This is a genomic window from Algoriphagus lacus (assembly GCF_003583985.1).
Classification (GTDB): domain Bacteria; phylum Bacteroidota; class Bacteroidia; order Cytophagales; family Cyclobacteriaceae; genus Algoriphagus; species Algoriphagus lacus.
Genome location: NZ_QXML01000011.1, coordinates 1 through 115,343 on the forward strand (window position 1 = coordinate 1; position 115,343 = coordinate 115,343).

General features: G+C 43.7%; 82 protein-coding genes, 1 tRNA gene and 1 pseudogene (1 of these 84 running past the window's edge). 55 read left to right on the top strand and 29 right to left on the bottom strand.

Annotation, left to right across the window (positions count from 1 at the left end; translation table 11 throughout):
• Positions 1-375 precede the first annotated feature (375 nt).
• On the top strand, positions 376-612 hold the full coding sequence (locus D0X99_RS17470) for a hypothetical protein (protein ID WP_119479155.1): 237 nt from the start codon (positions 376-378) through the stop codon (positions 610-612).
• A 388-nt stretch (positions 613-1,000) separates the two neighbouring features.
• On the opposite strand, the gene D0X99_RS17475 is transcribed toward D0X99_RS17470, so the two are convergent.
• On the bottom strand, positions 1,001-2,380 hold the full coding sequence (locus D0X99_RS17475; RefSeq protein ID WP_119479247.1) for a Fic family protein: 1,380 nt from the start codon (positions 2,378-2,380) through the stop codon (positions 1,001-1,003).
• 274 nt (positions 2,381-2,654) lie between these two features.
• Here D0X99_RS17475 and D0X99_RS17480 point away from each other — a divergent pair, with 274 nt between their 5' ends.
• Positions 2,655-2,993 carry a hypothetical protein gene (locus D0X99_RS17480; RefSeq protein WP_119479156.1) on the top strand — a complete coding sequence of 113 codons (339 nt, stop codon included), beginning with the start codon at positions 2,655-2,657 and terminating at the stop codon, positions 2,991-2,993.
• 704 nt (positions 2,994-3,697) lie between these two features.
• On the opposite strand, the gene D0X99_RS17485 is transcribed toward D0X99_RS17480, so the two are convergent.
• Both D0X99_RS17485 and D0X99_RS17490 read right to left on the bottom strand, forming a co-directional pair.
• Positions 3,698-4,393: a LytR/AlgR family response regulator transcription factor gene (locus D0X99_RS17485; protein WP_119479157.1), complete on the bottom strand. Its 696-nt coding sequence runs from the start codon at positions 4,391-4,393 to the stop codon at positions 3,698-3,700.
• Entirely contained in the window at positions 4,384-5,499 is a 1,116-nt protein-coding gene (locus D0X99_RS17490; protein WP_119479158.1) for a sensor histidine kinase, read from the bottom strand. Before D0X99_RS17490 ends, D0X99_RS17485 begins: the two co-directional genes overlap by 10 nt.
• A gap of 205 nt (positions 5,500-5,704) precedes the next feature.
• Between D0X99_RS17490 and D0X99_RS17495 the strand changes: the two genes are divergently transcribed.
• The 3 genes from D0X99_RS17495 to D0X99_RS17505 all read left to right on the top strand — a co-directional run bounded on the left by D0X99_RS17495 (position 5,705) and on the right by D0X99_RS17505 (position 10,817).
• Entirely contained in the window at positions 5,705-6,592 is an 888-nt protein-coding gene (locus D0X99_RS17495) for an ABC transporter ATP-binding protein (RefSeq protein ID WP_119479159.1), read from the top strand.
• Positions 6,582-10,130 (top strand): M1 family aminopeptidase, encoded by a 3,549-nt coding sequence (locus D0X99_RS17500; protein ID WP_119479160.1) that lies wholly within the window; start codon positions 6,582-6,584, stop codon positions 10,128-10,130. Before D0X99_RS17495 ends, D0X99_RS17500 begins: the two co-directional genes overlap by 11 nt.
• Positions 10,131-10,346: 216 nt before the next feature.
• Positions 10,347-10,817, top strand: a complete 471-nt coding sequence (locus D0X99_RS17505; protein WP_119479248.1) for a JAB domain-containing protein — start codon at positions 10,347-10,349, stop codon at positions 10,815-10,817.
• Between the two features lie 37 nt (positions 10,818-10,854).
• Here D0X99_RS17505 and parT read toward each other — a convergent pair whose 3' ends face one another.
• From parT to D0X99_RS20440, 3 genes are all read right to left on the bottom strand, one after another.
• On the bottom strand, positions 10,855-11,733 hold the full coding sequence (parT, locus tag D0X99_RS17510; protein ID WP_119479161.1) for a type II RES/Xre toxin-antitoxin system toxin: 879 nt from the start codon (positions 11,731-11,733) through the stop codon (positions 10,855-10,857).
• An 84-nt stretch (positions 11,734-11,817) separates the two neighbouring features.
• Positions 11,818-12,111, bottom strand: coding sequence for a hypothetical protein (locus tag D0X99_RS17515; RefSeq protein ID WP_147392259.1), 294 nt, complete (start codon positions 12,109-12,111; stop codon positions 11,818-11,820).
• 34 nt (positions 12,112-12,145) lie between these two features.
• Entirely contained in the window at positions 12,146-12,307 is a 162-nt protein-coding gene (locus D0X99_RS20440) for a hypothetical protein (protein ID WP_158587730.1), read from the bottom strand.
• A gap of 1,144 nt (positions 12,308-13,451) precedes the next feature.
• Between D0X99_RS20440 and D0X99_RS17520 the strand changes: the two genes are divergently transcribed.
• The 3 genes from D0X99_RS17520 to D0X99_RS20700 all read left to right on the top strand — a co-directional run bounded on the left by D0X99_RS17520 (position 13,452) and on the right by D0X99_RS20700 (position 18,941).
• Entirely contained in the window at positions 13,452-15,179 is a 1,728-nt protein-coding gene (locus D0X99_RS17520; protein WP_119479163.1) for a hypothetical protein, read from the top strand.
• Between the two features lie 71 nt (positions 15,180-15,250).
• The gene (locus D0X99_RS17525) at positions 15,251-18,736 is read left to right on the top strand and encodes a hypothetical protein (RefSeq protein ID WP_119479164.1); all 3,486 of its coding nucleotides are present in this window, start codon (positions 15,251-15,253) and stop codon (positions 18,734-18,736) included.
• 22 nt (positions 18,737-18,758) lie between these two features.
• Entirely contained in the window at positions 18,759-18,941 is a 183-nt protein-coding gene (locus D0X99_RS20700) for a JAB domain-containing protein (RefSeq protein ID WP_262696744.1), read from the top strand.
• A 36-nt stretch (positions 18,942-18,977) separates the two neighbouring features.
• Here D0X99_RS20700 and D0X99_RS17535 read toward each other — a convergent pair whose 3' ends face one another.
• Positions 18,978-20,240, bottom strand: coding sequence for a site-specific integrase (locus D0X99_RS17535; protein WP_119479165.1), 1,263 nt, complete (start codon positions 20,238-20,240; stop codon positions 18,978-18,980).
• A gap of 383 nt (positions 20,241-20,623) precedes the next feature.
• Positions 20,624-20,712, bottom strand: a tRNA-Ser gene (locus D0X99_RS17540).
• A gap of 246 nt (positions 20,713-20,958) precedes the next feature.
• Here D0X99_RS17540 and D0X99_RS17545 point away from each other — a divergent pair.
• Both D0X99_RS17545 and D0X99_RS17550 read left to right on the top strand, forming a co-directional pair.
• Complete coding sequence (locus tag D0X99_RS17545; protein ID WP_119479166.1) at positions 20,959-21,213, top strand: hypothetical protein; 255 nt, start codon at positions 20,959-20,961, stop codon at positions 21,211-21,213.
• A gap of 286 nt (positions 21,214-21,499) precedes the next feature.
• Complete coding sequence (locus D0X99_RS17550) at positions 21,500-22,759, top strand: nitrogen regulation protein NR(II) (protein ID WP_147392260.1); 1,260 nt, start codon at positions 21,500-21,502, stop codon at positions 22,757-22,759.
• Between the two features lie 14 nt (positions 22,760-22,773).
• Here the strand turns inward: D0X99_RS17550 and D0X99_RS17555 are convergent, their stop codons facing one another.
• The 4 genes from D0X99_RS17555 to recQ all read right to left on the bottom strand — a co-directional run bounded on the left by D0X99_RS17555 (position 22,774) and on the right by recQ (position 28,218).
• Complete coding sequence (locus D0X99_RS17555) at positions 22,774-23,226, bottom strand: gliding motility lipoprotein GldH (protein WP_158587731.1); 453 nt, start codon at positions 23,224-23,226, stop codon at positions 22,774-22,776.
• On the bottom strand, positions 23,219-24,604 hold the full coding sequence (locus tag D0X99_RS17560; RefSeq protein WP_119479169.1) for a PSP1 domain-containing protein: 1,386 nt from the start codon (positions 24,602-24,604) through the stop codon (positions 23,219-23,221). Before D0X99_RS17560 ends, D0X99_RS17555 begins: the two co-directional genes overlap by 8 nt.
• A gap of 131 nt (positions 24,605-24,735) precedes the next feature.
• The gene (gene purD, locus D0X99_RS17565; RefSeq protein WP_119479170.1) at positions 24,736-26,025 is read right to left on the bottom strand and encodes a phosphoribosylamine--glycine ligase; all 1,290 of its coding nucleotides are present in this window, start codon (positions 26,023-26,025) and stop codon (positions 24,736-24,738) included.
• A 15-nt stretch (positions 26,026-26,040) separates the two neighbouring features.
• Positions 26,041-28,218, bottom strand: a complete 2,178-nt coding sequence (gene recQ / locus D0X99_RS17570; protein ID WP_119479171.1) for a DNA helicase RecQ — start codon at positions 28,216-28,218, stop codon at positions 26,041-26,043.
• A 98-nt stretch (positions 28,219-28,316) separates the two neighbouring features.
• On the opposite strand from recQ, the gene D0X99_RS17575 reads away from it, so the two are divergent.
• Both D0X99_RS17575 and D0X99_RS17580 read left to right on the top strand, forming a co-directional pair.
• Positions 28,317-29,285 carry a KpsF/GutQ family sugar-phosphate isomerase gene (locus D0X99_RS17575; protein ID WP_119479172.1) on the top strand — a complete coding sequence of 323 codons (969 nt, stop codon included), beginning with the start codon at positions 28,317-28,319 and terminating at the stop codon, positions 29,283-29,285.
• A 6-nt stretch (positions 29,286-29,291) separates the two neighbouring features.
• Complete coding sequence (locus D0X99_RS17580; RefSeq protein ID WP_119479173.1) at positions 29,292-30,368, top strand: mannose-1-phosphate guanylyltransferase; 1,077 nt, start codon at positions 29,292-29,294, stop codon at positions 30,366-30,368.
• A 32-nt stretch (positions 30,369-30,400) separates the two neighbouring features.
• Here the strand turns inward: D0X99_RS17580 and rlmB are convergent, their stop codons facing one another.
• Positions 30,401-31,177 carry a 23S rRNA (guanosine(2251)-2'-O)-methyltransferase RlmB gene (gene rlmB / locus D0X99_RS17585; RefSeq protein WP_119479174.1) on the bottom strand — a complete coding sequence of 259 codons (777 nt, stop codon included), beginning with the start codon at positions 31,175-31,177 and terminating at the stop codon, positions 30,401-30,403.
• Positions 31,150-32,385: a GWxTD domain-containing protein gene (locus tag D0X99_RS17590; RefSeq protein ID WP_119479175.1), complete on the bottom strand. Its 1,236-nt coding sequence runs from the start codon at positions 32,383-32,385 to the stop codon at positions 31,150-31,152. Before D0X99_RS17590 ends, rlmB begins: the two co-directional genes overlap by 28 nt.
• Before the next feature lie 61 nt (positions 32,386-32,446).
• Here D0X99_RS17590 and D0X99_RS17595 point away from each other — a divergent pair, with 61 nt between their 5' ends.
• Complete coding sequence (locus D0X99_RS17595; RefSeq protein WP_119479176.1) at positions 32,447-33,223, top strand: class I SAM-dependent methyltransferase; 777 nt, start codon at positions 32,447-32,449, stop codon at positions 33,221-33,223.
• A gap of 154 nt (positions 33,224-33,377) precedes the next feature.
• Here D0X99_RS17595 and D0X99_RS17600 read toward each other — a convergent pair whose 3' ends face one another.
• Positions 33,378-36,362 (bottom strand): glycosyltransferase family 117 protein, encoded by a 2,985-nt coding sequence (locus D0X99_RS17600; protein ID WP_119479177.1) that lies wholly within the window; start codon positions 36,360-36,362, stop codon positions 33,378-33,380.
• Between the two features lie 170 nt (positions 36,363-36,532).
• On the opposite strand from D0X99_RS17600, the gene trxA reads away from it, so the two are divergent.
• The 12 genes from trxA (at position 36,533) to D0X99_RS17665 (ending at position 47,592) form a co-directional block, all read left to right on the top strand.
• Positions 36,533-36,853, top strand: a complete 321-nt coding sequence (gene trxA / locus D0X99_RS17605; protein WP_119479178.1) for a thioredoxin — start codon at positions 36,533-36,535, stop codon at positions 36,851-36,853.
• Between the two features lie 87 nt (positions 36,854-36,940).
• Positions 36,941-38,365: an MBL fold metallo-hydrolase gene (locus tag D0X99_RS17610; RefSeq protein WP_119479179.1), complete on the top strand. Its 1,425-nt coding sequence runs from the start codon at positions 36,941-36,943 to the stop codon at positions 38,363-38,365.
• A gap of 211 nt (positions 38,366-38,576) precedes the next feature.
• The gene (locus tag D0X99_RS17615; protein WP_119479180.1) at positions 38,577-39,158 is read left to right on the top strand and encodes a YeeE/YedE family protein; all 582 of its coding nucleotides are present in this window, start codon (positions 38,577-38,579) and stop codon (positions 39,156-39,158) included.
• Positions 39,159-39,172: 14 nt separating this feature from the next.
• Positions 39,173-39,667, top strand: a complete 495-nt coding sequence (locus tag D0X99_RS17620; protein ID WP_119479181.1) for a YeeE/YedE family protein — start codon at positions 39,173-39,175, stop codon at positions 39,665-39,667.
• A gap of 247 nt (positions 39,668-39,914) precedes the next feature.
• Positions 39,915-41,081: an MFS transporter gene (locus D0X99_RS17630; protein ID WP_119479183.1), complete on the top strand. Its 1,167-nt coding sequence runs from the start codon at positions 39,915-39,917 to the stop codon at positions 41,079-41,081.
• Positions 41,078-41,794, top strand: coding sequence for an acyl-[acyl-carrier-protein] thioesterase (locus D0X99_RS17635; protein WP_119479184.1), 717 nt, complete (start codon positions 41,078-41,080; stop codon positions 41,792-41,794). Before D0X99_RS17630 ends, D0X99_RS17635 begins: the two co-directional genes overlap by 4 nt.
• Before the next feature lie 368 nt (positions 41,795-42,162).
• Positions 42,163-43,215, top strand: a complete 1,053-nt coding sequence (locus tag D0X99_RS17640) for a c-type cytochrome (RefSeq protein WP_119479185.1) — start codon at positions 42,163-42,165, stop codon at positions 43,213-43,215.
• A complete protein-coding gene (locus D0X99_RS17645; RefSeq protein ID WP_119479186.1) occupies positions 43,215-44,567 on the top strand; it encodes a hypothetical protein in 1,353 nt (450 codons plus the stop codon). Before D0X99_RS17640 ends, D0X99_RS17645 begins: the two co-directional genes overlap by 1 nt.
• A 379-nt stretch (positions 44,568-44,946) precedes the next feature.
• A complete protein-coding gene (locus D0X99_RS17650; protein ID WP_199708143.1) occupies positions 44,947-45,933 on the top strand; it encodes a fatty acid desaturase family protein in 987 nt (328 codons plus the stop codon).
• Between the two features lie 10 nt (positions 45,934-45,943).
• Positions 45,944-47,134 carry a DEAD/DEAH box helicase gene (locus D0X99_RS17655; protein ID WP_119479188.1) on the top strand — a complete coding sequence of 397 codons (1,191 nt, stop codon included), beginning with the start codon at positions 45,944-45,946 and terminating at the stop codon, positions 47,132-47,134.
• Positions 47,135-47,144: 10 nt separating this feature from the next.
• Positions 47,145-47,405, top strand: a complete 261-nt coding sequence (locus D0X99_RS17660) for a cold-shock protein (RefSeq protein WP_119479189.1) — start codon at positions 47,145-47,147, stop codon at positions 47,403-47,405.
• A complete protein-coding gene (locus D0X99_RS17665) occupies positions 47,398-47,592 on the top strand; it encodes a cold-shock protein (protein ID WP_119479190.1) in 195 nt (64 codons plus the stop codon). Before D0X99_RS17660 ends, D0X99_RS17665 begins: the two co-directional genes overlap by 8 nt.
• Positions 47,593-47,648: 56 nt before the next feature.
• Here D0X99_RS17665 and D0X99_RS17670 read toward each other — a convergent pair whose 3' ends face one another.
• On the bottom strand, positions 47,649-48,644 hold the full coding sequence (locus tag D0X99_RS17670) for a 2-hydroxyacid dehydrogenase (protein WP_119479191.1): 996 nt from the start codon (positions 48,642-48,644) through the stop codon (positions 47,649-47,651).
• A 98-nt stretch (positions 48,645-48,742) separates the two neighbouring features.
• Here D0X99_RS17670 and D0X99_RS17675 point away from each other — a divergent pair, with 98 nt between their 5' ends.
• On the top strand, positions 48,743-49,177 hold the full coding sequence (locus tag D0X99_RS17675; protein WP_119479250.1) for a Dabb family protein: 435 nt from the start codon (positions 48,743-48,745) through the stop codon (positions 49,175-49,177).
• On the opposite strand, the gene D0X99_RS17680 is transcribed toward D0X99_RS17675, so the two are convergent.
• Entirely contained in the window at positions 49,178-49,585 is a 408-nt protein-coding gene (locus tag D0X99_RS17680) for a hypothetical protein (protein WP_119479251.1), read from the bottom strand. It abuts the gene before it with no gap.
• Between the two features lie 100 nt (positions 49,586-49,685).
• On the opposite strand from D0X99_RS17680, the gene D0X99_RS17685 reads away from it, so the two are divergent.
• Positions 49,686-50,291 carry an alpha-ketoglutarate-dependent dioxygenase AlkB family protein gene (locus tag D0X99_RS17685; RefSeq protein WP_119479192.1) on the top strand — a complete coding sequence of 202 codons (606 nt, stop codon included), beginning with the start codon at positions 49,686-49,688 and terminating at the stop codon, positions 50,289-50,291.
• Between the two features lie 39 nt (positions 50,292-50,330).
• On the opposite strand, the gene msrA is transcribed toward D0X99_RS17685, so the two are convergent.
• Positions 50,331-51,410: a peptide-methionine (S)-S-oxide reductase MsrA gene (gene msrA, locus D0X99_RS17690; RefSeq protein ID WP_233553753.1), complete on the bottom strand. Its 1,080-nt coding sequence runs from the start codon at positions 51,408-51,410 to the stop codon at positions 50,331-50,333.
• A 238-nt stretch (positions 51,411-51,648) separates the two neighbouring features.
• Between msrA and D0X99_RS17695 the strand changes: the two genes are divergently transcribed.
• Both D0X99_RS17695 and D0X99_RS17700 read left to right on the top strand, forming a co-directional pair.
• Entirely contained in the window at positions 51,649-52,251 is a 603-nt protein-coding gene (locus tag D0X99_RS17695) for an outer membrane beta-barrel protein (protein WP_119479194.1), read from the top strand.
• Positions 52,252-52,338: 87 nt separating this feature from the next.
• Entirely contained in the window at positions 52,339-55,002 is a 2,664-nt protein-coding gene (locus D0X99_RS17700) for a PQQ-dependent sugar dehydrogenase (RefSeq protein WP_119479195.1), read from the top strand.
• Between the two features lie 134 nt (positions 55,003-55,136).
• Here D0X99_RS17700 and D0X99_RS17705 read toward each other — a convergent pair whose 3' ends face one another.
• Entirely contained in the window at positions 55,137-55,853 is a 717-nt protein-coding gene (locus D0X99_RS17705; protein ID WP_119479196.1) for a hypothetical protein, read from the bottom strand.
• Between the two features lie 243 nt (positions 55,854-56,096).
• On the opposite strand from D0X99_RS17705, the gene D0X99_RS17710 reads away from it, so the two are divergent.
• A complete protein-coding gene (locus D0X99_RS17710; protein ID WP_199708146.1) occupies positions 56,097-56,552 on the top strand; it encodes a hypothetical protein in 456 nt (151 codons plus the stop codon).
• 55 nt (positions 56,553-56,607) lie between these two features.
• Here the strand turns inward: D0X99_RS17710 and D0X99_RS17715 are convergent, their stop codons facing one another.
• Complete coding sequence (locus tag D0X99_RS17715) at positions 56,608-57,126, bottom strand: hypothetical protein (RefSeq protein ID WP_119479197.1); 519 nt, start codon at positions 57,124-57,126, stop codon at positions 56,608-56,610.
• Between the two features lie 184 nt (positions 57,127-57,310).
• On the opposite strand from D0X99_RS17715, the gene D0X99_RS17720 reads away from it, so the two are divergent.
• The gene (locus tag D0X99_RS17720) at positions 57,311-58,468 is read left to right on the top strand and encodes an aminotransferase class V-fold PLP-dependent enzyme (protein ID WP_119479198.1); all 1,158 of its coding nucleotides are present in this window, start codon (positions 57,311-57,313) and stop codon (positions 58,466-58,468) included.
• On the opposite strand, the gene D0X99_RS17725 is transcribed toward D0X99_RS17720, so the two are convergent.
• Together D0X99_RS17725 and D0X99_RS17730 are read right to left on the bottom strand one after the other, a co-directional pair.
• Positions 58,454-59,740: a sensor histidine kinase gene (locus tag D0X99_RS17725; RefSeq protein ID WP_233553754.1), complete on the bottom strand. Its 1,287-nt coding sequence runs from the start codon at positions 59,738-59,740 to the stop codon at positions 58,454-58,456. The genes D0X99_RS17720 and D0X99_RS17725 overlap by 15 nt on opposite strands.
• Before the next feature lie 55 nt (positions 59,741-59,795).
• On the bottom strand, positions 59,796-61,184 hold the full coding sequence (locus D0X99_RS17730) for a sigma-54-dependent transcriptional regulator (protein ID WP_119479253.1): 1,389 nt from the start codon (positions 61,182-61,184) through the stop codon (positions 59,796-59,798).
• A gap of 328 nt (positions 61,185-61,512) precedes the next feature.
• Between D0X99_RS17730 and D0X99_RS17740 the strand changes: the two genes are divergently transcribed.
• From D0X99_RS17740 to D0X99_RS17780, 9 genes are all read left to right on the top strand, one after another.
• Positions 61,513-62,766 carry an efflux RND transporter periplasmic adaptor subunit gene (locus tag D0X99_RS17740; protein WP_119479201.1) on the top strand — a complete coding sequence of 418 codons (1,254 nt, stop codon included), beginning with the start codon at positions 61,513-61,515 and terminating at the stop codon, positions 62,764-62,766.
• Between the two features lie 176 nt (positions 62,767-62,942).
• Positions 62,943-63,641, top strand: a complete 699-nt coding sequence (locus tag D0X99_RS17745; RefSeq protein WP_119479202.1) for an ABC transporter ATP-binding protein — start codon at positions 62,943-62,945, stop codon at positions 63,639-63,641.
• A 104-nt stretch (positions 63,642-63,745) separates the two neighbouring features.
• On the top strand, positions 63,746-66,106 hold the full coding sequence (locus D0X99_RS17750; RefSeq protein ID WP_119479203.1) for an ABC transporter permease: 2,361 nt from the start codon (positions 63,746-63,748) through the stop codon (positions 66,104-66,106).
• Positions 66,107-66,291: 185 nt separating this feature from the next.
• Entirely contained in the window at positions 66,292-68,673 is a 2,382-nt protein-coding gene (locus tag D0X99_RS17755; protein WP_119479204.1) for an ABC transporter permease, read from the top strand.
• Between the two features lie 79 nt (positions 68,674-68,752).
• Positions 68,753-71,152 (top strand): ABC transporter permease, encoded by a 2,400-nt coding sequence (locus D0X99_RS17760; RefSeq protein ID WP_119479205.1) that lies wholly within the window; start codon positions 68,753-68,755, stop codon positions 71,150-71,152.
• Between the two features lie 238 nt (positions 71,153-71,390).
• Positions 71,391-73,811: an ABC transporter permease gene (locus D0X99_RS17765; protein ID WP_119479206.1), complete on the top strand. Its 2,421-nt coding sequence runs from the start codon at positions 71,391-71,393 to the stop codon at positions 73,809-73,811.
• A gap of 228 nt (positions 73,812-74,039) precedes the next feature.
• On the top strand, positions 74,040-74,732 hold the full coding sequence (locus tag D0X99_RS17770) for a head GIN domain-containing protein (protein ID WP_119479207.1): 693 nt from the start codon (positions 74,040-74,042) through the stop codon (positions 74,730-74,732).
• Between the two features lie 120 nt (positions 74,733-74,852).
• Positions 74,853-77,276: an ABC transporter permease gene (locus tag D0X99_RS17775; RefSeq protein ID WP_119479208.1), complete on the top strand. Its 2,424-nt coding sequence runs from the start codon at positions 74,853-74,855 to the stop codon at positions 77,274-77,276.
• Between the two features lie 23 nt (positions 77,277-77,299).
• Positions 77,300-79,726, top strand: coding sequence for an ABC transporter permease (locus tag D0X99_RS17780; protein WP_119479209.1), 2,427 nt, complete (start codon positions 77,300-77,302; stop codon positions 79,724-79,726).
• Positions 79,727-79,845: 119 nt separating this feature from the next.
• On the opposite strand, the gene D0X99_RS17785 is transcribed toward D0X99_RS17780, so the two are convergent.
• Positions 79,846-82,491, bottom strand: a complete 2,646-nt coding sequence (locus D0X99_RS17785) for a beta propeller repeat protein (RefSeq protein WP_119479210.1) — start codon at positions 82,489-82,491, stop codon at positions 79,846-79,848.
• 150 nt (positions 82,492-82,641) lie between these two features.
• Positions 82,642-83,628, bottom strand: coding sequence for a bestrophin family protein (locus tag D0X99_RS17790; protein WP_119479211.1), 987 nt, complete (start codon positions 83,626-83,628; stop codon positions 82,642-82,644).
• 202 nt (positions 83,629-83,830) lie between these two features.
• On the opposite strand from D0X99_RS17790, the gene D0X99_RS17795 reads away from it, so the two are divergent.
• A complete protein-coding gene (locus D0X99_RS17795) occupies positions 83,831-84,430 on the top strand; it encodes a hypothetical protein (protein WP_119479212.1) in 600 nt (199 codons plus the stop codon).
• Positions 84,431-84,691: 261 nt separating this feature from the next.
• Here the strand turns inward: D0X99_RS17795 and D0X99_RS17800 are convergent, their stop codons facing one another.
• Positions 84,692-85,849, bottom strand: coding sequence for an FG-GAP-like repeat-containing protein (locus tag D0X99_RS17800; RefSeq protein WP_119479213.1), 1,158 nt, complete (start codon positions 85,847-85,849; stop codon positions 84,692-84,694).
• Positions 85,850-86,177: 328 nt separating this feature from the next.
• Between D0X99_RS17800 and D0X99_RS17805 the strand changes: the two genes are divergently transcribed.
• The 7 genes from D0X99_RS17805 to D0X99_RS17835 all read left to right on the top strand — a co-directional run bounded on the left by D0X99_RS17805 (position 86,178) and on the right by D0X99_RS17835 (position 98,210).
• Positions 86,178-88,604: an ABC transporter permease gene (locus tag D0X99_RS17805; RefSeq protein WP_119479214.1), complete on the top strand. Its 2,427-nt coding sequence runs from the start codon at positions 86,178-86,180 to the stop codon at positions 88,602-88,604.
• Between the two features lie 205 nt (positions 88,605-88,809).
• On the top strand, positions 88,810-91,263 hold the full coding sequence (locus tag D0X99_RS17810; RefSeq protein ID WP_119479215.1) for an ABC transporter permease: 2,454 nt from the start codon (positions 88,810-88,812) through the stop codon (positions 91,261-91,263).
• 104 nt (positions 91,264-91,367) lie between these two features.
• Positions 91,368-93,779, top strand: coding sequence for an ABC transporter permease (locus tag D0X99_RS17815; RefSeq protein WP_119479216.1), 2,412 nt, complete (start codon positions 91,368-91,370; stop codon positions 93,777-93,779).
• Between the two features lie 200 nt (positions 93,780-93,979).
• Positions 93,980-94,630, top strand: coding sequence for a 3-keto-disaccharide hydrolase (locus D0X99_RS17820; RefSeq protein WP_119479217.1), 651 nt, complete (start codon positions 93,980-93,982; stop codon positions 94,628-94,630).
• A 21-nt stretch (positions 94,631-94,651) separates the two neighbouring features.
• The gene (locus D0X99_RS17825) at positions 94,652-96,001 is read left to right on the top strand and encodes a Gfo/Idh/MocA family protein (RefSeq protein WP_119479218.1); all 1,350 of its coding nucleotides are present in this window, start codon (positions 94,652-94,654) and stop codon (positions 95,999-96,001) included.
• A gap of 204 nt (positions 96,002-96,205) precedes the next feature.
• Positions 96,206-96,886 carry an ABC transporter ATP-binding protein gene (locus D0X99_RS17830; protein WP_119479219.1) on the top strand — a complete coding sequence of 227 codons (681 nt, stop codon included), beginning with the start codon at positions 96,206-96,208 and terminating at the stop codon, positions 96,884-96,886.
• Positions 96,867-98,210, top strand: coding sequence for a TolC family protein (locus D0X99_RS17835; protein ID WP_119479254.1), 1,344 nt, complete (start codon positions 96,867-96,869; stop codon positions 98,208-98,210). Before D0X99_RS17830 ends, D0X99_RS17835 begins: the two co-directional genes overlap by 20 nt.
• A gap of 199 nt (positions 98,211-98,409) precedes the next feature.
• On the opposite strand, the gene D0X99_RS17840 is transcribed toward D0X99_RS17835, so the two are convergent.
• From D0X99_RS17840 to D0X99_RS17850, 3 genes and pseudogenes are all read right to left on the bottom strand, one after another.
• Complete coding sequence (locus D0X99_RS17840; RefSeq protein WP_119479220.1) at positions 98,410-99,255, bottom strand: OmpA/MotB family protein; 846 nt, start codon at positions 99,253-99,255, stop codon at positions 98,410-98,412.
• A gap of 223 nt (positions 99,256-99,478) precedes the next feature.
• Positions 99,479-100,063, bottom strand: coding sequence for a DUF4136 domain-containing protein (locus tag D0X99_RS17845; protein WP_119479221.1), 585 nt, complete (start codon positions 100,061-100,063; stop codon positions 99,479-99,481).
• Positions 100,064-100,403: 340 nt separating this feature from the next.
• Positions 100,404-100,829, bottom strand: a pseudogene (locus D0X99_RS17850) (DUF2490 domain-containing protein); the annotation flags it as partial.
• A gap of 154 nt (positions 100,830-100,983) precedes the next feature.
• Between D0X99_RS17850 and D0X99_RS17855 the strand changes: the two are divergent.
• Positions 100,984-101,577, top strand: a complete 594-nt coding sequence (locus D0X99_RS17855; protein WP_119479223.1) for a uracil-DNA glycosylase family protein — start codon at positions 100,984-100,986, stop codon at positions 101,575-101,577.
• On the opposite strand, the gene D0X99_RS17860 is transcribed toward D0X99_RS17855, so the two are convergent.
• Entirely contained in the window at positions 101,567-102,490 is a 924-nt protein-coding gene (locus tag D0X99_RS17860) for an NAD-dependent epimerase/dehydratase family protein (protein ID WP_119479224.1), read from the bottom strand. The two genes, D0X99_RS17855 and D0X99_RS17860, sit on opposite strands and share 11 nt — an antisense overlap.
• Positions 102,491-102,628: 138 nt before the next feature.
• Here D0X99_RS17860 and D0X99_RS17865 point away from each other — a divergent pair, with 138 nt between their 5' ends.
• From D0X99_RS17865 to D0X99_RS17890, 6 genes are all read left to right on the top strand, one after another.
• Entirely contained in the window at positions 102,629-102,994 is a 366-nt protein-coding gene (locus tag D0X99_RS17865) for a DUF2116 family Zn-ribbon domain-containing protein (protein ID WP_119479225.1), read from the top strand.
• 159 nt (positions 102,995-103,153) lie between these two features.
• A complete protein-coding gene (locus D0X99_RS17870) occupies positions 103,154-103,966 on the top strand; it encodes a polysaccharide biosynthesis/export family protein (RefSeq protein ID WP_119479226.1) in 813 nt (270 codons plus the stop codon).
• 4 nt (positions 103,967-103,970) lie between these two features.
• Positions 103,971-106,421: a GumC family protein gene (locus D0X99_RS17875; RefSeq protein ID WP_119479227.1), complete on the top strand. Its 2,451-nt coding sequence runs from the start codon at positions 103,971-103,973 to the stop codon at positions 106,419-106,421.
• A gap of 713 nt (positions 106,422-107,134) precedes the next feature.
• Positions 107,135-109,687 carry a metallophosphoesterase family protein gene (locus tag D0X99_RS17880; RefSeq protein WP_119479228.1) on the top strand — a complete coding sequence of 851 codons (2,553 nt, stop codon included), beginning with the start codon at positions 107,135-107,137 and terminating at the stop codon, positions 109,685-109,687.
• A gap of 106 nt (positions 109,688-109,793) precedes the next feature.
• Positions 109,794-113,381 carry a DUF6603 domain-containing protein gene (locus tag D0X99_RS17885; RefSeq protein WP_119479229.1) on the top strand — a complete coding sequence of 1,196 codons (3,588 nt, stop codon included), beginning with the start codon at positions 109,794-109,796 and terminating at the stop codon, positions 113,379-113,381.
• A 19-nt stretch (positions 113,382-113,400) separates the two neighbouring features.
• Positions 113,401-115,343, top strand: partial view of a hypothetical protein gene (locus tag D0X99_RS17890; protein WP_119479230.1) — the 5' portion only. The gene runs 1,231 nt beyond the window's last position; only the first 1,943 of its 3,174 coding nucleotides appear in the window; it begins with the start codon at positions 113,401-113,403; the stop codon falls past the right edge of the window.

The following is a 115,343-nucleotide window of genomic DNA, read 5'->3' on the forward strand; positions in this document are numbered from 1 at the left end:
CTAGTGAAAAAATTTCTAAATATTTATATCTGCTTAGATTTAAAAATTTGGATGAGGATTTTAGTAAAATTCTCTTTGATGTCGAAATAGTTCCGGATCCAAAAGACACAATTCTTAACTCTACTTTTGTTCAGCAAATTGATATAAAGTAATTTTTTTCTTTTTAATAGTAATAATTAATATGATAGGAGGTGATAATGTTTCATTGTTCTGTTTGGAAAAAATATGTTTCGATTTTGCAATAAATCGGATATGCTATTTTTAAAAAATACAAATTTAGAATTTAATATAAAATGCTCAATTGATATTGAGCTTTAAGATATTAATGCACAAAAAGATTAATTAACTAGTTATTAATAAATTTTTCACCACCCAATGCCCCTCAAATCCTTTTTTCTTTTCTGTGTTTTAGCCAGCATTTGGGTTTCCACTTTTGCCCAGACCTTGCCTGCTGTGCCTAAAGTTCCCGGGATCGGAGGAGGCATGCCAAAAGGGATTCCTATGAATGGTTTGGTGGGTTTGGCTACCAAGTCGGAGATACCGTATCTCGAGGAGTTGCGGCAGGTTCAGGGCTTGAAGAAGTCCTACAATTCATATCGATCCCAAGTTTAAATCCATCAATGTGTACGATGCCAGTATGAATTCTGTCAAGACTTCAGAGATCCTTGGCAAAGATCAGAAAAAGGGGGAAGATCAAATTCCGGATGAGCTTTCAGGTAAAAAAAAAGACCTGAAACAGGGGGAGAAGGTGGGGAATCCTGAGCCTACCCTTAGCCAATCAGTCGGAAAAGGGAGAAATAGACCTAGAATTTAGTAATTTAGCTCAGGCTATTTAACCTATTTGTTTTTGGTGAAAGACCCAGTCCGGTTGGACTGGGTTTTTTTAATAGCTTTTCGAATGGAATTAGGAGCGAAATAGGAGATTAAACAGTTGATTTGCTGAAATAGACCGGGGACTTTTTAATTGAATTTTTTTAATAAATACCGCGTATCATCTTAACTAGGAATCCCACTGCTTTTTCCAAGCAATAAATTCGGAAGGTCTGATTCGAAAGCGAACAAAATTCCCTTCATGTAATCCCAAGAGTTCTGTTTCTACTACTTCAGCGAATCTGGATCTGTCTAGATCAGGTAATTTTTTGATCTCAGATTTGATGGTTTCCAATGCAGCTTCCTTATTCATTGCATTGCGGACGATGTGGCTAACGATCTCGCGTATTTCCTCTCGGAATTTCATTCGGAAAGGATCCGGCTCACCAAGAGATTGACGAATGGCCGCATACCTTAAGGCAGACCGTTCATAGGCCCACAAAAAAACATCCTTGAATAACTCGACACGGTTCAATTCATAGATGCCAAGCATTCCTTTGATATAGCTTTCTTCAGGAACATCTATAAAGGAAAGAGGAGCAAGGTTTTGCCTGTTTAACGAGATATTGGCAGCTAATCTGGATACTCGCTTATTGACATCATCAAATGGTTGGAGATAAGGCAACTGAACCAATACAAAAAAAGCTTGCTCGAATGCGTTTTGGATTTTGCTTGCTTTTGCCAGGATTAAATCAAAGGATTCTTCAATAAGTTGGGGAATTCCTAAAGGAGTAAAGACCGAATTGGTGATTCCTACGCCAAATGTTCTAAGTCTGCCGGATGCAGCCGGATTTGGCAATAGGTTGTTTGAAAGCAGGGCATGAAGATTGAGAAAAGTATAGCGATTGAAGCCCACCTCATCAGAGGATTCCACCAAAAACTCAATAGCCTCCTTGTGATTGAGAATCATCTGGGTTTCCATAGGGGATTTGTTCGATGGGGTTTTTCCGTTATGGATTAACAGCTCAGTATCCAACAAGGAATAGGTGTTCCCTTCCAGTCTGCTTGAATTCCAAGAAAGGTCGATCAACAGGCGATTTAATATTTCTCTGGCGTAGGTCCCTGCTGGCTGTTCTCCATTCCTGGTATTTCCCCATTCAGCCAGTTTTTGTTTTTCTTGGTTGCTGAGAAAGCTGTCGATGTTAGGACGGTAATTTTCCAAGAAACTTCGTTCGTGTCCGACAGGTTTCCGTTGTGCTACTGGACGGGAGACCAAGGCCCAAATGTCTTTGCCTTCTTGTGAAAGCGGAATGGTCGATTGTAGCTCCTCTTCTGATTTTATCTTTCCAGAATCCTGAGTTTGTTCAGGTACATTTGTATAATACTTTGTGGAGCGAGCGTTTCCCTTTAGTTGAATAAGATTCTTTTCTTTGAGGCTTTTTAGTCGTCTTTGAAGCGCTCTCTTTTCAATTTTAAACGGGAGCAACCTAAGGAGTTGTTCAATTCCTAGACCATCAGATGATGATGCAATTAATTCTTTAATCAGTTGTAGCTCATCTTGATTTTCCATTTTCAATCTCATCTGTATCGCGACAATAATAGCATGAAAATGACGTAATAAAAAGAATTATGTCACGATAATTGACGCAATATTGTAAATTGCGTCAAAACGTGGGTTAATATTTTTGAATGATCAATACAGTGTGGTCATTACTACCAAAGAGTAAATATCCAAGGAGAATTCTTCGCATAATCATCACTATAAGGTAAATATACCTAGGACGGAAGTTTAAATAACGAAGCCAAATATTCAATTGATCAAGAACCTCTTTCAGTTTTTTTGTATGGTACTGATTCAGAGTTGTGGACTGGAGGATCCAACTGTGCTCTCCGGAGAAGTAGTAGGCCTAAGGACTGACAGTGAAATTTCAAGCGTCACTTTATTAGTCGGTGTTTATGAGAAGACTCCATTCCCTACAATTCCCAGTATTATCAGAGAGGATACCATTGAGACGGATAGCCAAGGAAAATTTCGTGTAGTTGTTCCTCATAACGAACAGTATTCCCGTTTCACTATCAACGTTTTGAAAAAGGTCGCCAATGATACCAATGTATTTTTCAATGAGGGTGATGGATTGTTCTCCATAGGATTGCAGTTCGTTCAAGGCTGGAAACATTTATAAATTCAAGCTAAGATTCCCTTTGAACTCATGATGAAAAAAATAATGAGAAAATCCATCTAGGAGTTGAAAGCCTGGTAAAATAGATTGGATCTGGAATTCTAGCCTTCTATTCCTCAGAATGTTGATTGGATTTGCATAGTATATTGATTCTGACTGGATTTGAGCATGTCGTAATGGATTGTTGAAGCTCTCCCGAAATTGGGACGAAAATCAATAGATCTTCCCTTCACTTTCCCTCCTCGTAACTCCTTCGGGAAAAAGAAGGGTGGTCAAATCGTTTTGGAAAAGCCCTTTCCGCCTTCCGCACCGGCTATCGCCGACAGCTGTGGAGCGGAAGAGGCTTTTTTGATTTATTAAGACGGATTATTTATAACTGAATAGGCTGAGATCCTTTAAATGTGGGGCAAATTTTTCCTCTACATAAATTCCGAAGGAAGGTAACTCAAGGTCTCGGAGCAACCGACAGCTTCCGGTGAAATACGCCTTACCATTTGCCCACAGATTTATTCCTTTTTTGATTAGTCCTGGTACATTCCAAGCTAAGGTTCTCCTTTTTTTTATGTTTCATATAGGGGAAAAAGGAAATTGAGATGTAAAAAATATTCGAGTGGTTGGAAGTTGCTGAGGGGAAGCTCAGCAATTGGTAAAGGTGAAGGTTGATAAATTTCCCAGTAAAATGAGATTTAGATTTTCAATTGAATGGATTAACCCAACAACTTGGCTACTGCTGTCTTATAAGTCTGACCAATGGGGATTTCTTGATCTCCGATTCTAATTTGATTGCCTTCTATCGAAAGTACCTTATTGAAGTTAATTAGATAGGATTTATGAACCCGCATGAAATAGTCCTTCCCCAATTTGGTCTCCATATCCGAAATCTTCTCCGGACAAATAATCATGCCTTCCTGATGGAAAACTTTGCAGTAATTTCCCAAAGCTTCGACGTAGTTTATCTTTTCCAGTTCAACCTGGACATATTTTTTGTCAGTTTTCAGAAAAATCCGTGAAGGTTCCTGCACGGGAGCATTTTTTGATCCGGGTTCTCCTTTGGCAGTGATTTTATTGATGGCTTTGACAAACCGTTCCAGACTAAAGGGCTTTAACAGGTAATCGGAAATGTCTAGCTCATATCCCTGAAGTGCAAATTCCTGGTGTGCTGAGGTTACAATAACCTTTGGAGGATTTGTCAGGGATTTGATCATTTCGAAGCCTGTAAGTTTTGGCATGTTCATGTCTAAAAAAAGAAGATCCACGGTAGTTATCCGAAGAAATTCCAAGGCTTCAAACCCATTATAAAAACTACCTGCCTTTTTTAGAAAGGAAAAATTCGAACAATAGCCCTCTATAATCCGATGGGCAATGGGTTCGTCATCTATGATAATGTAATTGATTACTTCCATAGGATTTCCAAATTAACGCGAAAAATGCCATTCTCCTCTTTGATTTTTAACTCATGGACCCCAGGATAGCTCAGTTCCAGCCTTCGTTTTAAGTTCTCCAATCCTATGCCTTTATCCGATTTTGAATCATTGGAATCAAAGTTGTTTTCAATTTGGAAGCGTAATCTGTCCTTTCCGGAATAGAGGTTAATTCTAACAAAGCCACCTTCGGTCAATTTTTCCATCCCATGCTTGAAGGCATTTTCTATCAATACAATAAATAACAATGGCGATATAAGGGGGTCTTCTGTGATCTCTTTTTTGAAACTGATTTCGGGTGAAACTCGGTGACGGAGCCCTTGCAATTCCAGAAAGTTCTCAAGGTATTTGACATCCCGGCTTAGCGGTACGCTTGTTTCTTTCCCTTCGTAAATCGCATATCGCATCATCTCGGAAAGTTTCAGGACAAGCTCAGGGGCTTGGTCCGATTTCTCCATGCATAGCCCGTAAAGGTTATTGAGCGTATTGAAAAAGAAATGGGGATTGATTTGATTTTTGAGCATGGCCAGTTCAGCCGCATTTTTTTCCATTTCCAGGTTTTTAATTCTCTTCCATTGCTCAAAGAACCAGAGCAACAGGAAAAAAGGAATGGGAATCAACAGGAACAAAATCACTACTTGATGATACTGGTTGAAGTAGTTCTCGTTGAACCTTAATGCAAAAAAAACCAACCAGATAGATCCATACACCCCAAAAACGGCAATTCTGTATTTTCTAAGGAATTCCGGAACAATAATCCAGGCAATTCTCATCCAAAAAAGAATCAATAAGAAAATAGAAACGGGATTGTCAGGTATAGCCATCCATTGGTCAATCAGTAAAATACCTGTTAAAAAGGCGGGTAGAACAGCGATCTGCCAAAGCAGGGTTGAATTGAGCCTGATTTTTTTCCGGTAATAAAATACCAGACTGGAAATCATCCACCAAGACACCAGGATCAGCATGTTTTCCAAATGTGCCTGCCTGTTAATCCGGATAAATCCCATTCTTTCCATCAGAAAGGTTACCAGCACTGTAATCGCTAAACCCCAGCCTAGGGATTTAAAAAAAGATGGATTTGGAAACATGTTTCTAAGGTACAAAGCTTTACTACCCGGTTAAATTTTAGATGACGAACACCCTACAAATGATGACCAACATGGGATAAGTTCAGTTTTTATCAAAAACTAAGGGTTTGAAGCGGGTTCATCACCGGTTTGGAGTGGTTTGACATCTATTTTTTTTGTTTATCGGTCACTTCCCAACATTTGTTCATTACTAAACCAAACCATGATGAACAAACTGGAAATCAAACACCTGTCTAAAACTTATCCAAATGGTGTCAAAGCCTTGGATGACCTATCCCTCACCATTGAGAATGGCATGTTTGGACTTTTGGGCCCAAACGGGGCAGGGAAGTCCACCCTGATGAGAACCCTGGCCATGCTTCAGGAACCCCAGACCGGTGAAATTTTTTTCAACGGGGTAAATGTGGTCAGTAACCCTGATCAAATACGATCTGTATTGGGTTACCTGCCCCAAGAATTCGGGGTATATCCCAAAGTTTCAGCCCGGAATTTATTGGATCACATTGCTGTACTCAAGGGAATCTCCAACAGGAATGAACGGAAAGATCAGATCAACTTTTTGCTTCAGCAAACCAACCTCTATGAACACCGGAAAAAGGCAGTATCCACTTTTTCAGGCGGGATGAGGCAGCGCTTCGGCATCGCTCAGGCTTTGTTGGGGAATCCAAAACTGGTTATAGTAGATGAGCCGACTGCTGGTCTTGATCCGGAAGAACGGAATCGTTTTTTGAATCTCTTAAGTGAAATAGGGGAGCAGATCATCATTGTTCTTTCCACCCATCTGGTAGATGATGTGTTGGACCTTTGTTCGAAGATGGCTATTCTAAACCGGGGGAAAATCCTTTGTCAGGGTAATCCACTTGAATTAACTGCAAGCTTGACTGGAAAAGTTTGGGTTAAAAAAGTGCATAAATCTGAGCTTTCACTTTACCGGCAAAACTTTACCCTTCTTTCTTCAAAACTGGAGGCAGGCGAAACCAAAATACACCTGTTGGCAGATAGCTGCCCTGATCCCGGATTTGAGCTGGTAAGCCCAAACCTGGAGGACTTTTATTTCTCAACCATCCATTCAGCAACAGCATATGAAGGCTAACTTCAAATCTCTCATCCGCTTCGAGCTAGGTTATCAGCTGAACACCTGGGCGGCACCCCTCTTTGCTTGCTGCTATTTTGCTTTTGCGTTTTTGATGGGGAGTCAGGGGACTTCACCTGTCGGAGTCAATTACAATTCTGAGTATGAATTGTTTCTGAAAATGGGCCTATTGAGTCTAGGCGCTGTATTCTCCATCATGTTCTTTGTTGTTTTAGCCATCCACCGGGATAGAAAATACGACATGGAACCGTTGATTTTTTCCACTCCAGTTTCCAAGTCGATGTTTTATTTTAGTCGATTGACGGGTGCTTGGCTCATGGCCTTAGGAGTTTTAATTTTTGCAATTCCGGGCTTTTTTTTAGGGGTGTATTTTTCGGATTTGGATCCGGAAAGAATAGGACCCTTTTCAATCCTGTCTGCCGGGTCGGTGTTCTCGATACTGTTCATTCCCTCGGTTTCAATCTGCACTGCATTGATTTTTACAGTGGGCCTGCATAGCAGAAATACCCTTGCCACCTATGCAATGGCGATCCTAATCTATGGGGCCTATTTTATTTCTGCGATTTTTTTGAATTCACCGCTTATTGCCAATGCTGCACCAATTTCTTCCGAAAACTTGTTTTTTGCCGCCTTGCTTGATCCATTCGGACTTTCGGCATTCTTTGAACAAACCAACCTCTGGACCCCTTATCAAAAAAATAGTACTCCCATTGCTTTTTCTGGTCTTCTGGCTTGGAATCGGGTGCTTTGGATGGTAGGAGCTCTGCTGGTTATCCTGATCTCGTACATGAATTTCTCGTTCAGAAAACCGCATAATGGCTCCTTCAAAAAAGCCAAGGCGGACTACGCTCCTGAGACTGGCCGGGAAACTTTCCAAAAAGTTTCCCCCAGCCTTGGGCACTTTTATCCTGTAATTCCTTCTTCGGTCAAGCTGGAATTTTTATGGGTCTTTAAAAGTATTCCGTTCTGGTTGATCACCGGGGGATGGACACTTATTGCATCAACTGAGATTTATTCAAAAATTTATTCCGGTGGATCTTATGGAGAAAGCTATTTTCCCGAAGCCCAAATCCTTTTGGAACAGGTTCAATCCCCGCTGAATGTTTTTTGCTTGGTGCTGTTGGTGTTTTTTACCGGAGAACTGGTTTGGAGAGCTAAGGAATCCAAATTCCATGAAATACTCGGGGCAACGCCGGCACCTGCGGGTTACTTTTTTATCTCCACCACCCTAACTCTTCTGGCAATGCTTGGGATAATGATTGGGGTTACTCTGATGATTTGTTTAGGTTTTCAGCTTATCCAGAATCAACAGGGTATTGACTCTATATCACTGTTGATCCTGATTTTATCACCCGGATTATCCCTTTTTGTGCATACCGTTATTATGCTTCAAATTCATCAATGGAGTGGAAACAAATACTTGGGAATGTGCCTTTCTGCGCTGGTGATTGCTTTGGTTTCCAGCTCCCTGGGTTCAGCCATCGGCATTAATCATCCTTTGCTAAAAATTGGAACTTCTCCTTATCTGGTTTATAGTCAACAAGCGGGCTATGGCTTGGGCTCAAAGGGGTTCTGGCTCCTGAGTCTTCTATGGATCAATTTAGCTGTGATAATTTCCATTTGCCTATTTAGGAACTGGAAGGGCTCCTCCAGGAGAAAACTCCAAAAAACCACAAGATTGACTTTTTCGAAATTGGTGTTCCCGATTATTCTCTTGATCGGCCCTACCAGCTACAGTTTTTATCAAATCAATATCGTGGGGAATTATAAAACTGCCAACACTCGGCTGGATGAGCAACATCAGTATGAATTGGCTTATAAGAAATATGAGGCAAGTCCAGTTCCTGCCTATTCCTCCCTGGATATGGAAGTAGACTTATTTCCTTCCAAAAGCACATTTAATGCAAAGGTGAAAGGGTTTTTGAAAAACACGAGCGGAAAGTCGATTGATTCTTTCCTAATGACTGAAAAAGTGGAGCTGGAAGGACTCCAAATTGAAAGGGCCGGCACCATTGAAAAGGACGAAATACTTAGGGTAAACCTTGTTCACCTGGATACCCCACTTCAACCGGGAGAGGAAGTTGCTTTTTCATTTGAAGTGAATTTAGAACCAGCGGTGTTTAATCAGGAAAAATCCGTTGTCCAGGACGGCACCTATCTAAACTTCCGCGATTTTGCTCCTTATTTTGGGTACGCTGAAACACGGGAAATCAATGACAATCGGGAAAGGAAAAAAAGAAACCTGCCTGTAAAATCGAGCAGAACCGATTCCCAGGACCACCCGGAACTGGAGCGGAACTTGATAAAGGTTGATTTTAAAGCACGGGTATCCACCGAATCCCCTCAGACCGTCATAACCTCCGGAAAACTCAAAGGAGTGAAAAACAACGGAGACCGGGTAAGTTTCGACTTTGAGAGCCCACACAAGATCATGCCGGCAGTCGCATTCTTTTCGGGTAATTACCAGGAAACCAGCATGCAATTCAATGGCGTAAATCTTCAGTTGTTTTCTATTCCTGAGCATCATGAATCTGCCCTGAATACCCTTGATATCATGAGAAAAACACTGGAATTTGCTTCCGACAATTTTGGTCCCTATCCCTTAGATCACCTTAAAATTGTAGAAGTCCCTTCCTATTGGGGATTTGGTGGGTTTGCTCATCCCGGAGTGATCAGCATGGTAGAAGATAATTTTTTTCTGGTAAAGCCGGAACCGCTAAATCCATTGGATTTAAGAACTAAACGAACGGTGCATGAGGTGGCTCACCAATGGTTCGGTCATCTATTGGCTCCAAGGAATTTGCCAGGGGCATCCGTATTCGTGGAGGGTCTTGCCAAATATACAGAAGCGGTGCTGTTGGAGCGGGAATTTGGAAAGGCAGCGCTGTGGCAACTGACTGATCAAGCCAACACGGTCTACTTCTCAGGAAGAGCTTTTGCTACTGAACCCGAACCCGCCCTTGCCTATACCGAAGGCCAAAACTACCTGGCTTATGGAAAAAGTTTGCTGGGTCTTCTCGCGGTAAGGGATCTAGTAGGTGAGGAAAAATTAAATGGGGCAATCAGGAATATGGTTGACATTTCAAAGGAACACTCTGAACCTAAAGTCACTATGGCAGATTTTCTCAGGATGTTAAAATCAAATGCAAGTCCGGATCAAATCCGGGGGATCACTGAAGCCTTTGAAAAAGTGGTGCGCTTCGATTTGAGCATCACTAATGCAGAAATAGAACAGGTAGAAAATGGAAAATATAAAGTGACAGTAGGCTTCCAAGCCAAAAAAATGGAGACACGTGCAGATGGTTCAGAGGTCGAGATTCCAATAAACGACAAACTAGAAGTTTCGGCCTTTTCAGTACATCCCAAGACTTTAACTTCCACCAAGGATATCCTTTATTCCGAGTTTATTTCGATCAGAGAAGGGAAGGGGGCTATCAGTTTTATATCGGATCAAAGGCCTTCCTTAATTGGTTTGGATCCATGGGGGACTAAACCGGATTCTAATCGGAAGGATAATTTCTTTCAAATGGATGAATGAGTAGGCCTATCAAAATGCCTGTGATCCTAAAGTCCGGAGAGACGGTTCCACACAAATTCCGGAGTAAGCTAGCTCAGGATGATCGGAGCGCCCAAGAGCTTCCGGCATAAAGCTCTCCCGCATTCCTCCGCCGGTTTATTCCTTTTCCTCTTGGTCTTGCTCCATCCTGAGCTGATGGGCCTCCATAATTCATGTTTCACTAAAACAAACAAAGAAATGGAGATTCAAGAAAGATCGCTGAACGAGATGGAAGTCGCAGAAGTGAAGATCAGCTATCAGCCTAAAGTAAAGGCCTGTAATCGTCCCAAAGTGGGTAGTTCCAAGGATGCTTTTCACCTACTGGCCCGATTATGGGATGTGGAGACTCTGGAATTTGTGGAAAGTTTTAAAATCATTCTGCTGAATCGGGCTAACCGGGTATTGGGTGTGTCTCAAATCGGAGTAGGGGGAACATCCGCCGTGATTGTGGATCCCAAATTGGTTTTTGTAACAGCGCTAAAGGCCAATGCACATTCCATGATTCTGGCTCATAACCATCCTTCGGGAGAACTCATCCCCTCGGAACCTGATCGGAAAATCACCCGGAAGTTGGTAGAAATCGGTCGTATCCTGGATATTGCAATACTCGATCACCTGATTGTCACTCCGGATAGTTATTTCTCATTTGCAGATGAAGGGGAGCTTTAGGGCTCCCTTTTTTTGACAGTCAAGGCTGAATAGACCTTTATTTTATTTTATTTATCAATCGGTGGTCTAGTCTAAATGGCTCAAATTCAATTAGCTTGACAGAAGAAAAAAGAGGATGGGACGGATTTAAAAGTAGGTTAAATGAGCTTTCAATTACTGCTGATGGAACTTTCAAGGCCAAACACTTTCTTTCTTCCACCCACTGCTGCCCTAAATCGGATAGGTAAGACGGCGCTGGATATTCTCTCCAATTTGGGGGTAAATGCTGTGCTTCTATTTCCAAAACCGATCGGTCAGGAACTTCCAATTTCATCAGGTAAATACTGGGATGTAGCATAGGAGGGAGGTTTACCACCAATTCCAATAAAGCTATCTCCTGATTTTGACAGGTATATAAAACGGAGACCCCTTTTTTGTTCCACCTTCCTGGGTACTGGGCTGCTCCAAATCCTCTTAGATCACGGGAATATTGTTCTTTGGTCAGTCTATATACAACCATTTGTTTGCTAACTGAAAATCCCGAATTCAATCCTTCCAACAGGGTCTTTTCCCTTGGCTGACGTGGCCGGGAGGGGAGAATACAGGTCCAGTAATGCTCTGCAAATGATTCAAACGTCTCGTTGATTTCCGGGGAATACTTGCTTCCCTTCTGTACTGCCAACTTGAGAATGTCCGGAACAATGGCTCTTAGAACTCCTCTACAGTACTCGGCCATCCGATGGCGGCTTTCTGTAAAATCCTCCTGCTTTTGGGTTAAGGTTGCTTCCATGTAGGTGTACTGGCTACAGCCAAGCACTCCCAAGAAAACCTGAACTGGAATGTGCTCACCAATCTCTTGATCTGTGATGTAAAGGGGTTTTCCGGTGTAGTCAAGGAATACCTTATCGCCGGCTTTGTGCTCAAAATGCATGGTCATACTCCTGCGGTTTAGGTATTTGCTCAGGTAGGCTTTAAACTGGCTGCAGCCATAACCCTGCGGGTGTTTGGCAAGGTAATCTTCCTAATGACGCTGCTGGGTCATGCCTTTACGACGGAGTTCTTTGGAAAGGGTGGACAATCGTGCGGACAGGATTTCCTGTCGTTTACTCCGCTGCTGGGGTGCTGGAGGACCAAGGATCAGCTCAGAAAGTGCTTCATCAGAGAGAAGTTCCACATCTCGGTAAGTAAGCCCGGTTTCAATAAAGCGTCTGAGGTAACTTTTTACGGTATTACGGGCTACTCCGGTAAGCTGGCTCAGCTGTTTGAGCCACGGCATTAGAAATGGCCGCTTAAAACTATATCGTATCTTATTCATGGTTAGGATTCGGTTAGCCATCGGTTCAGGGTAGTTAATCCTGATCCAACAGCCTTTGAAAACCCACTAATCCAATCCCAAAAAATAATCCTCCAAGGGGGGCAGTTTGCTCCGGCCAGCGTGGGTCAATTTGACCCGTTTTTGCAGTCAAGGCATTGTAACCGGCTTGTAAATGATCTCTGAGGACTTTACCCATAGCAAGGCTGAGTTAATGGGTAATACTCTCCAAAAATTGGGTATGCAGGTCAAGTCTTTAGGACATCAACAATCAGATGATCAATAGACTTCGACTAGAACTCGGATGTGTTGAAGGAATTGTTCCAGGAGTGCAGGAATAAGTGAAATTTTAAAAATCCACCAATGGCTGGTTTTTAATCGGGCCTTTTGGACTAGCATCATTATTTCTTCCGAATCGAGCTAGCTAAGGATTTTTCGAATTTTTCCCCGGAGGTCAAAAACCGGGTTTTTACAAGAGCTTGACTTTTTGAAACAGGAAAAATCAAGGCATCAAGTTCTGGGATAGGTGCTTTTATAACTTCTTATTCTATAGCCTCAGAATCCTCGAAGGCCATTTCCTCCAAATTAAAAATGTTGTAAAAACAATTTATTAGTTCCCAAGAAAGGAAATAGTCAGATTGCTTTTTATATAGCTTTTTATTTTTAGAAGAATCAGTTTTAACCAGGGGGAATACCGCTCAATAACTGATTAGAAGTAACGCTTTGTATTTTCTGAACCTTGTATGATCAATATGACAAAGTTCTCGCTAAATAAAAATTGGATTTCATTATGCTTAAATTATTTATACTTATTTCATTTTTAACCTTCTTTTTTATGCTTTTTAAATATTGATAGGATTATTGTTTGCTATTTCTTTTTTTTGAGACAATTGATTTTTTTCTTATGGATTTTCATTTGGTATGAAGTTGTTTGGTTTCTTAATAGAGAATAAATTTTATTTTGGATTTTCATAAAAATTATTTTTTCATTTTTTTAAAACCTTGTATTTCATAAATACCTTAATTTCATTAACTTGAAATTCTATTGTTTTCGATAGTTAATGAAAGAATCATTTGATTCTTTTTAATTGCATGTGAACTTATTGTTAAAAATGCGTGAAAGATTTTGGCGTTATTCGATTAATTTAATTCTAAATTAACTGTAATGTATTTCAAAACAATAAAAATGCAGATCAATTAATATTAAGAAAATTTCAAAGGTTGTACTGCTCTTTTTCATTTCTTAAATAGCCAAATACAATTTGGCGTTTAGGGTATTTTATATTTTGATCCTTTATTTATTTCATATTAATCTATTTTTAAACCCTTTTAAATGTAATGCCATGAGTGCAAACCCAAGTAAACAATCCTTTTTATCCAGTCCCAAATATGGATATGATTTTGTGGTAGCCACCACACAAGCCAGTATTAATTCGGGACTGAAAGAGTACATCAGTTCAGTGGATCAGCCGGAGACCTTTCTTTGCTTTTTGGCTGATTCCAAAGGTAACCCTACAGTTGAATTGAGTCTGGATCAATTGTTGGCCAAAACTGGGGGCGTAAACCCTTTTGATATCCCCGATGGGACACCTTATAATGATCCCAGAATCACCACACTTACCCAGAACATGTTCGTAGTGGGTCTCAAAATAAAAATGGGGCTTCCTTCCCAGATTTTACCAAAAGATCTTCCCTACATAGTGGATCTAGGAAATGCGGCAAACAATGTTAGATTCAACCTTCTTTGTTCTGAATTTCAGATAATTCAAAATAGTCCCCCAAGCGGTTTTGGGGCTGCTGGTTCATGGAATGTCTGGACTCAGCCTGCTGATGTCGCATGGTACTTCAGCACCACAGTAAATTTGGTTTATGCAGATTTGGATTCAGAGTTGAATACGCCATATTTCAACAACAACCCTAAAAAGAAACAGGAGCTAATTAACCAGCTTAAAAACCTTGGTTCTGGAGCCTTTAGCCTTCAGCAATTGCTATTTGATCTGGATAATGCCGCCCTTCAGTCAATTCCGACCATTCAGGGTTTGGACCCCAATTCAGATGCTGGTTTGATTTTGACCAAATCGTTTATGAATCTCTATTTCCAAACGGCAAAAGCACATGGAGAACCCGTGATTTCGGTGCATGCGATTGCCAATAATCCGGATAATTCATCTTTAAGATTGACTGGAATAGAGCGGGAAGTTGGAGTTTTTGTGGATGGAGCAGGGAATCCTATTCAGAATTTGACTCCGGAACAGCGGAATGTAGTGACTTTGGATTACCTGTGTGCAGTGAACAATAACCACTTGCCGGGAGCTGCTTCTTTTTCTTGGAATTGGGTGGACCCATCAGATGTTAGTAATGTGAGCGGAGTCATTTCGATCAACCGAAACACGCTTGCAAATTATTACAAGGGAATTTTACTAAATGAAGTCAGGCGTTCCTGCATTAAACCTTGGACTTCAGTTGACGCCCATTGGTATGGGAAATTCGATGCCAAAGTGTCTTTTGCTCCGTATCAAACTCCTCAAAGTGCAGTAATTCCTGAAAGTGGAGATGAAGTGTTGATTATATCCTTTGCTAGCAATGCTGATGCAAATGATAAATCAGGAGCAACTTATGCTGAATTTGATATTCACTCTTCCTATGTATGCACAGTCTACTTTTCTGGAAATACCATCAAGATTGTGCAGAACTTGAAATTCTGGGTTAAGATCCAGTTTGATCTTACACCCGCATCCGGAAATGTGGTGGACAAAACGATAACGGATGTGTACACCCTTTCAGTTGGACAAAATGGAAGGCTTCAGACCAATCTTTCAAGTTCTTCGGAAGATAATTCACAGAACATTGACCTGGATTGGTTTACATCGCTTTTCGTGAATTTGAACGATATGATTCATTCTGTCAAGGCTTTAGCTGATAAAGTGTCGTCCACAAGCTTCTCAGATATCCCTGCAAGTGATATTCAAAACTTCGTTTTCCCAGGTGCCAATGTCTTTGCCTATAAGGACGTGGCCTTTTCGGATAACCAGGATTTATTGACAGCGATTACGTACGCAACTCCCTCTTGATTAGCCATTTTCAGAAATCAATTCTGCATCAACAGTTATCTTTTTTCCTTCTATCATTTATTCGAAACAACATGAGCACCTTAAAAATAAGTTACTCTGCCGAGATGATGACCAATTATCTTCAGGCAGAGCTGATTTCCCCGCAGGCTAAATTTGAAGCCCTGCAATCGGCAGATGGTCATTCCTTACTTTTTTCAGTCGGAACCGATGGGGTCCTGTACCTGATCGCGGATGATTCCGGCGAATCTACCGCTGGATGGACCAAGACAGACCTAAGTACTTCGCAGATTAATAAAGATTTTCCGGGACAGTCTGGAATTGTGTGTAAGACCTTTGATGCTGATCAGAGTGTAGTCAATGGGACTATTAGTCTGGCAATGGTTCTCCATACTCCAAATGGGGATAAACTCTACCTCAGCCTGGGAAACTCACATGAGAATACTTCTTGGTCGAAAACAGTGAATTGGGTTTTATATGATTTTGATGTACCCGGGATTTCTCTGGCTGATTTGGAGATAGTCAATGTATTTTTCTGTGAAACCACTGGAAAAGAACAGTATATCATTGTGGATACGCTCCGAGATCCCAAATCCCCGGTCAATGATCTTACCCGATTTTACATTACTGCTGCCAGGGATTCAGGTTCCTTCTGGCATAAGCATGATTTGCCAATTGATGTAGAGGCAGCCACCTATCAGACCGCCTTAGGCCGTGCGGTCAAAGGTTATGTAGACGGAATGTATACCTCGGGAAGATCTGGGGACTCCGGGCAATTGGTTTTCACCCCTGTTGTGAATGTCTTTGGAGACGGACCACCTACAACCGTAAAACTCAATCTGCCGGGTGGTGTCGTTCCGGATTCCATTGCATCCACACGAAACCCCGATCTTTCTACAGATCTATTTGTGGTCAGTGGGAATAAGCTGTTTTATTTCTCCAGTTCCAATCAAAGCAATATGGCAACCGCTTCATTATTGATTGAAAACGAACTTTTTTCGGGCACATCCAAATTGCTTGGAATACGGCAGGGACAAACCATTACCCTCTGGGGAAAAAATGGAAGTGATCAGGTATTCTACCTCAGCGTAGATGCATCGAATGCAGCACAAGGAGATCAATGGAGCCATCCGACCCCTATCTTATTTGGGATAGAGGAAATCTCTACATTCATTAATCTGGAAGATGGAGGTAACACCATTTTTGCATCAGGGAATGGCGTCCTTCAAAAGATTACCCAGGATACTAAATCTCCCACCAAGCTATGGCAAACCAACTTGATTACGCTTCCTGTACCTCCCAAGGCACCATCGATATCCTTCAACTCGTACACCACTACCATATCACTTTCGGATGAAAATGATCTTCCTGCCATACAGGCTCAAGTGAGTATCTCAGCAAACAGAAGAACCGCAGTCTATATTAACGGGCTCTACTATGTGTTAGATGCCAATAGCCCTGCGCACATCAGTGCCAATGCCATGGGAATGATCACAATAGTGGAAGCTTCAGGCACGCTGGTGGGAACGATTTTCAAACTTTCAACCGGAGGAGGACAGGTGGAAATCAATCCAATGGATGCTCAATTTAAAAAACTTGCCCAGTTGGGAGATTCCACAGGAGATACAGCCAAATTAAAGGGAGCAAAAATTGACTTGGGCAGCGGAAATTCTCGTCCGCTAATATTAGGAAATCCCTCTGATTCAGATCTAAAAACAGTTGCAGTGGGTTTATCTAACCTGAAAACAAGCTACGATAGTCTTAATGCTCCCAAGCTTCAGGCTTTTGCAGCTTTTGCTATGCCGGTGCCCCACGCTTACCACAGTTTTGGAGATGATATTTTATTGGCAGCAGGAGACTTGTTCCGTTGGTTGGAATCCGGCGTTGAGGCTATAATTTCAATTGTTAAGGATGCGGCAAGTTCTGTCTGGCATTTCATTGCCGAAATTGGTGGAAAAGTGTATCGTGCTATTTTGAATGCAGTGGATGCCGTGGTCGGAGCCGTAGAATGGGTATTCAATGCAATCAAAACTGCAATAGAAGATCTGATTAAGTATTTGTCTTTCCTGTTTGAATGGGAGGATATCAAAAGAACCAAAGAGGTTTTGCATAACCTGATTAAATGTTGGCTGAAAGGAGAAGTCAATGGTCTTCAAACCCTCAAGACAGAATTTGACCAGATGATTAATACCGCCGAAGGAAAAATAAATGAATGGGCTGGAATTACCGACTGGTCTCCTTTGGGGGATAAAATGTCTCAAAAACCTGCCAAATCCACATCAAATCCTTCCAACAATCAAAACTCGGGATCCCTCCATTTAACGCATCATTTTCAAAATAATGCAGGAAATATTTCTACAATCGGGGATTCACCGGTGATAGACCTGTTGGAATCCCTGATCAATGACTTGTTGAGTGCCATCGAGCAGGAAGCTGATGTACTCGGGGCAGCCTTTGACCAACTGAAAAAGTTGGTGAATGATTTTTCCACCCTGACAGGAGTCCAGATCATCCAGCGGGTTATTGCAATTTTGGTGGATACACTGCTGAGCAGTGTTCAGGTTGTCGTCGACGCATTATTGAATATTCTGACTGATATAGGAAATGCGATCATTGAAATTCTGGATACAAAGATTCATATTCCAGTGATATCCGATATACTTAACGCTATCGGAATTCCAGATATATCCATGCTAGATTTGATGTGTTGGATTACAGGTACAGCTTTCACGGTGGTCTACAAAATCGCAAAGGGAGCTGCGCCATTTTCGGATGATATGTATACTGATTTTCTGATTCATGCAGACAGCATTGATCAACTGCAGCAAGCCTTTCAGGGAACTGCTGTCCGTTCTTTTAAAAAGATTAATGCTAAACCGATGATTCAGGCTCAGGCAGATGGAGATACTGAAGGCCCAATCAGTATGCCTCATGCAGTTCAGGAAACTGTTTTCCTCCTCGGTCACAGTGTAGGCACGATTACAATTTTTATTTCTGTTTTTGTAAATTCTCTTGAGGCGGAAATCATTCCTCCAGCGAAGAATCCTTTTGCAATCCCATCAGCGGTATTGGGAATTGTTTCGGGAGGATCAATAGGAATCTCAAATTTTCTTGTTCCCAGAGACCCGATCCAAAACAAAATATTCAGCTACCTGGCTTCCGGTACAACAGGGGTGCGTGTCATTTCAAAAATCATGTTTTCATCCTACCTCCAGAAAAAGTTTGAAGCAAGTACCAAACTGAGTTTTCTGGCAGCAGGAGATGGGAGGGCCACAGGTGCTGCAATCGATGCATTATTGGTATTCCCGGGTGTGATCGCTACAATTTGGCATTTGGTGGAATTAATGCAGGAAAAACCTGACTATGTGCTTGCCGATGCAGTATTGGATGAACTGAGTAACATTACATCCTATGTGGCTCGAATTGCATATGCTTTGGCTGTAAATGATGAGGAGGAAGAATCCCGTAATATTTTGATTCTGGTCATGGCGGGCGCAACTCTTATTACTTCCGGATTACAGGCGGCAGAAGTAGTGGTCGAAGGGATTTCTATAGCCTAATTTAATCTTGGATCTGTTGAGTTTGAGGGCCTGGACTGAAATTTCCAGGCCTTATATTTTTCACCTTTTTCTCTACTTCTTACAAAACTGGAGATTAACCAAAAAACTGGCTGAAATGGGCAGGTTGATAGAAGTAAGTGTGCTGGATCACCTAATCATCACTCCCGACCACTACTACTCATTTGCAGACGAAGGGGAGCGTTAAGGCTCCCTTATTATACTAATGAATGAAGGGCTTATCTTAAAACCTCGGCTTCCGTTTTAAGGAAGGTTTTGCGACCTTGGCTTTACTGTTGAGTATTTCCTTCAGTGATTTCATTTCCTCACTCACTTTGTTATCCAGGATCTTGGCATAGTGCTGCGTTTGAGCAAGGGACTTGTGTCCAAGCATTTTGGAGACTGTTTCCAGTGGAACTCCATTGGCCAGCGTGATGGTGGTGGCAAAGGTGTGGCGCGCGATATGAAACGTCAGCTCTTTGTTGATTCCGCAGAGATCAGCAATCTCTTTGAGGTAAGCATTGGTCTTCTGGTTGCTCGGTGTAGGCAATACTTTTCCTGTGATTTTAACCACAGGATGATTTTGGTATTTATGAATGATTTTCAGGGCCTCTGGAAGCAACGGAAGTCGGGTAGGGGCTTGGGTCTTCTGCCTATGGGTAACCAACCATTTCTCTCCGTCTATCCCGTTAATCAGTTGGTCCTGTCTCAGATTTTTAACATCCACATAGGCCAGCCCGGTGTAACAGCTGAAAATAAAAATGTCCCTAATCTGATTTAACCGATCGGTGGAAAAAACTCTTTTTGCGATTTTGTCCAGCTCCTCTTCGGTCAAAGCTTCCCGGTGTACTTCTTTTTTGACCAGTTTATAATTCATAAATGGATCACGGATCAACCAACCCCGTTTCACACAGTCCAGTACGATCTTTTTCATATTGGCTAAGTACTTTACAGTGGTATTGTGGGAACACTTTCTGACAGACTTGAACCAGTATTCATAGTCGGAGATGAATTCATAATCCAGCTTTTTAATCTCAAGATCATCCTTTCCGAATTTCCAGCGGATGTAAGCTTTGGTATGGTCATAGGATGTTTTATATCTTTCCAATGTCCCAGGAGCGAATTCTGAGCCCACCAAAGACTCCATATGGTCATTGTGGCGCTTGAATATCTCCAGCAGGAATTGGTTTTCCTCACTTTCTCCCAAAAGCACATTTCGAACAGAATCGGCAGTAACATCTTTTCCTTTTTCCATCAGTTGAAGCCTCGCCTGCATGACTTTCATTCGTATGGAATCCAGGTAGGCATTCAATCTCAGAGCATCTTCCTTGCTTCCTAAAGCCAGGCCAGCTTTGGAATTCCATCTCTTTTTGGACCAATCCAATTTGGTGGAGATTTCCCGGCTTTCCCCGTTTACCGTGATTCGGAGAAAAAGGTGATGAAGTTCATCGTTTGAATTTTTCCTGGCTTTTAGGAAAAAGGTAATCCGGAAAGATTTTTCAATCATGGCACAGAAAGGTTAAAAGGGTGGAGATTTTTTTAATTACCGGCTAATCGATGGATTTATTTCAGTAGATACTCCCCCTCGGGGAAGATTTTTAGAGAAGGCTAAAAAAAAAGCGTAATTAAATTCTTAGATATAAGTACGCGTACTTTTACGCTTTTTTTTATTGGTTTTATTTGATTTTTCTTGAATTCAAACTAAATAATAAATGTTCAAAACGTAGTAATTAGCTAAATAAAATTAACTTTAAATATGTCAAATATTATCTTCGTAAAATACTGATAAACAATGGTTTGTAAGGATTTTTTTTCTTCGATTTGAGCAAAAATAAAAAGCCCAACAAATGAAATTTGTTGGGCTTTGAATCGATTTGATAACTAAAAAAGCAGAGAGTGGGGGATTCGAACCCCCGGTACAGTTTAACCCGTACGACAGTTTAGCAAACTGTTGGTTTCAGCCACTCACCCAACTCTCTAATCCGTTCTAGCCAGTAGCTGGGCGACCCAGCTTTCCGCTAAAGTTGTGCAAATATAACCCAATTGAAAAGATTTAAGCAAGCGCTAACGGGCTATCAACCATTCTTTCAGGAAAATGATATTAATCGCTTGAAAATCAACTTCAATATTTCCGTACATTCAAGTATTAAAAATTAAAAATACCCAGTACTGGGTATTTTTGGGATTATTTCAACTTCTATTTTTATTAAAATTTTATTTTAACCATGATTATTCAAACCTTGACTTGTGATTTTTTGATCGAGGATAGTGGCCAAGTTGATGGCTGTATATCGGTCTATTCGGATTCTTTGGAAGAATTACAGCGACTTTTCGAGTCTTCTGAGATCGAATATTCCTCTAAAATCGAATGGAAATATCGAGCTTGTACCTGCAAGCAAAATCTTGCCAATGCACTGATTCTGATCGTCAAGGAAATCAATTACTCAGACTTCAACCAATCCAGATTTCAGCAAGTCTAGGAACAAATGATTTACTAAAATTGATGGTTGGTTAAATTCTTCAATTTTTTTTTTCAAAGCTTTAAAGACCCTGTTTGGGATGAAAAACATTTTTTGTTTTTACATCTACTTTTTCCTGCCTTGATTGGAATTTTATACCGTAAAATTCGAAATAGAGGTATTTAATTCTAGTTATGGGTGTTTTTTTTATATAAAATTTTTTATTCAACTTTCGATTCTTCACCCATTTATCACACGAAAAGTTTTGATAAGTACTGAAAATATCGAAAATCTAATACCTGATTTCATGATGGAATCCGGTCACTTTTATCTAGTCATTACTGATATAGATGGAAAGATTCTAAAGTTCAACCGGAACTTTGAGAAGATCAGTGCTGACCCTTTTGATTACCAGTTTTCAAATTTTCTTTCTCCCAATTCCGAATCGGAGTTTACCTATTCCCTGGAATTGATGCTGGGAGCTCCAAAAATCAGGAGGCATCTTCTGCTTGAGCATCCCACCATGATAAATGAAGGGTTTTCTCAGATTTGGTGGGAATTTTCGGTCATTACTACACCTGATATGGATATTTCTGGAATTATAGGAATAGGAGTTGGGATGCAATTTTTGGAGCAGGAAATGCCGTGGAACAATCTTGTCGATGTTTTGGGTTTTGGGAAAATTATCCTGGATAGAGATTTTAAAGTTCGTTCTTGGGACGAGCGAATCGCCCAATGGTTTGAGCCAGATCTTGAAAAGTGGAATAAGAAAAATTTATTGGATACTCCTTCATTTAAAGGGAACAGCCAACTCTCCTTTGTGTTGGAAACCTTTTCTTATGAAATAAAGCCTAGATGTTTTTTGATTCAAACCAACGAACCAGAGAGTATTTCATTTGCTGCGCTATTGATTGGTTGCCAGGAAGGTTACAATCTTTTTTTAGTACCAAAAGACTTGCCTTCCAGTTCTCAGCTTGATAAAAAGCTAATACCTGAACCAGTCCTGGATACTTTACCGGGGTCAGTGTTTGTATTGAGCAATTCAGGAAAACTTCTTCAACAGAATGCATCTGCAAAAGAACTAGCGCGCATTTGGAAAGGAAGGGCTTATTCAGAAGGATATACCTTGAATTTCCCAAATCAACCCAATCGATTCTCCAAACTTTTGAGAGCAATTGAAGAAGGTAAAAAAGGTCAAAGTTCAGATTTGGAATTAAAGCTTTTGATGCCCAATCAGGAATTTGCATTTTGGAATGCCTCGGTTAGGCCCATTCCTTTAAATTCGGAATTCCCGGAAGGAATAGTAATTCAGGTCTGGGACTCGACCCCGTTAAAATCCCAGATTGTTCAACTTAACAGGGAAAATGAGCGATTGCGGGATTTGGCATTGAGTCCATCCCATATTTTGAGAGGACCACTTTCTTCAATGATGGGATTGTTGGAGTTGATCGATGCCAAGCAGATGGATCAAGAAAATCAAAAGTTATTTGGGTATTTGAAACCACTCACCAAGGAATTGGATCAAATCATCCGACAGCATGCAAAAAAAATGAGTGCCTTTAATTAAGGCACTCATTTTTTTTATTTCAGGATTTTCAAACCGATAGCCTCAATCCCCGACAGCTCTTCTTGCCTCATATACTGCAGAAAGGTCAAACTGCTTGCCTGATCTGAAATTGCTACCGGCAGGGTATCGTATTTGGTAAACGTGTTGCCAAAGCCTGTGCCCAACGGTTGACCCGTCTTGGAGTCAAACAGCGGAACGTTAATCAGTCTGTTTTCCAGGGTTTTTCCAGTTGAATCCTTACTTATCACTCTTACATAGCAATTGGAAAAGGGGTAGTTTTCGTTGAATTTCACAGCAATCAGCTTTGGTCCACCTTTCTCCTTTAATTCTTTCAAATCAAAACTGACACTGTCAACTTCATTCCAGGAAAGGGAGCTAAAGGATTGAAATTCCTCAAAGACCCTGTCTCCTGAACAGGAAAATGTAAGAATGAAAAGGACTGATGTCAAAAACCTCCACTTATTCATTGCCTCCATTGTTTGGACCTTGATTTCTCCTTGGGGGAAACCTCCTTTTGCCTTCTGGTTTATTTTCTGTTGGCTTGTTGGTCTGGTTTTCCGGTTTTGGAACAACTTGATTTTCAGCTTTAGGAGCTCCAGGGATTGGTGAAGGCTTAGGACGGTTTCGGTTTTTATTTTTCTTTTTCCGTATGTCATTTCCTTCCTTTGCCTCAGGTTTTGCTGATGAATCTTGGGATTCAGAATTCTTTGATTGCGGGTTATTTCCGGCTTGGCGATTTTGCTGCTGGTTGGGTTGGTTGGTTTTTTGGGGAAGTGGAGTCAGCGCCGTTTTTGGAGCTGCTTCACTGGTTTGCCCATCATTTCCCGGTTTATTTTTGTTCTTTTTCTTCTTTTTCTTTTTAGCAAACTTTTTATCCAAGAGTTCCAATTCCCTCGTGGATTGAGCGGCAAGATCCTCTACATCTGTGGATTTGTCCACTTGGAGGTTAAACACCTTTATTCCTTTCTCATTTAATTCCTGTATCTCACGAACCCGATCGCAGGTGATGCTGTGCCAGTCGTTGTCATTGTTGTAGCTAAACCACATGAGCTTGCGGAAGATGTCTGTCTTTTGAAGCTTGGCAGGGCCTGCTTCAGTCTGGAGAGGTCTTTCCACTTGGGGGATGTCTTTGATTGCATCCATATAGGTGTCCAACTCATAATTGAGACAGCACTTTAGTCGGCCGCATTGTCCGCTAAGTTTTCCCGGGTTTAGCGAAAGATTTTGATATCTGGCGGCAGAAGTGGTGACATTTTTGAAATCCACCAACCAGGTTGAGCAGCAAAGCTCCCGTCCGCACACACCAATTCCTCCTAATCTTCCGGCCTCTTGACGGAGTGAAATCTGACGCATTTCCACGCGGATTTTGAATTCACCTGCAAGAACCTTGATCAGTTCTCGAAAGTCCACCCGGTCCTCTGCAGAGTAATAAAAAGTTGCCTTGGAATTATCTGCCTGATATTCCACATCAGACATTTTCATCTGAAGCTTGAATTCATCGACAATCTGTTTGCAACGGTAAAGTGTTGGAATTTCCCTATTTCGGGCTTCTTCCCACTTTTCCATATCTTTTTGAGTAGCTACACGGTATATTTTGGTGATGTTGTCATCATCCCTGACTTTGCGTTTTTGCATTTGCAACCGCACCAGTTCGCCTTGAAGCGAAACGTAACCGATATGATGGCCATTAGGGACATCCACCACCACCGGATCACCGGTATGAAGTGTCAAGTAATCGACATTCCTAAAATATTCTTTTCGCCCTCCTTTGAATTTGACTTCAACGATATCAAAATTATCAACCTGTGGAATTCCCATGTGGGAAAGCCAATCAAAAGAGTTCATTTTATTGCAATCGCTCGTGCCGCAGGTGCCATTGTTTTGGCATCCACCGGTACCACCACTGGTGGTTGAGCAGGTACTACATCCAGCCATAATTTATATTCAGGGCTTTCGCCTCGATTAGTTCTTTGGGTTTAATTAATCAATTTTAGGATATCCTGTCCGATATCTCTTCTGTAATAAGCTTTTTCCCAGCTTATTTTTTCCACGGTACTAAATGCATTTTTCAAGGCCTCTTCCAATCCTTTTCCAATACCGGTAACTGCGATCACTCTGCCACCCTGATTTATGATTTCACCCGAATTGCTTCTAGTGGTCCCAGCATGGAAAATAACGCTTCCTTCCACGTTATTTGGTAAAGAAATTTTAAATCCTTTCTCATAAGAACCAGGATATCCTCCGCTTACCATAACCACCGTGGCGGAATAGTTAGGAGAGATTTTCAACTCATAGTCGGAAAGTGTGCCAGTTGCGATTCCTTTCAACAAACCAACAAAATCACTTTCTATTCTTGGTAAAACGGCTTCTGTCTCCGGATCGCCCATTCGGACATTGTATTCAATAACGGAAGGATCTCCGTTGTTATTCATCAAACCAATGAAAAGGAATCCCTTGTATTTGATTTGTTCTTTTTCCAAACCAGCAATAGTCGGTTTTACGATTCGCTCCTCTACTTTTTTGATAAAGTCGGCAGTGGCAAAAACTACTGGACTTACAGCACCCATTCCTCCCGTGTTTAGCCCTGTATCGCCCTCACCGATGCGTTTGTAATCTTTTGCCTCCGGTAAAATCTTGTAGCTTTTTCCGTCAGTGGCCACAAAAACCGAGAGTTCGATTCCGTTGAGAAATTCTTCCACTACTACCTTTGATGAGGCATCTCCGAATTTTGCATCAAGCAACATTTCTTTCAGAGAAACTTTTGCCTCCTCCAAGGTCTGACAGATCAACACGCCTTTTCCTGCGGCAAGCCCATCGGCTTTTAATACGATAGGAAGATTTTGCTTTTCCAAATATGCAAGACCGGCTTCAATTTGATCGGCGGTGAATGTCTCATAAGCTGCAGTGGGAATACCGTTTCGCTGCATAAATCGTTTGGAAAAATCCTTACTCCCCTCCAAAGTGGCGCCCAATTGAGAAGGGCCTACAATAGGCAGGGTTGCAGTTTCGGGTTGGGATTCTAGAAAATCCACCAATCCTCTTACCAATGGCTCTTCCGGCCCCACGACTACCATGTCGATAGAGTTTTCGATAATGAATCGGTGAATTCCCTTAAAATCAGTACCAGATAGGGCAATATTTTGAGCAATTTCGGCAGTCCCCGCATTGCCAGGCGCCACAAAAAGCCGGGTACAATCCGGACTTTGTACAATCTTCCAAGCAAAGGCATGCTCTCTGCCTCCACTTCCCAATAAGAGTATATTCATTGACTCGTTACGTTTTTAATTGGCGTGCTCAGAGATGAACTTTATCCGATAAACCCGCAGCTCGTCTTCTGCAAATTCCTCTTCTCCCAACTCTTCCAATGCCGTTTTGATATGATCGCTTTCCGCATTCATGAAGTATTCATGGAGGATGTCTTCCCGCTCCTCGTCCATGATGTGATGAATGTAGTAATCGATATTTAGTTTAGTTCCGCTGTAGATGATCTGCTCAATTTCCTGAAGCAGTTCACCCATAGAAATATTGAGATTTTCGGCAATCTCATCCAGGTCGATTTTGCGGTCAATCTGCTGGATAATCGAAATCTTAACCTTGGATCGGGTTCCGGAGGTTTTGACCACTACTTCCGAAGCAGTCTCGATTTCATTTTCTTCCACATATGCAGCTATCAGCTTTAGGAATGGTGCCCCAAATTTGGCAACTTTTCCCATACCCACACCATTAATTTGTGCTAGTTCTTCTTTAGTGGTGGGATAAACTGTAGCCATTTCTTCCAGAGAAGGATCCTGGAAAATGACATAAGGAGGAAGGTTTTTGGTTTTTGCCAAGCGTTTTCGCTCGGCCTTAAGCAATTCAAAAAGCTTTTCGTCGTATGCGGGTCCTGAATTGACCTGAACTTCCTGAGTTTCCGGTTCGGTTAGTTTTTCGAAGTCATGGTCCTTATATAGATCCACCGAATATGGTCCATCTATAAACTCCAGCCCTTTTGGCGTAATTTTTAGAATACCATAATTCTCAATGTCTTTTTCCAAAAGAGCGGCGATCATGGCTTGACGAATTACGGAGGTCCAGAGCTTTTCCGATTCCTCTTTTCCTTTTCCAAAGACCGGTAGCTTGTCATGCTCGTAGCTTTCAATGTAGTCGTCCATCTCGCCTCGAATGACTTTCACCAGATGCTCCAGACTGAAACGCTCATTGGTTTGCTGCACAGCTTCCAAGGCAATCAGTAGGTAATCCATTCCCTCAAACGTTTCTCTTTCCCGCTTGCAGTTGTCGCAAAAGCCACAATCATCCACCATAGTTTCCCCAAAGTAATTCAAGATGAATTTCCTTCTGCAAACACCGGTTTCTGAGTAAGCGGCCATCTCCTGAAGTAAGATTTTGGCATTTTCCCGTTCGGTTACGGCTTTGTCCTTGTTGAATTTATCAAGCTTGATTATGTCCTCATACCGGTAAAACATCAAACAGTGACCTTCCAATCCGTCACGTCCAGCTCTTCCGGTTTCCTGATAGTAGCCTTCCAAAGACTTGGGGACATCATAGTGGATTACATAGCGAACATCCGGCTTGTCAATTCCCATTCCGAAGGCGATGGTTGCTACTATTACATCCAGTTCTTCATTTAGGAAGTCGTCCTGAGTCTTAATCCGAACTGCGGAATCCAATCCCGCATGGTATGGCGCTGCATTGATCTGGTTTACTTTGAGCAACTCAGCAATTTCTTCTACCTTTTTACGGCTAAGGCAATAAATTATTCCCGATTTCCCTTTGTGTTGCTTTATGAATTTTATCAGTGACTTCTTGGACTCATTTTTAATCTTTGGCCGTACCTCATAAAAGAGATTTGTCCGATTAAAAGATGATTTGAAAAGATCTGCTTCCTCCATTTGAAGGTTGCGCTGAATGTCCTGCTGTACTTTCGGAGTCGCCGTGGCAGTCAGGGCAATGATCGGAAGATCAGGCGCAATCTGGGCCACAATGGATTTGATTTTCCGGTATTCAGGTCTGAAATCATGTCCCCATTCCGAAATACAATGTGCTTCATCGATGGCTACAAAACTCAGGTGTGCTTCCTTCAGAAAAGCAATATTTTCTTCCTTGGTTAGCGATTCCGGTGCTACGTAAAGAAGCTTGGTCTTTTTCTTTAAGACTTCACTTTTCACTTTGTTGGCCTCGGATTTTGTCAATGTAGAATTGAGAAAATGGGCATTGATGCCAACTGCATTAAGTTGATCAACCTGGTTTTTCATCAGGGCAATCAAAGGGGAGATCACTATAGCGGTACCTTCCTGCACCACAGCCGGAAGCTGGTAGCAAAGGGATTTGCCTGCCCCGGTGGGCATAATTACAAAGGTGTTTCGCTGATTGAGTAGATTGTCAACTATGAGCTCCTGGTTCCCACGGAACTGGCTGAATCCGAAGATTTTCTTTAGATCTGCTTTTACTTTTTCCTCCACGAGAAGAAACGGCTTAGTGGGTGATGAATGCCTGTAAACAGGAATGAACGATTAGTTTTTATACCTTTGTTCAAAATTACTGATTAACGAAGGTAAAATTGAATTTAGCTAAAAATATTAGAAAAACAGCCACTCGGGTTTTGCAAAATGAGGCAAATGCCATCCTGAATCTAATTGATTTTATAGATGGTGATTTTGAAGCCTGTGTGGAGCGAATTCTTCACTCCAAGGGCAGGGTAGTAATTACCGGTGTCGGAAAGAGTGCAATCATAGCTAATAAAATCGTTGCCACATTGAATTCCACCGGTACACCGGCACTTTTCATGCATGCAGCTGATGCCATCCATGGGGATTTGGGTATGATACTGGAAGAAGATATCGTCATCTGTATTTCCAAATCCGGGAATACTCCCGAAATAAAGATACTTGTTCCACTTTTGAAAAAGCTTGGATCCGTGCTTGTTGCCATGGTGTCTAATACTACATCCTACTTGGCTGAGCAAGCCGATTATGTCCTGAATGCAACAATTGGAGAGGAGGCTTGCCCACATAATTTGGCTCCAACTACCAGTACCACTGCTCATTTGGCCTTGGGTGATGCACTAGCTGTTTGTTTATTGGAGGCGAGAGGATTTACCTCTGATGACTTTGCTAAATACCATCCTGGAGGTTCGCTCGGGAAACAATTATACCTTAAGGTTAGTGATGTGCTTTCCAAAGATCTTGTCCCAGTAGTGGATGAAAATGCAGGTTTGACCGAGGTAATTATTGAGATTTCGGGAAAGCGATTGGGTGCTACTGCTGTGAATGATGCTCAGGGGAATCTAAAAGGAATCATTACCGATGGGGACCTGAGAAGAATGCTGCAGAGGACTCTTGACATCCAATCATTGCGCGCAAAAGACATTATGACGGTCAATCCAAAGACGATTTCAACTGACGAGTTTGCTATTCGTGCCCTAAATCTGATGCGTAATCATAATATTACCCAATTGGTCGCCATGGATCAGGAAAAAATCGCAGGTTTTGTCCATATTCATGATTTGATGAAAGAAGGAATCGTCTAACCCAGCATGCAAGACAAACCCTACATTGTGATAATGGCCGGAGGAATCGGATCCCGGTTTTGGCCATATAGCAGAAACAATCGACCCAAACAGTTTTTGGATATTTTAGGAACAGGACGAAGTCTTCTGCAGATGACTTACGACAGATTTCGGGAAATAGCTGAGCCAGAACAATTTATTGTGGTAACCTTTCAAGGCTATCAGGAATTGGTCAGTGAGCAATTGCCGGAATTGAAATTAAATCAGGTCCTGACTGAGCCACTGAGAAGAAACACCGCTGCTTGTATTGCCTATGCGGCCTATAAAATTCATGGGTTTGATCCGGAGTCAACACTTATTGTAACTCCTGCAGACCATTTGATTTTGCAGGAAAATCGATTTGTCAGGACAATGGCTTCCGCTATTGAAGCCGCTCAGGTTGACAACAGGTTAATCACTATTGGAATCAAACCGAATCGGGCTGAAACCGGATATGGTTACATTCAATATCATGAAAACAACGGTACCGATCCGGCTATGAAGGTTAAAACCTTCACCGAAAAGCCAAATCCAAAACTTGCAAAGACATTTCTGGAAAGCGGGGATTTTGTCTGGAATTCGGGGATGTTTGTTTGGAAAGTAAAAAGCATTTTGGATGCCTTTTCTGAACTTATGCCAGATGTGGCTGAGGTTTTTGAAGAGGGAAGGGGACATTTCGGTAAGGCGTCCGAGCCTGAATACATCGCCCGGGCATATACTCAGGTGAGAAACATTTCCATTGATTATGGAATATTGGAAAAGTCCGATAAGGTATTTGTGATTCTGGGGGATTTTGGATGGTCAGATCTAGGCTCCTGGCAAAGCCTTCACGAACTACGGGACAAGGATGAAAATAACAATGTGGTAGAGGCTAATGCACTCTTGTTCGATACTGAAAATTGCTTTGTCAAAATGGATAATGACAAGCTTGTGGTTGTAGAGGGGCTTGAAAATTATTTAATCAATGAATCTGAAAACGTTCTCCTGATTTGTAAACTCGATGGGGAAAAGAAATTCAGAGATTTCGTTGCCAATGCAAAAAAGAAAGGGGAAGATTTTATCTAAAATCCTCCCCTTCCCTATAATTTATCCAAGTCTTACTTCTTTCGCTGGCGTATTGCCTCGTATATCGCCACTCCGGCAGAAACAGAAACGTTCAAACTTTCGATGTTTCCAGCCATTGGGATTTTGACCTTGTCATCTACTATTCCCATAATTTCCTGGGAAATCCCGTCTTCCTCCGACCCCATAATCATAGCTACCGGAGAGGAAAAGTCTGCATCGTACATTGATTTTTCTGTCTTCTCCGTGATTGCAACCAAGGTCAATCCCATTTTTTGCAGATCCCTGCAGGCATAGAATAAGTTTCGGACCCGTGCAACAGGCAAGAAATTCAAGGCGCCAGCTGAAGTTTTTACTGCATCAGAATTGATCTGAGCACTGCCCTTTTCTGGGATGACAATAGCGTCTACTCCTGCGCATTCCGCAGTTCGGGCAATAGCTCCGAAGTTTCTGACATCTGTAATATGATCAAGAACCAAAATCAAAGGTGATTTACCAACTGCGAAGCAATTATCGATCACGTGGTCCAAGGAGGCATAAGTAATTGAGGACATTTGGGCAATGACCCCTTGGTGATTTTTTCGGGTGATCCGGTTGAGTTTGGCATCCGGAACCCTGACCACCGGGACGTTTTCTGCTTTGCAGAGTTGAAGAAGTTCTTTGATCAAGTCATTGTTCAACTCCTTTTGAACCAGTACTTTATCGAGTTCTTTCCCAGCATGGATTGCCTCCATCACGGCCCGGGTGCCGAATATAAAATCTTTTTCAGTGGCTCCTTTATCAATCAGAAAGCCATCTTTCCGCTTCTCCATTGGGAAATGTTTTTGAACCAAATCGGCTGGTATGCTCGGGATCGGTTCAGGGTGTAGAAATGTGGGCTGAGTATCGTTTTAGCCCGGGCAAAGGTAAATTTAATTTTCGAGCTCTCGTCCATGCCGGCATAACTCCACACTTCCCTGTCCAGGAAAAAATTAACTTCCTGTGGAGGACCCATTACAATGTAGACCATGCCACGGTCAGTCTTCCATCCTTCTTTGAAGTCGGTAAAAAGGATATTGGCAAATTCAACCATCCGGAAATAGTTACGGATCAGCTCTTTGGCAATTTCCGGATTTCTTGTCAGGGTAATCCAATATTCATCCAAGGCCTTTTTCTTATCCTCAGCAAGAAGTAGTGTTTCGTGTTCTTTCCTTGTTGAAATGTAGGTCACCATCTGCACCATTTCTTCCCAATCTTTGACTTTTGGGAATGATTCATGGGTAGTTTTCAGTAAAAGCCCCGTAGAAGCTGTGGTGTCGGTTTGGAAAAAGTAGTATCCTTCTTCATTCAGTTTTTTGGGCACATTGGCCAAAAAGTCCCCCATGTTAACTACAGATAGCTCCTTTGGAATTTCTGCCGGACGGGTTTCCATCGGAGGAAAGGGCACATCAAACTTCATGGGATAAAAGAAGGTATGAATTGAAGGAGATTTGACGGTTTTGAAAAGGAGAGATTCATCCTTGTTCAGATAGTTTTGATCAAATGCAATTTCATTGGCATAGTAAGCTCCAAAATCGGGGTGATCCAGTACAAATGAACTCTTCAGATCGACGTGATAGACATATTCATCGCCTTGCCTTGTATCAAGTATTTCCAATAATGCAATCGCCGTTTCCTGACTTTCAGGTATTTCGACCGTTTTTTCAAAAACCCAGTGCCTCTCAGTATCTGCTTTTAGGTCGTTTTGGGTGAGAAGTTGAACCTTGTCCGAAGAGATTTCCTCATCATAGGAACTGAGAATCGAATAACTGAAACTGTATGTGGCGAATGCTGCGTTTTCTTCAATTTTTTCAATGACAAATTGAAGTTTAAAGCTGGTATCACTGGTTTTTAAAGGAATAATTTTCAGTCCTAGTCGTGAATATAAGGAGTACCGAAGGGCCTGGTCAGTTGAACTCAGTGTTTTTTGTGCATATGAAAAATTGCAAATGGGAAAAAAGGCAATGAAAAAAAGGAGGAAAGGGGTGATTTTTCGATTCATTGGGTCTTAATCTCGGGTTTTAAAAATTAGCCTTACTTTTGCCAAAATACTAAAATTTCGAATGGCTACCTATACAACGGAAATCGCCTCAGACAAGTTGATCAGCGACAATCCTATTCATCAACGGCTTCTGAAAGCATACATTGCAGCAAAACCATGGATTTCCGGTGATTTATTGGAAGTGGGATGCGGCGAAGGCAGAGGAGTTGAGGAATTACTTCCTTTAGCAAGCAGTTACATCGGATTGGATAAGATTGGCGAGGTAATCTCCATGCTCAAAATAAAGTACCCAGGGGTGGATTTTCGTCAGGCTGTAATTCCTCCCTTTTCGGAGTTCAAGGAAAATTCATTCCATACAATTGTGAGTTTTCAAGTGATCGAACACATTCAGGAGGACAAACTTTTTTTACAGGAAATCTACCGAATGCTTAAGCCAGGAGGGAAAGCGATCATTTCAACCCCAAACATCACGCATACTCTTTCGCGGAATCCTTGGCATATCCGGGAATACAAGCCTCAGGAACTGATCAATCTTTCTAAAGGGATTTTTGATCAAGTGGAAGCAAAAGGAATCGGCGGAAATGAGAAAGTCTGGGCTTATCATGAGGCTAACAGAAAATCAGTTCAGAAGATCATGCGCTTTGATATTTTTGACCTTCAGCATAAGCTTCCTGCGGCGGTTTTGAGAATGCCTTATGAAATCCTAAATCGAATGAATCGAAACAAGCTTCATAAGCAGCAAGGAAATTCGGTGGTGGAAATTACCCATGAAGATTATCCAGTAGTAGAGGACCCGATGAAGGGATTGGATCTGTTTTATATTCTTTGGAAAAAGTAAGTGGTGAAAAGAGTTTTCCACAAAGGTTAATAGGATCAAAGAGTTTTTGAAAAACACCTTAGCAGCAAATAAGTCAACTACTATTCATGCTTTACTCATCAAAAAAGGCGAGATTTTTGAAATCTCGCCTTTTGTTTTTCTGTATTTGATCGTATTATTTTCTTTCCAAAACTCCCGGTTCCGCACTTTCTGATCCAATTAGGCTTTCGAGCCTCAGCTTCAATTTTTGAGCTTCTTCCTGATAGCCCCGTTCTTCCAAAAGCGGGATGAAATACTTCACCATTTCGATGGAAATCATCATGTCCCGATCATATCCACGGTTATCCTCATTGTAGAATTCGATCATGTCAAAAGACCGTTTGGAGATTTTTTCAACAATGTCCAAGGCCTTTTCATCTTCGCCGACTTCGAAAAACAGCGGTACTGACTGTCCGTTGCTCAGGTCATAAGGCATAGCTTCATGCGGGATTGTTTCCAAGCCATAATTCAACAGCTTGGCGGCCTCATCCATTTTATCTTCATCCAAAAGGGCTATTACGATGCTGTTCAGTGCACTTCTGTGATTGGAAGCAAATCTTCTATATTCCTCATCGAGGTAGGCATTCGGATCATTCATTCCTCTGAAAGCGAATTTCTCAAGGTAATTTTTGTAGGCGATGTCTGTATTGACGAGCTCCTCCCGGACGTAATCTGGCTTGCGGACCGGAAGCAGACGATAGGTCATACCTTCCATTACTACGTGATCTTGGACATTTATTCCAATAGAAGCCAAGGACGTGTTGTTGAAGTAAATCGGTCTTTCCCAGTTGTTGCTCACGATCAAGTCGATTAGCATCAGCGTGCCTTTGGTGACATACTGCCCTTTGACCTGCAGGTTCATTTGCGGAGCAAAAAGATCCTTAAACTGAGTCGGAACGATCTCATCATTGGCCACAAAACTGCTGTCCACTTCCAAGATCAGGTTTCGGGAAGGAACCATGTTTACTACACTTTTTCCACCTGTTTTCATTTTTAGCAAATCAGAGCCTGAATTCAATAGATTTAGGTACTCTGCTGCCGATATGGCATTCAGGTTTTCCTGCTCCATCACGTAAAGGACATCATTGGTGCCTTTTTGATAGCGCTCTGGGGTTAAGGAAAACGGAAGTGCCGCAGACTCATTGACTGGACGAGTCATCTGCTCCACGTACCAATCGGTGTCGAAGTAGCTCAAAACTATGACCCGAACGTCAGTTCTGAAGTTTTCCACTTCCTGAACGTACCAGAGTGGGAAAGTATCATTGTCCCCGCCGGTAAACAGGATTGCATTTGGAGCACAGGAAGCCAAGAAGTTTCTTGCCGAATCCACAGAGAAGTAGCGGCCTTTTCTATTGTGATCGTTCCAGTTTTCAGCCCCCATTAAACCTGCCACTGGCAAGGTAATCAGTGTGGCAATGATTGCTCCAGTGCTGAGGTTTTTGGTGGCTTTTCCGATTCCGTGGGCAATTGCCAACACACCTAAGCCTGCCCAAATGGCAAATGCATAAAAACTACCCACATAAATGTAATCCCGCTCTCTTGGTTCGATGGGTGGGGAATTCAGGTAAAGAACCAATACCACCCCCATCATCAGGAAAAGCATCAGATTAACATAGAAATATTTGGGGTCTTTTTTGGCTTGGAAGAAAATACCGATCAAACCTAGGATCAAAGGGAGCATCAGGTAATTGTTGTGTCCTTTGTTTTCTTTGATGTAATCCGGGTATTTGTCGCTTAAGGCATCCGCCAATCCCATCCAATTTGCATCAGTGAAGTCACTTTCCCTTCCGGAGAAATTCCAAAGGAAATACCTCCAGTACATGTGACCAAGCTGGTGGGTAAGCATAAAGTAAATGTTGTCACTGAAAGTAGGTTCCTCACCTTCCCGAAGTCCCAACTTGGAGCGATAGATCCGCTTGTGGTTTTCTTGGGTGGAATAGATCCGGGGCAAAATCGTGGTTTTGGCAGGATCGTAGGTGTTTTTCAGTTCATAATCCACGATCTCATACTTGTCCTTCCCTTTCATGTAGATCGGTGCGCCTTCTTCCTGATCTACCAACTGTGCGGTAAAGTATTGTCCATGAAGCAGGGGTCGATACCCGTACTGTTCACGCTTCAGGTAAGACACGTAGCTAATGATATCCTTGGGTGCATTTTCATTGATGATCGGATCCTGATTGGACCGGATGACGATCAATGCGTAGCTTCCATAGCCAATCAAAATGAAAATCAAGGAAACCAGAATGGTGTTCAGAAGTACTTTTTCCTTTTGAAGAGAATATCGGATACCATAATTCAGCGCTCCGAGGAAAAGAAGCACAAACACTATTATTCCTGATCCGAAAGGAAGACCGATGCTGTTAACAAAGAAAATTTCCATCGAACCCGCCAGGCTGGGAAGCCCGGGAATGATCAGGTTGTTGATAATGATCAAGGCGACTCCGCCGAGAAACATGGCATAGATGGCTCCTTTAAGTGTGGCTTTTGGATATTTTTTGAAATAATAGACCAAAGCCAATGCTGGTAAAGTCACGAGATTCAACAAGTGCACACCGATCGAAAGACCAACCAAGTAAGCGATGAAGATCATCCAACGGTTTTCCTCCCTTGGATCTTTGATGACTTCCCATTTCAAAAATGCCCAAATGACGATAGCCGTAAAGAAGGAAGACATAGCGTACACTTCCGCTTCCACGGCAGAAAACCAAAAACTGTCGGAGAAAGTGTAGATCAGGGAACCCACGATTCCTGAACCCATCAACGCAATGATTTGACCTTTGCTTTCTTTTCCTTCCTCAATTGCAAAAATCCGCTTTCCAAACAACGTGATTGACCAAAACAGGAATAAAATGGTGAATCCTGAGAACAGTGCACTTCCAATATTCATCCAATAAGCTACCTGAAGCGGGTCGCCCATTGCCAAAAAGCCAAAAAAGCGATAAACCAAAAGCATAAATGGCGCTCCCGGAGGATGTGGTACCTGAAGCTTGTAAGAAACGGCTATAAATTCTCCCGGATCCCAAAAACTGGCGGTTTGTTCGACGGTAAGAATATAAACCAGCGTGGCAACAGCAAAAATGACCCAGCCGGTGACGTTATTGATCTGCTTATAATTGAGCATTAAAACGGTAAATTAGTCGGGCGAAAATATAAAATTTTACTCCAAGTCCGGGGATTTTAGCACTTTTTAAAAGAAGAGTGCCTTTGGAATCAAGTTTCTCCTGTGACAAAAATTACTGTGCTGTCAAAATCGGTACCTTAATTTTGTAGCGTATTTAAAGTACTACAGCCATGAGTGCACAACCAAAGACATTTCAGGAATTAATCGAAGGAGAGACCCCAGTCTTGGTAGACTTCTTTGCTACCTGGTGCGGTCCCTGTAAGATGATGCAGCCGATTCTGGAGGATACTGCCAAACAAATGGGAGATAAAGTGAAAATTGTCAAAGTAGATGTGGATCGGAATCCACTGGCAGCAAGTAAATTTCAGGTGCGCGGTGTACCGACTTTAATCCTTTTTCACAAAGGAAAAACGATCTGGCGTCAATCCGGAGTGGTTCCCGCTCATCAGTTGATTCAAATCATCAACTCAAATCTGATGGCAAAGGTGTGATCTCAATGTGACAAAAGTCATTTTGAAACGCCTTTTCTAAAAATAATTTTGATCTAGTTTTAAAGGAAGTCCCAAAATCAAAGCAATATGAAAATCGAACAAATCTATACCGGGTGTTTGGCTCAAGGAGCATATTACATCGAATCGGATGGCGAAGCAGCAGTGATTGACCCATTGAGAGAAGTTCAGCCTTACATTGAAAAAGCTGAGCGTAGAAATGCGAAAATCAAATACGTATTTGAAACACACTTCCACGCAGACTTCGTGTCAGGCCACAAAGACTTGGCAGCCAAAACCGGTGCAAAGATTGTTTATGGTCCCACCGGGATGAAGATGGGGTTTGATGCCATCATTGCTGAGGATAATCAGGAGTTTACTATTGGTAAAGCCAAAATCAAAGTCATTCATACTCCGGGTCACACCATGGAGTCTTCCTGCTATTTGCTTTTTAATGAAGAGGGAAAAGCAGAAGCTATTTTCACCGGTGACACTTTGTTTATTGGAGACGTAGGTCGTCCGGACCTGGCTCAAAAAGTCATTGCGGACTTGACCCAGGAAAAACTTGCCGGTCACCTGTATGATTCCCTGAGAAACAAACTTTTGCCTTTATCTGACGATCTGATCGTATATCCGGCTCATGGAGCGGGTTCTGCCTGTGGTAAAAACATGAGCAAGGAGACTTCTGATACTTTGGGAAACCAGAAGAAAACCAATTATGCGCTTCAGCCGATGACAAAAGAGGCTTTCATCAAGGAAGTATTGACTGGTTTGACTCCTCCTCCAGCTTATTTCCCACAAAACGTGATGATGAATATCCAGGGATACGACAGCATTGACGAGGTATTGGAAAGAGGTGTTCATCCTTTGACTCCAGAGGAATTTGAAGTTGCGGCAAATGAGACTGGCGCATTGATTCTTGATACCCGAGATCCTCAGACCTTTGCCAAAGGATTCATTCCAAACTCAATCAATATCGGTATCGACGGAAGTTTTGCAGTTTGGGTAGGAGCAATGATTCCTGACCTAAAGCAGGAAATCTTAGTGGTGGCCGAAGAAGGCCGTGAAGAGGAAGTGGTAACCCGACTTGCCCGTGTAGGATACGATTATTGCATCGGCTATTTAAAAGGTGGATTTGCTTCTTGGAAAAACTCTCCGGATCATGAAGTGGATTCTATCACTTCCATCACAGTGGATGAATTGGCCAAAATCAAAGAAGGTGATCCTAACATTCATATTCTGGACGTAAGAAAAAATTCCGAATATTTGTCTGAGCATGTGGTCGATGCTGAAAATGCCCCATTGGATTACATCAATGACAGTATGATGAAAGTGGATAAAAACAAAACCTATTACGTGCATTGTGCCGGTGGATACAGATCCATGATCTTCAACTCCGCGCTAAGGGCAAGAGGTTACGACAATTTGATCGACATAGCCGGCGGGTTCAAGGCGATCAAAGAATCAGAGAAATTCAAGGTGTCAGACTACGTTTGTCCTACCACCTTGCTCTGATTAATCGCGAGAAAAGTTGCTTAATTCGAAATGGCAGGCCCTTTGGCTTGCCATTTTTAGTTTGCTAACTGCTCTTGTGACAAAAGTCACAAAACCACCTTAATTTAAACAGGTTATTAAATTCCTAAACCCTATTAGATTTGTGGATTATTCAATAACCCGACACCATTTCCAGTAATTACAACAAAACTGAACGAGACAGTAAAAAAATATGAATCAATTTATCGAGTGGATCTCTCAGCCTTGGCCTTGGTATGTGGCCGGGCCAATGATTGGACTTACCGTACCGGCACTATTAATTTTGGGGAATAAGACTTTCGGAATTTCTTCTTCCCTCCGTCACATTTGTGCAGCCTGTGTCCCTGCAGGAATTCCTTTCTTCACCTACAACTGGAAAAAGGAAATCTGGAACCTGCTCTTTGTGCTAGGCACAGCTATCGGGGGTTTCATCGCAATGAATTTCCTGGCAAATCCCAATACCATTGTTATTTCTGAAGCCACCCAGGCTGATTTGACCGCTTTGGGTATCACGGATTTCTCTGATTTGATGCCAAAGCAAATTTTCTCCTGGGAGACAGCTTTTTCGGCAAAAGGACTTTTGTTCTTTGTTTTTGGTGGATTCTTGGTGGGCTTTGGAACCCGATACGCAGGAGGATGTACTTCCGGACACGCAATTATGGGAATCAGTTCGCTTCAATGGCCTTCTTTAGTAGCGACGATATTCTTTATGGTGGGTGGTTTTCTGATGACACATGTTCTGATGGATCCGTTGATGAAGTTGGTAGGATTCTAAAAAATTGAAATGACATGTCAGTAGTAGCAAATAAAAAAACAACAGATCAGGATCCGCACTGTGCAGCTCCAAACCTAAGAGAAGAGCATGACAAGGGTCTTGAGCTTCTGAAGTACCTCATTATCGGAGTTATTTTCGGGATAGTGTTTGTGAAAGCAGAGATTATCTCCTGGTTTCGAATTCAGGAAATGTTCCGTCTTCAGTCCTTTCATATGTACGGAGTAATCGGGTCAGCAGTAGTGACAGGAATGATTTCAGTCCAATTGATCAAACGTCTGAATATCAAAACTATGCACGGGGAGACTATCGTAATCCCGGAAAAAGTATTCAAGAAAGGTCAAGTGATCGGAGGATTTATCTTCGGTTTGGGCTGGGCAATCACTGGCGCATGTCCCGGACCTCTTTTTGCCCAAATTGGCAGTGGTTACACTGTGGTATTGGTCACCCTGATTTCAGCTTTGGCCGGTACCTGGATTTACGGAAAGTTTGCTGATAAACTTCCGAATTAATTTGACCAAAAAATATTAAAAGCCGCCTTCGAGAGAGGGTGGCTTTTTTAGTTAAATACCTTTTTTATGATAATCCGGATCATGATAATGATGGTGATCAAAATTACTCCAACGATGACAAATTCCATGAGCTTTGCTTTCATGTAAAACTAGGCCCATCCGCTAATAGTTTTTTCCTTTTTGAAAACTTTCCCGAAATCGGCCCATTAATTTCTAAATTTGCCTGCTTTTCAAACCTATATCATCCATGAATTACCTTTCCAAAAGGAGAGTTGCGCTCGGAGCCATGTTTTTTTTCATGGGCCTTTGCTTTTCTACCTGGGCGGCTCGTATCCCAGATATTCAAGCCAAGTTTCAATTGTCAGAAGGTCAACTCGGAACGATTTTACTTTGTCTCCCTATCGGTTCTATGTTGGGGCTTCCCATTGCAGGTTGGGCAGTTCATACTTATGGTAGTAGAGCTATTATTTTGATTGGAAGCTTTGCCTACGCCTGTACGCTTCCTTTGATTGGATTGGCAACCACAACTTGGATGATCGTGCCTGTTCTGGTTGTTTTTGGTATGCTCGGAAATATCATGAACATCTCGCTGAATACCCAAGCACTTGGTCTGGAAGATCAAATGGGAAAAAGCATTCTGGCTTCATTCCACGGGCTTTGGAGTATGGCAGGATTTACTGGAGCTGGGTTAGGAGCTGGGTTGATTTTTTTCAATTTCTCTCCAGCGGGGCACTTTGGGGTAGTAACTGGTATTTCGATTTTGATCGTTCTTTTCTCTCAAAAATATGTCATTAATGACCGGGGGGATTCTGAAGACGGTGGAGGATTGGTGTTGAAAAGGCCAGATGATTTGCTGCTTCGGATCGGAATGATAGCGTTTCTGGGAATGATGACCGAAGGGTGTATGTTTGATTGGAGCGGGGTTTATTTCAAGAAAATTGTGATGGCTAAACCAGAATTTGTGGCGCTAGGTTATGTTTGTTTTATGGGAGCTATGGCGTCAGGGCGTTTTATTACCGACAAGGCAACCAATAGGTTTGGAAGAATTCCTGTTCTTCAGGCGAGTGGGGCTTTGATATTTTTCGGGTTGGTTCTATCGGTACTCATTCCCAATATGTATACCGCTGCGTTTGGGTTTTTATTGGTTGGATTGGGCGTGGCATCTATAGTACCTGTGTCTTACGGCATCGCAGGCAGGTCAAAACTTTATTCTCCCAGTGTAGCCTTGGCATTGGTTTCGACCATATCGTTTTTCGGGTTTTTGCTTGGACCTCCTTTGATCGGATTTGTCGCGGATCTGTTCGATTTGAAAGTTTCGTTTGCACTGATTGCGATTAATGGCCTGGGAATCGCCTTGCTCAGCAGTATCCGAAAGCAGGTGTTTTATTCCGATGAAAAAACTGAAGAAGCATGAATTTGCCAGAGGATTTTCAGTTTTCGAGAGAATTTGAAGTTGGTTCATTTCAGGTTCATCCAAACGGGCGGATCAGTCTTACATCACTGGCAGACTTACTGCAGGAAATCGCTTGGAGGCATGCAGATTCCGGTGATTTTGGGAGAAATCTTTTGGACACCCAGCAAATGTGGGTATTGTCAAGATTGGAAATCAGCGTATTCGAATTTGCTAAGTGGGGAGATAAAATAAGGCTTTTTACCGGAGGTAGGGGAGCGGAAAAACTGTTTGCGTTCCGTGAATTTATGGTTTGGGACCAAGATCAAAAGGTCCTAGCTCGGGCAATGTCCTCCTGGCTTTTGCTCAATTCAGAAACCAAACGGATACAAAGGCCAGAGCAAGTTTTACCCGCGAAGCTTTTTGACCCGACAAAAAAGCCGGATTGGCAACCCGAAAAACTCAGAATTACAGGCGAATGGAAAGGGAAGGAGGAAATTCAAGTTCGGCATTCTGACCTTGACCTGTATAATCATGTCAACAATACAAGCTACATACGCTGGGTTGAGAATTTTTTGGCTGACCTGGGCATATTCCCTACTCAGCTTTCCATCAATTACCTGGCAGAGAGCTTGGCAGGCGAAATAGTGGAATTGAGTTTTTATGACGCGGAAAATGAAAAATTCCTGGAAGGAACAGTAGGTAGTAAATCCGTTTTTATAGCCAAAGTGGATTAATCTGAGTTTTGGAGTGTTTAGTCATTTCAGTTTTTTAATTATTTGATAATAAACAACTTGTGAACTAACCGGATATTCACTTTCTCTTTTTGGGACTACCCGTCTTGGCAAATGGATGAAATGATGGAACAAATCATGGGTAAATATCAGCTGTCCGGATCGTAAACTTCAGAAGGCGACATTCATTCTGAAATAGCGTGCTTTCTCTGGATTTAGAGGTTTTTTACCCGGATGGTTTGATTTCCTAATGACTGATTTTTTTCTGTTTATCAGAAAAGCCAAGCTTTGCTTTTAGGTGTGATTCATGTCACAGTTTTTAGTCTCTGAAAAATCGGATTTTTGTACATTACCTCAAGATTCTGAATCTTATGATGCAACAATTTGTCAAACTGGTTACTCTACTTGTCGGCTTGCTGGGCTTGGTCACTGCCTTGGTTGGAGTGGTTGGTTTCGTTGTCTTTTTGTCTTATTCCGGTGTTCAACTCCCTGCCCTTTCAGAAAAGGAGGAATCCATCCCTCAGGCTATTGCTGAAATTCCTGTTGTAACAGCACTTGCTGATCCGGCAGAAATGTGGCGTGCGCCGGATTGGGCAACAGTGGAAGCGGAGCCCAATGCAGCGGATATCAAATACGGAAAGGAGCTTGTTGCCAATACATCAGAATACCTCGGTCCTAAAGGCAAGGTAAAGGCGATCTCGAATGGGATGAATTGTCAAAACTGCCACCTTCAAGCTGGAACAGTACCCTTGGGAAATAACTATGGAGCGGTTTTTTCCACTTATCCAAAAATGCGCGCACGATCAGGGACGGAAGAAGATATCCAAAAACGAATCAACGATTGCTTTGAGCGAAGTTTGAACGGCCAACCTTTGGCTCGCGATTCCAAAGAAATGGTAGCTATGGTAGCCTACATCAATTGGTTAGGAAAAGATGTGCCCAAAGGGGAAACCCCTAAAGGGTCAGGGATTTATGAGGTTCCGCTTTTGGACCGGGCTGCCGATCCTGCAAAAGGTAAATTGGTCTATGAAAATCAATGCCAAAGCTGTCATGCAGCCGATGGACAAGGGATGCCAAAACCAGACGGAACTGGGTATTTATATCCACCGCTGTGGGGTAAAAACAGCTACAATCACGGTGCAGGACTTTATCGGCTTTCGAGATTTGCGGGCTATGTGCGAGCAAATATGCCACTTGGGGCAAGTTTTGAAAATCCCATTTTGACGGACGAGGAGGCTTGGGATGTAGCCGCCTTTGTCAACAGTATGGAAAGACCGGGAAAAGATCTTTCTAAAGACTGGCCTGATATTTCCAAAAAACCGATGGATCACCCCTTCGGTCCTTTTGCTGACGAATTCACCGAAGAGCAGCACAAATTTGGTCCTTTCAAGCCAATTCAGGAAGCGAAAGCGAAATCAAAGTAATGAAACAAATTGCCTTGATTGTCCTATTCCTAATGGGTCTCCTGAAAACAGGAAATGCTCAGGAGGAAGAGAAGAAGCTTATTGTCACTCCGGATGTGCATTTCCGCACGTTTTGGATGAATACCAACTATCCCGATCAGGAATTAAAGGAGGATTATGCGCTGGGAATGAGTTTGAATTTGGGGGGAATCCTTGCCTATCAGAAAAATTGGAAGTTTCATTTTGGTTACCGCACATTTGCCAATGTGGCCAGTTCGGAAATATGGGAGCCTGATCCAACTACCGGGCAGGGAAACAGATATGAAACAGGTCTTTTTGATCTTTTGGATACCAAAGACCGATTTTTTGGAAAGTTGGAGACCTTCTCTTTTGAGTATTCGGATAAAAAATTTGGAATAAAAGCAGGTCGAATGGGTATCAACTCCGACTGGATCAACGCTCAGGACGGGAGACTATCTCCAACTGCGGTTGAAGGTGTGACTGCTTGGTTTGCTCCGGACAAGACCTGGAAATTTTTGGTTTGGGGAATCGGTCGGATGAGCATCCGGGGTAGCAGTGAGTGGCTTTCAGTTGGAGAGACAGTTGGGATTTATCCTGTCGGAAGGACAGTTTCCGGTAAACCTGCCCAATATTATGGGAATACGGCCAGTGATTGGCTTGGGATATGGGAAGTGGACCGCAAAATCGGCAAAGATTCAAAAATTCACTTTTCAAATACAGTTGCTCAAAATCTCTTTTCCACTTATTGGCTGGCATTTGAGAAAAATAAAATTGTAAAATCCGGAATCTTGACCATTGGAATCCAGAGTGGCTTTCAGCAAGGTGTCGGAAATGGGGGGGATGAAAATCCCGACTTGAGGTATAAGGAATCGGAGGATCGAAATTATGCACTATCTGGTCGGATAGGTTGGAGGAACTCCAAATGGATTACCCATTTGAACTATACCCATGTAGGAGGAGAAGGAAGATGGCTGAGCCCAAGAGAGTGGGGGAAGGATGCCTGGTACACCTTTATTCCAAGGGAAAGAAATGAAGGATTTGAAACAGTTGATGCACTGGTAGGCTATGGGGAATATCGATTTGAAAATATTCCGCTTTCAGTTTATGGTCATTTTGGGATTCACTGGCTTTCGGACCCCAAATATGCTGCAGCGAATAAATATAACTTTCCAAGCTATCGTCAACTCAATTTGGGTTTAAAATATCAGCCCAAGAAAATCAAAAACCTTGATCTTCATTTTATACTAATGAGTAAGCAGCCTTTGGATACTGAAAATCTGACGCCTAACCAGATCTATAATAAAGTGGAAATGCTCCACTTCAATGGGATCATAAACTGGAGGTGGAATTGATATTTTCCTATGAAATTAGGAATTACCGATCCCTTTCCTCACCTTTGTCGAGTCGAAGAAATGTTTTCGATACTTGACATCAAGTTAGCATCGGTGATACACCTGCTTAAGTAGCAAATCAAGAGTTCTCCATCACAAGGTTTTAATTCTTCTTCTTCTACTTTTTTAATCATGAGTTTTGGCTTATCCAAGTTCATTGATTAAAACCTGCAGATTACAATCCTTAAGAGAACCCTGATTTCCTTTTACCTTAAAGTTCCCAATTATTAAGACTATCCGTTTTACGGAATCAGATTTGTCTGATTTCTCAGTTACTCTGAAGAGCAGAGTAAACTTCTATTTCAATTCCACTCAACAGTCAAAGTTTGCCAACCGAGAGATGTTCATCAAGACAATTGTCATGATGGTTGTCTACTTTGTCCCGGTATTGCTTGTCATCACAGGAGTTGTCGATCAAACCTGGCAGTTGTTTGCTTGCTTCATTCTCAGCGGGCTAGGAATGGCTGGCATAGGAATGGGAATCATGCATGATGCCATTCACGGCACCTACTCCAAAAATCCAACAATCAACAAACTATTGGGCTACACGCTTAATATGGTCGGTGCAAATGCGACCGTATGGAGAATTCAGCACAATGTATTGCATCATTCCTACACCAATATTTCCGAGGGAGATGATGACATCAATGCTCCTTTTTTCCTAAGATTTTCACCAAATGCCGAAAAGAATGCCCTGCATCCGTATCAGCATTGGTACACTTGGTTTTTCTATGGCCTTTCTACCGTTTCCTGGGTGACTTCCAAAGATTTCATCCGACTGAAGCGCTATTATGACATGGGGCTTCTCAAAGGAAAAAACGTATACAGAAATACTGTACTTAAAATCCTTGCTTGGAAGATTGTCTATTATGCATTCACGCTAGGCTTGCCGATTGCTTTCTCTCCATTTGGAGTTGGTGAGATTCTTCTTGCCTTTCTTGCACTGCATTTTGTTACCGGATTGAGTATTTCTCTGGTATTTCAGACTGCTCACATCATGCCTGATGTGGAGTTTCCTCAAGCCGATGAAAACGGCATGGTGGAAGGTGAGCGAATGCTTCACCAATTGGCTACTACTTGTAATTATTCTGAAAAAAGCCGACTGTTCTCCTGGATGATCGGAGGGCTGAATTATCAGGTAGAGCATCACTTGTTTCCCGATATCTGTCATGTGCACTATCGGAAAATTGCCCCAATTGTAAAAGCCACTGCGGCTGAATACAATATTCCTTATCATTCCAAAAAGACATTTTTTAATGCTTTGCAGGATCACTTCCGGATGCTTTACCTATTGGGTAATGCTGAATTGGTTCCCGTAAAAGCTTGAATCCAAAATCATGAATACATCAAGAACAACAAATAAACCTTCCAACCCTTCCAGAGGCGGAAATGTGGATAGAAGGCAAGTAAAGAAGAAAGAGTCCACACTGGATCCGAAGCTTTTTGTAAAAAAGGCCAAACCAAGTGGGCAGGCCGGATTCAGAACTGAAAAATCTTTTTCGGACCTAGGACTGAATGCTAGATTGCTAGCCAATATCCAAGCCAAAGGGTACGAAACATTGACCACCATACAGGAGCAATCTATTTTGCCTCTTTTGGACGGTAGAGATATGATGGCCATTTCCAAAACAGGTTCTGGGAAAACTGCAGCTTTTTTGATTCCAATCATTGAGCACGCATTAAAAGATCCCAGAAATTATACGGCATTGGTAGTCACTCCAACCCGCGAATTGGCACTCCAGATTGAAGAGGAATTCAAAAGTCTGGCTGCTGGGTTGCATTTATATTCTGCAACATTCATTGGTGGAACCAACATCAATTCTGATTATAGGCAATTGGAGCGAAAGCTTCAAGTAGTCGTGGGTACGCCTGGTAGATTGTTGGATCTGTCTGACAGAAAACTTCTCAAACTCAATCAGGTCAATACACTTGTTCTTGATGAGTTTGATCGGATGCTGGATATGGGCTTTGTAAACGATGTGAAAAAGCTGGTGAACCTGATCGGAAAACGTGATCAGACTCTGCTTTTTTCTGCTACTCTTGAGCCTGCTCAAAAGCAACTTATATCTACGCTACTTCACAATCCAATAGAGGTAATTGTAGAAAATGCCGGTGGCACCAACGAGAATATCGAACAACAAACGATCCGGGTGCCTGAAGGTGCCGAGAAGTTTGATTTGTTGGCCGGATTGGTGAAAAGTCCGGAAATGGAAAAGGTAATCCTTTTTACAGAAACCAAAAGACTAGCTGACAGGCTGGCTAAAAAACTGAATCAAGTTGGCATTTCTGCCGGTCAGATTCATGGAGATAAATCCCAAAATTTTCGAAACAAGATGATCGAAGATTTCAAGAAAGGGAATATACGGGTGCTGGTAGCTACTGACGTTGCTGCCAGAGGAATCGATGTAGCTGATGTCTCTCATGTGATCAACTATCAGCTACCGATGACCATGGATGCTTACATCCATCGTATCGGCAGGACTGGAAGAGCCGGCAAAGTCGGCCACGCCATCACTTTTGTAAACTAAAATCTGGCTAATGTCAAAAAATCAAAACACGTTCATCAAAAAGCAAAAGGCAGAGCTGAGGAAACGGAAGCAAAAAGAAAAATTCGAGAAAAAACTGGAGCGAAAGACCCAGCCTAAAGATGGGAGCCTCGACAATATGATTGCTTACGTCGACGAGTTTGGAAACTTCTCCGATACTCCTCCGGCCCCGCCAATCGAGAAAAAAACAAATTCAACACAGTCAAATCAAAACAGAGTAAAAACAAATCAAAATTTCAGAAATCATGAATGAAGGAACAGTAAAATTCTTTAACACCACCAAAGGTTTTGGATTCATCACCCCAGCAGACAACAGTGACGACGTATTCGTACACCACAGTGGTCTAGTACACGAAATCCGTGAGAACGACAAGGTAAAGTATGACCTGGTACAGGGTAAGAAAGGCATCAATGCCGTAAACGTAAAAGTAGTTCGTTAATTCGAACTCCTTTCTAAATGGATCCCCGCTGGTTTACCCGGCGGGGATTTTTCTTTTTAAGAGGGTTTGATTTCATTCACCAACGTATCTCCTTGTTCAAAGGCGGTGATGTTTCCAAGGGTGGTTCGGGAGATTTGTTCCAAAGCTTCCTTGGTTAAAAATGCCTGGTGACCTGTCACAAGTACATTTGGAAAAGTCATCAGACGGGAGATTTGCTCATCCTGCATGATTTCTTCAGAAAGATTTTTGAAGAATATATTCTCTTCCTGTTCATATACATCAATTCCCAGGTAGCCGATTTTTTTGTTTTTCAGTGCCCTGATCACGGATTTGGTTTCGATCAATGCCCCACGGCTTGTGTTGATCAGCGCAATGCCGTTTTGCATATGAGCGATTGATTCGGAGTTGATCAGGTGATGTGTCTCTGGAGTAAGTGGGCAGTGCAGGGAAATGATATGGCTCTTTGAAAGCACCTCATTCATGGGAAGATATTTCACTCCCAATTGCTTCATTTCATCGTTTTCAAAAACATCATACGCCAAAATGGTACAACCAAATCCTTTTGCTATTCTGCAAAATGCCCTTCCGATTGCACCAGTACCGATTACTCCTACCGTTTTTCCATGGATGTTTACACCGGTTAGGCCTTCGAGGGAAAAATTATTTTCTCTGACTCGATTATAGGCTTTGTGTGTTTTCCTGGCCAAAGTCAAAATCAGCGCAAAAGCATGTTCGGCCACAGCCTCAGGACTATAAGCAGGTACCCGGGCTATTTTTATTCCATGCTCCGCAGCTGATTTCAGATCTACCTGATTGTATCCTGCACATCTTAAGGCAATCAACTTAATTCCAAATTGATGGAGTTTGGCGATGATTCCTGAGTCAATGTGATCGTTTACAAAGGTGCAGATTGCATCGTGACCCTCTGCCAGCGAAACGGTGTGTTTATCCAGCTTGGCATCAAAGTAGCTAAAGGAGTGGTCTGTCTCGGATAAAAATCTGTCAAAACTTTCCCGGTCATAGGATTTGGTACTAAAGCAGGCAATTTTCATAGGTGTTTTTAAATGCTGTTTTTTAAAATTGAGCACTTGAAATTAAAATTCAGTTGATCAGAATCGAATTCTTTTTAGTTTCAGGAAAATTTCATCCCATGAAAAAACTATTCTACTTCGTTCCTCTCTTGGTCATTTGGTCATGTACGGCCAACATTTCCACAGACACAAACACCCCGGATTCCACTCAAGTTACTCCCTTAATTGTTGAAACTCCCATGCCTGATTCTGTACTCCGACACGTTGTTCTTTTTGGATTTAAAGAAACTTCCAGTCCTGAAGATGTCCAGAAAGTGATTGATGCTTTCAAAGCGTTGCCTTCAAAAATCTCCGAAATCAAAGGATTTGAATGGGGCACCAACTCCAGTCCAGAGGGATTGAATCAAGGATTGACTCATGCATTTACCTTGACTTTTCATTCCGATGCAGACCGTGATGCTTATTTACCACATCCGGCTCACAAAGAATTTGGGGGAATTGTGGGACCCCACTTGGATAAAGTCACCGTAGTGGACTATTGGACGAAGCCCTAATTACTTATCGTAGGGGAGAGCACTGCCGTCCGATTTTTCCGGTTCGCTGGCGTTGATTACTTCTGTGACCACAAATACACTCGTGCCTCTCCATGGAAGCATACCGTTGTATTCCTGATAGCGCAGTTCAAGGTGTTTACCTGAATTGCGCTCCAGGATTGCAGCTACTTCAGGGTCAACCACACTGAAACGAAATTCATTGCTTTGCAAAGCGCCTGAAGTCGGGCTTTGAAATCCTTCCTGCACCATTCGGCCTTCATAGGTTTTGAAAATCACCCCTTTTTTCACAAAATAGTTCAGACTGCCGGCTTTGACTCCCTCACCAAATACAAAGTAAAACTTCCACCAAAAAAAGATTCCGAGAACCAAAACAAGGATAAGACCGGAAATCCAGGCAAATTTTTTCATAACATCAACAATTGGTTTTTTAAAGATAATCAGGGAATAGATCAAAAAAATCAGCCTTGTAAAAAAATGAACCTATTGATTTGGGCTTAGTTTTCTGATTATGCAACATTCACTCTTCCATTCCGACACCAAAAACTTGTTGCCATTTCAAGGTGAAACGTTCCTGTACCCTAATTTTTTCACAAGGGAAAAGTCAGATTTTTATTTTCAACAACTGGCTGAAACTTTAGCATGGAAACAAGAGCCCATTCGAATGTTTGGGAAATTGGTCATGCAGCCTCGGTTGACAGCACTTTATGGGGATCCGGATCGACCTTATGGCTATTCTGGGATCAGTATGGTTCCCCTTGATTGGACAGATGATTTGGTGGAAATGAGAAAGGCCATTGAGGAGTTTACAGGAGTCAGGTTTACCCATGTCCTGTGTAATCTCTACCGGGACGGGCAGGACAGCATGGGCTGGCATCGGGATAATGAGGCAGTTTTGGGGAAAAATCCAAGTATTGCCTCCATGACCTTTGGTGCCACCCGGATGTTTCAGCTCAGGCACTATGAAACAAAAGGAAATAAAATTGATATTCCATTGACTCACGGAAGTCTCCTGATGATGACTGGAGAAAGCCAACATCAATGGGAGCATCAAATCCCCAAAACGAAAAAAAATCTTGGACCCAGAATTAATCTGACATTTAGAAAATTGCTTTAACAAAAAAGGCGAGCCGAGGATCGCCTTTTACTTTTTGGGTTATTCCACCAACCAGATAAAATCTCCGTATCCAGCGGCTTCCATCTCTTCTTTGGGAATAAACTTCATCGCTGCCGAATTCATGCAATATCTGAGTCCAGTGGGTGCAGGTCCGTCGAAGAATACGTGTCCTACGTGACTATTACCCAATTTACTTCTGACCTCAACCCGAGCCATGCCCAATGTTTTGTCAATGGGTTTATCGATGATTCGGGCGTCGATAGGTTTGGTAAAACTTGGCCAGCCAGAACCGGATTCGTACTTATCTGCAGAGCTAAAAAGTGGAGCTCCGGATACGATGCACACATAAATGCCGGCTTTCTTATTTCCATTGTATTCGTTTTGGAAGGCAAACTCAGTAGCATCTTCCATGGTGACCTCGTACTGAAGCTCGTTGAGGGTCTTTTTCAGTTCTGTCTTGGATGGAGCTGGATATTTTTTCGGACTCAATTCAGGCCAGTGCTTTTTGATGAATGCATCGCGACCACTGCCGTTTCTGTAAGCATAGTATTCAGTCGGATTCTTTTTGTAATAATCCTGGTGATAATCCTCGGCTGCGTAGAAATTGGTGTATTTAATCACCGGCGTGGCGATTGGTTTGGAGAATTTGCCTGACTTATCCAATTTGGCTTTGGAGTCTTCCGCTACTTTTTTTTGCTCGGCATCATGGTAGAATATGGCCGACTCGTATTGGGTTCCTCGGTCAAAGAATGACCCTCCCACATCAGTCGGGTCATAGGTTTGCCAGAAAATATCCACCAATTCAGCGTAACTGATCACTTCCGGATCAAAAGTGATTTGCACGGATTCCCTGTGAGAAGTTTTTCCTGAAGATACATCCCCATAAGTTGGATTTTTTTCTTTTCCTCCTGCATAACCGGAGACAACGGAAATTACTCCGTCCAAATCTTCAAAGGGTGCCTCCACGCACCAAAAGCAACCGCCTGCAAAGGTTGCCAGTTGGGTTTTGGAGGAAAATACCTCCTTCTTTTCAGCTTCAGGTTCTGACACTGTGGCCACTCCTGACTCGGAGGGGGTACTACTGCAAGCCATTAACAGGCTCAAAATCAAACTCAACATAAGTATGGTTATTTTTTGAAAATGATGCATCGGGAGAAAGTTCTATTGAATTAATTCAATTTTTGGTCAGCTTTTTGACTTGAGTTAAACACCGATTTCATGGTTTCTGTTTTAGGTGTTTTCTTAAATCTAATTAAATCTAACATCCATCACCTACGACTCAAATGGAAAAATGGATTGCCGGTAGGATTACATTCTGAATGTTTACTTCGACAAAGTCCCCAAAAAGAACTAGAAAATGATCAACCTGAAAAAAATCCTTTCTCTTCTCGTTTTTGCTTTGCTCATGTCTTTTTACAGTCAAGCGCAGCAGGGTTCAGGTTTTGGGGTCAAAGGAGGATTGAATTACAACACGAGCGGCAAGTATTTCAAAGATGCTGGCCAGATTTTAACCGCTCCCGGAGAAAACATGGGTTACCATTTGGGTGTGTTTTACAAAATGACCAGTTACGATATTTCCCTTCGTCCGGAGTTGATTTTCACCAATACCCAGTTTGAGACGGATCTGGGATCAGTTCGGTATCAGAAAATGGACCTGCCGGTCTTGGTCGGTTTTCGCTTGTTCAAAGTGATAGGATTTAGCATTGGACCATCTCTGCACTACACCCTGAAGGAAGAGTTTTCAATTCCGGAGAATTTTGAGGAATCAGAGCCTTTTGGCTTGGGATTCCAAATGGGTTTGGGAGTTAATCTTGGCCCGGTGGGTTTGGATCTTCGTTTTGAGCGGGAGTTGAACGATCGCAAATACACCTTTGAAAATGTTCTCGGAAAAGAAGATTTCAAAAATCAACAGCTCATTCTCGGACTTTCTTTTATGATTCCTTCAAAGAAGGATAAGTAACCCGTTTTTAAGCATCTCAAATAATTTTGGCTTAAGGTTTTCCATCTATTCTTTATCTTGATCGATCCAAAAAAATCGGTAAGGTCTATGAAAAAGAATTGGTTGGCACTGGGGCTGCTGGGATTAATGCTGGGGAGTTGTGCCAAAGAAGAGGTGGATCCATTTGCTACTGTCCGTCCGGAAGAAAGCAGATTTACAAAAGTTACCTTGGTGGAAAAGCTCAACGAGCCCATGGAGCTCGAAGTCCTGGATAACCTGGACGTGCTTTTTATCGAGCGGGGCGGAAAACTTAGGAAATACTTGGCCGGAACCGGTGAAATCGAGGAAATCGGATTTTTGGATGTCTATTCCCAAGCCGAAGATGGATTGCTTGGTTTGGCTAAGGATCCCAAATTCAATGAAAATCAGTGGATTTACTTATACTACTCGCCAGCAGGAGAAAAGGAGATAAATCGCCTATCCAGATTTACTTTGGTTGACGGCTTGCTAGACAAATCCACCGAGAAAATCATGCTTGAAGTTCCTGTTTTTAGAGGCTGTTGCCATTCGGGAGGTTCGATCGAGTTTGATGCCAAAGGAAATTTGTTTTTGAGTTTAGGAGACGATACGACTCCATTCGAGTCGGATAGTTACAATCCCATTGATGAGAGATCCGGTCGTCCTGCCAACGTAGACGCGCAGAAAACTTCGGGAAATTCCAATGACCTCAGAGGCTCTATCCTTCGGATAACACCGCAGCCTGACGGTACTTACACCATTCCAGAAGGGAATCTTTTTCCCGTTGGTACTCCCAATACCCGACCTGAAATCTATGTGAAAGGAAACCGAAATCCCTTCCGAATCGCTGTCGACCAGCGAAATGGTAATCTGTTTTGGGGGGAAGTGGGCCCTGATGCTTCAATTGACAGCCTAAAGCGAGGACCGAAAGGACATGATGAATTTAATTTGGCCACCAAACCGGGATTTTTCGGTTGGCCGTATTTTGTGGGAAACAATAAGCCCTATTGGAAATATGATTTTGAAAAGCAGGAAAGTCTGTTTGAGTTTGATCCTGCTGCTCCTAAAAACACTTCGCCAAACAGCACCGGCATAGAGATTTTGCCTCCAGCTACTCCAGCCTTAATTTGGTATCCTTATGATGAATCCAAGGAATTCCCAATGCTTGGTACCGGAGGCAGAAATGCGATGGCGGGTCCGGTCTACTATCGAAGTGACTATGAAAAATCAGATGTACGCTTCCCTGGATATTTTGACGGCAAGGTGTTTTTCTACGATTGGATGAGAAACTGGATTTTCACAGTCAAGCTGACGGAAGATTTTCATTACGATACTATGGAGCGTTTTATGCCTTCGACTGTGTTTGAAAAACCGGTAGACATGCAGTTTGCGAAGGATGGGTCGCTTTATATTCTGGAGTACGGGACATTTTGGAGTTCCCAGAATGATGATTCGGGAATTTACCGGATTGAATTTGCCTCGGGAAACCGAAAACCTCAGGTAAAAGCCAGTGCCGATAAACTACTGGGAGCAGCACCGTTGAAGGTGAAGTTTTCTTCCGATGGAACTCAGGATTTTGATCCGGGAGATCAATTGACCTATTCTTGGGATTTTGGAAATGGACAAAAAAGCTCGGATCCGAATCCTGAAATAACTTTTGATAGGCCTGGGGCATATTCGGTGAAACTGACCGTGACGGATAAAGAAGGCGCCAAATCAGAGGCTTTGTTGGAAGTCAAAGTTGGAAATGAGGCCCCATCAGTGCAGATCAAGTGGGATGGAAACAAGAGTTTTTATTTTGGGCAAGAATCGATAGCCTATGAGGTCAAAGTTGCTGATGCCGAGGATGGTCAGATTGACGAATCAAAGGTGAATTTCTCCATCGATTACCTTCAGGGAGGTTTTGACCTGATTCAGGTAGGACATCAACAGGACAAACCGGTCAGCCCGGGAGAAAATTACATCACCCAAGCCGGTTGTAAAGCTTGCCATGCCATTGAAAAGGAGTCAGTTGGTCCGAATTACACGGCTGTTTCCGAAAAGTATAAGACTCAGCCTGATGCTAAAACCTACCTAATTGAAAAGATTACCAAAGGAGGGGGAGGAATATGGGGTGAGCGGGTCATGCCGGGCCATCCACATTTGGAAGCTTCCCAAGTGGAATCCATGGTTGATTTCATCCTTTCCATCGCAAACCCGGATGTCAATACTCGAAAAATACCATTATCCGGAACTTACAATTTGGAGAAAGTTTCGGATGCAGATGGGTATTACCTGATTCAGGCTGGATATCGGGATAAAGGGGCAAATGGAATCCCTTCCCTACAGACAAATGCTTCGCTGACGTTAAGAAACAGTCTCGTGCGAGCCTCTTCTGCCAACATGCTTAAGGATGTGGCCAAAGCAAATGGACCACAGTTCCAGTTTGTTCGCTTTACATCGGCAGGCGCATGGATCCGGTTTGACCAACTGGATTTGAGTGGCCTGAAAGAACTGGAGCTTGCACTCAATCCCGGAAATACCAAAGGAAAGCTTGAAATCCGAATTGGAAGTCCGGAGGGGCAACTTATCGGGGAAACCAAAGTCCTGAGTAAAGACGATCGTCCGGCAAATTTGGAGGGACAGTTTTTCCCGATAAAAGTTGGGTTGAATTCCACATCGGATTTTCAAAATGTATATCTGGTGTTTGTTCCGGAAGGGGAGGTGTCCATCTGGAACACCTTTAATTTAAACACGCTAAAGTTTAACCGATGATAAGAAAAAAGGCCGAATTCATTCTGATTCAGGCCTTTTTTCATGCTTAAGTCGGTTTTCTGTTTTGTGCCGGGGGCAAAAAAAATGCCTTTTTCCGACAGGAACAGTTTCATCTCATCCTTTAAATTCAATAATCATCGAATAAGAAATCCAGCCTGTACCATGACCATGGAGGTCTGAGTTCGGCCAGTATCATAGGTGATAAATCCTTCCTGGTCTACCTCAATGCTTCCGCGCTTCACATAATTGACTCGGTCACCGTATTGATACATGATTTTCATGAAAAAGCTGCCAGTTGCCTGCATTGCATCCGATTTTAGTTTCCTTTTGAAGAATCCCAATCCTACCCCATATCCAATTCCTTCGTAATTGGTGGAAAGCAGACTCTCCACATACTCCTGATCCAAAAGTGTGTCCACTAAGTCGTTATCTATTTTCGTCTTGGTGTTGAGGATTTTCATTCCAATAAATCCATCAATAAAGGGAATGATCCCTTCCTCCTTGTTGCTCAACATAGCCCGGATCATAGGACCCACATTGAAGTAATTGAAAGAGGTTTTAAGCTGGGGTAAATACACCGATTCGGGAGTTTTGTCTGTTCCCAAATTCATGTAATTGCTTTCAAAACCGATCAGAACCGGGGAATAAATCCCACCCTTTTTGGGATTGATCAAAAGGTTTAATCCTCCTCCCCAACCAGTTCCTCCAAAGGAATTATTGACGGTCTCTCTGAATTCTCCGACCGGAAGTCCAATATTTCCATGGATTCCGAAATGGGCTTTATCTCCCGTCTGGGCCCTAACCGCCGAAATGGAAATCAAAAAAAACAAAAAGGCTATTTGCTTCTTCATGACTTGGTCTTTATAAAAGTTTAGAACAAGATTCTAAAAAAGCTTCTACGGAATGGAATTGAAATTCGTTAAACCGGACAAATTTTTTTGCAATTATTCCTATTTGAACTCAGTATGTCCGGGAAATAAAGCCGGAAATTCCATGATCAAAATCAGCAGTGTTATTGATGGTAATGGGCTTTTTCCAACCTGAAAATCACAAAATTGTACCGTCTAAAAATGTTACTTCAACTCAATTTTCAGATGGAAAATCTTCGAACAAGAATTCTACAAACGGCATTAATCCTTTTGGTTTTTGCAATTGGTGGATGTGAAGACGAATCGAACTCCACGCAATCCGAAATAAACCAGATTACCGAAGACATGACTTCAGGAACTTGGAAAATCACTGAGTTTATTGACTCGGGAGATGACGACACCTCTGACTTCACAGGGTACCTGTTTACTTTCAACTCCTCTGGAAGTTTGGTGGCAACCAAGGGTTCAACGACCTACACCGGTAACTGGTCTGTGACCGAGGATAGTGGAGATGACAGTCCTGATGACCTGGATTTCAATATTTTCTTCAACCTAACCAATCAATTCGAGGACCTAAACGATGATTGGGATATAGTTACCCATACCTCAACCAAGATTCAGTTGATCGATGTTAGCGGTGGCAACGGGGGAACGGACAATTTGACTTTTGAAAAAAATTGAATTTGGAAATCAATGATGGAAGGCTGTTTAATCCTGTTTTACGTCTCAAGATAAATCAGCCTTCTACCCACTTAGAGAAGTAACTTTTCAGTTTTTTAGCCTCCTCATCGTCTACACTTTTGTCCTCTAACACTGACTGAATAATTCCAAAAAGTTCACTAAAAGGGGGAGTATTCTTAAGGGATGAGTTCTTTTCCAACCATTGGTTGAGACGGTACATCTCATAGGTATTGATGTCTCCGCTGGCCAAAATTCCTTTGAAGATTCCGTTGAGAAAATAAAGCTTTCCATCTTCCTCACTTAGCGCATCCATTTCATCCAAAAACTGATTTAGGATCATTTTTATTTCTTCAATTTCTTCGGAATTGATTTTGCCGTCGTCGATGATTGGCTTGATTCTGCTGTGAAGTTTTTGAAATTCATCCTGTTCGCAAAGTGGCTCGAATTCGCCGCACCAGCTTTTCAGGGCCAGGTATTCATTGCGATCCACGATTCCATCCAGTGAAATTCCATAAATCAATCCGGCCAATTGAAAAGCCGCTTTTTTGGTTTCGGAGATGTTTGGGGTATTCATTATCTGATTTTAAATAAAAATTTAGAAGTCGCGTTTGGGGAAATAGACCATAAAAAGGTACTAATTTTCTCCAGAAAAAATGACACTAAAGCACTGAAGAAAGCATTAATACAGCAGGTTAAGAGCCGTGATTTTTGGACTCTTTCCCAAAATTTGTTATTTGCTCTAAACCCGAATACAAAAAATGTTAACCTCCCAAAAACACCTTTTTTCGCTCGATCCTGAGATTACCTATCTGAACAATGCTTATCGGGGCCCCATGCTCAAATCCTCCGAGGAAGCCGCGCTTGAGGATCTTGAAAAAATGAGAAATCCACATCTCTTAAGGCCCGAAGACTTTTTCTCCGGTGTGGAAGTGGTCAAGACGCTTTTTGGTAAATTGGTAAACTGTCCGCCAATTCAGGTGGCTGTGATTCCTTCCACTTCGTATGGCTTTGCCTGTGTACTGAATAACTGGAATCCCGGCAAGCGGAAAAAGGCGATCACCGTGACAGATGAATTTCCCAGTGGATATTTTTCCCTTCAACGATGGGCAGATGAGCACGATTCCACCTTGGTTGCTATCGGACCGGAACTGAGTAGCGGAGAAATAGGAAAAAGCTGGAATGATAGAATTCTCAATGAAATTGACGGGAATACCGGAGTAGTTCTGATTTCCAGTGTCCATTGGATGAATGGGGTGAGGTTTGACCTGAAACAAATCGGGCAACGCTGCCGGGAAGTGGGGGCTTGCTTTGTGGTGGATGGCACCCAATCTGTCGGAGCTATGCCCATTGATGTGATCGAATGCCAAGTCGATGCACTGATCTGTGCCACTTACAAATGGCTGTTGGGACCTTATTCAGTAGCAATGGCCTATTTCAGTGAGCGTTTCAATTCCGGAAAGCCTTTGGAAGAATCCTGGATGAACCGGACTTCATCCCACAATTTTTCTGCCTTGACCAATTATCAACCGGGATTTTTGCCGGGAGCCAACCGGTACAGCGTGGGTGAGACCAGTCACTTTATTCTTTTGCCTATCCTTGAAAAAGCACTATTGCAGCTGTTGGAATGGAATCCGACTCGCATTCAGGAATATGCCGGAGCATTGAAAAACTCACTTGTGGACTTTCAAAACCAACAAAACCTGCCATTGGAAGTAAATGCTTTCATCTCCAACCACCTGTTTTCCCTTCCAATTTCAGAAGGGCAGGACTTGAACGAGGTGAAGCGCATTTTGGAAAAAGAACGCATTTCGGTTTCAGTCCGTGGTTCCTCTCTTCGCGTTTCAATCAACGTCTTTAATGAACAGAAAGACTTGGATCACTTAATCGGAGTATTAGGTTCTTTACCTAAAGCTTAGCGTAAAAACTGTCCTTTCGTTGGGCACCGAACTCACCTGCAAGCTGCCTCGATGGAGGTTCATGATTTGCCGGGAAATGGCCAACCCAATGCCTGAACCAGTTCTTTTGGTGGTGTAGAACGGTACAAAAATACGCTCTTGAGCCTCAGGGATGATTCCAGGTCCGTGATCTTCCACTTGGATCAGGGTTCCCATGTCACCCTGTCCCAAAGCCTTTAGACAAATGGTTCGGTCTGCTTGATTTTGAATGGATTCACTGGCATTTTTTACCAGATTTATCAGGATCATGGTGATCTGATCGGGGTCACAAAGTACTTCAAGATCCTGTGGAATTATTTCAGTCTGGACATCCACTTTGCTGGCTTTGAGTTCTTCCCGCATTAGACCAAGGACCTGTTCAAATAGGATTTTGACAGATACCAGTTCTTTCTTTGGTTCGGGGATACTGGTATAGTCCCGGTATGCGTTGACAAAGTTGACCAAACCTTTACTTCGGTTGGCAATGGTGTCCAGGCCCTCCTGGATATCCTGAAATCCATCTTTTTTTATCAGAAAACCCTCTTGCTGCACGTAACTGTCCTCGTCCAGAATGGTGCGAAGCGATTCCACCAAGCTGGAAATCGGCGTGATGGAGTTCATGATTTCGTGCCGGAGTACTTTGGTCAGGTTTTGCCAGGCTTCCAGCTCATTGGATTGGAGTTCTGCATTGATGTTTTGTAGGGAAAGGAGGGTCCAACTTTGTCCGCCCATTTTCAGGGAAGCAGATTGAATGATAAGGTGAAGGCCATTATTGACCTTGAAAGAAATCCTTTGCCCTGGTTTCAGTTCGATGACTTCCTTCAGGAGTTTGGTAGAAAGCTTTCCTAAATCCTTGATGTCCCGAAACTGAGGAATCTGCAGGAGATGCTTTGCGGCATTGTTGATTACTCCAATTTTTCCCTCTGAGTTGAAGGAAATGATTCCTGTATTGATGTGCTGTATGATGACTTGCAGAAAAAGCATCTGCTCTTCCTTCTCAGCCCGGGTTTGCTTGAAAACATCCATTACTTCATTGAATGCTTTGTTCACCTCCCGAAACGATCCTCCCATTTTGCTGTCTGAGGTAAAAGAGGAGGAAAAATCCAAAAACCGGATTGAGTCCAGAAAACGGGCAAGTTTATGATTGATAGAATTGACGTAGTAAATCATTTCCCCAGCCAGCACCACCACGATCAACCCCAGAATGGTGGGGGCCAGCCAAAGATTCTGAGCATAAAACAGCCAGATACCCAAGTATAGGCAAATTATGATCAGACAGATTCGGACCGTTATCCCGATCGAAAACCTCTTATAGACCATATTTTTCAAGTCTGCGGTACAGCGAAGATCGGGTCAAGCCCAGTTCATCCGCTGCCCGGGTAATGTGTCCGTTATGCTTCTGAAGAGCTTTTCTGATCAGAATCCGCTCCACATCTTCGATATTCAGATGCTCGAGACTGACCGATTCCTCTTTTTGTTCGGGTTGCCCCATTTTCTGAAGGAAAAGATCCTCCGGCTGCAGGACATTGTGATTGCTCATGATAACAGCCCGCTCGATGCTGTGCTGCAGTTCACGGATATTTCCTGGCCAATGGTATTTCATCATCCGTTTCACCAAAGGCTCTGAGGCCTTGCGGATATCTTTGTTGTATTTTTTGGAATAGTAGGCGATAAAATGGTCTGCCAGCAGCGGAATATCGTCCACTCGTTCACGCAGGGGAGGAAGCTGGATTTCGATTGTATTGATCCGGTAAAGTAAATCCTGGCGGAAAGAATTGTCATAAACCATGTTGTGAATAGGCATATTGGTAGCCGAGATCAGGCGGATATTCACGTCCACCGGACGATTTGCCCCAACTCGGGTGACTTGGCGGTTTTGAAGGGCTGCCAGTAGTTTTGCCTGTAAAGGAAGGGGAAGGTTTCCGATTTCATCCAAAAAAAGCGTGCCCTTGTGCGCTTGTTCAAACCGGCCTGCACGATCTTCTTTTGCGTCGGTAAAAGCTCCTTTTTTGTGACCAAAGAGCTCCGATTCAAACAGTGTTGACGTAATCGAACCCAAATCCACTCCCACGAAAGCCTCCCGGTTTCTTCGTGAATGACGGTGAATGGCCCGGGCGATCAGTTCTTTCCCGGTTCCGTTTTCTCCCAAAATCAAGACATTGGCATCGGTAGCCGCCACACGTTCGATGGTTTCGAAGACCTTTTGCATCGTGGCACTTTGACCGATGATGTCTTTGAACTTGTTGTCAATGTCCTGTTGCAGGGTTTGCTTTTGATCTTTGAGCAGGTTGACTTCGAGTTTTTTCTGTCGAAGTTGGAGGGCTGAGTTCAACGTCGCCAGGAGCCGCTCATTTTCCCAAGGCTTCAGCACAAAGTCCGTTGCACCTTCCTTAATGGCTTTCACAGCCAGATTCACATCCCCATATGCTGTGATTAATACCACCACCGCAGATGGGTCCAATTCCAAAATCCGGTCCAGCCAATAGAACCCTTCCTGTCCGGAACTCACATCCTTGGTGAAATTCATATCCAGCAAGATCACATCGTAGTTTTCGTTGTGGGTAAGGATGGGGAGGAGATCAGGGTTGGTCTCGGTGTCAACTTGGGCAAAATGTCGTTTAAGAAAAATCTTTGCTGCCTTCAGCAAGTCTTCGTTGTCATCCACAATCAGGATTTTTCCGATTCGTTGATCATTCATCATAAAAGAGAGTTAAAATGGTTTTTGCAGTGAATTCAAACCTGTACCTGCTTGTTCCAAAAGTTTGCCGAATTTTTTTTAGCTTGGAAATAAGCTTAAAAGTGCCATTTTCGGACGATTTTGGCCGATTTTGGATTCTTCTCTTCAAGGTAAAAGTTACAAAATATAATCACGCTTTGATTCATTTTTGTTCGCCAGCGAACAAAAATGTTCGAGACTCGAGATTTCCATTTTCCGCAAATACTGATTTTGAGCTTGCAGGGGCTATTTTTTGCATGGCACAGCCTTTGGCACATAGAGGACAAGCCCAAGAGGGCATTTTCGCACAATGGACAAGAAAATAGAAAAGAAAACCTGGACTCCTCAAAAGATCGCTGCCATTCTGGGCGGTGCGATATTACTGGGGGGAATTGTTTACCAAATCGGTTTTGCAGACCACCGATCCACAATGAATGTGGAGCAGGACAGATTAAGTATTGGAACGGTCAGTACCGGTGAATTTACCGATTACATCCTAGTCTCAGGTCAGATTGAGCCCGCTCGCACCGTTTATCTGGATGCGATTGAAGGGGGCGTGGTCAATCAGGTGATCAGGGAGTCAGGAACCTTGCTGAAAAAAGGGGATACCATCCTCGTATTGAACAACTCCAATCTTCAACTCGATGTCATGCAGCGTGAGACAATGTTGTATGAGCAAATCAACAATCTCCGTCAGACCCGACTTCTTTTGGATCAAAATGATCTGAATCAACAGGGCCAATTGGCTGAAATAGACTATCAGATCAGCCTGCTGGAACCTCAATACAAGCGATTCAAAGAGCTTCATGCCAAGAAATTGGTTTCTGACAGGGAATTCGAAGAAGTCAAAGAACAGTATGAATATAACGTCAAGCGCAGAAAGCTGACTTATGCATCATATCGCAACGACTCGATCGCCCGTTCCATTCAGCTTAACCAGCTGAAGCTTTCCGAAAGCCGAATGAATGCCTCTCTTACCGGGGTAGGAAATATTCTGGACAACTTGGTCATCACTGCTCCGATAGCTGGTCAGTTGGCAACTCCCGTGCAGCTGGAAATCGGTCAGGCAATCAATCCGGGTCAGCGCTATGGACAGATTGATATGTTGGATGAATTTAAAGTTCGGGTACCGATTGACGAACTCTACCTTCCCCGAATCAGTCAGGGTTTAAGAGGGAAGTTTACCCTTAGCGGCAAGGATTACGAACTGGAGATTACCAAAATCTATCCCACGATAGCCAATGGGCGATTTGAAGTGGATATGGCCTTTACCGGTGAAAGTCCGGAGGGAATTCGAAGAGGACAGAGCGTCCGCATCCGATTGGAGTTGGGGCAAAGCGAACAGAGCTTGTTGTTACCAACGGGAGGTTTCTTCAAGGACACTGGTGGAAATTGGGTCTTTGTTCTGAATCCAACTACCGGAAATGCAGAAAAGCGAACCATCCGCTTGGGTAGAAAAAATCCTGAATTCTACGAAGTCCTCGAAGGCTTGGTCGAAGGAGAAAAAGTCATCATCAGCGGCTATGAGAACTTTGGGGATAACGAAGTGCTGGAAATGAAGTGAAGTCGGATGTTTGATTTCATGGGATTTAAAAATCCCAGATTTGAAATCTAAACTGATTGAATTTGAATAAATTAAATAATTGAAAACCAATTAAATAAAAAACATAAATCAACTTGTGGTCGAAGACTTCCGGCTTAAAAAAATCCGAAATCTGAGATCCGAAATCCAAAATCAAAATGGTCAACGTTATCAAAACCGTAAATCTTCGGAAGCTTTATTCTACTGAAGAAGTTGAAACTACCGCGCTGGATGGAATCCAGATCGAGATCAAAAAAGGCGAATTTGTCGCCATCATGGGCCCATCAGGATGTGGTAAATCCACCTTGCTGAATATTATCGGCCTTCTGGACAATCCTGACGGAGGTGAATATTATTTCCTTGATCAGGAGGTGGCTAAATTCTCAGAGCGTCAGCGTTCTGCCCTGAGAAAAGGAAATATTGGCTTCGTCTTCCAGTCTTTTAACCTTATTGACGAACTCACAGTATTCGAAAACGTAGAGCTTCCGCTCCTTTACTTAAAAATTCCTGCAGATGAGCGTAAGAAAAAAGTAGAGGAAGTATTGACCCGCATGAACATCATGCACCGTCGAAACCACTTTCCTCAGCAGTTGTCAGGTGGTCAGCAGCAGCGTGTGGCGATTGCCCGGGCGATTGTAGCGAAGCCATCCGTGATCCTCGCCGATGAACCTACCGGTAATCTGGATTCGACTAATGGTGAGGAAGTGATGCGTCTTTTGGAAGAATTGAACAACGAGGGAACTACCATCGTGATGGTGACGCACTCTCCCCATGACGCCAACTACGCCCATCGCGTGATCAACCTCTTTGACGGCAAAGTGGTGACGGAGAATATCCGTGAGCAGTTTCATGTGTAATGCTGGTTGATTGATGACGGATGACCGATGTATGCTTCGGTCATCCAGCATCCGTCATCCGACATTTTTTTACCTCTCACTCTCCCAACTTCCTCCTCCTCTTCATGCTCCGCCACTATTTCCTACTTGCATTTCGAAATTTTCAAAAATTCAAATCCATCTTTCTCATCAACCTGTTGGGACTGACTATAGGGTTGACGACGGTGGTACTGATAGGAGTCTGGGTAAAAGATGAGCTCAGTATCAATCGCTACCATACAAATTCAGATCGGATCTACACCGTGCTGACCAATCACGACAACGCCGGCGGTATTGTCACTTGGTCGGTCACTCCGGCACAAATGGCCGAATCGATGAAAGCAGAACTGCCCCAAGTAGAGATGGCAGCCGGAGTTTCTCCTTTTATCTCAGGAGTAGTCTTGGAATCAGCAGGAGAAAAACTGACAGCTGATGGCTTATTTGTGGATCAGGAATACCTTGATATGTTTAGCCATGAATTTTTGGTCGGAAATAAGTCCAAGGCCCTGACCGGAATAAATTCAGTGACACTGTCCGAAACCTTGGCTAAGAACCTCTTTGGATCAGCTGAAAATGCGATCGGAAAGTCCCTCAAATGGCAGGTGTTTGATTTCAAAAATGAAGTTGAGGTCACTGGAGTGTACCGGGATTTTGGTTCGCTTGATGTCGAAAAGCCCCAGTTTATGCTTGCTTTCCCTTATTTCAAGGCAATGCTCGGAGATGGGGCCCATTGGGACAATTTCAATGCCTCCACCTATGTGTTGCTCGAAGAGGGAACTGATGAGGAGGCATTCAATCTTCAGATTGCCGGTTTTATAAAAGCAAAAAGGCCCACTTCCAATGTGACTCCCTTTGTTCAGCTTTATGGTGACACCTATCTGCACGGAACCTATGAGGGGGGGAAGGTTGCCGGAGGAAGAATCAACTATGTCTGGATATTTTCAGGGGTAGCCCTGTTCATTTTGTTGATTGCCTGCATCAATTTCATGAACCTGACCACTGCCAGGTCACTGGCAAGATCAAAGGAAATCGGTGTTAAAAAATCCATGGGTGCCAGCAAAGGAGGGATTTTTGGACAGTTTATGGTAGAGTCTCTTTTGTTGGTTTTTTTGGCTTTGATGATTTCACTGGTTGCTGTTTTTATCCTTCAACCTGTATTTAATCAAGTCACAGGAAAGCAACTTAGCCTGGAATTTGGATTGACAGAGGTCATTCTATTTACCGGAATCTGGATTTTTACCGGATTGTTGGCTGGAATTTATCCATCGCTTTACCTGTCCAGGTTTAGGCCGGTTCAAATCATGAAAATTAACCTGAAAGGGAACCCAGGCGAGCTTATGGCAAGAAAGGGCTTGGTGGTTTTTCAGTTTGCGATTTCGATGCTTTTGATCATCGGGGTACTAGTGATCGGTAAGCAGATGAATTTCATTCAGAATCAAAACTTGGGCTATGATCAGTCCCACCTCCTTCAGATCCCTTCGGAATCCATTTCCCAATCCCAATTGCCTGTTTTATTGGAGCAAATCAAGGCTGTGCCGGGAGTGGAAAACGCATCAAGTCTCAACCATCCGCTGATTGGTCTGGAAAGTTCCACGATCGGACTAAGCTGGGAAGGCAAGAGTCCTGAGGAGGAGGTGAAGTTTGAAAACATATCGGTCAATCTAGGGCTGATCGAAACAATGGGCTTTGAGATCCTGTCCGGAAGGACTTTTTCTCCGGATTTTGGAGAGGAAAACACAAAAATCATCCTCAACGAAGAAGCAGTTCGGGTGATCGGCTTTGAAAATCCAATAGGTCAAGTGGTCAATCTGTGGGGAAATGACATGGAAGTCATCGGCGTGATCAAAAATTTTCACTTTGAATCTTTAAAAGAAAAAGTAAAACCTGCCTTCATTAAGTATGATCCAAATTTTGCCCAAAACATCATGGTCAGGATTCAATCTGAAAATCAGCAGGAGACCCTAACCGCAATTACTGGCGTATTCCAGAATGTAGTCGGGCAGAAGGCATCCATCTTTTTCATGGATGAGGCGTATCAAACGCTCTACGACCAAGAGCAGAAGGTGTCAGCTCTTTCAAAATATTTCGGTGTGGTAGCCATTTTTCTATCCTGTCTGGGACTGTTTGGATTGGCTGCATTCACAGCTGAGAGCCGCAAAAAAGAAATCGGTGTACGAAAGGTTCTGGGAGCCTCCATTGGAAGTATACTCAGCTTGATTACGCGGGATTTTGTCCAGTTGGTTGCTATTTCAGTTCTATTAGCCCTTCCTATTGCCTGGTATTTTGCTGATTCCTGGCTTCAGACTTATGCGCTACAGACCAATCTAAGCTGGTGGATTTTTGCAGGTTCCGGAATCCTCTTGATGGTGATTGCAATGCTTACCGTCAGTTTTCAGGCTTTTCGTGCTGCTTCTTCCAATCCGGTGAATTCGCTTCGAAGCGAGTAGATAAATTTGATTTACCTCAAATGGCCGATTTCGAACAAAATTGTTCGCTACTTTTTTGATTTTGATGAAAAAAGTGGGCTGAATGTGTCTTTAGGGGCTATTTGTGCTGGCACAGAAGATGGAATTTAATTTTTATCCTGAGGTAAGGAATCAAACCCCCCAGGTCAATTCATAAATAAAGAAATATGCTAACCAACTATCTCAAAATTGCGCTCCGAGGTTTCACCAAACACAAGCTCACTTTTTTAATCAATACCATCGGACTATCGCTTGGATTGTGGGCTGCCATATTAATAGGACTTTGGATCAAAAGTGAATTTGAAGTCGGAAAAGGATTGCCCGAGATTGAGCAGGTGTACCAGGTCATGGAGCATCAAACTTACGGTGCCGAGATATTCACCACTAGTTCTACTCCCGGGATTCTCGCAGAAGCGATGAAAGAAAACTTGGCGGAAGTGGAAAAGGCAGCTACTTATTCATGGGATGAGGTGCATCTTTTTGTCACTGGAGATAAGCGGGTCAAACTTACCGGGTTTTATGCAGGTGAAGATTATCTCCAGATCTTGCAGTATCCATTTGCCCATGGTAACAAGGAAAAGGCTCTTACCGACAAATCCCATATCGTTTTGACCGAGGAGGCGGCGATCAAGCTATTTGGAAAAACAGACGTTATCGGGGAATCAGTCGAAATGGTTTCCAATGAAGGAAGGGAACTCTATGTGGTGCAGGGCGTTTTGGCAGATCTGAAAAACAATGTTCCAAATCGGTTTGAGTACATTTTGCCTTATCAGGTTATGTTCGATAAGCCATACAACGAATGGCTTAAATATTGGGGAAATAATGGTCCAAGTACCATTGTCAAACTTCAAGCGGGTACGGATGCAGATAAATTTTCGGCTTCGATCAAAGACTTTATTCTGAAGCAAAAAGAGGCAGATAATGAGGGTAGTAATGTGGAGTTATTTGTTTTTCCCCGAACCGAATTGTACCTCAATGGTTCCTGGAAAGATGGCAAGATTCAGGAAGGTAGAATCAAAACTGTAAAGCTGTTTGCAATGATCGGATTTTTCATCCTGATCATAGCCTGCATCAATTTCATGAATTTGTCCACTGCTAAATCTCAGAAGCGGGCAAAAGAGGTCGGAGTGCGGAAAGTATCCGGTGCGGACAAGGCCTCTTTAGTTTATCAGTTCCTCAGTGAATCACTTTTGGTTACGCTTTTTTCGGGCCTCCTGGCTTTGATTTTGGTACAGGTGACGCTTCCGGTTTTCAATAATCTAACTGGAAAAATGCTTGAGATTCCTTATTCCGAATTGACTTTCTGGGTTCAACTGATCGGAATTTTGGCATTTACCGGTTTGGTGGCAGGAAGCTATCCGGCATTTTACCTTTCGGCTACCAAGGTGGTCTCGGTTTTCAAAAACCATGTAAAAGGCAGTAAAAATGTTGTTTTGGCCAGAAAAGGCTTGGTTCTATTCCAGTTTATTCTTGCCACAGGCCTGATTTTATCCACGGTGGTGATCTTCCGTCAGATCAATTATGCACTCAATCAGGACTTGGGCTATGAGAAGGACCAATTGGTCGCAGTGGGACTGGATGGGGATCTCTTTCAAAAGTATGATATCTTAAAAGCCCGGCTTGAATCTAACCCTAACATTGAATCGGTCACCCGAACTACCCACACTTTAACCGGAAGAAGCAGCAATACCGGGGATGTAAATTGGGAAGGGAAAGATCCCGAATTCAATGCGCTTTTTGAGCGGTTCATGGTGGATTATGATTTTGTGGAGACCATGGGCATGAAACTAATCGAGGGAGCTGATTTTTCCAGGGAAAAGGGAGCAGATTCGACGCTGTCAGTGATAGTCAATCGTCGTGCTTTTGAAATTATCACCCAAAACAATCCCGAATTGAGAACAATTTCCATAGGAAATGAAACCCGTCAAATCTCCGGAGTGGTGGAGGATTTTCACTTCCAAAGCTTTCACCAATCCGTGGAACCTGCCTTCATGCTGTTGAATCCAACCTATGGTTTCAATTCTTTTATCCGTGTGAAGCCTGGAGAAATGGAATCCACCCTGAGCTTTATCCAATCTGTAGTCGAAGAACTCAATCCTGAGTTTCCTTTTTCCTATCATTTTATGGATGAGACCTATGCCCGAATGTATAAGGATGATGTACGTCTGAGAGATTTAGCGCAGTACTTCAGCATTCTGACGATTTTGATTTCATGTCTGGGACTTTTGGGTCTTTCTGCCCATGTCGCCGAGCAAAAGACCAAGGAAATCGGCATACGAAAGGTTTTGGGGGCATCAACACTTTCAATCCTTCAAGTGATCAATAAGGAGTTTATAACCGTGGTGACCGTTTCTATTTTGATCGGTTCGGGCTTGGGCTATTGGTATATACAAAACTGGCTGGAAGGATTTGCTTATCGGATTGAATTTGAATGGTGGTTTATCCCCTTGGCTGCTGTTTTGATTTTGGGAATTGCCCTGATCACCGTTACACTTCAATCCATCAAAGCCGTGAGAAGTAACCCTGTCCAAGCCATTAAATCTGAATGAATCAGGTAAAGACTGCCAATAAAAAGCCATTCTTGCCTCTGAGTAGTTAACTGATTTTTAATCATTTATTCCTTTTCTCATGATTGCTACCTATATCAAAATCTCCTGGAGAAGCTTAGTGAAGCGCCGACTGTTTACTTTGGTCAATTTGCTTGGATTGACTCTAGGGCTTAGTGCTTTTTTGGTCCTTTTTGCCTATGTGGCCTCGGAGTGGACCTACAATGATTTTCATGTCCGGAAGGATCAGATCTATCGTTTGGGAGTAATCGGGAACAGCGGAGAAGCCAATATCTACTTGCCTCCGGGTTATGCAGCAACTTTGGAAGACAAATTTTCCGAAGTCGAAAAAGCCCATCGCTGGGCAGAGTATCTGGCCAATGGTCTGGTGGTGATTCCGGAATCGGGTGAGGCATTTAAGGAACAGGAAATCCAATTTGTAGAGGAGGATTTCTTCGAAACCTTTTCTTTTCCAATTCAATTTGGAAAGGCAAACCTGAATGCTCCTGGTACGGCTGTGATTACGGAAGAAATCTCCCGAAAATACTTTGGGACTCCAGATGCGGTGGGTCGCAGTTTCTCCCTGAGCAATCAGTTTGGGAAAATGGATTACACGGTCATCGGAGTCATGGATAATATCCCGGACCGATCCGATTTGAAAGGAAATATTTTCCTCTCGGTATCTACGTTGGAAAATCCCGCCAACCGAAACGGAAATGACTGGGCTGACCCCAATGGCCTGGAATCCAGTTTTGTGAATATTTTTCTGCAAATAAAGCCCGGGGCCGATATCAGCGGACTGGAGAAGCAGATCAATGCCTTGATCAAAAATACCCCCGGTTATTGGGAGGTAGAAGTGTTTCTTCAGCCTTTGACAGCCATTCATTTAGCGGGATCTCTTTCGGATCCTTATCCAACTTTCGGAAGCAGGGCATCTGTGTTGGTCTTTCTGGCCATGGCTTTCCTTATCTTGGGAATTGCTTACGTCAATTACCTCAATTTGTCCTCGGCAAGTATCCTTACCCGAATCAAGGAGATAAAGATGCGGAAAGTCCTGGGAGCTCAAAATTGGCAATTGGCGCAGCAATTCATGATCGAGACCTTGATTTTGCTTGGATTAGCTTTGAGTTTTTCCTTTTTGATTTTGTATCTGGTCAAGCCTTGGCTTACCGATATTTTGGGAAAATCCCTTTGGTTTGGCGTCTTTAGTACTCCCGGGTTTTGGCTGATTTTGGTTGCGGTTTTCCTCGGCTGCATGTTGATCTCCGGATTTTACGTGGTGGCGCTGGCTGGTAAACATGCCCATGGGAATGTCACCGCGGCTGGAAAAAGCCAACTGCTGAGAAAATCCCTTGTTGTCTTCCAGTTTGTGATTTCGATCAGTATCATTTGTTGTACTCTTGTCATCCGCAATCAGTTAAACTTCATGCAAGACAGGGATTTGGGGATAAACATTCAGCAAAAGCTAGTCATCGAAGGTCCAGAGGATTTGGGTGAAGACGGAAAATCCAAAATCCTCGCCTTCAAACAAGCCTTAGCGTCCCAAAGCTTCGTGCAAGCCATCGGAGCATCCAATGCCATCCCAGGTAAAGGGTTCAACTTCAAAGCCAGCGGGATTTTTCCCATGGTGGAGCGGCCTGAAGACAAGGATAAAACCTATTCCATTTTGATCATGGACGAGAAGTTCATCGATACCTATGAGATCGAGCGCTTGGCTGGAAGGAATTTTACCCGGGAGGAAGTCGAGGCCGGCTGGACGGGTTCTAAGAAATTGATGCTGAATGAGTCAGCTGCAAAATCTTTTGGATTTGATGGGCCGGATGATGCAGTCGGAAAATACATCAATTGGGGGGATCCGTATGAGGTAGTGGCAGTGGTCAAAGATTACCACCACATGTCGCTACGGGAAGAAATTCCCCCGATGATCCTTCTGCCGGCAGAGTCTAGCGGATATTTTTCACTCACTGTGGATGCTGATCAGATCCAGTCCAAAGTTGAAGCACTGGAAGAGATATATAAAGATATTTTTCCGGGAAACCCCTTCAATTTCTTTTTTATGGATGAGAGTTTTGCGGAGCAATATCAGTTGGAAGTGCAGCTTTCCCGAGTATTCACCGCATTTGGGATTTTGGCCATTGTCATTTCCTGTCTGGGTCTGTTTGCACTTGCCGCCTATTCCGTCCAACAGCGGACCAAGGAAATCGGAATCCGGAAAGTACTCGGAGCGAGCAGCGAAAGTTTGATCCGATTGGTCAGTAAGGATTTTATGATTCTGGTCGGATTGGCAATTCTTTTTGCTTTTCCGATAGCGTGGTATGCGATGAGAACCTGGCAGATGGATTTTCCTTACAAGGCCGGATTGTCTGTAACCACTTTTGTTTTAGCAGGAGGATTGAGTTTTCTGGTGGCTTTGTTGACAGTGGGAATCCAAGCCATTAGGGCCGCTTGGGCTAATCCCGTCGATTCCATTCGAAATGAATAAATGAGGAGGGGCTCGGTTCTCCGGGAAAATTGAATGATTTTTTTTGTCCGCTGTCGGCCAAATTGGACAGTTGGCGTTCATCTTTAAACTGTCGAAATGCCCTCTGGAGACTCCGGAGGGCATTTTTATTTTTTGATACGGTCTTTGCAACCTATGCAGTACAAGTTGCATCTCTTAAAGTGAAAGCTAAACCAACATTTTTTCCAATAAACTAAACCAACCTAAAATTCCTCCTGCCATGTGGAAAAACTATCTGAAAATCGCCTACCGAAATCTGATCAAAAACAAAATTTATTCGGGAATCAATATCCTCGGACTGAGCTTGGGGATGGCTGCCAGCATCCTGATCATTATTTACATTGCTGACGAACTGAGCTATGACAAATTCCATCCCGGAGGAGAACGGATTTACCGCGTGGCTATGCAGGGAAAGATGAACGGTAACGAGTTTAAGATGGCCTATACTCCTGCAACTATGGCAAATGCACTAAAGGAGGAAGTTCCTGAGGTGGAGGAGGTGATTCGGTTTGGACTTTTTAGTACGATGCCGGTTCGCTATGAAGAGAAGACTTTTACAGAGCCGATCATGCTGGTTGCCGATCCCAATTTCTTTGACTTTTTTGGTTTCAAGCTGCTCAAAGGAAATCCTGCGACGGCCTTATCCGGAACAGATAAGGTGATTCTCACCGAGACTGCTGCAAAAAAATACTTTGGGGAAGAAGAGCCGATTGGGAAAATTCTTCTTCGTGGTTCGGATAAAGTTGCCACCGAGGTAAGTGGAGTGGTGGTGGATCCCCCTCACAATTCCCACATCGATTATGACATGATCCTCTCGGCAGACAGCTGGGATTACATGAAGGACCTCCAATGGTCCAGTAACAATCTCTACACCTACTTCAAAACTCATCCCAACGCCGATGTTCAGAAGGTAAAAGCCGCTTTGGATCAGTTCATCGAGAAGTATTTCGGGCCGGACATTGAGAAGTTCATGGGGGTCAGCTTGGCGCAATTCCGGGAGCAAGGCAATCAATTCGGCTATACAATCACCGCTCTCCATGACATTCATTTGCACTCGGACTTGGATGGAGAGATCAAGCCCGCCGGCAATATTCAATACCTGTACATTTTTGGAGCGATTGCCTTGTTTATCATCGTAATTGCCTGTATCAATTTCATGAATCTGTCCACTGCCCGCTCAGCCAACCGGGCCAAGGAAGTAGGAGTGAGAAAATCTGTCGGTGCGGAAAAAAGCAGATTGATTGCCCAGTTTTTATCCGAATCGATGATCTACAGTTTCATCTCAGGACTGGTTGCGGTGGTTTTCATCTTACTTGCCCTGAGTCCATTTAATTCTCTTTCAGGAAAAGACCTTGGTTTCGGCATTTTTGCAAACCCACTGGTAATCATCGGTATGCTGGTGTTTTTCGTTGTGATTGGGATCATGGCAGGATCTTACCCGGCATTTTACCTGACATCCTTTTCGCCTGTTGCTGTTTTAAAAGGAAAAATCAGAACCGGAGTGAAGCGGTCCGCTTTTAGAAACGGACTGGTGGTGTTTCAGTTTTTTGTATCCATTTCCCTCATCATCAGCAGTATGGTGGTGTATAAGCAGCTGAACTATATGCAGGAGAAAAACCTGGGTTTTGAAAAGGAGAACGTCATCAATCTCCTCCATACTCAATCCTTGGGACAGAACTCAGAAGCATTTAAGCAGGAATTGCTAAGCAACACCGGCTTTATTGCAAGCAGTTATGCAAACGACCTGCCTCCGAATATAGACTGGACCTCAGTTTTTAAAACGGTTGACACCCAGCAGGACTTCCTATGCAATCTCAACTTTGTAGATGAGGATCATGTCCAGGCAATGGGTTACAAAATCGTCATGGGTAGATTTTTCTCCAAAGACTACCCAAGCGACACGGGTAGCATAGTCATCAATGAAAGTGCTTTCAGACAAATGGGCTGGACCAAACTGGACGGCAATCAGCGCTTAGCCGGGTATTGGACCGGTAATACAGAACTTGTAGAGCGGGAGGTTATCGGAGTGGTGCAGGACTTTAATTTTGAAAGTCTCAGAGCTACGGTAAGACCACTGATCATGGCTCTTGGCCCGGAACCCAACGGTGAAATGGCAATTCGAGTCAGTCCGGGAAATATTCAGGATAAGATTGACTTTTTGGAGAAAACCTGGAAAAAGCATGCGGATGGAGCTGCTTTCGAATATTCATTTGTAGATGCCAATTTTGACGCCTTGTTTCAGTCTGAGCAAAAAATGGGAAATATCATTCTCGTTTTCACCGTTTTGGCTATCAGCATCGCCTGTCTGGGATTGTTCGGTTTGGCAGCTTACACCACAGAACAGCGATCTAAAGAAATCAGCATCCGAAAAGCCTTAGGTGCATCCATGGCCAATTTGGTGACTATTCTGAGTAAGGATTTTACGCTTTTGGTTGTGTTGGCCTTTGTGATTTCCGGACCCCTGACCTACTATTTTATGACCCGATACTGGCTTCAAAATTTCGCCTATCGGGTGGACATTGATGCCTTCCTGGTCCTGTTGGCAGGGGTAATCGCAATCGTGATTGCATGGCTTACGGTCAGTTACCAAAGCTTCAAAACTGCCGCCAACAATCCGGTGGATTACCTGAAGAATGAATAAAGTAAAGTAGGCGGTAGGCAGTGGGATTAATGCCTACTGTTTACTGTCCATTATAAGACTGCCTGCTGAAAACTGATTTCGTTCGCTCACGGTCAAAATCAAAAGTTCTCGGACATAATCAAATTGAAAAAAGCCATCAAAAATCCAAAAATGGACTTTTTCAATTGGCACAATCTCTGGCAACACTATTAACAGAAACTAAATCAACTACATAAACAACCAAGTACCATGAAAACCTCAAGAATCTTCTCCCTGATTGTTGCCCTATTCCTCTTGGGTTCGGCAGCACAGGCGCAAAAGTCAGAAACCCGAACCCCGGGATCATTTAACAAAATTGAGAACGGCGGAAGCTGGGACGTTGTCATCACCAAAGGATCCAAAGATGAAGTTCGACTGGAGACCACCAGTTTTGACTTAAGCAAGGTCATCACCAAAGTGGAAGACCGAACACTTAAAATCAAACTGGAAAAAGGCAATTACAGTAATGTAAATCTGAAGGTTTATGTCACTGTCCGTGAACTTGAATCGGTAGGGGCTTCCGGATCCGGTGACGTGGTTTTAGACTCAGACTTTGGGGCGGATTCCTTTTCCCTGGGATTGTCCGGATCAGGAAGCATCACCACAAAAAATATCAACGCCAGCAAGTTGAATGTCGGAATGAGCGGTTCCGGTAAAATCAGTATTGCCGGAGGCCAAGCCGACGAAGCCAGCATCGGGCAGTCAGGTTCGGGTGATCTTGATGCACTTAATTTCACAGCGGAATCTGTGAAAATCGGAAAATCAGGTTCCGGAGACACTTCAATAGGCGTGACCGAATCCTTCACAGTAGGCTCTTCCGGCTCCGGTAACATCTATTACAGGGGAAATCCTGAGAAGCAAAGCATCGGAATTTCCGGTTCCTCCAAGCTGATTAAGCAATAAATTTTAACCCAGCCCTAAGAATGGAAAGTGCCGGTGAAGTTCTTCTTTGTCGGCATTTTTTGGTTCGCCAAAAAGTAAGAATTATCAATCCACCCGAATTAACCCAAAATCTCACCTGCTATGTTAAAAAACTATCTGAAGATTGCCTATAGAAATTTAGCCAAGAACAAGGTTTACACAGCGATCAATATTTTGGGTTTGACATTGGGGCTTACTTGCTGTCTTCTGATTTTCTTGCAGGTTAAGGATGAATTGAGTTACGATAAATTTTGGCCGGAACATGAGAAAATCCATAGAGTGGCATTGGAACGGATCTATCCAGACCATGTCAATTTTTATGCGATCATTCCCGACGGTTTTGCAGAAGTCTTTAAAAACGAAATTCCCGAGGTGGCATCAGCTACCCGGTTGTTTGTTTTTGGGGATTTCGTCAGCACAGTCCAAGTGGAGGAGGATACTTATGAGGAAAAATTAGTTGCCTTAGCCGATTCCAATTTTTTTGAAGTTTTTCCGGTTCCTTTTTTGGCTGGGGATCCCCAGACTGCCCTTTATAAAACCAATTCGGTGGTAATGACCGAGGCGATCGCCCTAAAGTACTTTGGTGAGAGTCAGGCGCTAGGCAAACTTTTCAAATTAAACGGACAGGATGTGGAGGTGACGGGAGTTGTGAAGGATTTTCCTGCCAACACGCATTTTAGCTTCGGGATTTTGGGGACTACAGCCGGTTTGCCTTTCAATCAGGAGCCAACCTACTCCTCTTTTTCAGCCATGACCTATGTCAAGCTCCATAATTCAGGCAGTAAGGAAAAGGTGGAAGAGCTGATCCCTCCTTTAGTCAAAAAGTACGCAGCAGGTCAGATCGAGCAAAGTACAGGAGTGAATTATGACGATTACACTGCAGCAGGAAATGGCTACCGTTACTTTCTCCAACCCTTGGGAGATATCTATTTGACTTCAAGACTTCAGGGTGAAATGAAGTCAAATAGCGATATCCGATATGTTTACCTGTTTATTTCCATTGCATTTTTTATTCTTCTGATCGCATCGGTCAATTTTATCAACCTGGCCACTGCCCGATCTACGGACCGAGCTAAGGAAGTAGGGGTGAGGAAAGCAATGGGGTCTGACCGTAAGCAGCTGATAACCCAATTTCTTTTGGAGGCTGTTTTGGTGGTGGTGGTCAGTCTGGCATTATCCTGTGTTTTGGTGGCAGTTACCCTGCCTTTTTTCAATGATATGGCCCAAAAGGAGCTTAGCATAACTTGGGAAAAAGGGATAGAGCTGTTGCCTTGGCTGTTGGGCATTGGGATTTTCGTGTCCCTAGTGGCCGGTTATTATCCAGCTTTTCAGGTGTCAAAAATGCATGCCGTAGAGATTATGAAAGGGAAGCTGAATTCATCACGCAAAGGACAATTTCTCCGAAATGGCTTGGTGGTATTTCAATTTACTATTTCGATCGCACTGATTGCCGGCACATTGATTATTCAGCGACAGATTGATTTTATCCAAACCAAGAATCTTGGTTTCCAAAGAGAAAATGTTGTGGTGGTCAATCGCTTTGGTCAACTGGAAAATCCCGAGACCTTTCGAAAGGAGGTGATGAAAGTCCCCGGAGTTCTAAGCGCTGGCGGGACAAGTACCATGCCCGGCAATTCCTTTTTCGGTGTTCAGTTTACTCCTGAGGGGAAATCTGAGGTGTTAACCGGAAAGGGATTTATGGCAGATGATTTTTTTATCAAAACCATGGATATCCAAATTTCTGAAGGAAGAATCTTTGGGGAAGAATTTAACGACAGCACAGCAGTGATTCTCAACAAAGCTGCAGTTCATGCTTTTGGACTGGAGAATCCCATCGGCAAAAAGATCTACAGCGGGGCTAATGTCAATGGTGAACAGGTCAACATCCCCTACACTGTAATAGGTGTCGCAGAGGATTTCCATTTTGAATCACTTCACTTGCCGATCACTCCACTCGCAATTTTCAGTTCTGAATCAGCAGGGGGATTTCGGGCATTTTTGGCCTTGACCGTATCCGGTGAAAATCCTCAGGCTACCCTTGAAGGGGTCAAAAACCTTTGGGAAGAATTTGGTCAAGGTCAGCCATTTTCCTATTCCTTTTTGGAAAACAACCTTCAAACCCTTTATCAGGGAGAGCAAGTGTCCGGAAAAATTTTGGCCTCTTTTTCGATTTTGGCTATAGGAATCGCCTGCATCGGGCTTTTTGGTCTTGCGGCATTTACGGCGTATCAGAAGACCAAAGAGATCGGGGTACGAAAAGTTTTGGGTGCTTCCACCGCTAGTTTGGTCTGGATGCTGACCACCAATTTCAGCAAACTAGTATTGGTGGCATTTGTAATTGGAGCGCCCATTGCGTATTGGGCTATGGATCAGTGGTTGGAGACTTTTGCCTATCAGACCCGACTGCATCCTTTGATTTTCCTCGTGGCTGGACTTGTCACTCTTGCAATTGCCTTACTTACGGTCAGTTATCAAGCCTTTTCTGCGGCTCGAACCAACCCTGTAAAAAGTCTCAAATCCGAATAATCCAACCTCATTTCCTGAATCCCATGATCAAAAACTATTTTAAAATCGTCTTCAGAAATGCCAAAAAGCACCCTATGTATGTGCTGATCAACTTGATTGGGTTGGCGATAGGGATGGCAGTGAGTATAGTGATTTTGCTCTATGTGCAATTTGAACTGAGTTATGATCAATACCATCCTGATGCAGATCGGATTTACAGGGTTTCCCGGGCTTGGTATAATCAGGATGGAGAGGAAAGCCTTCATTTGGGCCATTTGGCACCACCGTTTGGGCCTTTGTTGAAATCGGATTTTCCGGAGGAAGTGGCAGTTTCCGCACGCCTTTTCAACTTTAATACCCTGATCAAATCCGAAGGAAATGCAATGGAAGAGGAGCGGTTTTTCTTCGCTGACCCGGAGGCTTTTGATCTTTTCTCCTGGAAAATCATTGAAGGTGAGGCCCAAAAGGCTTTAACGGAAGCAGATGGTATTATCCTCACAGCCAGTACGGCAAAGAGGTATTTCGGAAATCAATCCGCTGTAGGCAAAGAGCTCAGGGCAGAGCTTGCCGGTCAGGAATTTACCTTTCAGGTTCGCGGAGTCATGGAAGACATGCCGGACAATTCTCACTTTCATGTGGATTTTCTAGCCTCCATGATTCCTGTTGTTCAGTTTTTTGGAGGTCAGGAAGCGTTTATGTCCAATTACGGCTCCAATAATTTTTCTACTTTCGTCAAACTGGCTGAAGGAGTGGACGGTAAAGCCTTCGAAGCCAAAATTCCCGCAATGATTGATCGCCATATGAGTGAAAATCAAGCCGGAGTTCCTGCCTCCAAAGGTACAGCGCTGAAGTTGTGGCCTATCACTGACGTACATCTTCATTCCAATCTGGCTTCCGAGATTGAGCCAAACGGCAGCATTGAGTACGTTTACATTTACCTCGCCGTGGCTTTGTTTATCCTCTTGATCGCCTGCATCAACTTTATGAATTTGTCCACTGCCCGATCTTCCCTGAGATCGATGGAAGTAGGGCTCCGTAAAGTAATGGGGGCTGATAAAGCCCTGCTGGTGAAGCAGTTTATGGGGGAATCTTTCGTCATGACGTTCCTGGCCATGGTTCTGGCGATTATGCTGGTATACCTGTTTTTACCCACATTTTCAGACTTTACAGACAAGCCACTTAGCCTCAATTTTATCAGCCATCCCCAATACCTGTTGGGAGTGTTTGGTTTGATGGCATTTGTAGGCTTGATATCCGGGAGTTATCCCGCCTTGTTTTTGTCAGGATTTATGCCTGCCAAAGTTCTCAAAGGAACCTTCAAGGCAGGGAAAGGCCATGAGAATTTCCGTTCTATCCTGGTTACCGGGCAATTTGCCATTTCAGTAGTCTTGATTGTGGCAGTTATGGTGGTGGTGAGGCAGTTGGATTTTATGCAAAACAAAGATTTGGGATTCCAAAAGGAGGATGTAGTTGTGCTTCCAAACAGTCAGCAGATCAATGAAAATTACCTCATCATCAAAGATCGACTTGAAAACCATCCCGGTATCAAAGAGGTAAGTATTTCCAGCAGAGTTCCTTCGGGCCGTTTACTGGATTCACAGGGAACTTCTGCCGAAGTCAACGGGGAACTTACCCAACTCAATGTCCGGATTGCTGATATTCATGTCGGACATAACTTTCTCAGTACATATGGCATACCGCTCAAGGCTGGTAGGGACTTTGACTTTCTAAGAGCAAGTGATTCTACCGAGGCTTTCATTTTGAACGAAACAGCCATCCGGGCAATCGGATGGCAAAATCCTGAAGAAGCACTGGGTAAGCAGTTTTTGTATGGGGATCGACGCGGATTTGTTACTGGGGTAATGCAGGATTTTAACTTTGAAAGCCTCCATCAACCGATTGTTCCGATCGTGTTTATGATTTCGCAAAACCGGAACAATCTGGTAAGTATCAAAATCGATGCGGCTCAACGGGAGGAAGTTTTAGCCTTTCTGAAAGAGGAGTGGGCTCAACTCCGACCTGACTATCCCTTTGAACCGCTTTTTGTGGACGAGGGATTCAATCAACAATATGAAGCTGAGGCTCGGGTGAAAACGATCTTTACTTTCTTCTCAGCTTTGGCAATTCTGATTTCCATTTTGGGACTTTTGGGCCTGGTGACATTTGCAACAGAGCAGCGCACCCGCGAAATCGGGATCCGCAAAGTGATGGGTGCGGAAACCGGAAATATCCTGGTTCTTTTGGGAAAGGATTTTCTCAAACTCGTCGGTATAGGATTTCTGATCGCAATTCCAGTTTCCTGGTTTGGGATGAGCACTTGGTTGGAGGATTTTGCCTATCGTATTGGCATCAACTGGACGGTATTTCTTTGGGCAGGTTTGATTGCGGGGATCATTGCTGCGATTACCGTCACGTCGCAAACCCTCAAAGCGGCTTGGGCTAATCCGGTGAAGAGCATTAAGAATGAGTAGGGAGGCCTGCAGGTTCGGAATTTAGGAGGAATGGTAGGGAAGTTGGGACAAGCTGGCGGTAGCCCCAATTTCCTCCAATCATTCCCTTCCAAGCATGGAAAATGAGTCCGTCAAAGGCTTCAATCCTTAGCCTCAAATCCTCTTTCAATGGTCGTTTCCCCGACAAATTGAAGGGTATATTTTCCTTTTGACAGAAACTCCTTTTGATTTAGGAAGTAGGGCAGTGGGCTGGTGTTTTCCTTCAGGATCAAATCCCAGCGATATTGGTTCAATCCCATGCGCCCCATTATTTCCTTAGACCATATCATTTCATTCTTTTCGTTGACAATACGAAGGACAATCGTTCTTGCCTTCGGTAGCCAAAATGAAATCGTCATCTTCTCCAAGTCAATGTTGTGCAGCTTATCGAACCGATTGGCCGGCAAAACTGTGACATTGCTGAGCTCAAAAAGCATTTCCTGATCAAGGGAATTTTTGGAGACAATCTCATACAGCGGCTTTAGATTGACCTTGTAAATTCCCCGACCGTGTGTGGATACAATCAGGTCGCTGGTGCGAGGTTCCACCTCGATATCCGATACTGCAGCAGGAGGAAAACCCTGCCCCAATTGTGACCAACTTTTTCCCCGGTCAGTGGAGATATAGACCGCGCGGTATAGCCCTGCGTAAAGAATATTCTCAAATACCGGATCTTCCTTGATCACATAAGCGACCTCCCCCGGTAAATTGGAAGTCAGGCTCTCCCAGGTCTTGCCTTGGTCCTCGGACTTGAATAGGTAGGTATTGAAATCGTCGTAGTTGATGCCGGACATCGCCAAATACACTCTCTCTGGATTGTACTTGGAAGGTGTAATGCTGCGCACATAGGCATCGGGAAGACCCATGGATCGGTCAATCCAGGTAGTTCCATCATCAGAAGTCGTCCAAAGGAGACCCTTATCGGTGCCGGCATAGATCAGTCCCTTTTTCAAAGGAGATTCTGCCAAAGCCCCGATAGCAAGGGAAGTTTTGGAAGGGTTGCCGTTTTTGGAAAGATCAGGGCTTATTGCTTTCCAAATCTCTCCACGATTTTCACTCTTTAAAATATAATTCCCACCCAGGTAGAGCTCCTGGTGGTTGAATTCGGAAAGGAAATACGGAGAGATAAAGTGATAATTCAATTCAAGGCCTAGCTTCCCTGCATCAGGACGCAGGGGTGTGGAGTTACCACTTTTCAGGTCCATTCTTCGGATGGCCCCCTCTTGTGCACTGTAATAAATAGTGGTTGAATCGACGGGATCAATTACAGTGATGCAACCGTCACCCCCACTCCAGGGATCGATCCATAAATATTTCCAGCCGTCATACCGTTTGGGATTCCATTCGGTGGAATGTCCAACTATGGTAGCATTGTCCTGAGTGCCGCCATAAATCTTGTATGGAGTTCCCTTGTCAAGGGTGATGTCATAAAATTCCCCCGTTGGAATGTTGTTGAAGTGCATCCAGGATTGTCCCTTGTCATAACTCACATACAAGCCTCCATCGTTTGCCAAGGTAAGGTGATTGCTGTTGGTTGGATTGATCCATAATTCGCATTGATCCAGGTGTAGGGGATCTGCAGGATTTGGAAACAAATGGTACACATCTCCTGCCACCAAATCGAAGGACTTGCCCCCATCCCGACTGTGTGCAAGTCGTACTCCCAATGCATAAATCTCATCATCATTGTGCGCATCTACGACAATGTCTGCAAAGTACCAGCCGATCACGGAGTTGATCATGAGCTCCTCGGTGTGGGTTCTTTTCCAGGATTTGGCACCATCCAAGGTCAAATAAACCTCCGCCGCTCCAATTTCATCGGAATCAGAGGTGGACTTATTTCGATGGTCCATCAATGCATAGACCTTGTCGGGGTTTTGATAGGAAACAGCCAAACCAATTCGACCACGGCCATCACCTTCAGGAATACCCGAATCCTGTCTTTTCCAGGTTTTTCCTGCATCCACGCTTTTGAAGATCCCGCTGCTTTTCCCGTTTACAGTCGGGTAACTCTCCCACACAGAAGCATAAATCGTATTGGGGTCAGTCGGTGCAATGACGATGTCATTGGCCCCGGTTCGCTCATTGACATAGAGCACATGCTCCCAATCCTTGCCGCCATTGAGTGATCGGTAAACCCCACGGTGGGGATTGGTGGTCCACAAATGACCCAGTACGGAGACATAAACGATGTCAGGATTGGTAGGATGAACCACCACTTTTCCGATGTGCCAGGAATCATCCAGGCCAAGGTGCCGCCAAGTCTCTCCGCCGTCGTCTGACCGGTACATCCCTGTCCCCGGCATGGTAAAGTTTCTGGGCTTCTTCAAAGTTTCACCGGTACCCAGATAGATAATGTTGGTATTGGAAGGAGCCAAAGCAATGTCCCCGATGCCATAAGATGCTTCGTTATCAAAAATCGGTTTCCAGGACAATCCGTTGTTGGTTGTTTTCCACAAACTCCCCGAACCAAAACCTAAATAAATGGTGCCGGGATGCTGCAAATCCACCTGGAAAGACTCGACCAAGGCGCTATTACTTACTGGTCCAAGCGGAATCCAGTTCAACCCAAAAATTGATTCCTCCTTAAGCTTCAAATGCTCCTGAAAGGACTTGACCAAGGGCGATTGGGGTTGTTGACCAAATCCTTCCAAGCTCAGGAAATTACCACTGAGCAAAATGAGAAGTTTGATCCAGTTGTAAGGAGACCTTTTAGGATTGGAGGCAATAGGGGGGTTGATTGACATACCTTTTGGATTTAGGTTTTAAAAAATAAAAATATACCGACTAAAATCCGTACTTGCTAAAGTTGGAAATTGAACCAAACCACCGGGAGAATCAATCTTTCCTTCACTTCCAAGCCTCCCATCTTCCTTACTTCCTCGCTTCCCAACTTTCTACATCAAAAATCCATTTTCAATCGGGTAGGGCTTAGGAATGTCTTTTTCTCCCAGCATTTCAAGCAAATCAATCTCAATGGTCCTGGAAATGGAAGAAATAGGGACGTCATTGTATCCGGCCTCAAAAGGGTTTTCAGAATAGTCCCCAATTCGGTCAACCAGGAAAAAAATCCAGATAATAATTGCCGAAAACGGTACGGTAAGCCAATAGTGCAGCTTGGTGGATTCGATAAAGATGTCCAAAAGTCCAAAGGGAATCAATGCACAGAAAATGTAATTGATGAATACGCCTGTGGATGCGTATTGGCGAGGAAAGGGGAAGTTTTTGATCCGCTCACTCATGCCCTGATCATCAATTAGTCTGGAAATCAGCTGCTGAAGCCAAACGTGCTTGTATTCTGTGATTCCTCCTTCCGCCTCGAGTTTTTTCAGCTCCAAACTTTGGGTTTTCAGGATTTGAGAGGGGATGTTGCTGTAGGATTTCAGTCGACTCAGTTCTTCAGGGCTTAGGTATTTTGCCAGTTCAGCGTCCATTCCCTGAATGCCTTCCTCCCTAAAATAGGGAGTGAAAACCATGTTTTTAATGTCTCCGTTGTGTTCCCAGGGTTTCCCTTTCCGCATGGTGTGCTTGAGCGCCATGAGCCAAGCCAAATGCCGGAAAACGAACTTTCGCTTCCATTCAAACGGAACTTCAGCAGAAGGAAGGCTTAAAACCCCAATAGTGATGGATCGGCTGTCATTGACGATTGCACCCCAGATTTTCCGGGCTTCCCAAGCTCGGTCGTATGAACTGTTGTTTTTGAAACCCAAATAAAAAGCTACCGCAATACCAATGACTGAAATAGGCTGCCATGGGAGGGAAAATGGTATTCGTGTAAGTTCGTAAATGACGATGACGGCAAGCGAATAAAGTACTCCGTTGATCAGGTGTTTTTTGGACCATCGGATGGTACTGTAGATGTGGTAGTGCCTGTTTACGAACATAAAAATGCTTTTTTTAACAAACTAGGAATTAATTCTCACTTTCTCCAACTCAAAATGAATCACTTTCCTTCGTTCGTAATCGGACAATTTCGTTCGATGATTTTATAAAGAAAAAATATATATGCCCTTTTGGGCCAAATTATAACCGTTTCAGGTGGCATAGAAATAGAATCAATGACGGAAACAAAAACCAAACTCTTTTATGACACTTTCCACAGTAATTATTTTCCTCCAATTAGCCTTCTTCAATGAGGTTTTCCAGCCAAAGCTGAAAATTCCTGCCGGTCAGGAAATCCAAGTCCCCCTTAGTGGTGAAAACTCAATGGAAGTTAAGATTTTCAATTCTTCTCAATATGGCCTGGATGTAAGAGTAATCGACAGATCCAACGGTGCATTTGTTCGTGGTTTTGGTATGGTAAAAGAATCCACCGAGACAGTTCTGGTCGAACCGAGTTTCCTTCTTATACTGTCCAACTCGTCTACCGAAGACCTTGAAGTCTCCTATTCCTACAAGGAAACCAACATTGAAAAAAGTGAAAAGGCCAATTTGGACGAAGTTAAACTTACTTTTCACAACGGGTCGCTTTCCAGTATTCCCCTGATTATTCCGGGGGTGATGAATCCCAACCTTTCTCCTATGTCGGATAGCGGAGTTACTTTGAAAATGGGACAAAAAGTATTTTTCAAAGAAAAGAATAAGCAATACCTGCTGTTTGAAGTGAGCCCGACCTTAAAAAACGGCGATGTTTTGGAAATCCAGGATTTGATTAAAGAGAGGAAAAAAGAGCTGGGACTGCGCTGAACTTGTTGAGTCCAGAACTGGATTAACTATCCTGGGAAAATGAGCAAAACCGGAAATACTCCTTAATCAAGGATGATCTCCTAAAGCTTTTAGTCCTATTTGAATGATTTGAAATACGTTCAAGAGTTAAAGCCTTGGTAATGAAGTTGAATTCTTTATCGAGGCTTTATTTATTTGGGATGAATTGACTCCATAAGGATGTCACTCTTTAACAGCAAAATGGCAGGTTGTGCTGACTAAGTGTAAAAGATTGGGAGTTGCCTACCGACTCCTATTCCAATAAATCTTCAGGTTTTTGGTGGATCGTCCTGAGGCAATCAATTCCGGCTTGCCATCACCATCCAAATCTGCCGCCTGTAAATCCTCGCAAGCCATGCCGTTTTTATCAATCCAATATTCCTCAAATTCGGAAAAGGAGCCATTTTTCGGCACAAAAAGCTTAACTCCAAATTCCCCGGATTCATTGGGCAACCGCCAACCCACGGCGATTTGGTCCGAGCCCAAACCCAGAAAATCTCCTGTAACCAATGCATGTCCCTCTTTCATACTGGAATGAAGAACCGTTCTAGCAGGTGCTTTGGAGTTCAGGATTTGATCAAAATCCTCATAAGTGGCCAGTGTGGTGCCATGCATGGATTCGATGGTGGCAAGGAATTTTTCTTTTCCTGAATTTCCAAGACGGAGTTCTCCAACACTGGGATTGGAGGGGAGAGGGAGTTTTTCGCGTTCCCATTTTCCATTTCGGTAATTCAGGGAAACTATTCCTTCTTTACCTCCCAATAGAACCGAGTTCCCCTTCTTTTCAGAAACTACTTCCAGGTTATGGGTGAGGTGCATGCTTTCATCGATGACCTCGTACTCCCAGATTCCTGCTGGATCAGCAGGAAATTCATACGCCATTACCTTTACTCCGGCACCTTCGCCATTGGCATTTCCTCTTCCGTGCAGAGGAACTACAATCAGGTGGGCTTGGTCTCCGTTCATTACCCAGCGCATTCGATGGGTAGTGGGTTCGTGATGAAGTTGTTTAGAAGTCCATTTTTGGGTTGGGTCAGTAGGTCGGTTGAGGTAAAAAACCGCACCGGATTTTTGTATATCAGAGGTTTCCCCGGGATTCCATTGTGCGCCGACTGCGACTTCCACTTTTCCATCTCCGTCCAAATCCCTGGCTGCGATGCAGACGTTGTCCGAGGTGGTGAGATTTTCCGCCATCACAAACTTTTTCCAGTCCCCGTTTCTGTACCAGACAAACTGATTTTTATCCGCAAGCAGGATGTCCGATTTGCCGTCACCGTCCACATCTCCGATGGCGACTCCATAGCCGATGGCAACACCGGGATCGATTAGTTGCGCTTCAAAAACAGGTTCCTTCGAAGAGGGTAGGGTCAAAGCCAGAAACAAAGTCAGGAAGTACAGCATGGTGCTTTCAGATTGGTTTTAACTAAATATAGCCGATTTCGGGTAAAAATGGAGTACGATAAAATCAGGGATTTCTTCCCTCAAACTTGATTTTTGATCGATTAAAGTCAATGGATAGTCAGCATTGTTGCGAAAAGGAAATCATTCTCCCAGTTTTTTAAATCGGAGGGTGAACTTGATTTGCCCGAATGCGGACGAAAATGTTCGAGTTGGATTTCAGGAAAAAACAAAACGCCTCCAAATCGTGAATTGGAGGCGTTTTGTACTGGCATAAAAGTGGAACACTGCCTTTAAAGGATTATCCTATCCTACTTACTTCGAATTGGATATGCTCAGAAACCATATTAAAATCGCCTGGAGAATTCTTAGAAAGAATCGGCTTTATTCCGCACTCAATATCCTAGGATTGACTCTTGGTGTGAGTGGGTTTTTGATGATCTCGCTTTTTATTCAGGATGAGCTGAGTTATGATCATTTTTTTGAGGATTCTGAACAGGTTTACCGAATAACTACGCACTGGGGAGAGACATCCACGGCAAGCTATGCCACCGCTCCGCCCCCATTAGGCCCACGAATTCAAGCAGATATTCCCGAGGTAGAAGCCGTCACCCGATTGCTCAAGTGGAATGACTTCACGGTACAACCCGCAGAGGGGATTAACCAGGATGAGATTTTTAGGGAAGATCAGGTCTTCTATGCCGAACCCGGGTTTTTTGAAGTATTCGATTTTCCTGTAGCTGCCGGGAGTAAGGAAAAAGCCCTCTCCGGACCTGAGTACATTGTCCTCACCACTGCTGCGGCTCAGAAGTATTTTGGAGACATTAGTCCTCAGGAGGTTATTGGAAAGCAACTGCTCATAGGGAGCAACAATCCAATAGCTCGGGAAGTGGCTTTAGTAATCGAGACAATCCCCGAACAATCCCACTTCGACTTTGATATGCTTGTCTATGAACCGGGTATGCATCAGGAGATTTTCCTGAGGGACCTTTGGAGCTGGTCTATCCTCTATACCTATGTGAAATTTCCGCAGGGGAAAAGGGAAGTTGTCCAATCCAAGTTGGATCAGTTGGTGGCTAAGTATGCGCTGCCTGCACTGGATGAAGGTTCCCAAAAATCAGATTATAGGCTAAACCTAATGCCGGTACAGGATATCCATCTGCAGTCTCATCTCCTCCGGGAGCTCAAACCCAATAGCTACCAAAACTATATCTACCTTTTTGGATGGGTTGGGATTTTTATTTTGTTTTTGGCCGCGGTAAACTTTATAAATCTGGCAACAGCCAAAGCTGGATTGCGGACGATGGAAGTCGGAGTACGCAAAGTGTTAGGTTCGGGCAATTCGCAATTGATCTGGCAATTCCTCACGGAAGCATTTATCTTAGTTTTTGTCTCGGTTCTATTTTCCTTGGTATTAGTGCAGCTGTCCAATGGGCTTTTCAATCAGCTGACTGGAAAAAATCTCGATTTCAATCTCTTCCAAAATCCCTTCATTCTGGCCGTCACGCCTGCATTGATCGTGGTGTTGACTTTGCTCTCTGGATTTTATCCGGCATTTTACCTGTCCTCGTTTCGTCCGATTCTCGTGCTAAAAAAGCAGCTTAGCATCGGCAAAAACTCGCACGGCTTTCGCAATGGATTGGTGGTTTTTCAGTTTGCAACCACACTTACGTTGATTATTTGTACGCTCGTGGTGCACCGGCAGTTGGCATTTATCCAACAGAGTGATCCGGGGTTTTTGCGTGATCAGCTTTTGATTATCCACAATGATGGAGAAATCCAAAATAGTCAGCGGGAAGATTTTATCGGTAGGGTTTCATCGTCCTCACGAGTTGAATCGATGAGCTTTTCCACTGGAATCCCTATGGCAAATCAATTTCAAATGCGCTCGTTTAATTTGCCCACCGAGTCAGTACAGCAGGGTATGAACTGGTATGAAGCGGATGCCAACTACTTGGAAACCTATCAATTCAAGTTGTCCCAAGGAAGAAACTTTTCTTCTGTTGCAGGAGCTGATATACAGAAAGTCATCATTAATCAGAAGGCTGCCGAAACCCTTGGGATCACAGAAAAGCCGCTAGGCCAACTCATTATCAAAAATCAAGGGGCTGAAGATCAAGCTTCCTTAGAGGTGATTGGGGTGGTTGAAGATTTTAATTTTGAATCCTTTCGAAATGAAATTAAACCCCTCGTGATCGAATACCTCCAAGATTACTACCTACGGGACTACATTTCAGTTCGGTTGCAAGCTGGCGACATGAAGTCAGCGGTCGAAGAGTTAGAGACTGTCTGGAAAAGCTATGAACCCCGCGTACCGATGAATTATAGCTTTTTGGATGAGGATTTCGGGAAAATGTATGAATCAGAGATGAGGATGGAGGGTCTTCTTAGCACCCTGACAATGATATCCATCGTGATAGCGATTTTAGGTTTGTTTGGACTCACGTCGTTTACTGCTCACCTGAGAACGAAAGAAATCGGAATTCGAAAGGTTTTTGGAGCTTCTATGGTAGAGATTTTCCTCCTGCTTTCTAAGTCTTATCTCCAACTGATCCTGATAGCGATACTCGTTGCTGTACCAATTGCTGTATTTGCCATGAATAAGTGGCTAGAAGAGTTCGCTTATCAGACAAGCATAGGCGTTTGGGTGATTTTGTTCGCTGTCGGATCTTGTTTGGGCTTGGCTATGGGAACGATTTTCATTCAATCCTACAAGAATCTGAGAGCTGATCCAGTCAAAAGCCTCAAAACCGACTAGGACCTTTGCCCGCTATCGAACAAAAATGTTCGCAAGTTTTTGATTGATTTTTCCAAAACCCCTCAAATCCTTGAATTTATGGCTTTTTTCATGGCATAAAAGTGGAAAAGTGAAAAGGAGCGGAAATAGGCTGGACTGCATTCAGTTTTATCCGAAGTCCTTTTATTTGACAAGCAGCTAAACCAACATTATTAATTTCAGAAGTATGTGGATCAATTATCTCAAAGTCGGATTCAGGAATTTGCTCAAGCATAAATCCTACACCCTGATCAATTTGATCGGGTTGACAGTAGGCGTTGCAGTGACGATCCTGTTGTTTTTTTACGTTCAGTTTCACCTGAGTTTTGATTCCTTCCATCCGGAAAATGAATCACTTTACAGGGTTCTTCGGGTTCAAAATGGCGATCAGGGAGAATTCCGTTTTCCTTCCTTGCCTTTGGCACTTCAGCCGGTCATCGAGGAAAACATGGCCGATCAGGTGGACTATACCAATTTTATCCCGAATAATTTTTTGGTGAAAAGAGCAAACGGTGATGGATTCAATCAGGCAGTCACGGTTGTCAGTGCTGATTTTTTTGAGATGTTCGGTTTTCAGATGAAAAAAGGGGTTTACCCCAAAAATGCCGCCGAGCGTGGAGGAATTGTTTTGTCCGAAATGGCTGCAAGTCGGTTTTTCGGGGAGGAAGACCCTATCGGGAAGGAGCTTCAGATTCGTTTGACGGAGGAACTTATAAACTATACCGTCGTCGGAGTAATTGAAAACACTCCAGCTAATTCAAGCTTGGAATATGAAATATTGATGCACGATTCCAATTTGGAAATTCTGTATCCGGAGCAGATGAGGACGCATTGGTACATGTCTTTTGGGGATGGCTTCGCCAAATTCAAAGGAGGAATGACTCCGGTGGAATTCGAAAACCAAACCAAAGACTTTATCAAAAGAACTTTTCAGGATCCACAGGAGGCTGCCAATTATGGATTTGGACTTCAACCCATGTCGGATATTCACCTTAATCCCGAGATCCCAACCGGAATTGCCACGGTGGTCAATCCGAGGATTCTTTGGATTTTGGCAGGAATTGCCGTTTTGATCATCCTGATTGCCTGCATCAACTTTACTACCATGGCAATCGGCAACTCCGCAAGCCGAGCCAAGGAGGTCGGTGTCCGCAAAACTATGGGTGCCGGATCTGGTCAGCTTTTTGGTCAGTTTATGGCTGAGTCTGTGATCTTGACGACTTGTTCCATGGGTTTTGGCTTGTTGCTGTCCTACCTGTTGCTGCCTATTTTCAATACCCTAATGCAGACACGTTTGGAAATTGATTTTCATGCGGAGCAGATAGCGATTTTTCTGGCCACAGGCCTTTTCATTGCAATGCTTGCCGGGGCTTACCCGTCGATTTTCCTTGCTTCATTTCGTCCTGTTCAGGTTTTGAAATCCAACCTAAGTCTGAAATTTGGAAAGCAAAACCTAAGAATGAGCATGTTGGCCTTCCAGTTTTTTATCTCCATGCTTCTGATCACCTGTACTTTGGTGATGGTAAGGCAAATGAAAACCGTAGAGGAATTTGACCTGGGCGCAGCCAAGACGGACATCATTCAGGTAATGGTACCTCCTCCGGCTGCTCAGGGACTTCAGGATCAGATTCAGAAAAGTTTTGATTACGCCCAACCTTTCAAGAATGAACTGAGAAAACTCCCTGAAGTGACCAACGTGGCTATGGCTACAGCCATGTACGGGGATAATTCCTGGTTTAGTGTGGGATTCCGACAGCCTGGTGCTGATTCGGGTATGGATTTTCACCTGAACATTGTGGACGAGGATTTTGTGGATTTCTTCGAAATCGAAGTGAAGGAGGGCAGAAACTTCTCAGGTGCCACTCCTACAGATCTAAGCAATGCCTTTTTGATGAACGAAAGCATGAAAGAGATGCTGGGCTGGGAGGATGTATTTGGGAAAAGTCTGGTAAGCGAGCGTGGTTTTGGCGAAAACCGGGCAATTGGAGTGATGAAGGATTTTCACTACGAAAGCCTCTTCCAACCGGTAGAACCTGCCATTTTGGTGATGAAGCCGGATAACTTTTTTCAGGGAATGGGAAATCTTACCATGGAAGATCAGATGATCGCCAAAGTGTATATCAAAGTCAAAGCTGAAGACAAACAGGCATTTATCAACAAGATTCAAGGAATCTGGAAGGAACTTTACGGTACGGATCCTTTTGACTACAGCTTTATTGAGGATCAGATTGCACAGGAGTACGTGCAGGCAAACAGCCTAAGTACCTTGGTTACTATGGCTTCCATTGTGGCACTGATTATTGCCGGGATGGGCCTGTTTGCGATGGCTTCTTTGGCGATTTCCAGTCGGATGAAAGAGATCGGAATCCGCCGTGTGATGGGAGCGACTACCGGGGAGATATCCTTGCTCTTTAACAAACAGTTTATCCGGATCACCCTGATCGGAGTGGCAGTGTCTATACCGGCAAGCTATTACCTAATGAACCTTTGGTTGGAGGATTTTGCGGTGAAAACATCGATAGGAGTGGGGGTTTTCGGAATTTCTTTGGTGGTAGGAGTGCTGTTTTCGGTGGCAATTGTCAGTTTTGAGATTATTAAAGCTACTTGGCTCAATCCAACCAAATTGCTGCGAAGTGAATAATCAAGATTCAAGAAACATGAGATTTGGAGCCCGCTTGAACTTTGAACCCTGAACTTTGAACCCAAACCATCCTAACTTCCCTGCTTCCTAACCTCTCAACTCCCATGCTAAAGAACTACTTCAAAATCGCCTGGAGAAACCTTGGCCGGAATAAACTCCGAACCGGTATTCATGTATTAGGCCTGTCTCTTGGGATTTCCATTTGTTTTTTGATTTTCAATATTGTTTGGCATGCCTACAGTTTCGACAAGTTTCACCCAGACGGTGAGCGAATCTTTCGGATCAACAGTCTGACCAATTGGGGTCAGGAGGAACTCGTTCCCAATGCAGGGGTTCCTGGGCCATTGGGTGAGGTGATCGATTCGGAGGTTTCAGGTGTGGAGGAAAAGGGAAGGCTTTATGTGCTTTATCAAGTTTTGGCAGCTGTGCCGGAAACCAATAAGGTTTTTGGGAGGACAGATGAGGTGACCTTTGCAGACCCGGGATTTTTCAGGATTTTTCCAAGGACCTGGCTCGCAGGAAATCCTGAAAAAGCACTTCAAGACCCCGGTTCGGTCGTAATTACGCAATCCCAATTGGAAACCTATTTTCCGGGGACCAAACCGCAGGAGAGTCTGGGCAAAGAACTGTTATGGGTAGACTCTGATACGGTGCGTGCACAAGTGACCGGTGTGGTGGAGGATTACACCGAAAACACGGATATTATTTTTAAGAGCTTTATATCCTACAATACCATTCAGACTGAGGAACAAAAGGAATGGTATGGGCTCCATAGCTGGGGAAATATCAATTCCAGTTCTCAGCTTTTTATTAAAGCTTCCCCTGAAGTAAAGCTGGAATCGCTCAATGAATCCTTGGGGAAACTGGCTGACAAACACTATAGTAAGGAGGAGGATAGCCGGACCAGCTTTTCAGTTGAGCCTTTGGAGGAAATCCACTTTGGACAAACCTACAAAGACACGACTGTATCGAAAGTTTTTCTCAAAGGCCTGATCTACATCGGTTTGATCATCCTGACTTTGGCAACACTCAACTTTATCAATCTGGAAACCGCCCAGGCAATGGGTAGAGCCAAGGAAGTAGGCATCCGCAAAACCCTCGGAGGAAGAAGAATGCAACTGATTGCTCAGTTTCTGACGGAAACCTATCTACTGGTAATTTTTTCCACCATTTTGGGTTTGGTATTAGTCGAAGGGCTGCGCGTACTTTTTTCCGAGTATCTTCCCCAAGGCTTCATATTGGGTTATTTTGAAGCCCAAAATATCGGGTTCTACCTACTCTTTCCCTTTTTGCTGAGTTTGCTTTCTGGGATTTATCCGGCCTTAATTCTCTCGGGATATCAGCCTCAGCGTGCGCTCAAAGGTGAAACTAAGGCTCAGACAGGATTCTCATTTGGTGTTTTTCTCCGAAAAAATCTGGCTGTTCTTCAGTTTTCATCCTCCATTGCATTTATCATTTTGGTATTGGTGCTCAATTATCAGTTGCGGTATGTTTCCAGTCAGCCTTTGGGTTTTGATAAGAATGCGGTTGTGTACTCCTCACTCCCTTTCATGTCTGATCCGGCCAAAATGGTTCTACTTCAGGACCGCCTTTCTCAAGAGTCGGGTGTCTCAGGAGTCAGTCTCAGTGGTAGTCTGGTTTCTTCCCAAAGTCTCTGGACTTCGGATGCTTACATTCCGGTAGATACTACGGAGAAGCAACTGTTTATACAGGTAATGAATGTGGACTCTGCCTTTCTGCGGGTCAACGGAATACCGATTTTAGCGGGGACGGCAGGTTCCAACCGATCAGATGAGATTTTGGTCAATGAAAATTTTCTCAAAGAGGCAGGAATAGCACAGCCTCAGGATGCTCTTAACCGTTCCGTGAAATTTGGAGGGGAAGATAAAAAAATCAGCGGAGTCGTAGCCAATTTCCATTCCCGCTCGCTAAGAGAAGAAATCAAACCAATGATCTTGACAGCAAATCCACGATTCTTTCAAACGGTTAGCGTCAAGTTGGAATCAGGGCAGAATCTTGCTTTGTCCAAAGAGAAGCTGGAACAGATTTACAAGGAGATATACCCTTATGAAACCGCTGAATTTGATTTTCTTGATGAAGAAATCTTGAAATTTTATGAAGAAGATCTAAGGATCCGTAATGTTCTGGGAGCTGCTTGTATCCTGGCAATCCTAATTTCATCGATGGGGTTGTTTGGTCTTTCCTCTTATACAATTGCCCAGCGAACCAAAGAAATCAGTATCCGAAAGGTTCTCGGTGCGACCATTCCCCAAATCCTCGCCTTGATTTCCAAAGACTATCTGATTCTGGTTGGGCTTTCCTTTGTTTTGGCAGTGTATCCGGCCTATTATTTTCTCCGGGATTGGTTGGATGGATTTCAATACCGGGTTGATATGCCCTATTTTATCTATGCCTTGGCTGGAGCGGGTGTAATGGTGCTATGTCTGTTGATTGTTGGGTTGCATTCCTATGCTGCTGCTCAGACCAATCCGGCTAAAGTGCTAAAGGATGAATGAAGTTACGAAGTAAGTAGGTTAGGAAGTTTGGTAGTAAGGAGGTTGGGAAGTTAGAGGACTTGAAGCAATAGGAGTAGGCGGTATTCAGTCATCAGTTTTCTATTTTCGATTGAATCCATTTTTTTGACTTTGATTAGCGGCATTTGAAAAATGGATTACTCTTTTAGCTTTGTAATTCGCCACTTTCAATTCCCTAATTCATGTATAAAACTATTCGTTTTCTGTTCGCTGCTTTTGCGGTTTTTGGCAGCGTTCACCTTTCCCATGCTCAGGAGGAAGGCTTTATTTCCTTGTTCAACGGCAAAAACCTGGACGGTTGGGTAGGTAACAAAGAATCCTATCAGGTCAAAGACGGGATGATCGTCATAGAACCCAAAGGTGGGGGAGGAGGAAACCTGCTTACAGAAAGGGAATACGGCAATTTTATTCTCCGCTTTGAATTTCAATTGACTCCCGGAGCCAACAACGGTTTGGGAATTCACGCCCCGCTAACTGGAGATGCGGCCTATGTTGGAAAGGAAATCCAGATTCTGGACAATGAGGCAGAAAAGTATTCCAAACTGGAAGTGTACCAATATCACGGTTCTGTATATGGGGTGATTCCAGCTAAACGTGGATTTTTGAAGCCTACGGGAGAATGGAATCAGCAGGAGGTCATTGTCCAGCATCCAAAAATCAAAGTGATTCTCAACGGGGAAACTATTCTGGAAGGCGACTATCTGGAAGCAAGTAAAAACGGAACCCTGGACAAAAAAGACCATCCCGGATTGCAGCGAAGTAGCGGACACCTCGGATTTTTAGGCCACGGAGATGTGGTCCATTTTAAGAATATCAGAATCAAAGAATTATAACCACCTTAAAACTTCATCAGCATGAGTAAAAATTATCAGGTTTTTGACCGGAGAGACTTTTTGAAAAAGTCTGCCTTGGGAATTGCAGGCCTTACTTTAGCTCCTTCCTTGCTTGCCCAGGCAAAAGCTGCCGGTAAACTTCGAACTGCCCATATCGGTTTGGGAGGAATGGGAATGGCAGATTTGGATGCGATTTCCTCTCACGAGTTGGTGGAGGTGGTAGCGCTTTGTGATGTGGACAGCACTGCATTGGCAGGAGCAAAAGCACTGCACCCGAATGCGAAAACTTATGCCGATTACCGGATTTTGCTCAAAGAAATGGCCAATGAGATCGATGCTGTAATAGTATCAACTCCAGATCATACGCATGCCCCTGCCTCGCTGATGGCTATGGAGATGAACAAAGCGGTGTATTGCCAGAAGCCACTGACCCACCATGTCACTGAAGCCCGCGCCATGAAAAAAATGGCTGAAGAAAAGAATCTGGTGACTCAAATGGGAATTCAGGTTCACTCTTTTTACGATTACAAACTGGCTACACTGCTCATCCAGTCCGGAATCATCGGAAAAGTTCACACGGTTCGAGCTTGGTCTCCCAAAAACTGGGGATACGATGGGTCAAGCCCTCAGGGAAGTGATCCGATTCCTGCAAATTTGAATTGGAACCTTTGGTTGGGAACAGCCAAAAAGCGAAAGTATAAGGAGGGTGTGTATCATCCCGGCAATTGGAGAAAGCTGCTTGATTACGGTTGTGGCACCTTAGGGGACATGGGTGTCCATATTTTTGATACTCCGTATAATGCTCTTCAGCTGGATGTTCCGAAGACAATCGTGAACAACTGCCGCAAACCAACAGGATTCGGTTTCCCTGAAAATAACGTGGTGACTTACGAATTTCCGTCCACTCCCTACACTGCTGAAACGCTGAAATGGGTATGGTACGATGGTCCCGGGGCTCCAGCGAACCATGAGGACTTAAAACTTCCCAATGGAGAAAAATTGCCTGATCAAGGAGCGATGTTCATGGGCGAAAAAGGCAGATTGTTGTTGCCTCATTTTCAGCAGCTACCCCGCTTGATTGTGGATGGAAAATACCAGGAGTTTGACGTAGCACCGTTCAAACTTGGAGCACCTGTGAAGGATTATGCCGGTGAGAGCAAGAAACATTACCATCAGTTTGTGGATGCTTGCTTGGGAAAAGATGAGTGCAGCGCTCCATTTTCGTATTCAGCACGTCTTACCGAGACAATCTTATTGGGAGTTATAGCCGGGCGCTTTCCAAATCAAACCCTTCATTGGGACAGCGAAAAAGCACTATTTGCAGAGAAAAATGCGAATAAATACCTAGGTGGAAAGTATCGGAAGTTCTAGTATCCAGTAGGTAGTGATCAGTAAACAGTGTTGAATACTGTCCACTGATTACTGCCAACTGATAACTGGACTTGGTTTGTTCGCCAGCGAACAAAACTGTTCGAGAGTTTTGTGTTCAATAAACTTTAAAATGGCCTCTGGATGATTTCCAGGGGCTTTTTTGTTGGCATGAAACTCGATTACTAAAGCTGAAATCCAATTACCATGATCCAACTTAAAAATCTTGATAAATACATCGAATCGCGTTTTCAGCGGGTGTTTCTCCTCAAAGGAATCAACTTAAACATCAAAGAAGGAGAGTTTATTACCTTGATGGGACCTTCCGGTGCCGGTAAATCCACTCTGCTCAATATTTTGGGTCTGCTCGATGAAGACTATGCCGGAGACTATTTTTTTGGGGATAGAAGCATCCGGTCCATGAAGGATAAAGAGCGCTCCAACCTTCACAAGAGTGAGTTTGGGTACATTTTTCAGGCTTATCACCTGATCGATGAACTGACCGTCTATGAAAACATCGAGACGCCACTGTTGTACCGAAACGTATCCTCAAGTGAGCGAAAAAGTATTATTGCAAACCTCTTGGACCGCTTTAATATGGTCGCAAAAAAGGATTTGTTTCCAGCCCAGCTCTCCGGAGGTCAGCAGCAATTGGTTGGAATAGCTAGGGCAATTGCTGGAAGGCCACGAGTGCTTTTGGCAGATGAGCCCACCGGCAATCTGCACTCAGCCCAAGCCAAGGAGATCATGGAAATATTCAAAGAATTGCATACGGAGGGGACGACCATCATTCAGGCAACCCATGCCCGTGAAAACGCCGATTTTGGCACCCGATTAATCAACTTAGTAGACGGAAGAATTGAAAGCGATGAAGCGATTGCAAATTAATTATGTACTAATTGCCCTGTTTGGAGGTTTTTTGGGATTTGGGAAAGTACAAGCCCAGGATACCATTCCTTTGAATTTCCAACAAGCGGTTGAAATTGCGTTAAGCAAAAACCTGGAATATTCCATTCAGGAGAACAACCTGGAAATTCTGAAAAAAGAAAAGCAGGTGGCAGCCTTATCCCATCTTCCTTCGGCAGGTGTGACTTCCAATTTTCTCCGTCAGTCTGGGCAGCAATTCCAGCAGGTGGAGGGAGAAATCGTGGTTACCAACGTGACCAATGAGATCGTATCCTCCAATCTCAATGTGAATATGCCGGTGTTCAATTCAGGCCGAAGAATATTGGATACCCAATCTGCGAAACTGGCACTGGAAGCCGGAGAAAAAGGAGTGGAACGGGCCAAGCAGCAGGTTGTTTTTGACGTTTCCCGTAGGTATTTACAGGTGTTGCTGGATCAGGAATTGCTTCGGATCGCGACCGAAAATCTTGAAAATCAGAAGCAGCAGTTGATCCAGATCGAAGGGTTTGTGAATGCTGGGTTGAGGACAATTTCTGATCTGTACAATCAGCAGTCGGAAGTAGCCCGTTTGGAATCGGTCAAAGTTGATGCAGAGATCCAGTTTGAAAATGACCTCTGGTCGCTGACCGAATACCTCCAGCTTGAGCCTGGAGTCGTTCCTGTTTTGGAATTAGTGGATCCGATACGGGAAGCAAGCTCTTTTGAAGGACTGGAGCTGATGCAATTGTATGAAATGGCGCAAAAAAGCCGACAGGACCTCAACCAACAAGGGCTTTTGGCTACTTCTTACAAGAAGGATTTTCAGGCCATTCGGGCAATGTACTATCCCAGAATCAATGCGTTTTACAATTACAACACCTTTTTTACCTCGCTGGATGAGCGGACATTGCGTGAGCAGTTGTTGAAAATTTACCCTCAAAATACTATCGGGCTTTCCTTAACCATTCCGATTTTCTCCAATTTTCAAAGCCGACTGGACGCCACTCGAAGCAAGACAATTTACCAAAATCAATTACTCCGAAAGGAATCCATCGAGCGGAAAGTCTTTCAGGATGTCAAGTTGGCCCACCAAAATTACCTTGCAGCTGTCCGCAAAGAAAGCAATTCAAAAGTACAGGTATTGGCAGCTGAGGAAGCATTCAAGGCGGTCAGTGAACGATTTAGACTGGGTTTGTCCAGTTTTGTGGACATTGCCACTGCCAACCAAACCATGGTTCGGGCTAAGGCAGATCAGGCTCAGGCAGTCTATACACTTTACTTTCAGGAGGTCTTGATGAAGTATGCTTTGGGAACCTTGGAGTATTGATTGGATTCGGAATAATGCCCGGAAGTGTTTCTATGTACTTTAGCTAAGGGTTTAATGGAATCGGGAAAAAATGCCAAAGGACTTGAGTGATTTGTTGCTTGTATTTGACTCGATTCGAATGATTAATCCAGAAATAAAAAAAGCGGACTTTAAGTCCGCTTTTTTTATTGCGATAGTGAAATAAAAAGGGCAGTTGGAATTATAGCATGGCGAAGAACATATCCAAATCGGGAATCAGCACAATTCGGGTTCTTCGGTTGAGTGCCATGTTTTCTTTGCTGTCATTGGATACCAAGGGCACATAGCTGGCACGTCCTGCAGCGATCAGTTTTTCAGGGGAAACCTGGTATTTCAACTGAAGCATACGCACAATAGAAGTGGCTCTTTTAACCGACAGATCCCAGTTGTCTTCCAATACAGGAGTAGAGATCGTTCTGGGATCGGTATGGCCCTCGACCATCACCTGAAGACTTGGCTCTGCATTGATGACTTCTGCCAGTTTTTGAAGTAGGGGTTCTGCCTTGGTGTTGATTCGGTAGCTTCCGGTATTGAAAAGCAATTTGTCCGAAACCGATATCATCACCACGGTTTTGTCAATATCAATCTGAACATCATCCTCTTCTCCTCCGGTTTCTGCAGTGATGTTTTTCTTCAGATTGTATTCCACCGCCAGGTTGACAGAGTCTTCCAAGGTCTTTGCTTCAGCCAGTTTGCTTGGGTCTACCTTAGTTAAAGTTTGGTTCATTTTAGCTTTGGAGTTTTTCGACATTACTGCCGCACCTTCGATACTGAGCATGGAGTTGTTTGACTCAGTAAGCTGGTCATTGGTCATCCTTAGCGAATTGATTCTGGAATTGTATTCTGCAACCCTGGCTTCGATTGCAGCCATTTTTTCCTCCAACTCGGCCTTTTCCTTATTGGTTGTGGCGAGTTCGGTTTGTGTCTTAAACAAATTGGATTCGAGCTCAGTGTATTTCTTTTTGGATACACAGGAAACAGTAAGGCTCAGTCCGACGACACCTGCTAGAATTAGTGATTTTTTCATGATAGTTTTTCTTGGTTTTCCTCACTAATCCAAAAGGACAGCCAGACACGGACAGGATGTAGTCTTCAAATCATATTGGCCGTTAAAAAGTGCTTTAATTTTCGGGATTTGGCCGTTTTTCTACATTGACTCGAAATATAAACCAAAAAAAGAAGTCCCGACAAGGCAGGACTTAGCATGGAAAATTGGGGAATAATTCCTCACAATGAGGAGGGCAACTTGGTTATTGGACCTGCCTGTTGATGATTTTGAATTCATTCATTACCCGATAGGCTGCACGGGTGATGTCCGACTGGAAGTTTGGAGATTGCAGGTCAAAATTGGCAGCTGTGTAGCCTTGCCAAATCGTATTCCCGCGCTTGCTGTCTATCACATAGATAACCAACATCCCGTTGTTTTGGGTGTATTTGACCTGATTGTAGGTTTCGTCTTTTTCCTGTTCACGTGCAATTTCACCTTCATCATTCCTGTAAGTCAAACCAGTTCGGTTTAGCCAGTAATCAAATTCCGGCTGAACATACCCACGGTATCGGATTGAATCAGTGAAAATCTTGTAACTGACCAGCATATCGGGTTTGCTTACTTGCTCTTTATATCCCTGCGAACCCAATCTTGCACCGATGGTGGCATTCAAGACCGGCGTGAGGACTGTGGTATCCATGTCAGTCGGTTCGATAAAGGCAAACGTTTTATACTTCTTGAACGAACCGGTATAGTTGTAATCGTAGTCGGTGACGTAGTCCTTGGAGGAGAAGCAGGAGGTGATGGTGAGCAACAGCAAGACCGGGAGTAATGGCGATACTTTCATGGCAGTACTGGTTGGATGGATTGTTTGATTTCAATGTCTAAAAAACTCTTTTCGACTTAACATAGTGTCCAAGATTTTTGTTTCGTCAAGTCCTTACAGTTCAGGTTTCTAGACTATCTAATTTATTCATTCCTGAATAAAAAAACTTCAATTCTTATAATTAACTGCACATTCCTTTGAAATACCTGGGGAATTATTTTGAAAATAGTGGGTGATATGCAGCGAATTGAAGCTGGGTTTTGGAAAAATTGTTGCCAGTTTGCTCCGTTAGCCCAAACTGAAGCGCCAGATTTTTGGAAGTGCGATATCCGAGACCCAGGTAAAGTCTGTTTCGGTCAAGTTACTGGACGCTTTCGTTTACTTTTTCTCCGTTGATAAAGATCTCATCATAAATCTGAACATAAAAAGAATCCTTTTCGCTGAGTTCTTTTTTGTTTAAAGGGATATTGAAGGCAAGAAAATAACGAAACCGGGTTCGAAAATCCTGTTCCTCTATCCAACGCTGCTCGTATCGGTAGCGGTGGGTAAGGCCGATTTTCCCAAGTCGCTGTCTTAAAATTACTTTCTGATACAATCGGCTTTCATGAAAAGTGGAGGAAGGTTCCCCAATCGATCTCGAAGTAATGGAGGCATACCCAGCCAGAAAACACGCCTGACCTGATTTGAGGTTATATTGAAGACCTGTCCTGAAGAGGAGTTGATCCAAATCTCCAAGGATGTTATGGTTCCGGTATTGAATCTCACCGTGAACTGCCCAAGGAGTCTCAGTGAATCGAAAATTTCAAAAATACATGTACCAGGAGCCCAGATCATTTTCTTCCTGGCTAAAAACAGGAAATGAAAAAATGAATGTTAGAAAGAAGAATACCAGTTTTTTCATTCTGGAAAATATTAAAATCGAAAGGTAAATCGAATCAGGAATGGATAGAGCGGTCAACCTACTGGAAGAAGCACGCGCATGCAGGATTTGTGAGTTGGAATTGCCGCTAGGTCCTCGGCCTGTTTTTTCAGTTAATCCTAAAAGCAAGATCCTGATCATTGGACAGGCACCGGGCCCAAGGGTTCATGCCACTGGAATTCCCTGGAATGATCCGAGTGGGGAAGAGTTGCGCCGATGGCTTCAGGTGGATCGGACCACATTTTATAATCCTGAGTGTTTCGGGATTATGCCGATGGGGTTTTGCTACCCGGGAAAAGGGAAAAGTGGGGATCTTCCTCCTCGCCCGGTTTGTGCACCAACTTGGCATCAAGCATTGAGAGAGATTATGCTGAATATCGAATTGACCTTGCTGATTGGTTCCTATGCCCAAGGGTATTATTTGGGGGAAAACCGTAAAAAGACGTTGACCGATACGGTGAGGGCATGGGAGGAATACCTTCCAGAATTTTTTCCTTTGGTTCACCCTTCTCCCCGAAACCGACTTTGGCAGAAAAAAAATCCCTGGTTTGAAGCTGGCTTGTTGCCTGAATTGAGGCAAAGGATCTTAAGGATTTTGGAAAAAACTATGGCATAAGACAAGCCTGGAGACCCTCCTCGATTGGGGTAGCTTTTAATCCATAAACCCGCTCGATTTTGGAAGAATCCAGGCAATAATCCTCGGCAGTTTGGTATTTCAGTTCCTTGACCTCTCGGAGTGGAGAGATGAAAATCCCCAAAATGGAAATCAGCCATGCTGGCATTACCTGAAGCTTGAGTTCTTTATTCAGGAGCTTGTTTAGGATGGCTGTAACTTCCATTGCACTGGGAAAACCGGAATCAGTGGGCAGGTTCCAGGTTTGATTCCAGGCATCCGATTGCTGGGACAGAAAGGCGGTTGCCTTTCCGGCATCGGGAATGTAAGTGAAGGAATGCTTTTTATCCCCTGCATACAGCCATTGTGGCGCTTTTCCTGATTTCATTCGGTTGATCACCAATTCATGCAAAAAGCTGTTGTTTGCTCCTGGTCCGTAAAAATCCGCAGCTCTCGCCACCAAAGCCTGTAACTTTCCCGCATTGACAGCCGACCAAAGCATTTCCAAAATCTGCTTTCTGACTTTGCCTTTTTCGCTTTTTGGATTCATCGGGGTTTCTTCAGTCAGATGCCCTACCTTAGCCGGATCCAGCGCGTACATGTTGTCAAAGAAAACCAGTTTGGCACCTGTAGCGATACAGGCTTCCAGGGTGTTTTGCATAATCAGGGGCCATTCTATTTGCCAAGCCTTCAAATTGTAAGTAATGCCTGCTAAAAGAAATACCACAGTCGAACCCTCAACGGCCTTTTTTACCTGATTGGCATCCTTTAGATCAGCAAGGAAAAGTTCATCCTCCGGATTTACCTTTTTTGGGTTTCGACTCACTTGTCGGACTTTGATGCCCTGTTTTCCCAATTCAGAGGCAATGACTTTGGCAATGTTTCCGTTTGCGCCTAAAAGAGTGTGGAGATTCATGATTATGATTTTTTGAGTCTGGAAAAGGATTTCAAATGCCAAAACTGGATCAGGAAATTAATTCAATTTTGGAAACAAAGGCTGGCCCATGGAATATGATTAGAACTAATTCTCTAAATTTGAAAAACATTTTTTACCATGGAATCTGAAAAACGACTTTGTCTCCACTGTGGGAAGCCTATTCAGGGCAGGATGGATAAGAAGTTCTGCGACGACAGTTGTAGAAATACCTATAACAATCAGCAAAATGCCTTGAGCACTAATTTAATCCGGAACATCAACCATACCCTCAGGAAAAACCGGAATATCCTCGAAGCCCTGATCAATCCTGGTGAAGACTTGGCTAAAACCACAAGGGATAAACTTATTCGCTCAGGATTTAATTTTAAATTTTTTACCCACACCTATCAGAACAAAAAAGGAAACCAGTACCATTATTGCTATGACTTCGGGTACCTCGAACTTGAAGGGGATTGGTTTTTGGTAGTGAAGGGAAAGGAGTGATTCCAGTAGTCAATAAACAGCATTAAGGATACAGTTGCTGGCTGAGAATCACTGATTACTAAAACCTTAAAATATTACTAAATCAGTAAAATTTGTGGCATTTTCAATAAATTCAACTATACTTGCGCGGTTTTTCAGCGCATTCAATTAAAGTAAAGTATGCTTAAAATTCTTAGAGTTGCAGGATTCGCCCTTGTTTTTTGGTCTGCATTTTCCTGTGTTTCCAACGAAAAAATCATCTACCTGCAAAATCTTGAGGGTAACCAACCGATTCCTGAGGATGAACTGATTTCCTACGAGATTCCTGAGTACAAGCTCCAATACAATGACATCATCGATGTCGATATCCAGACCGTCGATGATATGATTAAAAATGGCTTCAATAATCAAGCTGCCATGATGAATAACCAACAAATGCAAATAGCTAGTCAAAGTGGTGGGGATGTGTATTACATGACTGGTTATACCGTAGATAAAAACGGAAACATTCGTTTACCTATAATTGGGGAAGTAAATGTCAAAGACAAAACGGTGGATGAGGCAAGGATTCAGATTGAGTCCGAACTTAAAAAATACGTAACCACGGAAGTCTATGTCAAAGTCAAGTTGGGTGGCATTCGTTATTCTGCCATAGGGGAGTTTCGTCGTCCGGGTAAATTTGTAGTTCTTCAGGACAGAATGACCATCTTCGAAGCAATAGCCAATGCCGGAGATCTAAATACGGTCGCCAAGCGTGATGAAGTTTTACTGATCAGGCAATATCCCGAAGGCACCAAATTGCATCGGCTTAATCTGAATGATCGACAACTGGTCAGTTCCCCATATTATTTTATCCAGCCCAATGATCAGATTTATGCAGAACCGATGAAGGTTCGTGAAGTCGGCGCCGGTGAAAATGCCGCCCAGTCACTTTTATTGTTTACCTCGATCTTAACAACAGCACTTTTAGTAGTTAATTTATTTGCCAATTAATCCCATGTACCCGAATTCTTCTCCAATTAACTCAAACAATACTCAGTCTCCTTTTATGATTCAGCAGGAAGACGAGATTGATTTGAAAGTAATCCTGTTCAATTACCTCCAATACTGGCCGGTAATTCTCTTTTTTGCTTTTGCAGGACTGGTGGCAGCTTTCTTTTTCAACAGGTTAACCACTCCGATTTACAAAGTGGAATCCACCGTTATCGTCAAGGATGAGAACAATTCCTTGGGAGCTGATTTGTTTGAATCAGCGGGTTTGGTGGGACTTCAGGGTAAAAGCAATATTGAAAATGAAATCGGAGTACTGAAGTCCTTTTCATTGGCTCAGGAAACCTTGAATAAATTGGATTTCAATGTTCAATATTTCGAGGAGGACTTTTTGAAGTATAATCAGATCTATGGTAACTACCCGGTTTTCATCAAGGTCGATTGGACCAAAGAACAAGTCGTAGGTGGGCTTTTCAAAATTGAAGTGATTGATGAATCTAATTTCCAGCTTTCAATTGTTGAAAATGAGTTTCAGATTTTCAACCCCAACGATCCATACTATAAAACTAATTTAGAAGAGCTAAAACTCAGTCAGGATGTTTTTCAGTTTGGACAGCCGGTAAAAGGGGATTCCTTTGAGTTTACCGTAGAAAAAGTTTCCGCAATTGGCGGTGAGCAGGTGTTTTTTAAAATGATTGATACGCCGAGTTTAGCCTTAAACTTCAAGGATCAACTTACTGTATCCCCGTCTAACAAGCAAAGCTCAATTCTTATTTTGGGACTCGAGACACCTTTGAGAAGAATGGGTGAGGATTACCTCAACAAGCTGATGGAAACTTACCTTCAGCGGGAATTGGACGATAAAAATCGTACTGCCGAAAATACCATTTTGTTTATTGATCAGCAGCTCAGTGGAATCACAGATTCCCTGAGAGGATCTGAAAACAAGCTTCAGCAGTACCGATCAGAAAACAAGATTTTTAATCTTTCCCAGGAAGGTTCTATCATATTTGAAAGACTTCAGGAGTATGAAAAGGAAAAGGGGATGAATGAGGTCAACCTCAAATACCTCCAGACCCTGAGCACTTATCTCGGAAGTGGACAGGCTGGGGAATTGGTTTCTCCTTCCATTGTAGGTACTACTGATCCCCTGTTGAATGCCCTGGTGCAAAATCTCTCCGAACTACAGGCAGAGAGGGTTCGCCTTACAGCCAATTTCTCAGACCAAACTCCACAGGTAAGAGATATCAATGCAAGGATTCAGAGCACTACAAAAGCACTGCAGGAAAATGTGAATTCTGCCATTACCAATACGAAGAACGTCTTGGCTGATCTCAATAACCGAATCCGGATGATCGAGCAGGATATCAATGCCCTGCCGGAGACCGAACGAAATCTTCTCGGCTATCAGCGTCAGTTTACTATCAACGAAAATATTTACATCTATTTCCTTCAGAAAAAAGCCGAAGCGGAAATTACCAAGGCATCAAACATGCCGAGTAATATGATTTTGGATTTTGGGAAATCAGGGGTTTTGCCGGTGGCACCCAAGCGCTCACTGAATCTGTTAATAGGTCTTATTTTGGGATTCATTCTTCCAATCGGATTTATTACGGTGAAGGATTTTCTGAATACGACAATCGAGGATCCCAAAGAACTGGAAAAACAAATCAAGGTTCCCCTGATTGGTATGATTGGACGCAATAATTCCGATGATGCACTGCCGGTCTTCAATAATCCAAGATCCACTGTGACTGAATCTTTCAGGTCCCTTAGAGCTGATTTGACTTATTTGAGCATGCAACGGGAAAAGTTAACCCTGTTGTTTACCTCATCAATCTCCGGGGAAGGAAAAACCTTCGTTTCCATGAATATGGCATCGGTTTTTGCCTTGATGGGGAAAAAGACGATTCTGATCGGATTGGACCTAAGAAAACCTAGAATTGCCCAGGATTTTGGGTTGACGAATGACAAAGGAATGAGTACTTGCCTGAGTAGCAATACCTCTTGGAAAGAGGTAGTAAAGCCCTCCGGATACGAAAATCTGGATGTAATTCTTTCCGGTCCCATTCCTCCAAATCCTGCAGAATTATTGCTTCAGGAAAAATTCAGTCGAATAATCAAAGAGATCAAGGACAACTATGATATCGTTGTTTTTGACTGTCCTCCGGTAGGGTTGGTTTCCGAATCCAAAGAGCTTTTTGCTTTTGCGGATATCAGTTTTTATGTGTTCCGTCAGGGGTATTCCATCAAAGGGAATACGCAGATTCTAAACAACCTGGTTGAAAAAGGAGGAGTAAGCAAGATTTACGGAGTACTGAATGATCTTCATATCGACAAAGGCTACGGATACGGGTACGGCTATGGATACGGGTACGGCTATGGTAACAATTCCTATGGGTACCATGAGGAAGTTCAGTTACCTTGGTGGAAGAGAGCCTTGAGAAGGCAGAAGTAATAGCTTTACTACAACACGTTTTCAGAATTCTTTTTCCTGCCAAAGGGCTAAATAGATTTATTTTCAAAGAAATGATGGCTTGATACACAGCTGTTAAAAAGTTCATTAACAAGGCATATCAACAATCCTGGCTTGCTTTCTCAAATCAGAGAATTGGTTATCCTCTTCATCTTCGCTGGCCAAAATTCTTTGATAGGGATTTCATATCAGTTGCGCCTTTATGGAAGTCATTTTCCTGCATTATTTTAAAAATAGGAATACCCTTCAATTTTTGCATCTAATTAAGTAGAATTGGTTGTTTTCTAAACTGATTGACAAACTAAACCATCAAATCCTTCTCTGAAATTAAGCCTCTAGTTTGGGCTGTTTGGGTCCTGCGGTTTTTGAATCTTTGAAACACCCTTATGAAATCAGCCATAATTTTTTTCCACTTAAGTATTTGTTATTCTTGAATTTGAAATTTAACTTGTATCTATTCTTTAATGAATTTTTGCAATTCTCCGAAGTTCTTTTTTGAAATCAAATCGGAACTTTTGAATCGGTACTGGATAATTACCCTCTTTGGTGGATTTACTGTTTTTGGGAAAAGGGTTGAAATTCTGTTCAGTTTAATTGGATAGTTCACATGAGGTGATTAATGTCGATCGTCATGGAATATTCATGCGGTGCTTTTTAATTCAGGTCTTTTAAAATTTTCCGTTTAAGCTTTTTTTATGCCTTTTCAAAAAATGATTTGCGGCCCGATTCTACGTCGAGTAGAAAAAGATAAGGTTTCGGTTTGGGCGGCCTTCATGTCCAACCAGCACATTACCTTGAAAATCTGGGAAGGGGATAACATCAAGCACACTGGTGGCAACCTGTTTACTACAGGGAGTTCTCCCTTGGCAGAAGGGGAGACCCATACACTTCAGTTTGGCCAAAACCTCTGGATTGCACTGGCAACAGTCACCATTCCCAGTCCCGGCCTACAGTCTGGTCAGGTGTACAGTTACAACATGGTGTACCGGGACAGCGACGGAACACAGGATGTTGATTTTCTCAGTGACAAGTTCCTCTCGGATGAGAAGTCGGAGGGGGATCGTCCCCAATTGGCGATCGGGTATAAAAAAGATGTCTTGCCTTCTTTTTGTCTACCGGGGGAAACTCCAGACAAGCTGAATATCATCCATGGGAGTTGCAGGAAAATGCACGGTCATGGGGAGGATGCCTTGGCTCTCCTGGATAGTAAGATCAAGGACAATTTGGACAAGCCGGACAAGCGTCCTCAGGCACTCTTTCTCACCGGAGATCAGATTTATGCGGATGAGGTGCCTGGGTTTTTCCTGAGAAGTATCGCTTCCATGGATGGGAGCTCCCTCTTTGGGCCAAACACCGAAAAGATGAAAATCAATGAAGGTTCGGGAGCGGCTCAGGAGTTTGAAGCGGATATGGTCAACTACCCCCCTTATTTCCGCCAACGATTGGTCAATAAGTACGCGGGATTTTCAAGTCAGGCAGCAGCCAATCATTTGCTCAGCTTTGAAGAGTTTGCTGCCACTTACCTGAGGTATTGGAACATTCGCTCCTGGAGTAGCGCCATGGTTTCAGAGCTGGACAAAATCGCCAAAGCCAGCCCCGATGAGCTTTATTCCAAGGTTGATTCCCTGGTTTCCAAATTTGTGGATAGTTCGGGAGTGGATGCAGATACCAATCTGGTCAACCTGATTCGTGGCAGTCGGCCCACTGATTCATTTATATTCAGCGAAGACAGCATCACCAAGGCCCAATTCAGCGACTCCAATTCTGATAAATACAAGGACTGGCTGAAGCATACCAAGCTCGCGCTTAAACATGAGCTGGTGGATATGGCCGCTTTCATGAAGAAACTACCGGAGGTCAGCAGGGTCCTGGCCAATGTCCCCACCTACATGATCATGGACGATCACGAGGTGACGGATGATTGGTTTATGACCAAACGCTGGAACAATCAGGTGCTTTCCAAGCCTTTTGGTCGGGACATCATCCGAAATGCCATGATGGCTTATGCGGTTTTCCAAGACTGGGGCAACAACCCGGAAGAGTACAAGGAAGCGATCAGTATGATTTTCGATGAAATGACTGATAGCACCAAAAAGAAAGCCCAGTTTCTCCTCTACACCGGGGAATATGCCTACCGCTATGCTAACAACATGCATTTGAACACACTTCGGACCGAGGTGATCGAGAAAATGGAAAACATGTTGGGCATGGGGAGTTCTCCTACCTCACTCAAGTGGAACTATTCCGTTAAGCTGGGGGCCACGCAGGCTATTGTGCTGGATACCCGAACCCAGCGGCATTACCAAAGTCTGAATACCACACCGGAGTTGATTTCCGAAAGTGGGCTTTCCGAGCAAGCACCCAATACCCTCACGGATAATCCTCCCTTTGTGTTTGTGGTTTCTCCCTGTCCTGTCCTGGGTCTTCCCAATTTTGAAGATTTGGTGCAGCCTGCCGCAACGGCTGTAATTGCTTTGGCAGGGAACAATGAAGGCAATCCGGGTATACTCGGAGGCGAACTCAACTTTGATTTCGAGGCCTGGGGATTTAATGTGACAGGCTTTGAACGCCTGATTGCCAAGCTGGATTCTTATAAAAAAGTGGTCCTTCTGTCAGGGGATGTCCATTATGGGGCTACCACAGTTCTGGATTATTGGAAAGGATCTTCCGCTGATCCCAGCAGCCGGATGGTTCAGCTTACTTCCAGTGCCCTTAAAAACGAGTGGATTCCCAACGTACGCATCCTCAAAAGTGCCATGGTGCAGCGTATCCTGACCAGTTTCGGGGATGGACTGTCCAAGTTTGGCTGGAAAGATAAACTCGTCTCCACCAGTGGGGCAGTCACTCCTCGTAATAGACAACGGCTGCGACATACAGTAGCCACTATTCCCATTGAGGGCTGGACTCCCGGGGCAACCGTAAATCCCGCTCCGGACTGGAGATGGAAGTTGAAAGTCCTGAAAGACATGAAAGGACTCGAGGAAGACCCGGTGGAGTCAGACCTGGTGCTTGGCAATGCCGACTCCATGAAAGAGGGGTATTTCAAGATTGTCTCCAGACATCAAAAGGCCTATATCGACGGAAAATCCCCACGAATCGCGTGGAACAGCAATGTGGGCTGGGTCACCTTCACTGCAGACGGTGACAGTTGGAAATTAAAACATGAGCTTTTGGGCGCCAAAATGGCCTATGAAGTGCCGCTAAAAACCCCGGAAGCAGAGCGTGCCAAACCGGAATTGCCTACTTAATGCATAATCAGGTCCGACTTGGCCCGGAAAAATCCATTCAAAAAGCCGAAGCCGGAATTACCATACACTGCGCGTAAAAATGAAATAGGATGTAAACTGAACTAAAATGGCAGAAGAAAATAGCCAGGATTTTTTCCAGCAAGTACTCAAGCTTTTCTACGAAATCATCAAGCCAGGGCTGGATATTTTTGGAGATGATCAGGCAAGAAATGAGCTTTTGGGATCGCTCGGTCTGCCTCCAACCGGAGGGTCCACTATTCCTGTAGGTACCAGCCTGGAGGAATACGTTAACAAAGCCGACGATGAAGTACAACCCTTCAAACTGGCGGGTGCAATTGCCGACATGACGGCGATTGTAATGGCCATTGAGGGAGTAGTTCAGGCGGCCATTGCTGCCTCCGACGGGGAAGAGGAACGGACGGCAAATGAAATAGTCACTGCCATCCTCAACTTGCTGACCCTGGAGTACCTGAGACGGCGGCAGCCTGCTGTCCACTCCGTACTCAGCCTACTCAATGCACTGGACACCAAAATGGCTGCCGCTGGAGGTTCTTCCAATTTCATTGTAGAGGACATTGGGGCCTTTTTTAAAAATCTGGGTAAGGGTTTGGAAGACGAAGAATCTGCCGCAGCCCTTTCGGATTCCCTGTTTTTGGCCATTGCAGCAGGCCTGTTTTTTCTGGATCATTTTCTGAGAAAAGGGGGAGTGGATAACCTGATGATCGGATCCAATTACGGCTACGAGGGCACGGTATCCAGCACTACTCCATTAGCTGACCAAATCTCCAATCGTGCCTTAACCTATGGTGTGGAAGCCAAGATTGCGGGTGAGGTACCTTTGAAACTCTACAATACCCTTCTTTTTGCTCCAAAAGAGCATGGAGGAGTTGCTTTTGTGACCAAGCTACTTGGCAAGAGTGCAAAGACCTTTAACATAGGAGAGGATGATAAGCATTCCATAGGATATGATGTCACGGGAGATGGACTCTTCCGAATCGGAACTTTACCTGAAGCCAAAGGAGGTCCTGCCAATAAGTTTACGGTCTTTTACAGCTACAATACCCCCAATCCTACCAAAATCGCCCTACTGGATAAGCCCGTTATCAAGTTCGCACTGGGCACTGCCAAAGTAGGTGTAATGGTCAAACCCGATGACCTCCTGGTCAAAGGGATCCTCAATATTCACTATCAGGTCGGAAAAGGAAGCCTTACGGGTTTCCCCTTTAGTCTTATTCCGGATTTGGATGACAAATTCCCCTTGGGCATAGGCTACTCGCTCAAGAATGGATTTATCGTGGATGGCAATGGCAATATCGGGATCGATGAACCAAAAAAATCCACCCCTGCGGAGGGATCTTCCTCCGGAGAAAGGACTTCGTCCTCCAGCCATGCCCTGAGTGGCTCAGGTGACGGAGCCCCTGCCCCTGCCCCAGCCGAATCAGGTGGTGAAGCTGACGCAGTAGCTAAAATCTTGGGCACATTGCTCAACGCACTCAACATGCGCCTTCCCCTTCATAAAAATCTGGGGGACATCATCGGTTTGGAAGTATTAACCATCAAGGTAAATGTGAATGAGGACATGAGTTCCATAGAGATGGAAGTCTCCCTGGACTTCTGGATTAAGTTTGGCCCTCCTGTCATGCTTACCATTAATCGACTCGGACTCAATCTCAAGGCTACCAAGCTGGAAGGGAATGGGGGAGTATTTGGCTACGATTTGGTTCCGGCCATCAAGTGGCCCACCGGTGCGGGAATCCGAATCAATGCCGGAGTGGTGACAGGGGGAGGATTCCTTTACTTTGATCCGGACAAAGGAGAGTACTTTGGTGCGCTTGAGCTTTCCTTCCAAAACCTGTTTGATCTCAAAGCCATCGGGATCATCAATACCAAAATGCCGGATGGAAGCGAAGGCTTCTCACTGCTTATCATTGTAACGGCAGAATTCTCCCCGGTGCAGTTGGGCTTCGGATTTACGCTTATTGGGGTAGGGGGGCTGCTGGGGGTCAACAGAAGGGCAGAAGTCGAAAGCCTCCGGGTTGGACTCAAGACCAATGCCCTGAAAAGCATCCTATTTCCCGAAGATGTGGTTGGAAATATATCCCGTATCATCAGCGACATCAAGCAGATCTTCCCCATCAAAGAAGATACTTTCCTGATTGGCCTGATGGGAAAAATCGGCTGGGGTACTCCTACGCTCATTTCCATTGAGCTCGGGATAATTCTTGAACTGCCTGAACCCAAAATTATCATTTTGGGTGTGGTCAAAATGGCCCTTCCCACAGAGGAAACTGCTCTTGTTAAAATTCAGGTCAACTTCCTTGGCGTGATCGATTTCCAAAATGGCTTTGTGTATTTCGAAGCCAGGTTGTTTGACTCCAAGCTGGTAGGTTTTCCGCTCACAGGAAGTTTGGCTTTGGTAGTTGCATGGGGGGGTAGCGATGCCTTTGGACTCAGCATTGGAGGTTTTCATCCGGATTTCAAAGACCTTCCCACAGTCCCGACACTCCCTGGAGCATTCCGGGATATGGATCGAATCAGTCTGCAGCTTTTGAGCGGTGACAATCCCCGCTTAAGTGTCGAATGCTACCTTGCTGCCACTTCCAATTCAGTTCAGTTTGGAGCCAAACTGGAGCTTTTGGCCCAAGGCCCTTTGGATTTCAACTTGTACGGCAAACTTCAGTTGGACGTCCTCTTTATTTTTGATCCCTTCAGTTTTATTGTCCGGCTCGAAGCCACCTTGGCTATTCGTCAAGGAACGAGTGTACTTTTTGGGATTCACTTCATGGGCAAACTTTCAGGCCCAACCCCTTGGAATATTGCCGGGGAGGTCAGCTTCGGTCTTCTTTTTGTCACGGTTACCATCAGTTTCGACGAGACTTGGGGCGATCCCCGTCCGGATGTTGCCGTCGAGACGGAAGACCTCCTGGCCCTTTTGACTGCGGAGATTCAAAAGTCCGGTAACTGGAGGCCTATCCTTCCAGCCAACAACCACCTTCATGTCAGCCTTCGACAGATTCCTGAAGACCAGATGCCTGAGCTTTTGATCCAGCCTTTTGGTTCGATCACCTTCAGCCAGCGCAGTCTCCCTCTAAACATGGAGATCAAAAAGTACGGCAACCGAAAGCCCCTCAAAGCCAACGAAGCCAACTTCCGAATTACTGAAGCCATGGTCGGAGGAGTCAAGCCTACACTGACTCCAGCTCAGGAACTCTTTGCCGTCGGAAACTATATTCCGCTTTCTGAGGATGAGAAGCTTTCCAGAAAATCCTTTGAAAAATTGGAAAGTGGGGTGACCATCCAGGATTCTGGAGAGCTGAGGTTGGCACCTGAAACCTTGGATCCGGTCACCTTGGATTACGAACTCGACTATACCTATGATGATGATGTAGCTCCCTCTCGTAGGTTTACCAAAATTCCAATGGGTGGATTTAAGCACATGGTGCGGGGTGCAGGGATATCGGGTTCCCGACTCTCCTGGAGAAATGAGGCTTCCAAATCCCTGAACTCCCCAGAAAAAGTGGCTTTGAAAACCTCCGGATTCACCATTGCCTCCAATGATGATCTCAAGGAACTCAATTCTTCCTATAGGTCGGAAAGCTATGCTGCAGCCTTGGAATCACTCCGCAAACTCACTGAAAAGAACGCATCCTCCAAGAGTAAGTACCAGGTGGTAGGCGTGCATGAATTGGTATAAAATCTAAAATGAGACACGTATGAATTTTGGTCAATATCGTTTTTATTCCTGGTCACGTCGCGGGATTTCCGCCAATGTCAGCCAAAAAGACACCCTGGGGCTAAATGCCGGTACTCAGCCTGAGCGGGCTCAGGTTCCGGTTGATATCAAAGTAAACGGAAGTATTTCGATTCCAAGAATCAATTTTTCCCTACAAGGCCCAGGAGACATCGTCGGGATCAATGCGGATATGGTAGTCCGTACGGAACCCAGAGATGGAATCTCCAACTTTGAGCCCAATTACCTGGCCTACATTGAGTTTTACGATGAAGATTTTCCATGGCGCTACACGCCCGCAGCAGCGGACCACCGAAAACTGAGACCCTGGGTGAGCCTTTTGGTGCTCAAAGAAAATGAATTTGAAGATACCAAACGCCAAAAACCGCTCCGATCCATCAAGGTGCTGGATGCCAATGCCCTTCAACCTCACGACGAAATTCATCTCTGGGCTCACGTACATACCAACCTCCCCCATACCGAAAATGTATTTGAGGAAAACCTGGAAGCCTTTCGTGAGGAATTAAAAACTGATCCGGATGGTGTGTATAGCCGGGTGATGTGTCCAAGAAAACTGGATCCTAATGTGATGTACCACGCTTTTTTGGTTCCAAGTTTTGAGACTGGAAGATTGGCAGGGTTGGAACGAGATCCATCCGAAGTCATGGCCCAGCAGGCTTCCTGGGGCATGGGTTCCGATCTGGAGTTTCCGGTGTATTACCGATGGCATTTCCGGACTGGGGCCAATTTCGATTTTGAATCACTAGTAAAGCTCATTGAGCCACGAGTTATGGATCAACGCGTAGGCTCCAGGCCGATGGATTGTTCTGCTCCTGGCTATTTTAGAGCGGATTCTGAGCAGGAAATCCCTGCACCCAATCCAAAAACTGTTCTTTTGGAAGGAGCTGTGATGGCACCGACAGCTGTCTCAACTCAAATCATTCCCAATGAATACCAAACTGAAATCGGAAAGCTGATCAACCTTAACAGGGGCCAGGAGGAAAATCGCGAAGAAGATCCCATTGTTACATTGCCCTTTTACGGGATGTATCATGCCATGCGAAAGGACCTCAGCAAGCCCGGAGAAAAAGTGGTGCCTGTCTTTGATCCCAATTCAGATAGCTGGTATAATGACCTAAATCGAGATCCTCGAAACCGAGTTCCTGCTGGATTTGGAGTACAGGCCGTGCAGGACGATCAGGAAAAACTGATGGATCAAGCCTGGAAGCAACTGAATGATGTCCTGGAGGCCAACCGAAAAATGCAGCTTGCACTCCTGATGGCACAGACCATGGAGCGGGGCTATGCCAAAAACATCCTTCCACAGCCCAAAGAAAATGTGCTATCGTTCAGCCGTAGCCTGTCTTCCAAAATACTTTCCGGGGGAACCACCGTCAAAAAAGCGATTAATCTTGGCAGGATCCCGGATGCAGTGATGATGCCTGGGTTTAAGAAGCTGATTCGGCATAATTCGTCAGTAGCCCGGTCTTTGGAAAAGCAGGCCCTTGTCCCATCTTTTTCCATCCTTCTTCAGAGCACCAATAGAGTAGGAGGGCTGACTGCTGCTTCGGTAGACAAGTTTACAGCCTTGCCCTCCCTGAATGGGGTTCTGCGGGTAACGGAGCCACCCAGACTTGAAAATGTACAAGTCTGGAGCTTGCAGTCCAATCTGGATCAAGAGGCAATTTTTTATCAAAAATCCTACCAGGGAGGGCTTCCAGAAATCTCCACTTGGGACAAGCTGATGAATAAAGACTTGGTCAAAGCGGTAAATGAATCCAAAGCAGCTCCACCGGTTGCAGGACCAACCATTCTCAAAAGGACATCGGCTGCTTCTTGGCTGAAGATGAATCCCACCACCCTCAAAGTAGATCCGAAGGCAGCGATCAAACCCATCGACCTAGTCAAAGACATGGGATTTGTTGC

Bases quoted from the DNA above. Each gene is read 5' to 3' on its own strand.
- D0X99_RS17470 (WP_119479155.1), top strand. From the start codon at position 376: ATGCCCCTCAAATCCTTTTTTCTTTTCTGTGTTTTAGCCAGCATTTGG.
- D0X99_RS17475 (WP_119479247.1), bottom strand. From the start codon at position 2,380: ATGGAAAATCAAGATGAGCTACAACTGATTAAAGAATTAATTGCATCA.
- D0X99_RS17480 (WP_119479156.1), top strand. From the start codon at position 2,655: ATGGTACTGATTCAGAGTTGTGGACTGGAGGATCCAACTGTGCTCTCC.
- D0X99_RS17485 (WP_119479157.1), bottom strand. From the start codon at position 4,393: ATGGAAGTAATCAATTACATTATCATAGATGACGAACCCATTGCCCAT.
- D0X99_RS17490 (WP_119479158.1), bottom strand. From the start codon at position 5,499: ATGTTTCCAAATCCATCTTTTTTTAAATCCCTAGGCTGGGGTTTAGCG.
- D0X99_RS17495 (WP_119479159.1), top strand. From the start codon at position 5,705: ATGAACAAACTGGAAATCAAACACCTGTCTAAAACTTATCCAAATGGT.
- D0X99_RS17500 (WP_119479160.1), top strand. From the start codon at position 6,582: ATGAAGGCTAACTTCAAATCTCTCATCCGCTTCGAGCTAGGTTATCAG.
- D0X99_RS17505 (WP_119479248.1), top strand. From the start codon at position 10,347: ATGGAGATTCAAGAAAGATCGCTGAACGAGATGGAAGTCGCAGAAGTG.
- parT (WP_119479161.1), bottom strand. From the start codon at position 11,733: ATGACCATGCATTTTGAGCACAAAGCCGGCGATAAGGTATTCCTTGAC.
- D0X99_RS17515 (WP_147392259.1), bottom strand. From the start codon at position 12,111: ATGAATAAGATACGATATAGTTTTAAGCGGCCATTTCTAATGCCGTGG.
- D0X99_RS20440 (WP_158587730.1), bottom strand. From the start codon at position 12,307: ATGGGTAAAGTCCTCAGAGATCATTTACAAGCCGGTTACAATGCCTTG.
- D0X99_RS17520 (WP_119479163.1), top strand. From the start codon at position 13,452: ATGAGTGCAAACCCAAGTAAACAATCCTTTTTATCCAGTCCCAAATAT.
- D0X99_RS17525 (WP_119479164.1), top strand. From the start codon at position 15,251: ATGAGCACCTTAAAAATAAGTTACTCTGCCGAGATGATGACCAATTAT.
- D0X99_RS17535 (WP_119479165.1), bottom strand. From the start codon at position 20,240: ATGATTGAAAAATCTTTCCGGATTACCTTTTTCCTAAAAGCCAGGAAA.
- D0X99_RS17545 (WP_119479166.1), top strand. From the start codon at position 20,959: ATGATTATTCAAACCTTGACTTGTGATTTTTTGATCGAGGATAGTGGC.
- D0X99_RS17550 (WP_147392260.1), top strand. From the start codon at position 21,500: ATGATGGAATCCGGTCACTTTTATCTAGTCATTACTGATATAGATGGA.
- D0X99_RS17555 (WP_158587731.1), bottom strand. From the start codon at position 23,226: ATGAATAAGTGGAGGTTTTTGACATCAGTCCTTTTCATTCTTACATTT.
- D0X99_RS17560 (WP_119479169.1), bottom strand. From the start codon at position 24,604: ATGAACTCTTTTGATTGGCTTTCCCACATGGGAATTCCACAGGTTGAT.
- purD (WP_119479170.1), bottom strand. From the start codon at position 26,025: ATGAATATACTCTTATTGGGAAGTGGAGGCAGAGAGCATGCCTTTGCT.
- D0X99_RS17580 (WP_119479173.1), top strand. From the start codon at position 29,292: ATGCAAGACAAACCCTACATTGTGATAATGGCCGGAGGAATCGGATCC.
- rlmB (WP_119479174.1), bottom strand. From the start codon at position 31,177: ATGGAGAAGCGGAAAGATGGCTTTCTGATTGATAAAGGAGCCACTGAA.
- D0X99_RS17590 (WP_119479175.1), bottom strand. From the start codon at position 32,385: ATGAATCGAAAAATCACCCCTTTCCTCCTTTTTTTCATTGCCTTTTTT.
- D0X99_RS17595 (WP_119479176.1), top strand. From the start codon at position 32,447: ATGGCTACCTATACAACGGAAATCGCCTCAGACAAGTTGATCAGCGAC.
- D0X99_RS17600 (WP_119479177.1), bottom strand. From the start codon at position 36,362: ATGCTCAATTATAAGCAGATCAATAACGTCACCGGCTGGGTCATTTTT.
- trxA (WP_119479178.1), top strand. From the start codon at position 36,533: ATGAGTGCACAACCAAAGACATTTCAGGAATTAATCGAAGGAGAGACC.
- D0X99_RS17610 (WP_119479179.1), top strand. From the start codon at position 36,941: ATGAAAATCGAACAAATCTATACCGGGTGTTTGGCTCAAGGAGCATAT.
- D0X99_RS17615 (WP_119479180.1), top strand. From the start codon at position 38,577: ATGAATCAATTTATCGAGTGGATCTCTCAGCCTTGGCCTTGGTATGTG.
- D0X99_RS17620 (WP_119479181.1), top strand. From the start codon at position 39,173: ATGTCAGTAGTAGCAAATAAAAAAACAACAGATCAGGATCCGCACTGT.
- D0X99_RS17630 (WP_119479183.1), top strand. From the start codon at position 39,915: ATGAATTACCTTTCCAAAAGGAGAGTTGCGCTCGGAGCCATGTTTTTT.
- D0X99_RS17635 (WP_119479184.1), top strand. From the start codon at position 41,078: ATGAATTTGCCAGAGGATTTTCAGTTTTCGAGAGAATTTGAAGTTGGT.
- D0X99_RS17640 (WP_119479185.1), top strand. From the start codon at position 42,163: ATGATGCAACAATTTGTCAAACTGGTTACTCTACTTGTCGGCTTGCTG.
- D0X99_RS17645 (WP_119479186.1), top strand. From the start codon at position 43,215: ATGAAACAAATTGCCTTGATTGTCCTATTCCTAATGGGTCTCCTGAAA.
- D0X99_RS17650 (WP_199708143.1), top strand. From the start codon at position 44,947: ATGTTCATCAAGACAATTGTCATGATGGTTGTCTACTTTGTCCCGGTA.
- D0X99_RS17655 (WP_119479188.1), top strand. From the start codon at position 45,944: ATGAATACATCAAGAACAACAAATAAACCTTCCAACCCTTCCAGAGGC.
- D0X99_RS17660 (WP_119479189.1), top strand. From the start codon at position 47,145: ATGTCAAAAAATCAAAACACGTTCATCAAAAAGCAAAAGGCAGAGCTG.
- D0X99_RS17665 (WP_119479190.1), top strand. From the start codon at position 47,398: ATGAATGAAGGAACAGTAAAATTCTTTAACACCACCAAAGGTTTTGGA.
- D0X99_RS17670 (WP_119479191.1), bottom strand. From the start codon at position 48,644: ATGAAAATTGCCTGCTTTAGTACCAAATCCTATGACCGGGAAAGTTTT.
- D0X99_RS17675 (WP_119479250.1), top strand. From the start codon at position 48,743: ATGAAAAAACTATTCTACTTCGTTCCTCTCTTGGTCATTTGGTCATGT.
- D0X99_RS17680 (WP_119479251.1), bottom strand. From the start codon at position 49,585: ATGAAAAAATTTGCCTGGATTTCCGGTCTTATCCTTGTTTTGGTTCTC.
- D0X99_RS17685 (WP_119479192.1), top strand. From the start codon at position 49,686: ATGCAACATTCACTCTTCCATTCCGACACCAAAAACTTGTTGCCATTT.
- msrA (WP_233553753.1), bottom strand. From the start codon at position 51,410: ATGTTGAGTTTGATTTTGAGCCTGTTAATGGCTTGCAGTAGTACCCCC.
- D0X99_RS17695 (WP_119479194.1), top strand. From the start codon at position 51,649: ATGATCAACCTGAAAAAAATCCTTTCTCTTCTCGTTTTTGCTTTGCTC.
- D0X99_RS17700 (WP_119479195.1), top strand. From the start codon at position 52,339: ATGAAAAAGAATTGGTTGGCACTGGGGCTGCTGGGATTAATGCTGGGG.
- D0X99_RS17705 (WP_119479196.1), bottom strand. From the start codon at position 55,853: ATGAAGAAGCAAATAGCCTTTTTGTTTTTTTTGATTTCCATTTCGGCG.
- D0X99_RS17710 (WP_199708146.1), top strand. From the start codon at position 56,097: ATGGAAAATCTTCGAACAAGAATTCTACAAACGGCATTAATCCTTTTG.
- D0X99_RS17715 (WP_119479197.1), bottom strand. From the start codon at position 57,126: ATGAATACCCCAAACATCTCCGAAACCAAAAAAGCGGCTTTTCAATTG.
- D0X99_RS17720 (WP_119479198.1), top strand. From the start codon at position 57,311: ATGTTAACCTCCCAAAAACACCTTTTTTCGCTCGATCCTGAGATTACC.
- D0X99_RS17730 (WP_119479253.1), bottom strand. From the start codon at position 61,184: ATGAATGATCAACGAATCGGAAAAATCCTGATTGTGGATGACAACGAA.
- D0X99_RS17740 (WP_119479201.1), top strand. From the start codon at position 61,513: ATGGACAAGAAAATAGAAAAGAAAACCTGGACTCCTCAAAAGATCGCT.
- D0X99_RS17745 (WP_119479202.1), top strand. From the start codon at position 62,943: ATGGTCAACGTTATCAAAACCGTAAATCTTCGGAAGCTTTATTCTACT.
- D0X99_RS17750 (WP_119479203.1), top strand. From the start codon at position 63,746: ATGCTCCGCCACTATTTCCTACTTGCATTTCGAAATTTTCAAAAATTC.
- D0X99_RS17755 (WP_119479204.1), top strand. From the start codon at position 66,292: ATGCTAACCAACTATCTCAAAATTGCGCTCCGAGGTTTCACCAAACAC.
- D0X99_RS17760 (WP_119479205.1), top strand. From the start codon at position 68,753: ATGATTGCTACCTATATCAAAATCTCCTGGAGAAGCTTAGTGAAGCGC.
- D0X99_RS17765 (WP_119479206.1), top strand. From the start codon at position 71,391: ATGTGGAAAAACTATCTGAAAATCGCCTACCGAAATCTGATCAAAAAC.
- D0X99_RS17770 (WP_119479207.1), top strand. From the start codon at position 74,040: ATGAAAACCTCAAGAATCTTCTCCCTGATTGTTGCCCTATTCCTCTTG.
- D0X99_RS17775 (WP_119479208.1), top strand. From the start codon at position 74,853: ATGTTAAAAAACTATCTGAAGATTGCCTATAGAAATTTAGCCAAGAAC.
- D0X99_RS17780 (WP_119479209.1), top strand. From the start codon at position 77,300: ATGATCAAAAACTATTTTAAAATCGTCTTCAGAAATGCCAAAAAGCAC.
- D0X99_RS17785 (WP_119479210.1), bottom strand. From the start codon at position 82,491: ATGTCAATCAACCCCCCTATTGCCTCCAATCCTAAAAGGTCTCCTTAC.
- D0X99_RS17790 (WP_119479211.1), bottom strand. From the start codon at position 83,628: ATGTTCGTAAACAGGCACTACCACATCTACAGTACCATCCGATGGTCC.
- D0X99_RS17795 (WP_119479212.1), top strand. From the start codon at position 83,831: ATGACACTTTCCACAGTAATTATTTTCCTCCAATTAGCCTTCTTCAAT.
- D0X99_RS17800 (WP_119479213.1), bottom strand. From the start codon at position 85,849: ATGCTGTACTTCCTGACTTTGTTTCTGGCTTTGACCCTACCCTCTTCG.
- D0X99_RS17805 (WP_119479214.1), top strand. From the start codon at position 86,178: ATGCTCAGAAACCATATTAAAATCGCCTGGAGAATTCTTAGAAAGAAT.
- D0X99_RS17810 (WP_119479215.1), top strand. From the start codon at position 88,810: ATGTGGATCAATTATCTCAAAGTCGGATTCAGGAATTTGCTCAAGCAT.
- D0X99_RS17815 (WP_119479216.1), top strand. From the start codon at position 91,368: ATGCTAAAGAACTACTTCAAAATCGCCTGGAGAAACCTTGGCCGGAAT.
- D0X99_RS17820 (WP_119479217.1), top strand. From the start codon at position 93,980: ATGTATAAAACTATTCGTTTTCTGTTCGCTGCTTTTGCGGTTTTTGGC.
- D0X99_RS17825 (WP_119479218.1), top strand. From the start codon at position 94,652: ATGAGTAAAAATTATCAGGTTTTTGACCGGAGAGACTTTTTGAAAAAG.
- D0X99_RS17830 (WP_119479219.1), top strand. From the start codon at position 96,206: ATGATCCAACTTAAAAATCTTGATAAATACATCGAATCGCGTTTTCAG.
- D0X99_RS17835 (WP_119479254.1), top strand. From the start codon at position 96,867: ATGAAGCGATTGCAAATTAATTATGTACTAATTGCCCTGTTTGGAGGT.
- D0X99_RS17840 (WP_119479220.1), bottom strand. From the start codon at position 99,255: ATGAAAAAATCACTAATTCTAGCAGGTGTCGTCGGACTGAGCCTTACT.
- D0X99_RS17845 (WP_119479221.1), bottom strand. From the start codon at position 100,063: ATGAAAGTATCGCCATTACTCCCGGTCTTGCTGTTGCTCACCATCACC.
- D0X99_RS17855 (WP_119479223.1), top strand. From the start codon at position 100,984: ATGGATAGAGCGGTCAACCTACTGGAAGAAGCACGCGCATGCAGGATT.
- D0X99_RS17860 (WP_119479224.1), bottom strand. From the start codon at position 102,490: ATGAATCTCCACACTCTTTTAGGCGCAAACGGAAACATTGCCAAAGTC.
- D0X99_RS17865 (WP_119479225.1), top strand. From the start codon at position 102,629: ATGGAATCTGAAAAACGACTTTGTCTCCACTGTGGGAAGCCTATTCAG.
- D0X99_RS17870 (WP_119479226.1), top strand. From the start codon at position 103,154: ATGCTTAAAATTCTTAGAGTTGCAGGATTCGCCCTTGTTTTTTGGTCT.
- D0X99_RS17875 (WP_119479227.1), top strand. From the start codon at position 103,971: ATGTACCCGAATTCTTCTCCAATTAACTCAAACAATACTCAGTCTCCT.
- D0X99_RS17880 (WP_119479228.1), top strand. From the start codon at position 107,135: ATGCCTTTTCAAAAAATGATTTGCGGCCCGATTCTACGTCGAGTAGAA.
- D0X99_RS17885 (WP_119479229.1), top strand. From the start codon at position 109,794: ATGGCAGAAGAAAATAGCCAGGATTTTTTCCAGCAAGTACTCAAGCTT.